We start from the raw sequence: 115343 nt of genomic DNA, 5'->3' as shown, positions 1-115343 counted from the left end.
TGTACTGGAGACCCGGACAGATCAGCAGATACAGATCAAAGGCAAACGTCTTGGAGCTGACGGTTATGTGGATGTGGATTACACGGTAACTGTGGGGCAGAAATAAAAATAGAAGAATAGAAAGAGGAATGAAATGAGATATATCAGTGGACTGCATGAAGGAGAGACAATCAGAAACGTATATCTGTGTAAAGGGAAACGTTCCGCGGAAACGCGAAACGGAAAACCGTATGACAACCTGATTCTGCAGGATAAGACAGGGACACTGGACGGAAAAGTCTGGGATCCAAATTCCCAGGGGATTTCTGAATACAGTGAAAAAGATTTTATAGAAGTATTTGGCGACGTAATTAATTATAATGGCAATCTTCAGCTCAATATCCGGCAGATCCGGCGGGCTTATGAGGGAGAGTACAATCCGGCGGATTATATGCCTACAACCGATAAGAGTGTAGACGGAATGTATGAGGAGTTGCTGGCGTATATCCGGCAGATCTCCAACGTCCATCTCCGGCAGCTGCTGGAATATTTCTTTGTGAAAGACGAGGCGTTTATCAGCAGCTTTAAAGGACATTCGGCCGCCAAGACCGTACATCACAGCTTTTCCGGAGGACTTCTGGAACACACGCTGAGCGTGGTGCACCTGTGCGAATATTTTGCAGGTGCGTATTCCATTTTAAACAGGGATCTTCTCATTTCCGCAGCGCTGTGTCATGACATTGGAAAAACAAGAGAACTGTCCGCATTTCCGGATAATGATTACACAGACGAGGGACAGCTCATCGGCCATATTGTAATCGGTGTGGAGATGATTGACGAAGCCCTCAGAGAGCAGCCGGACTTTCCGGTAAAACTGGCCAATGAACTGAAGCATTGTGTAGTGGCTCATCACGGAGAACTGGAATACGGTTCGCCGAAGAAGCCGGCTCTGGCCGAGGCTCTGGCCCTGAATCTGGCGGACAATGCGGATGCAAAACTGCAGACGCTGACAGAAATATTCAAAGGCAAGGCCGGAACAGAGTGGCTTGGGTTTAACAGACTTTTTGAGTCCAACTTAAGGAGAACATCGGGGACGTAACAGAAAAAGGGGTTACGTCCCCCGTTTTATGAAAGGATATAAATATGGGGAAAAATGAGAATCAAATGCAGAAAAACCAGACAGTGATTACTGAGATTACAGATATAGGCGTAAACGGAGAGGGAATAGGAAAGGTGGACGGTTATACTCTTTTTATCAAGGACGCGGTGATCGGCGATCAGGTAGAGGTAAAAGTTACAAAGGCCAGGAAAAATTACGGCTACGCAAGACTGATGAAAATTCTGCGCCCTTCTCCGGACCGGGTAAATGCCCGATGTGCCTTTGCAAGACAGTGCGGCGGCTGCCAGATCCAGGAAATGTCCTATGAGAAGCAGCTGGAATTCAAAGCCCGCAAAGTACGGGGAAATCTGGAGCGTATCGGCGGCTTCCCGCCGGAACTGCTGGATCGTGTAATGGAGCCTGCCGTGGGGATGGACCAGCCCTTTGGCTATCGGAACAAGGCCCAGTTTCCCTTCGGCACAGACAAAGAAGGAAGACCGGTGACCGGTTTCTACGCCGGCCGGACACACAGCATTATTGCCAACACAGACTGCGCGCTGGGAGTGCCGGTGAACCGGGAGATTCTGAAAATTATTCTGACCTATATGGAAGAAAATCATGTTCCGTCTTATGACGAGAAAACCGGAACCGGAGTCATCCGCCATGCATTGATCCGTTTCGGTTTTACAACAAAAGAGATTATGGTCTGTCTGGTAATCAACAGCCGGAAGCTGCCTTATGAGGAACATCTCGTTGAAAAGCTGAGGGCTATAGAAGGGATGACAAGCATCTCTGTCAGCCCGAACATGGAACAGACAAACGTTATCATGGGCAGCACCTTCCGGGTGCTCTGGGGAAAGGAATATATTACTGATTATATCGGCAGCGTAAAATACCAGATCTCTCCTCTGTCCTTCTATCAGGTGAATCCGGTGCAGACGGAAAAACTGTATTCCCTTGCGCTGGAATATGCAGATCTGCAGGGCGGCGAGTCCGTATGGGACCTCTACTGCGGAATCGGAACCATTTCTCTCTTCCTTGCGCAGAAGGCAGGGCAGGTGTACGGCGTGGAAATCGTGCCTCAGGCAATCATAGACGCGCGGAAAAACGCACAGATCAACGGGATTGAAAATGCAGAGTTTTTCGTGGGAAAGGCGGAGGAAGTCCTGCCGGACTATTATGACAGGTATAAGAAAGAACACGGCGGGGAGCGGGCCCGCGCGGATGTGATTGTGGTGGATCCGCCGAGGAAGGGCTGCGATGAGGCGCTGCTGGAGACGGTTGTGAAGATGGCACCGGAGCGGGTTGTGTATGTAAGCTGTGACTCGGCCACGCTGGCAAGAGATATGAAGTACCTGTGCGGGAACGGGTATGAAGTGAGGAAAGTCAGAGCAGTGGATATGTTCCCGATGACGGTGCATGTGGAGACGGTAGTACTGCTTTCCCACAAAAAACCTGACAGCACAATCAGCGTAAAAGTGGAGTTTGGCGAGGGAGAGGGCAAGGTGCCACTTGATAATATCGCTAAAAGAGCCGAGGCGTACAAGCCGAAAGAGCGAGTTACCTACAAAATGATAAAGGAATACATAGAAGCGAAGTATGGCTTCAAAGTACATACCGCTTATATAGCAGAGGTAAAGAAAAGTTTGGGCTTGCCAATGTATGATGCCCCTAATGCGGTAGAAGAATTGAAACAGCCGAGAAAACATCCGACAGCAGAGAAAGTGGAGGCAATTAAAGATGCTTTAAAGCATTTTGAAGTCATTTAGAACAAGGGCGTATCATTAGAGATAGTGATACGCTTATTTTTTTACCAAGATTGCACATTTGAGCTGCTTTGCATTCCTACATATAATGAGAGTGAAGAAACGGAGGTGGCTCGTATGAGAGAACAGAAATTCCACATTTATCTGGATAGCCATGAAAGGACAATCCTGTTACATAGCCTTGTGGAACTGAAAAATCAGCTCCTTGCACAAGGCAGATATGCGGACTGCGTTGACGAACTGATTTTTAAGGTTACGGGCGCACCGCTGAAAAAACTCAAAGTACAACACGATTGCGGGAGGGTATGATGAATGGCGTAGAATTTAAAGAACTGTTCAAGGTAGCTGTGGAAACGCTGAGGGAAAAGACGATCACTCCGCTGTTGGAAGCAGACGTAACCTATCAGGAGGACTCTGAGAATGAGGGGATTGCGGAAATGCACTATCTCCAGTTGGATTTGACGGACGAACAGCGGAAAGTCTGTAACCGCCTGCTTGAGTGTCGGGACAAGCAAGATATTGAGTATGCTACCCACGCATATATCGCAGGATTGTATGACGCTTTTCAGATAATGGCAGTGCTGTTCCCTGATAAGTGGGACACGGACGATATACGAGAGCTGCTTGCAGCGAAAGTCAACAACTGAATATTGAAGATTTTACATAGCCGATTGGTATCAAAGCCAGTCGGCTTTTTTGCGTTCTGCGGAACTTTACATAGCCACCCTGACAAGGTGGCTAAATTTATGCGAAAGGAGGACGCATCTATGTCAAACTGCAAAGTGATTGCTCTGACAAACCAGAAAGGCGGTGTCGGCAAGACCACCACAGCGGTCAATCTGGGCGTGGGACTGGCACAGCAGGGGAACAAGGTGCTGCTCATCGACGCCGATGCGCAGGCAAACCTTACGATGGCGTTGGGATATAACCGTCCTGACGACCTGCCCTTTACCCTCTCTACCGTGATGCAGGACATCATCGACGATAAGACGGTTGATGTCTCTCAAGGGATTATCCATCACAAGGAAGGCGTTGACCTTATCCCGTCCAACATTGAGCTGTCTGGTCTGGAGGTAAGGCTGATCAATGCCCTGAGTCGTGAGAGTGTCCTGAAAACCTATGTGAATGAGGTCAAAAGGGATTACGACTTTGTGCTAATCGACTGTATGCCGAGCTTGGGAATGATAACCATCAATTCTCTGGCGGCGGCTGACAGCGTAGTTATCCCGACGCAGCCCCACTATCTTTCTGCAAAAGGTCTGGAGCTGTTGCTTCGCACGGTGTCAAAGGTCAGGCGGCAGATAAACCCCAGACTGCGTATTGACGGTATCCTGATGACGATGGTCATGACACGGACAAATATCTCTAAAGACATCATCTCATCCGTCAAGAGCGCATACGGACAGAAAATCAGGGTGTTTGATACCCAGATCCCCCACTCCGTCCGTGCTGTGGAAGCCACCGCAGAGGGCAAGAGTATTTTTGCCTATGACAAAGGCGGCAAGGTTGCCGCTGCCTATGAGCAATTCGCAAAGGAGGTGGTAGAGATTGGCGAGAAGCAGAGGAAACAAAATCGAGCTGACCGCTTACGATGACCTCTTTGAAACTGACGAAAGTCGTGCGGAGGCTGCCTTAAGCAAGATACGGGAAATTCCTATATCGGAGATTGACGAGTTTCCAGACCATCCGTTTAAAGTCTTAATGGATGAAGATATGGAACAGCTTGTTGAGAGTATCAAGCGAAATGGCGTAATGACCCCGGCGACTGTCCGGCTCAAGGAGGACGGACGGTATGAGCTTATCAGCGGACACAGACGCAAAAAGGCGTGTGAGCTTGCGGGACTGGAAACCTTAAAATGCGAGGTCAAGGAGCTGACCCGTGATGAAGCAATCATCATTATGGTAGAGAGTAACCTGCAACGCTCCACGATCCTGCCGAGTGAGAAAGCCTTTGCCTACAAAATGCGGCTTGAAGCGATGAATAGGCAGGGACAGCGCAACGATTTAACTTCGTCCCCAGTGGGGACAAAGTTGCGGAGCGATGCCGAGCTTGCTGAAAAGGTTGGAGAAAGCCGCAATCAAATTCAAAGGTATATCCGCCTGACCGAACTTGTTCCTGAAATCCTGCAAATGGTTGACGAAAGGCAGATTGCGTTCCGCCCTGCGGTGGAAATCTCCTATCTGTCCGAGGAACAGCAGTACACTCTGCTCGAAGCGATGGAATACAACGACGCTACCCCGTCACTGGCGCAGGCTATCAAAATGAAGAAATTTATGCAGGACGGAAAGCTCACAGATCACAAAAGAGCTTTCCTATCAGAACGGGAAATACACGCTGACCCTGACCGATAAGAACGGTGTGCTGTCTGAGTATTCCTTTGCTTCTTCCGACAGCAAGGTAAGCGTTGCGAAGTCCGGCAATCAGCTCATCATCACATCAGAAACCGCCTTTGACGGATCGGTGCGTATTACCGCCACAAGGAGCAATGTGCCGGCTGTCAGCAGCAGCGCAAAGATGATTGCCTATGGCGACCCTAACCTGCAGGATGTAGTGACGGGCGTGGAAAATGCCGACACTGTGCGGGCATACCTGAATGTGGAGACGCCCACTGGCACGATTGCCCTGAAAAAGACTTCCGAGGATGGCGTTGTTGCGGGCATCTCCTTTGTCATCAAGGGTGAAAAGAACTTCAACAAGACCGTTACTACGGACGAGAATGGCAACATTACCGTGGAGGACAGACTCATCGCTATCCACAATTTAGACTGCCCGTGGCGTCCCTCTGATGTAGGACGGATTTTGCGGACATTCAAAATAAAAAAGAATGTGGAGGTAACAGACAATGGCAAAATCATTATTTGAGGAACTGGGCGGCAAATACGAAAGGCAAGGGGATTATTTGATACCGTGCTTAACTGTACCCGCCGAAGAAGAACAGGCAATAGGCATCTGGGGGCAACGGCATTTAGATTATCTAAAACAGTACCGTAAAGTTACATACACCAATCTTCTTACAAGCGGCAGGCTAAACGCCTACCTTGCCGACATCAACAGACAGGCACAGGAACGCTTTGAAAGGCTCATAGAGGGTATGAAACAGGCACAGGGCATAACGGAACAGCTAAAGGCAGAAAACGCCTTAGAATGGACAGGATGCCTCAATAACATAAGGGCTTGTGCGAGGGAGATTGTGGAAAAGGAAATTATTTTTGCATAAACAGATGATTAGTGGCAGGGGGAAATCCTGCCGCTTTTTCTGCTTTAGTTTGTCAGCTTGACAAATAAAGGGTTAAGGAATATAATTAGATTCAGTATTATACAAGGAGTTAATAAATATGCGGCAAGGTATTCTTAAATAAACTGTCAATTTGATAGTGGGAACAAAAAGTAGCAGTCCCGTTTCACTTTTAATATGGGGCTTAGTTTTTTGTACCCAGTTTAAGAATACTTTTATCATGTAATTTTATATGCCCGAAAACATATAAGTGTTTTGGGGCTATTGGAGTTATTTACCCAGTGATAGGAGTATTTATCACTGGGTATTTTTATGCCCTTTTTTGGGTGTTGATAGGAGGAAAATCACATGAAAATAATTAACTTAGGCATTCTGGCTCACGTTGACGCAGGAAAGACAACATTAACGGAAAGTTTATTGTATACCAGTGGTGCAATTGCAGAACTAGGGAGCGTAGATGAAGGCACAACAAGGACAGATACAATGAATTTGGAGCGTCAAAGGGGAATCACTATCCAGACAGCAGTGACATCTTTTCAGTGGGAGGATGTAAAAGTCAACATTATAGATACGCCAGGCCATATGGATTTTTTGGCGGAAGTATACCGTTCTTTATCCGTATTAGACGGAGCAGTATTATTAGTTTCTGCAAAGGATGGCATACAGGCACAGACCCGTATACTGTTTCATGCACTACAGATAATGAAGATTCCGACAATTTTTTTCATCAATAAAATTGACCAAGAGGGGATTGATTTGCCAATGGTATATCGGGAAATGAAAGCAAAGCTTTCTTCGGAAATTATAGTGAAGCAAAAGGTTGGGCAGCATCCCCATATAAATGTAACGGACAATGACGATATGGAACAGTGGGATGCGGTAATTATGGGAAACGATGAACTATTAGAGAAATATATGTCAGGGAAACCGTTTAAAATGTCAGAACTGGAACAGGAAGAAAACAGGAGATTCCAAAACGGAACGTTATTTCCCGTTTATCACGGAAGCGCTAAAAACAATCTGGGGATTCGGCAGCTTATAGAAGTAATTGCCAGTAAATTTTATTCATCAACGCCTGAAGGTCAATCTGAACTATGCGGGCAGGTTTTTAAGATTGAATATTCAGAGAAAAGGCGGCGTTTTGTTTATGTGCGTATATATAGCGGAACATTGCATTTGAGGGATGTTATTAGAATATCTGAAAAAGAGAAAATAAAAATCACAGAGATGTGTGTTCCGACAAACGGTGAATTATATTCATCCGATACAGCCTGCTCTGGTGATATTGTAATTTTACCAAATGATGTTTTGCAGCTAAACAGTATTTTGGGGAACGAAATACTGTTGCCGCAGAGAAAATTTATTGAAAATCCTCTCCCTATGCTCCAAACAACGATTGCAGTAAAGAAATCTGAACAGCGGGAAATATTGCTTGGGGCACTTACAGAAATTTCAGATGGCGACCCTCTTTTAAAATATTATGTGGATACTACAACGCATGAGATTATACTTTCTTTTTTGGGGAATGTGCAGATGGAAGTCATTTGTGCCATCCTTGAGGAAAAATATCATGTGGAGGCAGAAATAAAAGAGCCTACTGTTATATATATGGAAAGACCGCTTAGAAAAGCAGAATATACCATCCACATAGAAGTCCCGCCAAATCCTTTCTGGGCTTCTGTCGGGTTGTCCATAGAGCCGCTCCCTATTGGAAGCGGAGTGCAGTATGAAAGCAGAGTTTCACTTGGATATTTAAATCAATCGTTCCAAAATGCGGTTATGGAGGGGGTTCTTTATGGCTGCGAGCAGGGGCTGTATGGATGGAAAGTGACAGACTGTAAAATCTGTTTTGAATATGGATTGTATTATAGTCCTGTAAGTACCCCCGCAGACTTTCGGCTGCTTTCCCCTATCGTATTGGAGCAGGCTTTAAAAAAAGCAGGGACAGAACTATTAGAGCCATATCTCCACTTTGAAATTTATGCACCGCAGGAATATCTCTCACGGGCGTATCATGATGCTCCAAGGTATTGTGCAGATATTGTAAGTACTCAGATAAAGAATGACGAGGTCATTCTGAAAGGAGAAATCCCTGCTAGATGTATTCAAGAATACAGGAACGATTTAACTTATTTCACAAATGGGCAGGGAGTCTGCTTGACAGAGTTAAAAGGATACCAGCCAGCTATTGGTAAATTTATTTGCCAACCCCGCCGCCCGAATAGCCGTATAGATAAGGTTCGGCATATGTTCCACAAGTTAGCTTAACAGCTTGCAAAAGTCATATAAAATGAGATTTGAAAGGATTAGAGACTAATTATGATGAAATGCGAATGGATATTGTGTCCTGTTTGTGGGAGCAAAACCCGTAATAAAATTAGGAAGGACACTGTTTTGGAGAATTATCCCCTTTATTGTCCAAAATGCAGACAAGAAAGATTGATTAAAGTTGACAACTTGAAGATAACTGTCATCAAAGAGCCAGACGCTTAAGACGCAGAGCCGATGAAATTGTGGAACAATTCACGAATCATCGGCTCTTTTTGTTTCGTATTTGAAAGAACAAACTCACCAAATAAAAAAAACGATATTCGGGTGGGTTATTTTGTTATACCCTAAATTACCCTCTGAATTTGTTTTTAAATTTGGAGGGATTTTTTTATGTCCTTTTTTCGGGCAGTTATCTATCTGCTCATACGAAGCAAAATTTATCAATACATAGCATATCAGAGAACGGCAGGAAACCAGTTAAAAAAATTTCTGCCAGTGCAACGGTACTTCTCACCTTGAAAGTAGAAGTACAATCTCCATACAATAGAATTACTATTTCCTATAACCGTAAAGGTCACAGAGCCTTTGCGGTTTTTCTTTTGTCGATTTTTGTTGGAAAGTGCCGTAGGGCTGTTTCTGATATGCGGTGTCGTTCTCCGCCTCTCCATCTGGATTTTTTACATTTCAAAAATTCAGATGGGAGGTATTTATGGTGAAATATGCACCAAGAAAGGTATATATCAGAGAAAGTGGCGGCTATGTGGAATTATCCTACACGGAGTTCTGCCGTTGCAGGGAATCCGACCAGACCTATATGGACAAGCTGTTTATCCCCATTCAAGGCTGTCTGCTTGAAGTCGTGAGGGAGCAATACACAGACTTCTACCGTGACAAGGAACGGTGGCGTTATCTGCAAAAATTAGATACAAAGAATAGACTGCTATCTCTCGACGGATTTACGGACAGCGAGGGGAATCCTCTGGACTTTATCACTGATGAAGCGGTGGACATTGCAGAAACCGTTGTCAATGCGGTCATGGTGGACAGGCTGAAAGCCGCCCTGCCTTTGCTGTCGGATAGTGAACAGGAGCTGATACAGGCAATCTTTTTTGACGGACTTTCCGAGCGTGAAGTCGGGGCGAGGTTGGGCATAACCCAGAGCGTTGTAAACAAACGCAAAGCCAGAATCCTAATAAAACTAAGAAAGATAATAGAAAATTAAAATTTAAGGCGTTCAGCCCCCTTGTTTTTTCCTTTGGGAAGATGAGGGGGCTTTTCTCTGCCCTCTCAATCAATTCTGATTGGAGGAAGTAAGAATGGCATACAACCACGGACGGGAGGACAGGAAATGGCGTATCTGGAAAGAAGCGGAGGAAAAGCTGCTGCGTGAGTGCGGCGTTGATGAAGCGACCATTGAGCAGATACGCATGGCGGACAGGGCAGACTTCAATTCCAACAGGCGGTTTTACCGATGGACGAATGACGTTGCGGAATATCTTGAGGACATGGCAGGCAGGGAGCGGCAGGCGGAAGTGGGTACGGTTGCGGAGTTACTGGAAGAGATTGAGAGCGAAAATCTCTATCAAGTATTAGTCACGGTGGACGGGCGTACCTTGAAAATCGTCCTGCTGAAAATGCAGGGGTATTCCACAAAGGAGATTGCCCCGCTTGTGCATTTGACGACTGGTGCCATCTATGCGAGGTTAGACCATCTGCGGAAGAAGCTGCGGAAAATTTTATAGCTTCTAAAACAGCCTGCCATCCTGCGGGCTACTGGGTGAGGGATGGAAATCCCCTCACTCATTTTTTGCAGGAGGACAACAGGATGGCATACAGGGTTAAGGCATACACGCTTCGGGAGGAATCCACGGAAAGCGGCACAAGGTATTTTATCAGCTTTAAGGACGGGCAGGGCAAATCCCACGAGTTGGAAGTGTCGGAACAGTTCTTTATGGAGTTTCGGCAGATGGAGCGCAGGAACAGGAATCTTTTCTAATGGGACGAGCGGCACAGGGAGTTTAACGAGGTATGGGACGAAACCCTTTACAGACGGGCGTTGCGTGTGCCTAAGAGCCTTGATGAACGCATGGTTGAGGAAGAACGGAATGAAACGCTCTATAAGGCGGTTGGGAGCCTTCCAGAGATACAAAGGCGGCGTTTCCTGCTCTACTACGAGTATGAGTTCAATTTTTACCAAATCGCCGCTATGGAGCATTGCACCGCTTCGGCAATACAGAAATCTGTTGCGATTGCAAAGGAGAAAGTAAAGGCGGAAATTGAAGAAATATCTCCAACCGTGACCGACACCGCCCGAAAAAGAAATCTGTTTTTTATTTGTGTGGGATTGGCGGCATTACATACTCTCACTTTTTTCCGTGGGAGTAAATCTATTTTTAAGGAGGTCAACGCCTATGTGCAACGAAAACAAAGACACCGCCCGAAAGGAGGAAAGCCATGCAGAAGTTACAGACAGTCAACGCCGAAACGCTCCTTTATGAACCGCTTGAGAAACCATCCTTTGTGGTGGACAGCCTTATCCCGACAGGCTTATCGCTGTTCTGCGGCTCACAGAAGATAGGCAAAAGCTGGCTCATGCTGAAGCTATGCTTATGCGTGTCGCAGGGAATCCCTTTATGGGATATGCCGACAATGGAGGGCGATGTGCTTTACCTCTGCCTTGAGGACACGTTCTGCCGCATACAGGACAGGTTATTTCGTTTGACGGACGAAGCAAGCGGGCGGCTCCACTTTGCCGTGGCAAGCTGCAAGCTGTCAGACGGTCTTATCGTGCAGCTTGAAGATTATCTGAAAGATTACCCAGACAGCAGGCTCATTGTCATTGATACCTTGCAGAAAGTCCGTACAGCTTCAAAAGACAATGCCTATGCAAGCGACTATGGGGACATCTCCCTCATCAAAGACTTTGCCGACAGGCACTCTCTGGCGGTCATTGTCGTACACCACATCCGAAAGCAGAATGACAGCGACGTGTTCAACAAGGTGTCTGGGACGACAGGATTAACGGGGAGTGCGGACGCTACCTTTGTTCTGGAAAAGGAGAAACGTGCGTCTGACACCGCCAAGCTGTATGTGACGGGCAGGGACACGCCTTATCAGGAATACACGCTGCGTTTCCGTGATTGCCGTTGGGAGCTTGTGGAGCGGAAAACGCAGGAGCAGCTTGCGAAAGAAACGATACCAGATGTCCTTTTTCGGTTGGTGGATTTTATGAGGGATAAGGAAGAATGGATAGGCACGGCAACGGAACTGTTAGCCGCTATGGGGGAAACGGAAACCATACCCACGGTGATTACGAAATGGCTGAATGAATACCGCACCACATTTTTAAGCGAGAACCGTATCTGCTACCAGTACAGCCGCAGGAAAGACGGCAGGCGGATTGCCCTTGCAAGGAGGGCGGGTGACAGCGGTGATGGTGGTGACAGCGATATTAGGATACCCCCCTGTTACTGTCATTGACGCTTAAAGCCATGTAAAGCTGGCGGCTCTGCCCTGCGGGTGACAGCAGTGACGGTGGTGACAGTGATTTTAGGATACCCTGCCGCTGTCATCCCTACGGGAGAACACCCCGTAAACGCAAAATGCAGGCGTGAGATTTACTCGCCCTTTTCGGTCGTGTAAAACCACCCCTGCGGTCAGAAAAATCATTCCGATTTTTCCGACTGCGTTTACAGGGTGTAACACACTACACTTTGCCCTGCAAAGTCGTGTGCCAGACGTTCCCTCTGGACTCCCTTAAGGCAGGGCTGTGCCCTGCTATCCTACGCCTTACGGCTTCGGATAAAAGAATGGCGGCATGACGGTGACGGCTCTTGCGAGGGGGGTATCCCAAAAACACCGTCATCATCGACATGACCGTCATGCAGGGGGTGAGGGTGACAGTTGCGGCAGTCGGCAGGGGGTATCCCAAAACTGCTGTCACCACCGTCACCGCTGTCACCCCAAAGGACGGTCACCCGCCGAAAGAAAGGAGGAATCCGCCTATGCCTTATGCAATCCTGCGTTTCCAGAAACGAAAAGCGGGCGGCGTTGCGGCTTGTGAACGCCACAACGAGCGGAAGAAAGAAGCCTACAAAAGCAACCCAGATATAGATATGGAACGCTCTAAAAACAATTACCATCTCATAGCACCACCAAAGTACACCTACAAGAAAGAGATTAACCGCATGGTAGCCGAAGCGGGGTGCAGGACAAGGAAAGACAGCGTGATGATGGTGGAAACGCTCATCACAGCTTCACCAGAATTTATGAACCAGTTACCGCCCGAAGAACAAAAAGCGTATTTCCAGACGGCTCTTGACTTCATTTCGGAGCGTGTTGGAAAGCAGAATATCCTCTCCGCTGTCGTCCATATGGACGAGAGAACGCCCCATATGCACCTCTGCTTTGTGCCGATTACGCCAGACAATAAGCTGTCAGCGAAAGCTATCTTAGGCAACCAGAAATCATTATCCGAGTGGCAGACCGCCTACCATGAGCGGATGTCCTCACGGTGGAATCAGCTTGAACGGGGGCAGTCCTCAATGGAAACCAAGCGGAAACACGTCCCCACATGGCTCTATAAATTAGGCGGCAGGCTTGATAAACAGTATGAAGAAATCGTGTCTGCCCTATCCGACATCAACGCCTTTAACGCAGGGAAGAAAAGGGATAAAGCGTTAGATTTACTCTCTGCATGGCTGCCAGACGTGGAGAAATTCTCTAAGGAAATCGGGAAACAGCAGGCGTATATCGACAGTTTGAAAGAGAGAATTGGGCAGGAATCAGACTATGCGGGGCGTATGCGTGATGAAAAGTACGAGCAGGAACTAAAGGTGCAGAAAGCGAATCAGAAGATATTTGAATTGCAGAGAACCAACGAGCAGATGGGGCGGCTGCTGTCAAAAATACCGCCCGAAGTGTTGGAAGAATTGCAGAAAAATCATAGAAGCAGAGCGAAAGAAAGGTAGATATGTGAATGAAGAAACAGGATTTTAAGGTGTTAAAGACCAAAGACTTGTACCCGTTCCCCGACAATCCGTTTCATGTGGCAGAAGATGAAACACTGTCAGAGTTAGCGGAAAGCATCAAGGAATTTGGCATTGTCACGCCGATAATCACACGCCCGAAAGAGGACGGGGACGGTTATGAAGTGATTGCAGGACAGCGGCGTGTCCGTGCTTCTGAACTTGCAGGGATAAATACCGTGCCTGCGTTTGTCCTGCCCTTAGACCGTGACCGAGCCATCATCACCCTTGTAGACAGCAATTTGCAGCGTGAGAATATCCTGCCATCGGAGCGGGCGTTTGCTTACAAGATGAAATCCGAAGCCATGAAGCGGCAGGGTTTCCGCACAGACTTAACCTCGTCACAAGTTGTGACGAAGTTGCGGACGGACGACAAGGTGGCACAGGGCTTCGGCGTGGGCAGGATGACCGTGCAGCGTTTTATCCGCCTGACGGAACTGATACCGCCGATTTTGCAGATGGTGGACGAGGGGAAAATCGCCCTCACGCCTGCGGTGGAACTGTCCTTCTTGAAGAAAGACGAGCAGGAAAACCTCTTTGCCACGATGGAGAGCGAAGAAGCAACGCCCTCACTCTCACAGGCACAGCGGATGAAACAGTTAAGCCAGAGCGGGCGGCTTGACATGGATACGATATTTGCGATTATGACGGAGGAAAAGGGCAACCAGAAAGAAACCTTGAAAATCAACACAAGCAAGCTGAAAAAATACTTTCCGAAGAACACAACGCCGAAGCAGATGGAGGAAACCATCATCAAACTTTTGGAGCGTGAGTTGCAGAGGAAACGCAACCGTGACAGCCGCTAATCTTCTTTTTTCGGGAAGTAAATACAGAGAGTTGAGGTATGGAGAATGAGAGAAATCCAGTATGAAATCGTAAAGGAAATCGCAGTATTGTCTACGGGCGACAGTGGCTACACAAAGGAAATCAATCTCATTTCATGGAATGGGAAAGAGCCGAAGTATGACATCCGCAGCTTTTCCCCGAACCGTGAAAAGTGCGGCAAGGGAATCACGCTGAACGCTGATGAAGCGGCGGCACTCCTTAAAGCATTACAGAAAGAATTAAACAGCGAGGATTAATGGTATCTGATTGGCAGGGCGGGGACATTTCCAAACTCTTCCCTGCCCTGTCTGGAAAGGAAGATTTAAGTATGGGCGAGGATAAGAAAGCAGATAAAAAGAGAAAGCGTATCGTGCCAAAAGCACCAGTGCAGATGATAATCAGCCGTGAATATGTCGGCACACAGACCGTTACAGAAGCGTTTGTCCCGATTATCTCCGAGGATATTCGGAAGAAGATTGCCGAGGGCGACACCTTCGACAATGAGGGGCTGTCCGCTTAGAATGTACGCAATGGGACATGAAAACAGATAGGACAGATACGGAGGTTTTACAGTATGGCAGGAATCAAAGAAGAAAAGAAAATCTATTTAGTCGGCATTTATTGCCGCTTATCTAAAGACGATGGTACGGATAACGAGAGTGCGAGCATTGCGACACAGAAATCCATCCTCACGGATTATGTGAAAAAGCAGGGATGGCACATAGCAAAAACGTATGTGGACGATGGTTATTCTGGTACAAATTTCCAAAGACCAAGTTTCCAGAATATGATAAAAGACATTGAAAGCGGTCTGATAAACTGCGTGATTACGAAAGATTTATCCCGTCTGGGGAGAAACTATCTTGATTGTGGGTTATATCTGGAAGTTTTCTTCCCAGAGCATAACGTGAGGTATATAGCGGTCAATGACGGCGTAGATACCTTGAATAAATCTGCTATGGACATCACGCCTTTCCGCAACATTTTAAACGAAATGTATGCCGCTGACATATCTGTTAAGATAAAATCGGCATATCGGGCGAGGTTTCAACAGGGGAAATTCATGGGAACTACCGCCCCTTATGGCTATATCAAAGACCCTGCCGACCACAACCATCTGCTGATAGATGATAAAGTGGCACATGTTGTAAAAGAGATATTCGACCTTGCATTAAAAGGGAATGGAGTTGCCAAAATTTGCAGACATCTTAATAAACAGCATATCCTACGCCCTGCCGCTTATGCGGCGGAGCGTGGCGAAACAGGCTTTGAACGTCATTTTGAGGGGAACGAGGACAAACGCTATATTTGGAGTGGGAACAGCGTGAGGAGCATTTTAAGAAGCCCGATATATGCGGGAAATCTTGTAGGCTACAAACGGATTGCCGCCAATATGAAAAGCAAGAAACGCCCCTCTAAGCTGCCCGAAGAATGGGAAGTGATACCCAATACCCATGAGGGAATAGTCACGCAGGAGGAATTTGATATTGTCCAACAGCTTATTACAAGTCGTAGGCTTCCACAGAACAAGGGAGGATTTGTAAATATTTTTGCAGGCGTTATCAAGTGTGTGGACTGCGGATGTGCTCTGCGGGCAATGAACGTACACAGGAGGAAACGCCCAGAGATTATCGACTGTGTACAGTATTCATGTAATAATTATGCAAGAAACGGAAGAAGCGAGTGTAGTGCCCACAATATAGAAGCAAGGGATTTATTCAATGCCGTTCTTGCCGACATCAACTGTTTTGCGGATATGGCAGTGAATGATGAAAAGGCGGTCAGGGCCATAGAAAAGCGGCTCACGGAAACAGACCAGAGCAGGGCGAAAGCATTAGAGAAAGAACGTAAGAAGCTGAACAAACGCCTTGCGGAACTGGACAGGCTGTTTTCCTCTCTCTACGAGGATAAGGTCATGGAGCGTATTACCGAGCGGAATTTTGAGATGATGTCGGGGAAATACCAGAAAGAGCAGCTTGAAATTGAAGCAAGGCTGAAAGAGGTGACGGAAACTCTTAATGAAAGCTACGAGAAATCACGGGGAATCCGTGACTTCCTCGCCCTTATCCGAAATTATCAAGGCTTAAAAGAACTGGATGCAACAGTTATAAACGCACTCATAGACAAGATACTTGTTTCGGAGCGTGAGAAGATGGCAGACGGAACAGTGAAGCAGGAAATCAAGATTTACTATAAATTCATCGGCTTTGTCGATGAATTACATATCATACCTACAAAACGGTGGGCAGCAATGCCCGCTAAAAATTGTACGGTGTGCGGCGTTGAATATGTCCCGGGCTCTGGTGCATCAAGGTATTGTCCTGCTTGTGCCAAGAAGATACGGAGGGAGAAATCAAACGAGAGCAAACGCAGGAGCAGAGAACAGAAAAGGATAGCATGTATGAACTGTCCGCAAAAAATGACCGACTGACCTTGAACAGCGGCAGGGGCGTATTGAAAGGCAGGGCAACAGGTTCCCGGAGGTGGAGATTTATCGCTATGTGACGGAGCAGACCTTTGACGCATACCTCTATCAGTTGGTGGAGAGCAAGCAAAAATTTATCAGCCAGATCATGACGAGCAAAAGCCCTGTGCGTTCCGCCGAGGATGTGGACGAGGTAGCGTTATCCTTTGCGGAGGTCAAGATGCTTGCCACAGGCGACGAGCGTTTTAAGGAAAAAATGGACTTAGATATTCAGGTGTCCAAGCTGAAAGTGCTGAAACAGAGCTACCTTTCCGAGCATTACGACCTTGAGGACAAGATATTGAAATACTATCCGAAGCAGGTCAAAGAATATGAGGAATATATCGAGGGATATTCGCAGGATGTGAAACTTGCCGGGCAGCATCAGGCAGCGGGCGAGGAAAAGTTCTGCCCGATGACGCTAAAAGGCGTAGCCTATACTGAAAAGGCGGACGCAGGCGAGATGCTCCTTGCGGTGTGCAAGGAAAATCCGTTGTCCGCACCTGTGGAGATTGGCAGCTATCGGGGCTTTCGTATGGAGGTCTACTATGATACCTTAAACGCCCACTACTGTTTGAATTTATGCGGAAAGATGAAGCATACCGTTTCATTAGGCACGGACGCTCTGGGCAACCTGACTCGAATAGAAAACGAGATTGCCAAGTTCCCTGCCAGACTGGACGCCGCCAAGACAAAAAAGGCGGAGGCACTGGAGCAGATCGAGAACGCCAAAGCGGAATTTGCCAAGCCTTTCCCCTATGAAGCGGAGCTGAAAGAAAAGACGGAAAGGCTCAATGCGCTGAATATCGAGTTAAATCTGGACGAAAAAGATACGCCTGTAATGGACGCAGAGCCGGAGCAAAGCGAGGAACAACCCGAAAAAAGAAGCCCTGCCCGTGTCCGCTGATTTTGCTGTTTGCACATTTGTCATGTGAAAATCTGGGCAGTATAATAAGGACGGAAAGAACAATCGGAGGTGGAAAGGATGTCGGATGCTTTCAGATTTGAAACATTTGTCGATGTGCATAGCAATATCTTTGAAGAATATTTAAGCTCAGTCATAGGAAAACTGCCAAAGGATAACGAAGACTACCGTGCCATCTGGGATAAGATACAAGCCATTTACGAGCAGTATCCGAGGGTGCTTGCGGTCTTTGATACGGAAAAAGCGTCGGATCTGACAAAGGAAGAATGTCAGGCTCTCATTGAAGTGTTGGAGCTGAAAAATGAGCTGACGGATATGGAGATGCAGACGGTGTACTTCCGGGGCTGCTATGACGGTATTGGATACTTGAAAAAGGCAGGGATTTTATAACAGAGTGACCGAAAAAAAGGCGGTGTTGGCGTGAGTGCTGATGCCGCCTTTTACATAGATATTGAGATAGAAAAATAAGCCGATTTATGCTATCTTTATATCAGTAAAGGGGGATAATTATGTTTAAAGATTGGAATTTTTGGTTTTCTGTCATTACGGCGATTGTGGCAGTAATAGCTTTATTTCAGACTAATCGCCAAATTAGATTAGGAAATAAGCAGCATTTATTTGATATGAGAATAGAATACTATTTAATTGCAAAAGGAATGATGCAGTTATTTGATAAAAATAGCAATATTTTGGACGAGAATAAGAAAAACGATATGTTGGCAATTGAGTTTGTATTTGCCCAAATGACAAATAACACATATTTAGAAAAGATTTCATCAGTAATTTCTCATCCATTGGAAGAACCATATCATAAAGACTTTTTAATTCAGCTTGAGGCAATTAAAGATGTTGCTGAAAAAATAAGATTTTCTTTTTCTGGGAAAGCTGCAGATGCTCTCGCACAATTTGTTTTGGATTATCAAAGTTTTTTGTTTTCATTGTATCAATATCAAATACTTTTTTGCGATATGCAGAAAGCATCTCAACAATTTAAGTGGAGTTATGAAAAAGCAAAGGAAAGGATGAGTGAGCCGGAACAAAGGAAAAGATTATATAAAGCATTTACGGAGTTAAAAATTGCGTATGCTGTACTTGAAAATCGAGAAGCGGTAAAAGCGATAGAAAAGCAAATAAAATTACGATGATGCCAAGAAAGGATGAGAAAAATGGCGACTTTCAAGGATAGAGAAATTTTTGAATTTTGTGAAAATCTATATATCCAGTTGAAGAAACAAGATAATGGCTATTATCCACATAAGCACGATAAATTAGTTTTCCAAAAAGCCTCAGAATATTTTGGTATATGTGAAGATGAAGTATTAAAAATCTATGACTCATATACTAAACTTGCAGCAAAAATTGAACTGATGAAAATAAACAGACTTCCAAAGGCAAAGAGAAAAGCTGCTATGATGCGGAAAATGCAAGATTTAGTTTTGAATAATAAAGACCTTCCGTTTCATCAAATTGAAGGTGAGCCGTCAGAGCCGATCATTCCTGCAACAGATATTATAGAAGATGAATTTAAAGATACTGTCTCAAAAATAGCACAAGCAGGTTGGACTATCCCGCTTACAATAGATGTGGAAAGACTGGAAGAATTGAAGGATTGTGCCACGAGTCAAGAGAAGATTGATAAGTTTTTCTCAGAATTTTATACTGATGATGAATTAGAAAATTTATATCACACGATATATAATTCAATTAGTAATGTAGGACAAAAAAAGCGTTTTGAAGAATGCTATATTATTTTTAAACAAGGACTATATTCATCTTGTTTGACAACATTAACTACTATTTTAGAAGGATTTATTTCGACCTTTGGGGATAATCCAAAAGATGTTAGAATTATGCGGATTTGCAATTTCCATGCAGTTGAAGAGCGTAATAATGGCAATAAAATAAAGAGTTTATGTTGGCAGTCAATGTATGAATATACTCAAATATTATTTGAGAAAAGCGATTTTTCCCAAACAGAGCCAGATAAAACTAATAGACATTGGTTGGTACATGGAAGAACAAGTCTAATTGGAGATAAGTTGAATTGCATAAGAGTTATAAATGCATTATCAACACTTTCTAAACTAAAATAAAAATATTTTTACATAGCCGAGAGGCTTTCACTTCAAAAATCCCTCGGCTTTTTCTATTTAGAGGGAGGTAAAAGATTGCATAAAAAATCAGATGCCCCTGTGTGTGGAGTGATTTGTATAGCGTTGAATATTTAAAAAAAGGTGAAGACCACAAGATGTTGATTTTTTGCGGAGATGAATAGCGATATATTGTTGACAAGAGAGGGCTTCTTATTATATACTTCATTTGCATACAAAAGAAAACACATTTTGAAATACTAAGGATAAAAGGTGTAAATTGCGCAATGACTTTGTGTTTCAAAGTGTGTTTTTTATTATCTATAATTGTGTTAGTGGAGGTGTGCGCCAGTTCGGCGCTGAATATATAACTGGTGGGAACCCAGTCTGGTAAGACCTAGCAAGTCGCCAGTACCGAGTCCTTGGAGCACCAAAGGCTAACGATGGTGTTTAAGCGTAGGACAGGGAACAGGAACGCCGTAATGCGAAAGCGTGAAGTGATTGAGCTTCGTCAGAATTATCGATTGTGTGGGGTGGTCTGTTACCTCCGTGGGTCACCAATAAGGAATAGTCGTTAAAGCGAGACTATGAAAACACACCGGAGTCTTAGAGCACGGCATACCTGATATTGTTATATCCAGCGTACCTGGGAGGCCTGGATGGTTCTGGACATGAGCCAGTAGGGAATATCGGCCAATGCAATGGTGAGTATGAACGAAGACCATCGAGGAGTCGGATTCGCCCATAGTACCGGTGAAGGAAGTAATGACTCTGGAGGGAAGGGGCGGACAATAAGTCGCTTTTGCTGACAAAACATAGAAAGCACAGGAGGCAGACATTCTATGGAAAAAGAGAAAGCAGAAATAGCCAGACTCGTAGAGAAATATGGCAGGGTCCAGTCGTTGATGAAATACGTCAACAGTGACACGCTCAAGGAGTCCTACTATTGTAATGCAACAATAAAAAAAATAGTGGCAGAAGCAGAAGCAAATCATCGTTTCCCTTGTATTGGCGGGACATTACCTCAAAATAATATAAGATTTTTACGAGAATTTAAGGAGCTAATCGAAGAAAAAAGCGCAGAAAAAACACTGATTATTGATATGGCTTTGACGATGACAGAGTGCAAAGTTAATCTTTACGACAGCTTAGAAAAAGAAGGACAGAGTATTAAACACTTTATTCTTACAGCAGACGAAAAACTATAAAGTCACGAATTGCAAATGATACGGACAGGATGAAAGATTTATCTTTAGATTGGCTAAAGGATAATCTGAGTTTTCTTGATAAAAATTTTCCAACAGCCATAAGAATAAAAACGGATTATCGTAATAAAGACGATATTGTTGAAGAAATGCTTAAAGAGATTGCAACTAAGGAAAATTAAATAAAGTATTACATAGCCGAGAGGTTTTCACTGCGAAAATCCCTCGGCTTTTTCTAATAACTTCTCGGAATCTCAATGAATAAGATTCCAACCGAAAATTGACAACTGAATATCGTGCAGGAAAAGAAATTTACGAGAAATGGACATAAACATTGGACATAGCGGGTACTATGCCTTGAAAAATCTTATGGAGTCGTTTAAGATATCATTGTTAGGCGGTGAATCCTAATAATGATATGTAGAGGTGGTAACCGAAAAAATAGCATTCCCGATGAGAGTCCCATCCCCAGTTGCAGTCTGGCTGAGAGTAATGGCGTTTGCAGCTGCAGGAAGGACAGCCGTTTTTCTTACAATCACAGATCCGTTTTTTCCGCTGCTGCGCAGCAGTCCGGACAGGGGTGCCGTCACCGGCAAGAGCCAGATGGTCTGGATGGATCAATCCTTTCTGGATCGAACGATCCAGGAACTGCTGTTGATAAAGCCGAAAGATGAGAAAAAAAGGATTCTCCGGTTTTAATGGCCAGTGTTCCAGTAAAGGAAGAAGTTTGGATGCGATACTGGAAGAATTGCAGGGAGTCTTATCTCCCTTCTTTTTCCCCTTGGGCGGTTTCATTTTAGGGAAACGGTCTTTCGGGGAAAGATTGTCGGAGCCGCCTTGCCAGATGCGGGAAAAGAAATCATAAAAAGTCCCGACACCGGGAGTATCCCCGAAAGGGAAACCGCTGAGGATGGCATAAAGAGGGGTTTCCCTGAGCATGCGGCACCAGACCGTGATGGAAGTTACTTTCAGTTTCAAAGCAAGCAGATAGGAGCGAAGCATGCAGGAAGGAAGACGGGGCTCAGGGCCAAAAACAGAGTAACATTCCTGCATAATGGAATCAGTCAGGGAGAGATCCAGATACCAGAACTGCACGATAAAATCCCAGGTGCTTTTTGGAAGTGCAAAGGCAGGGAGCCGAGCAAAAGGTATAAGACAAGGTTTCCTGCCTGTTGGTTTGGTGCGGAATATCCAAAAGTTCTTCAGTTAAGCGAAAAAGGATATTTGAAAAGCAATGTTGTAAAAGGAGACAGATTTGCGGATAAAGCTGTCTACTCGATCACCGATAAGGGAAGAAAATATTTTAACGAGTTAATGTCCACCTATGCGTCAGAAAGTATTCCTCTGCTTTTTGACTTTAATGTCGTTATTGGTAAGCGATAAATATTTTGCTAAAGAGATAGAAAAACGAATTGGCATGCAAATAGATACTACCGCCATTGATAGGGAACTTGAAAATTACGAAAGCAAATTAAAAGAGGTCGATTTGAATAAGGCTCGTTTGGAACGGGAAATTGACAATTTGCCAGTTGGCGCCCGTTATCGGGAAAGAAAACTTCACGATATGACATTAAGGCTTGATGGTCTATACGATACTATTGTAGAACTGGAGGAACGCATTGAGGATGCAAAATTACGGAGAAGTTCGATTGAAATGGAAGCAATTACGCTTGATAACATTTACAAAATCCTGCTGAACTTTGGAAAGCTCTATGATAGAATAAGTGATGAGGAAAAGAAAAGTATTATTACTTATCTGATAAAAGAAATCCAGATATACCCTAATGGGGAGTCAGAAATGCCTTTGAAGTCAATAGAGTTTAATTTCCCGATATACCGTAATGGTCGTGAGATCAGGCGGCTTTTGTGGGAAAAGGGTAATACCGTTCCGTAGCCTTTCTTGTCAAGAGAGTGATAGAACGGTGAGCGTATGGATGTCAATGCGCTGGGCAATGACGTTCATAATGTGAATGTACTTACGGTAATCGCAAGTGAGAGCTATGATTCCTTTGCGAAAGGCTTACAGACTGAAATGGCAGAGGCTGTTGCGGACAGACCAAAGGCAGTTACCAGAGATCTCTTTGTTGATAAGCTCGTTAAGGATGATCAGGGCAATGAATTCCTGATTACCAGTGACGTGGCATCTGCTATCCATTTCGATCTGATTGTAAATGGATATATCAATAAGCTGGGAGAGCTTACTGATAAGTACTATGAAGACAAGGCAAACGGAGAAATCAAGATAGCAGAAGAAGCGAAAGATATCGTTTCAGGTGTTATCGAGATCATCGATTCCATCTATGACAGTAAGGCAATGCAGCCTGAGAATGCCCGCAGCAATAATGTTGAGCTTCAGGTGGATGATGAAAAGCTGAACAGCAAGGAATTTAAGGCTCTGTGGTCAAAGATTAACGCCAAGTCCGTTTATGTAGTAGATTTCGATACGAATGAGCTGATCCGAAAGTCAATTGCATCGCTGGATTCTAAGCTGCGTGTCGCAAAGATCTATTTCAAAGTAGAGACAGGAGCGATGGACTCCATCAATTCCAAGGAAGACCTGATTGCCGGGGCTTCGTTTGTGAAGGAAGAGTCCGGAAGCTATGGCGTGTCTGTGGCAGCCAACTCCAATGTGAAATATGATCTGATTGGGAAACTGGTGGATGAGACCGGGCTTACACGTAAGGCGATTATAGCTATACTGCAGGGGATCCAGCCGTATGTATTCAATCAGTTCAAAGATAATCCGGAGGAATTTATCACGAAGGCAGCACAGCTGATCAATGATCAGAAAGCGACTGCTATCATAGAGCATATTACCTATGATGTGCTGGATGAGCAGTATGGTACGGATATCTTTACGGATCCGACAATCAAGGGCAAGCTGGGTGTCAACGCGATGAAGGCCAAGAAGCATCTGTATGATCACATCGTATATGATTCATCTAATGAGCGTGATTTTGCTACCGATCTGGATACCAACACGGATGTTGCAGTATATGTGAAGCTGCCTGACGGGTTCTATATTTCAACGCCGGTCGGACATTACAATCCGGACTGGGCGATTGCTTTCTATGAAGGCAGCGTGAAGCATATTTACTTTGTAGCAGAGACAAAGGGATCTATGAATTCCATGCAGCTGAGGCTGATTGAAGAGTCGAAGATCCATTGTGCGCGAGAGCACTTTAAGGCCATCTCCAACGGCAATGTTGTCTACGATGTGGTGGACAGCTATACGTCGCTGATGGAGAAGGTTATGAAATAAGTACTGAAGGAGGTAGATGCTATGCCGCAGCATATATCAGTTCGTGTACCATGGCATGATCATGGTTGGGATGGCACGGTATGTACATCACCTGAATATAACACGTCGTGCTTAAGGCTTAAAAACATATTTGAGAATAAGGACGATGTGAAAGAATGTGCTATTTGCGGTCAGTGTATGGCAGGAGCAGAAGAACAACTCCCTTGCATAAGCGAGGGAGCAGCTTTTATGTCATCCGTCGGGCTGCATAAAGAACAGATACATCCGTATAAGAAGAATAATCCAAACACGCATGGCCATTTTATGCCAACAGATGTTGTGTATCCACCGTTTTCTCTTCCGGGAAGACCATACAGATGGATGAGAAAAGAAATCGTCACGGGTAATAAAAACACGGTTGGCCTAAAAGATATATACGGAATAGATTATGATCCGTCAATAGAGCCAACTTTTGAGTGGATGAAGAACAATCAAGAGGGGTGGGTTCAGGAAGCAGATAATCACAGAGCAATTTTTGATGAATTTTATCGTGATGTTGAACGCGATAAATCATTGTGTGTAATCTATGCTAAGCAGGTTCCTTTTGTCGAAGACAGCAGAAGGGTTGTTTTGGGCATGGGGCATATTACAAACATAATTCCGGCTGTTGAACATCGCCATAACGGGCAAGGAAAACTTCGCTCAATGACATGGGAAACGATGCTCTGCCATAGTATAAGGGATGATCATAAAGATGGCTTTATAATTCCATATCAAAGAATGTTGGAATATGCAGAGGAACATGAGGATTTTGATTTTTCATCAATCGTCGTGTTTAACCCGGATGATGCTTTTGAAGAATTCTCTTTTGCGACAGAACATATAACACATGATGCAATGATTGATGTGATTCAAAGCTGCATCAAATCATTCCGAATAATCAATGAGTGTTTGGGCGGCTATGCTGATGTGCTTGCATGGCTTAATGCAAGATTAGCTGAAGTTTGGGAAGATAGAGGTGCTTTCCCAGGATTAGGAGAAATGCTTTGCGCTCTGGGTGTGCCCTTGGGCGTAGTGATTGCTAAAGAAGTCCGAAACCAATATAAAGAAGATGAAGGCGATTTTTGGAAGTACATAGATAGTATTTTTGATCAGCCCAATAATTACTTGGATGAATCATTAAGCAAAGGTATATCTCCTATTATTCAAGCTGCATGGAAGAAAATGAAGCCAGACAGAAAGAGTCTTTTTAAGCTTCTGTCGAGGTTTGCCTTGACTTTGCTCCAGGCTTCAACTTTGTTTGATTTGAGTGCAAGAGAAAAAGCGGGGATTATTTGCTCAGATAATGAAATTGTAGAGAATCCATATATTATTTACGAAAAAACACGGCTGCTGAATGCTGATTTGGTTATCTCTGTTAAGCGAGTAGACAGGGCTATATTTCCTGTGCCAGAGATAATATCTAAATATCCGATAGAGGCACCTTCTGCACTAACTTCAGATAATGACTGGAGAAGAGTGCGTGCTATGGCCGTTGACACGATGGAGAAGGCAGCACTTGAAGGTCACACTATTATGCCGTGCACAATGCTGATAGATAGGATTAAAGCACTTGTGCTGGAACCGGAGTGTACAGTAACGAGTGACATCATGGACGCTATTGATCCTCTTCTTCGTTCCGAACTAATACGCCGTGAAATGAAGGACGGAACTGAATACTATAAGATGGTCAGAATGAATGAATTTGATCAAATTATAGAAAAGCGTATTAGTAGGAGGCTTAGGGCTCCTAAAATAAGCGTCAATGCAGATTGGAGATCTATTCTTGATAAATTCCTTAAGAGTCAAGGATTTTCTGATTCAAAGCTTACAGAGGATGAGGAAAGAGCACGAACAGAGAAGGCAGCGGTTTTAAAAGTATTGGCTGAATCAAGAATATCGGTGCTTATCGGAGATGCAGGGACAGGAAAGACGACTGTTCTAGCTTCTTTATGTACGGAGGACTCGATAAGAGCTGGTGGGGCATTACTGCTTGCTCCCACAGGAAAAGCTACAGTTCGCCTAATGGAAAGCATGGGCAACTTGGCAGATGAATTTGATTCTATGAATGTTGCTCAATTTTTGGCTCGAAACGGAGGTTTCGACTGGAGCAGCATGCGATATAGAACTTGCAAAGCAGTAAAAACAACAATTCCCAAAACTGTGATCATTGATGAGTCTTCCATGCTCACTGAAGAAATGTTTGGCGCCTTGATGAGTGCGTTGACCGGAGCCGAGAGAATCATTTTTGTTGGAGATCCTAATCAGCTTCCACCCATTGGAGCGGGCAGGCCATTTGTGGATCTGGTGGAACTTTTACGTATGGAGCTTCATCCTGGAGTATTTCCGAAGGTGTGCAACTGTTATGGAGAACTAACAGTAAACAGAAGACAGCAATCAGATACAGAACGAATGGACGTTGAGTTATCAAGGTTATATACAAGTACCGAAAACCCATCTGATGAAAATATTATTAGTGAGATTAAACTTGGAAAGCAGCAGAATATAGCATTCAAAAAGTGGGAGACCAGAGAAGAACTGGAGAGCGAAATCTTCAGCGTATTAAATGAGGTTGTTGCTGCTGACGGATTCGATGAACAGGATTCATTTGATATTTCTCTTGGTGGCGTGGTCACGAAAAATGGTACATATTTTAATCGTGGTATAGCTAAAAACGCTGAAAAATGGCAGATGCTTGCTCCTGTGAGAAATGATGCTCAGGGGGTGATGAATATCAACCATCTTGTTCATATGCGTTACAGAGAGGAATTAACTGCATTAGCCAAGCGCGATAGGTATAAAAAGATTGCTAAACCTTTTGGACCAGAAGGAATAATCTATGGTGATAAGGTAATCAATATTGTCAATCACAGAAGACCAGCATGGCCAGATGGTGGCAGAAATTATATTGCTAACGGTGAGATTGGAATTGCTTGCGGGGCGTTTGGAAAGCAGCATGATTTTTTGAATGTAGAATTCTCATCGCAAACAGATTACAGTTATTCTTATACAGCAAACGAATTCGGGGAAGATTCGGATATCATCCTTGAATTGGCATATGCCCTTACTGTTCATAAATCTCAGGGAAGCCAATTTGATACAGTTATACTTGTAATTGCTGAACCTTGCCGGATCCTTTCAAGGGAAATGTTATATACAGCACTAACAAGGCAGAAGAATAAGATTTATATTCTGTATAATAAGGATCCAATTGAGCTGATGAAGTACTCTTATGTATCGCACTCTGATATTGTAAAGCGGTTTACGGATTTGTTTGCAGATGTTTTTCCGGATTATAAGCCTCAAATAGTTGAGAATGACGGAGCATTTTATGAAGACAAACTTATCCATAGGACTGCAAGAGGTGAAATGGTAAGGAGTAAATCCGAGGTAATTATTGCCAATGCCTTATTCTATAATGATATTCCCTATGTATATGAACCTGATTTTGAAGTTGAAGGGCATGTAAAAAAGCCTGACTTCATGATCGAGGATGCGGATTTAGGTATTACCTGGTACTGGGAACATTGTGGTATGATGGATGATCCAAAGTACAAGAAGAGATGGCTTGATAAAAAGGCTTTGTATAAAAAGAACGGTATTGAAGAAGGGAAAAATCTAATTGTTACCGAAGACAAGAACGGAAGCATAGATTCGGAAGAAGTACAGAAGATAATAGATGACCTTTTTAAGTAAGGACAGTTTTAGAAATGGCGGCTTACCAGAAGTTCCGGTAAGCCGCTATTTTTTTCAGTCTTTTTTGTAAAAATTGGTTTCGTAGCCGTCGGCGCGGAGAAGGATGTCCGGCATCCAGTCCGGAGATCTGCCCATCTGCTTGCAAATCACACTCAGGTCAACGTCAGGACTACATTCGATGATCAGCTCATCATGAACATGACCGACGATGAAGCAGTGCCGGAGAGTTTTCATAGCGTAGCAAAGGATGTCGCGGCTGATGGCCTGGACGATATTCTCCACAAACTTCGGACCATAGGATTCGATACGTTCCCACTTCTTTGTGGATCCAACTCCCTCATAGGTGACGAATTCGCCGCCATACTGGTTTTCTCCGATACGGGGTTTCACGTAGGACAGCAGGCGGCCTGACGGAAACTTGATGAAGAGCATGCCGCTTTTATAAAAGAAGCGGATCCCACGTACTTCCGTCTGGATGCGCTGCGTGATGGCGGTTTTGACGGCACGGTCGATGTCCCACCAGAAAGCCGTGATCATTGGATTGGAGTTTCGCCAGGAGTTGACCAGCGGCTGGAGCTCTTCTTCGGTCAGCCCCATTTCCAAGGCTCCCATTGATTTCAGGGCACCAACGCTGCCACCGTATCCGAGAGCCAATTCTGCGATTTTACCCTTCTGACGGAGATGACCGTTGATCCCATGCTTTTCAACCGGAACACCAAACATTTGACTGGCAGAGGCACAGTAGATATCTTTTCCTTCTGCAAAGACCTTGGAACGCCAGGTTTCACCGGCAAGGTAGGCCAGCACTCTGGCTTCGATGGCGGAGAAGTCGCTGACGATGAACTTATATCCTGGACGGGGCACGAAAGCTGTCCGGGATGAAGAAAATGATCGACAAAAAGATGGCGGCAGAGCTTTTAAAAGACGGGCGGACATATGTGCCGGATCTGTATTCGCAAAAAAAGGGACGCACGTTTGCGGCGTATCTTATGCTGGAGGCGGCAGATGGCAAGGCTGCTTTCCGTCTGGAGTTCCCGAAGAAGAAAAAATAAAAACCTTCCCGCAAAGGCTACGGGAAGGTCAGGTTTAAACGAGAGGAAAGCCTACCTTTAAGATGGAGATCCAGTCGCTTTTGGCATATAGGAAACGGATTACTGTCACCTGGTTTTCTTCTACCACATAAAAAGCAAGATAGTTTTTGATCTGTGTGAAGCGGATGCCCCAGGCAGCCAGCAGCTTATCCTCTACAATAGGATGTTCCTGGGAAAACGGCAGCAAGGCATTGATCTTCTGATCCGTTTCCTCAAGGAGATCGTCAGCGGCTTTGGGATTTTTCAGGACAAACTCAATATAATCGGCAGCCTGGGAAATATCCCTCTGTGCAACGCTTGTGATATGCAGATGATAGTTCATCGCCGACGGCGGCTCCTTATCTCTGCCATGGCTTCAGAAAATGGCCGGGTTTTTCCGGAAGAAAGGTCATCCATGCCTTCCTGGAGAAGCCCGTATAACTCACAGCGGCCTGCGAGCTGTTCATATGCCTCAATGCTCATAACAGCAAGATCGCCCTTGCCGTTTTTGGTAATGAAAACAGGTTCCGCATATTCATGGCAGAAAGTGGAAATTTCGTTATAGCTGTTGCGCAGGTCTGCGCTTGAACGGATATTTGGCATAAAAGCACCTCCTTATAAAGAAATTATAACGGAATTTCTTTATATTGTAAATGGGAAAAGAAAAATATCCGGGATTTTATGCAGAGAGAAGCACACAGAACTTTTATTTACAGGAGGATTTATATGGCGAAAATGAATGACATCCGTTTCCTGGCAAGGGAAACGGCAAAGGAAGTCAGCGGTTCCCCATGGGACTGGATGCTGTATCTGGATACTGCTTCCAGGCTCTACCGCTATCCTTTCGCTGATACACTTCTGATCCATGCACAGCGCCCGGACGCTACGGCCTGTGCGGAGCTGGAAGTGTGGAATGAGAAGATGCGGCGGTGGGTGAACCGGGGAGCGAAAGGGATTGCCCTGATTGACGATACCGGGCCGAGGCGAGTGCTGCGGTATGTGTTTGACGTATCGGACACCCATCCAGTGAGGGGAGGAAGGACACCATATCTGTGGCGGCTGAAAGAAGATCAGCGGGAAATGCTTCTGAACCATCTGACAGATACTTACGGGTTAAACGGGGAGGATGCTCCAGACCTGCCCTCTGCGCTGCGGCAGGTTGCAGAGGACATTTTTAATGGCGATATGTTTCAGGATTCTAGTGGCACCTGTAGTTGCAGCGGTTTTTGTACTCCTTTTATTTGTTGGCATGTTCATGAAAGACAGGAGAAAAAAGAAAAAGGGAAAGAGGTGATAATCTTATGCGAAAAAAGAGGAAGTATTTGTATGGTATATTAGTAGTGATTACGATGCTGCTTTGTTTTCTTCATCCGTTTTCGCGCAGGAAAAAGTCGATATAAGCCGTGAAGCATCTGTGAAAGTCTACTTTGAAGCGGACGGAAATGGATTTGCAGATGTAGAGTTCTGCATTTACCGTATCGCTGATGTGTCTGAAGAAGGAAACTTTACTTTATCCGGAGATTTTTTGGATTATCCGATTTCCTTGGGAAATTTAGACAGCTCCAAATGGCGAGCCCTGGCACAGACTCTGGAGGCTTATATTGCCCGTGATGGAATTAAAGCATTCCAAGTAAAGAGAACCGGGAAAATGGGAGAAGCAGTATTTGAGCAGATTCCAACGGGGTTATATTTAGTGACGGGCGATTCTGTCCGGCAAGGACGAAATATTTATACACCAGAGCCTTTTCTTGTAAGTCTACCAACCGTCGATCAGAACAATGGCCAATGGCTGTATGATGCAGAGATGTTTTGCAAATATGAAAACAGCAATGTGCAGGAAAATACTGTTACCAGAAAAGTATTGAAACTATGGGAAAATGACGAGGCGGGTGTACAGAGACCGGAAAAAATCACCATTCAGCTTTTAAAAAATGAGGAAGTATATGATACGGTGATTCTGAATGCGGAAAATAACTGGAGTTATAGTTGGGAAGGGTTAGAATCAGATGCAAGATGGCATGTGACAGAATATGAAACACCAGAGGGGAATGCATATATAGGTACGTTAGAAATACCAGCTTTAGGTATTTCATTGCCTGTGATGAGTGAATGGAGTTATCCGAAATTAAGGATTGCGCCCTGTCGATATAGTGGTTCGGTTTATCAGGATAACCTTGTAATTGCAGCAGCAGTATTGCGCCGTTCCGGACAGCGGAAAATGTCCGTGCTACTATATTGGAGATGAATTTATTTTTTGCAGGAACGACGAGCAGGATGACTTCTGGCATTGCGGCGAAGGAACGCTTGTAAAATCCGGCCAGCCGGACGAGGGCTGCCTGCAGTCGCCGGGTACTGCGCATTGCGGAACAAAGGGTGTTCCGTTCTGCGCAGAAGCATGGGACGCTGTCGCAAGATATATCTACACAGGCTTACAGGGCGGTTCCATCATGCGAGGCTGGATGAAGGAAGAAAACACAATGATCGCCTGCTGCAATGACGGTACAAGACCGGTTATTTTTAAGATTGAGAGAATTGACTGCGAGTGAGATGCTTACATAAACGAGAACAATTCACTCAGACCCGCTGTAGTTTTCATCCAATGCAGGATGGAAGCTGCAGCGGGTTTTATATTTTCTGAGCTGTGGCATCAAACTTCATTTTATTCTTCTTTTGCTGTGCCATACTTCCAGTCAAAGTAGTTAATCCGAAGCCGGGCAAAATAAGAGACTCGATTCAGCAGAAAAGGTCAATCAGCCATTGTGCGGATTGACCTTTTTTGGCGGGCAAAGGATGGCGTAAAATAAATATAAGAGGGCAGCAGCCGGGAAGAGTTTGATAAGTTCTGAGATTCGTTGAAGTTACAGCCTTTTCTTGTTATACTTGATTCAAAAAGAGGCTGTTGAAACAGGGGGATATAAGCCGGACGGGACACGGAAGAGATAAGCCGAATACCGGCATCTTTGAGGAGGGACTTTAGTTATGAAAAGGTTTTACAGACCGGTGCTTGCAGGAATGGCAGCAGCTGTAATATCTGTCTGCAGCGCATGCGGAGCAATACCGGAAAAAAATCACGGAGGCAATAGTGGAGACCGGAAGGATGCTGCGGATGAAAAGACGGAGGAAATAACCATACCGGCTTCGCTGATTAAGTTTTCCAGTTCGGATCTGCAGGATAATATAGAAGCATTCAGCGACTACTGCACCAGCGTCAGACAGGATGGGGATGATATGATAATCGAAGTGACGACGGAGCAGAAAGAAACGCTGATACAGATGCATGAAGACAATATCAGGGAAGTAATGGATGATATGGTGGAAGCTGATCCTTCGTATTCCTGTGAATTGGACGAAGATTACAGCAGAGTGGTGTACAGGTACGACGAAAACATAGACGGCATCCTGCAGGCAAAAGTTCTGCTGTCGCTTACCACAAGCTATGCTTTGAAAGGCATTATGGAGACAGGAAATCCGGACTGGCATATCCATGCTGAAATTGTAAACTGCCATACCGGCGCAACGGTCGTAGAGGGAACGCTGCCTGATGAGGCGATTAATTTCGGACCGGATGAGTGGGAAAAAAGCTATGTCAGTACAGGAGAGGATGAGCTGCAGAAGAAAATTATGCGGGAAACAGGCCTTCCGGGAGAGGACAGTGCTCTGACCGACACACAGAAGAGTGCAGTTACGTCAATTGAGGATATGCTGACATGGCTGGAAGAAAAATATCAGCAGAAATTCCATTATGTATCTTATGCGCCGGGAGATGCGATCGAACAGGAGCATTTGAAGGTATATCCCGAACAGGGGGATGAATCGGATATTGTGACGGTGTACCGTACATATGAAAATGGGCTGTACCGGTATGAAGATGATTACGGAGCAATTCTGATGCGTCCTGTGTATGAAGAGCAGGTACGCGCATTCGCGGAGCAGTATCTGCCTGCCGAAGGAATAAAGATTTACACGGAAATAAAGAATGGCGGCAGCAGTGCGGCAGATGCAGAACCGGTTCTGAACGAGGTATCCGCCGCAACGTATATTTTTATGGATGACGCCCTGTGTTCAGGACAGTATGAGACATTTCTGGAGGCTGTGCCGGACTGGCTCACAGAGAACTGTCAGGGCGTGCCGGCGGGGATTTACCTGCGTATGGCAGAGTCTGAAGGATGGCAGCAGATCGACAGATCCAATTATGAGGATAAGCTCCGGGAAGATATTTATACAGGAGAGGCGGAGTGCGCGATCTCCGGAAGCGGGAAAGTGACAGTGTATTAACTGAGAGGAAGAAATATCATGAGGAAGATTTTATTGCTTACAGTATGCTGCGCCCTTGTATGCAGCCTGAGCGGATGCATCGTTTTCAGGAGAGGATCATCCAATGAATATCGCTCCGATGAAGAATTAGCGGATGAAATGATAGAAAACATTATCGATTGCGCAGAAAAGGAAGATGTAAAAGCACTGACCGAATTATTTTCACAATATGCTAAGGACAGTACGTTAAATTTAACTGAACAGGCAGAAGACTTCATAGAGTTTTTTCAAGGCCAATGTAAAAGCTGGAAAGGAAATGCAAGTTCTCATGAAAAAAGTGAACACGGAAAAACAATCTGGCGGGAATTGAGAGGGCAGTATTCAGTTATTACAGATGAAGCACAATATAAAATAGCATATATTTATATTCCTTTTCACAGAGAAGAACCGGATAAAGCAGGGCTTACTGCAATAGAGATCACTACAGAAGAAACTTTTAACAAGGATTGGTTTCTTTGGAGTCTGGATCAGAAACCGGGAATCTATGTGACAGAAGACAAGGAAGAAAGGTTCTCAGAACAGAGGCTGATCACTCCGGAAGAACTGATCCGGGCGGCAGGACTTACAAAAGAACAGTACCGCGGAGCCGACCTTGAACAGTTTATTGAAGATTTTGCCATCACGGAGGAAGATGTGGATACGCTCAACATACCTTTACTTCTGGAAGAATACGAACCGGACCGCAAAGACGGGCTGATCGATGTGAGTTATCTCATTGAAGACGACATAGAAAACCGTACGTTTGATTTTACAGAGAATGTATATGCCATTGCTTTTATGGAAAACAAGAATACAGGTACGGAATGTGTATATTACGATCTGCCGGATAGAAAACGGTATCAAACGTCGGATGCATATCTCTTTGATGATCTCTACCAGACACAGGCCGGATATTATGCGGACGGACAGCAAATGGTGGAGGCGCTGGATAAGTACGGAGTTTTCAGCTGGGAATCCGGAACAGATGAAGAGGAGATCACAGATCCCCAGTACATGGTGTTGGCAGTGGAATATGAGGACGGGACTGTGTTCCGTGTAAAAGCGTCCGGCTTACTGTCGCAGGTGCTGCCGGACGAGTACGATGAAGTGAGAGAAATGCTGTTGTCAGGAGAATACAGTGGAAGTTAGAGAAAAAATGAGTCTTGTTTCAAAGGAGGACGCCATGGATAGAGAATTTGAAGATGAATTTATGGATGCGCAGTCACAGATTATTTCGCTATGTGTCGAATTTGCGGGTAATAGAGCTGATAAGGTTTATGCCTATGGCTCTATCGAAGAAAGCAGTATTTCTTTCAATGCATTTTTCAAGATTGACGGTCAGATTAAAACAACAAATAATATAGCTGCCGATACAGACTCGATATGGAATTTTCTGGATCTTGGTGAATCGGATCTGGAGAAGATAAAACAAATATGCATACACTATGGAAAACCTGTCCCCACAGAATTAAAAATGATCTATGACTGTAAATGTGGTAAAATAGACACGAAATATAAATATGAAAGTATCTGTTCCGCAAAGACAGGGACAGATTCAAGCGAAATTTTTATGAAGTGGTTAGACGAGGTTCTCCAAAGCACATGGAAGAGATAAAGCGGCATTGTGAAAAAATTATACAGATGCTTCGTTTGGATTATAATACGCAGTTACAGTATTCGGGAATAATCAAAAAAATATATGATGTTATGTTACAGATTATATCCTGCGATAATGTCAATGAACTTCCTGATATTCACTGGAACAGCATAGCGCGGTGTTTTGCTGACGAAACGACGGATTATCAAAGTCCTATACTCTTTGAGATAGATAAAATTGCGAAGTTGTCAGAGGGAAATAATGAAACAGCTGAGAAAAACAGAGTGGCGGAGAGAATATCCCATTAAAAAATTTCTTGCACTTTGTGTATGGGGAGTGATGGCGATTGCTGGCTGTGCCGGAACACTGTCTTGCCCGGATAATATTCCATCGCTGGCGGCGTGTGTTCTTGCATTGGCGGGCGCAGTCCTGACGCTGCCGCGCCTGCTCAGATATTACAGAACAACATACCAGAGTCTGCCCGCTCTGAACAGGCGGCTTACAAAAGAAGAGCAGGAGGAACTGCTCGAAAACGAAAATTTTGAGACGATCACTGAGTTAAAGTCAGAATCACTGCGGTGGACAGATTTTGCTGAAAGTGAGCACTGGCTCCGGATCAATGGAAGATATATTCCGAAAGAACTCGCGATTCTGGGAGGAGCCAAAGTAACTTTCAACATAATGAACCGGGACACGACACCGGTGGTTTTTCTTTATGCAACCGGGGATGTGGTGAAAATTGATCTGGAGTTCAGGTCAGTGCCCGGCAAATCCGGGAACTTAATGCATACTTCCGGTCCCGCAGTCGCATTTTTCCGGAACCGGCAGACAGGACAAAGGCGGGAGAACTGCGGCAGAAGTGTATTGAGAAAATGCCGTCATATTTGAAAAGGGGTGGCGGTTGAGTGATTTGAGGAGGGTGGTTTATGAGGATTACAGATATTTTTGATGCGGTAAGAGATGGAACTTATTCGGATTTTTTGAAGTTTTATACAGGAGATCCTAATCTGTTCAATAAATATGCAGGATTGAGTCTGCTTCAATTGGCGTTTGTCAATGACCATAATACAAATGAAAAAATAAAGATGATTCAATTTTTAATATCTGAGGGAGCGGATGTTAACTTTAAAAGTCCAAAAGATCAAAGAAATGCGCTGCATATATTTTATTTCTCTGTAATGAGACCCGAGCCGCAGTATATGTTAAAAGCAACTCAGCTTCTGGTTGAGGCGGGAGTGGACATAAACGGAAAAGATAAATATGGCGCGATCCCGCTTAAATATGCGATTACTGTTGTAAAGCTGCCGACAGAGGCGGCCATGCCGGTATATCAATATTTGATAGATCACGGTTCAAATATCTGTGAAAAAGATAACTTTGGCAAAACGTGCCTTGATTATGCAAAGGAATATTCATGGAGAAATGGTATTATAAGTCTGATGGAAGGACAGGGAGGGTCAGGAACTTTATATGAAGTCAGGTAAGTACTTAACAGGATCAGATGCGCTGGCATTCGTAAAAGAGGAGATATTTCATATATTTAAAAGCAGTGTGGTATTGTCTGAGGAAAATTCAGCTCCGGAGCATCATGGCTGGTTTAAACTTGTCTTCCGGTATATACCTAAGTCTTATATAATTTGTTTTGAAAGGGAATTTAACTGCTTTAATATCAGGATCACCAGAGATTACTTTTAATGAAGTATAGCCGGAATATCCGACTGTTTAGATAAAAGTATGCAGGGAAAGGATGATATCATCATGGTCAGATCGGAAAGAAAAATAAAAAAATATGAGATCATTCTCTGTATTCTTGTGCTGGCAGTCATAGCGGCCGGTCTGCTGCTGCCAGAGACAGGGAATCTTGTCCTTCTGGATGAACTCTGCAATGCCGCGGTCATATGGATTGCGTGTATCTTTGTGATCATGAGGATTTTAAGGAACAGAACCGCTCTGTCCTTTTCAGGGAAAGCTGTGGGGGCGGCGGTCGTTATTGTATGTATGGCTGCTGCACTCTGGTTTTCGAAAGACATAGTGTCTGATCTTGCGGCCGGCCCGCAGACAGCTACATTGACAGACATACAGCTGAGCGGGACGCAGGCGCATACCGGCATTTTCTCACATCATTATTATCTGCTGGGCATAAATTCACAGGGGGAAAAGATCCGGGTGGAGATATCGGGGCAGGATTATGAAAGACTGGAGACAGCCGGAAGTGTATTAATTGAATATTACCCGAATACGAAGCGGGCTGTGAAGCTTCTGCCGGTCTGAGGAATTATTCGGAAATACGGCGGAAGCGTTTGGTGATAAAAGAATCGAAGATTACAGAGGAAATGGACAATATGAAGCAGAATAAAGCAGCGGGGCACTTGGCGGCCCTGCTTACAATTTTTATCTGGGGAACTACATTTATATCTACAAAAGTGCTGCTGAGAGATTTTCAGCCGGTGGAAATTCTGTTTTTCCGTTTTGTTATAGGGCTGGCTGCTCTGGCGGCAGCCTGCCCCCGACGGATGAAGGGAACCACGCTCAGGCAGGAACTTGCCTTTGCATCTGCAGGGTTAAGCGGAGTGTGCCTTTATTATCTGCTGGAAAATATTGCCCTGACTTATACAATGGCTTCCAATGTAGGGGTGATTATATCAGTGGCCCCGTTTTTTACCGGGATTTTATCCCATGTGTTTCTGAAACAGGAGGGAAAACTGCGGGCGAATTTTTTTGTCGGGTTTGCAGTTGCCATGGCCGGGATCGGGCTGATCAGTTTTAGCGGAGCGGCTTTACAGCTGAATCCCGCAGGCGATCTGCTGTCTCTTCTGGCTGCGTTTTTATGGGCATGTTATTCAATTCTGACAAGGAAGATCAGCGGTTTTGGCTACAATACCATTCTGACAACCAGACGGATTTTTTTCTATGGAATTCTGTTTATGATACCGGCGCTGTTCCTGTTTGATTTCAGTCCGGATCTGACCCGGCTTGGAAATCCGGTTTATCTGCTGAATTTTCTCTTCCTGGGACTGGGAGCCTGCGCGCTTTGTTTTGTTACGTGGAATTTTTCAGTAAAGCTGCTTGGCGCAGTCCGGACAAGTGTTTATATTTATCTGGTTCCCGTAATTACAGTAGCTGCTTCTGTGCTGATTCTACATGAGCCGTTTACCTGGATGACCGGTGCCGGAACGATTCTTACTCTGTCAGGACTGCTGCTTTCGGAAGGCAGAATGTTTAAGAAGGTCAGGAAAACCGTATGAGATTGTGTAAAATTCAGGGAAAATATTGATAAAACTCTTCAATTTTACAAATTTTTCATCAAAGGTACTGCAGAATCAGTTGACATACGGCCGTGACAGGATATATTATTTTCTGGGTTTTAGATTTAGAAGGATCCATCTGTATGTGCACGGGAGATCCGGATATATACAGAGCTTGTGCCGTCTGTTTCCGCGGAGACAGGCGGCTTCGGGAATACATATTTTCCCCCGGTGGGAACAGAAAGGATTGTTTTGCAATGAGTTTTTCATATTTAAAGAAACTGCCGACGCCGGCCGAGATCCGTGAGCAGTATCCGTTATCGGAGCGCGGCAAAGAGATCAAGCGCCGGAAAGATCAGGCGCTGCGTGATATTTTTACAGGAAAATCAGATAAGTTTCTCGTGGTTATCGGACCCTGCTCGGCGGATAATGAAGATGCTGTCTGCGACTATATCAGCCGTCTGAGCCGTGTGTCAGAGAAGGTTAAGGACCGGATCGAGATCGTGCCCCGTATTTACACTTACAAGCCCCGTACCAATGGAGACGGATACAAGGGAATCGCGTTCCAGCCGAACCCGGAGGAGCGTCCGGACCTGGTGGCGGGACTGATTGCCATCCGCCGTCTGCAGATGCGCTCTATTGAGGAGTTCGGTCTTCCGGCAGCAGATGAAATGCTGTATCCTGAAAACTGGGGGTATGTGGAGGATCTGCTCTCTTATGTGGCTATCGGAGCACGTTCCGTTGAGGATCAGCACCACCGTCAGACAGCCAGCGGTTTTGATGTGCCTACAGGAATGAAGAATCCTACCAGCGGCGACTTCTCCGTTATGCTGAACTCCATCTATGCGGCACAGCATCCCCAGCATTATGCCTATGCAGGCTGCGAAGTGGAGACTTCCGGCAATCCGCTTGCCCATGCGATTCTGCGGGGCGGAGTAAATAAGCGCGGCGTCAGCCAGCCGAACTATCACTATGAAGACATTAAGTGCCTGCTGGAAATGTATGAGAAAATGGGCCTTCAGAATCAGGCGGTTCTCGTTGATTCCAATCACTCCAATTCCAATAAGCAGTATGAGGAACAGGTGCGTATTGTAAAGGAAGTGCTTCATAACCGCAAGCTCTCATCTGAGATCCGCAGTCTGGTTAAGGGAGTGATGATTGAAAGTTATATTGAACCGGGACGCCAGGATGTGTCCGAACATATCTACGGTAAATCCATTACCGATCCGTGTCTTGGATGGGAAGCTTCAGAAAGATTGCTGTATGAGATTGCAGAGATGTGTTAAAAAGCGGGGTAAATAAGCCGGCCGGTATGATATGTCCCCTGTCAGGCAGACAGGAACATATTATACCGGCTTTTTTTGCTGGCTGGTTCGAAAATTACTGCATATCGAAAAACAATAAATAAATTATTTACAAATAATAATGTGGCGCATATAATGCAGTCAGATACAGAATTTGGAAGGAGATGGCATTATGAATCAGAACAGGTTAGTCGTATTTACAAAATATCTGTTAATTTTTATGTTTTACAGCGGTATTATTGTTGTAATTTCTCTGCCGTACACGTTAAAACTTATTGGGAGATATTTGTTTAAGGAGGCTGCGGAGTATTATGTTTTTATGCTTGTTATATTGCTGCTGTCCGGTTTGTGCGGCCTGACGATTGTATATCAGCTGAAAAATATGATGCGGACGGTTGCCGGGAAAGACTGTTTTGTTGACAGCAATATAAAAAGTCTTAAAACGATGGGAAAGGCTTCGCTTCTTATTGCGGGGATATTTCTTGTGAAGATGTTCGTACTTCCCACCCCGGCCGCATTTATTATCATTCTTACTTTTTTTATTGCAGGGATATTCAGTCATGTACTGGGACTTGTTTTTGCAGAGGCGGTTCGCTGCAAGAAAGAGAATGATCTGACAATATAGGGGGGAGAAGAGATGGCAATTGTAGTAAATCTGGATGTTATGATGGCAAAGAGGAAAATGAGTGTAACAGAGCTGGCAAATAAAATAGACATTACTATGGCGAACCTGTCTATTTTGAAAAATAATAAGGCGAAGGCTGTAAGATTTACCACGCTGGATGCCATATGCCGTGTGCTGGACTGCCAGCCGGGAGATATACTCGAATACATTGAAGATGATGAAAATTGATAGTATTTCAGAATATGCAAAGTGTGGATGCGGATAGAAAAGATAGTTTTAAGACACTGGAAATTTTAAACATTATTTTCGATCAGATAACCAGATTAAACGATTAAGTACATGGCTGATATGCTGAAAACAAGGAAAATCAAAATAATATTAACAGAATTTGCTTTTTGTTAATGGATAAGGTATAGTTTGTATTATACAGAAATGATAGAATTCACGGACAGGGAACGAGAAGGAGAATAAACATGGCAACAGCAAAGGATATAGCCAGACTTGCCGGTGTCTCAACGGCTACAGTATCAAATGTACTTAACAGAAAGCCGGGTGCGGCAGGGCCGGCCAAAACCAGAGAAATCCTGGAACTGGCGCAAAGTCTTCATTATCAGCCGAACGCATTTGCGAAAAATCTGAAAAAACAAAAGACGGACAGTATTGGTGTAATTACAGAAGACCTGACGGTTTTTAATACGCCGGAAATTGTGGACGGAATAGAGTCTTTCTGTGAGGAGAATGGATACGAAATCATCCTTTCGAATCTGAGGCTGTATAAAAAATATAAAAATGATTTTGCGGATACTCCCGAACACAGGGAACTATTTGATAAGGCAGTTCGCGGCATGACGGCAAAACAGGTGGAAGGAATCATTTACATCGGATACCACTGCCGCAGAATTGACTATAAACCGGCGCTTTTGAGCATTCCCTTTGTATACGCCTATTGTTTCTCCAATGATCCGCTGTATGCATCGGTAATGTCAGATGATGAAGATGCCGCGTACCGGATGACCGAATATTTGATTTCAAAAGGACATACCCGGATCGGTGTCGCTGCCGGACCGGAAACCAGCAGAAATACAAGGCTCAGACTTCAGGGCTGCCAGAAAGCGCTGGAGCATCACGGGCTGACGTATGAAAAGGACATTATTCTATATGGCTCATGGGAACAGGAAAGCGGTTATCAGCATGCAGATCGTTTTCTGGAAGCAGGCGTGACCGCTGTATTTGCTTTTAATGATATGATGGCGTCCGGCATTTACCGACGATTCTATGAAAAAGGAGTCATTCCCGGCAGAGATATTGCTCTGACGGGATTTGACAATCTGGAAATGTGCAACGGACTTATGCCCGCTCTGTCCAGCGTGGCTCCTCCGCTGGGGGCTATAGGAAGAAAAAGCGCGGAACTTGTTCTGGGACAGATTAAAACGCACCGGGTTCATCCGCAGAATAAGGGCGGAGCTGTTTTGCTGCCCTGCGAACTGGTAATAAGAGACTCGGTAAATCAATGTCCTCAGGCGCAAAAATAGTTTCAGCTGCAGAACTAGAAAATCTCAATGAAGGATCAGCATGACCTTCATTGAGATTTTTTTATACTTAATCGTTTGAATGGCGCTGATAGAAGCGGTTGAGTATTCAAAATGTGACAGAATGCATAAAAAATATATGGATAAAGGCACGAAAATATCGCAAAATTATATGCAAAAATATGGAAATGTCAAAATTGCATAAAGATAAGTTGACTATTCCACATATTAAGGATATAATAGACAAAAAATCATTACCTAATCGATTAAGTAAAAGAAAATTAAGAGAATCAGTTCACAGAGACGAGGAGGGAAAGCCGTTGCACAGATATATTTTCAGTACAGTGGAGGCAGGAGAAAAGCCGGAGGGCTGGAGCGGCGGCGAGTGGTCCGTTGCAATAGGCGAAACGGCAATTGACAACTGGGGCGCGGAACTGACGAGCTGGAACCATTTTCTGAAGTATGACTCCGGATCCCGTTTTTTTGTATATGATAAAGAATACACGGATTTTGATTATACAACTCATATGCAGATTAAGGAAAAGGGGAAAAGCGGTGCCGTTGTGTTCCGATATAGGGATGAAAATAATTACTACTATTATCAGCTTACGGCAGGGGATAACCTTTTTGAAGTAGGAAAAGTAGCAGACGGCGAGAAGACGGTTCTGGCGGAAGGGACTGCCGTGGTTGATACGGGGAAGTGGTATAACCTGAGAGTTCAGGCGGACGGCGGCCATATTGTCTGCAAGATCAGTGAACATCCTTTCTATATTGATACAGACGGCGCGTATCCGGGCACAGTTCTGGCGGAGATTACAGATCAGTCGTTTGAGAGCGGAAACTGCGGCTATTATGATATCGACGGCCAGGCGCTGTATACTATTTTTGCAGTCAGCAATACGGCCCAGGACCGGACGATAGAAAATGACATTTATAAGCTCACGGTCGGCGCCTATGGACAGATTAAGTCCTTAAAACTGAAAAATGAGCCCTATGATACAGATTTTGTTGTAAATGAAGAAACCCATCGAATGGAAGTGGGCCCCGGAAAATTTCTGGGAGAAATGAAATTCACCTATACGCTGGACGGGGAAGAGAAAACGGCGGCAACAGGCGATTCGGAAGATAACCGGGTCATAACGCTGGATTCTGCAAATAACAGAATCACAGTAGAGTATACGGAAGAATCCCGGCTGAATAATGGAATTAAAGATTTTCAGGTAACAGAGGAATATGCGCTTGTCGATGACTATATTCAGTTTGATATTACCATCAAAAATGATAATGACGAAGAAATGACATTTGAGGATGTGGGTCTGCCGGTTTCCTGGAATAATCACTGGCAGTTCCAGAGCCCATATGAGAGCTATGTCGGGGCGGCGGCAAACTTTATATCTTACAACAGTTCCTATGTTCTGCTGGAAAGGGCCATGGGAGGAGGAAACAAGCTGCTGTTTATTCCGGATCCGGATACAGACGCAAAGCTGGAATACAGAAAGTTTGTTTCGAGAGAGACAACATTTACCAATCCTCCGGAGGAATACTATATTTACAGCAATGCGGTAAAAGAAGAGGGGCAGGGATATATTCCCAGTACCAGCCTTACTCTTCAGGGCGGAGAGAGCAAAAAGCTTTCTTTCCGGTTCCATAAAGTCGGGGCAGATTATGAAGAGGCGCAGAATGTGCTCTATGAAGAAGGATCACTTGATATCAGTGTTAACCCGGGCATGATCCTTCCGAAAAATGTAGCGGCAGAGGTAGACTTACATACGAAAAAAGAGATTGACAGTATCACTGCTTCAGACAAAACTGCGAAGATTACAGAAAATAAGGAAAAATCAGACGGAGATCATAAAATATATACGATTTCCTTTGAAAAACTCGGCAGAAATGATATTACAATAACCTATGACGGAGATAAAAAGAGTGTATTACAGTTCTGGATTGAAGAACCAATAAAAGATGCGCTTCAGCGCAGGACGGACTATCTGATGGACGAGCTCCGGATTACAGATCCGTCAGATCCGCATTACAACAGTTTTCTGGAGATCGATAACATTACCGGAGAAAAGAAACCCGGCGGCAACGGCTGCAATAACAACGATTATGAACAGATGTATGACGGTCCGGCATTTATTGCCGAAAAAAATGTTTACTACCCGGTCCAGGAAGAGATAAGCGCCGTTGATGATTATCTGATCGATCTTGTGTGGGCCAAAGAAGTCGTGCAGGAAGGAAGCCAGGCAGGATATCTCCGAGTGGCAGGCATGATTCTGAAGGTGAGTATTCCGCTGAGCGGAAGTATGGGAACAATGGGAGAGCAGACAACCGCGGACATCTGTGCTGCTCTTGACAAAGAGGGCTACACAGAACTGGCTTCGGAAATTCGCGTTCTGGCAGAACGTAAGGCGGAGGGGATCGATAACAATCCATATCCGTTCGGCTCTGAGTTCGGAACAGATTCGACAGCAGAAGAAGGTGCATATTTTTATTCGAAAATGTTCGGGAATACTGAGTCAATGAAGAAAACAGTGGATAAGGCAATCGCGTGGAAGGGCAAAGCTCCGGTGTGGTACTGGCAGACGACAGGCAACCGCCAGGACAATGACTGGTGGCTGTTCCAGTACACGGTAGGACTTCACGGGGTGCTGCTGAACGACTGGTATTTCAATAATGTAGAGAATCCGGGAGACTACTGGTCGATGGTATATCCGTTTAAGTTTTCTCCGTTCGTACACATTAACTCCGGACAGGAGGAAGCTCCCGGAGAACCGGGCACAGTGTGGTGGAATTATAAATCCGCCTCTCCGTATAACTGGGATATCGGATTTCCGTGCAGTGAGTCCGGTGAAGCTGATATTTCACTCTGGGCAGGGCTTCAGATTCTCAGTTCCGATGTGGTGCTTGATGATCCGTCATTTGGCACAGCCGGATATGGCTGTGAAGTGACAGATACCGGGGATGCTCTGGAAGTAGTTCCTCTGGACGGGCTGTTCCGGCGTCTGAACATAGTCGGTTCCGGACTTCAGATTGAGCTGGGTTCAGATATTTATTCCAAAGCGGTGATTGAGAACTCTATGAATTCATTCAGTATGGATCTGACAAACCTGACCGGAACTTCACACAGCGCGGATCTGACGGTAACGGGTCTGGATGCAGGAAAGTATCAGCTGCTGGTGGACGGAAATGTACAGGCATATATCAGCGTATCCGGTGAAGGGGAAGCTGTATTTACATATCAGATTAATGATGAAGAGAAGCATACAATTGAGGTGCGGCCGTATGAAAAAGAAGGGGCTTTGAAAGTGGCTCTTGTGGGAGATGAGACTCTTGCGGGAAATGGCACAAGCGACTGGGAAACACACGGAATCGCGGCTCAGCTTGAAACAATGTTTGAAGGTGAGGAGTATGAGACGGCTGCGTTTATTGAGAATGGAGCTGCTCTTACTGATCTGGCGCCATCGCAGGAGTGTGAAGACTTTGCGCCGGATATGGTAGTGCTTCTTGCGGGAAACAGAGAAATTGAAAACTGGAATAAGGACAGCTTTTCAGAGGATTACAGAGCGCTTCTGGAAGAATATCAGAATATGAACAGCAGTCCCGTTGTCTATGCTGTGACAAATCCGGCAGTGCACGGAGAAGGAACGGGAGATCTGACAGCGGAAAACGCGGCGGCAGCAGCCGCGGCAATACGGGAGCAGGCCGGGGAATGTCAGGCGGTTATTATTGACCTTAACCGCTGGACCCTGGAAAATCCGCAGTATCAGCAGAAAAACGCATATCTTGACAATAACGGCGCAGAAATGGCCGCTTCGCAGATTTATACAGCTCTCACAGCGCGCGCCTACACTTTCGCGGCTCCGGAGCGGGATGCGTTCCAGGGGCTGGATCCGGTGGATTATGACAGCCAGGACGGGGCGTATTATGAAGATGTGCGCGAAACAGCGGATGAAGAGACAACACCGTATGTAACAGTTGGCCAGGGCGGCTATATCGGGTTTGACCAGATTGATCTGAAAAACGGCGCGGTTCAGGCTTCTTATGAAGTAAAAGCGGAACAGGAGATTTCGCTGAAGAAAATTCAGCTGAAGGCAAATGACAGCCAGAAATATTCCAATGATTTTGAGTCCGGAGATCTGGCGGGATGGCAGAATTATGAGGGCAGCTGGAATGTGTCGGACGGAGCATATCATGGTTCAGGGAACGGCAAGAGTATTCTTGAAAGTATGAGCTTTTCAGATTTTATTTACGAAGTGGATATTTGTGTAAATGAGGCTACAAACTGGGGCGGCCCGGTACTGCGTGTGACGGAACCGGGAGCAGGTCTGGAAAGTTACATGGGATACTGCGTCAATCTGAATGTACAGGAAAATGCAGTCTGGCTGTCCAGACATACCAATAACTGGCAGCATGTGGCAAACTGGCCGTATGATCTTGAGTTCAACCAGACATATCATCTGCGGATTGTCGCCGAAGGACCGGTGATCACGGTTTATCTTGACGGAGAAGAACTTGGCTCCTATACAGATCCGGATCCTTACCTTGAGGGATATGTGGGCTTCCGTTCCTACGGAACCAGTCTGACAATGGATAACATGAGCGTAAGAGCGCTGGGCGATAAAGCGCCCACAATTACGCAGGAGCCTTCATCAGCAGAGATCCTGACAGGCGAAAGCGCAGAGTTTAGTGTAAGCGCAGAGGGATATGAAGGCGCCCGGCTGACCTATCAGTGGCAGACATCCTCCAACAGGGTGAGATGGACGGATATTTCAGGGGCAGAATCGGCTGTTTACCGGCTTGAGAATGCGGATCTGGAACAGAACGGAACATATTTCCGCTGTATTGTCTCAAATGAAGTGGACGGAACCACGTATACTGCCGTATCGGCGGCAGCGGAGCTTGCCGTAAAAGGAATTCCTTCTGTCAGCAGTGTGACGGTTACGCCGGAACAGGCTTCGGTAGAGGCAGGAACACTGCAGAGATTTACGGCAAAAGTGGAAGGCGAGAATGATCCGGATACGGCGGTTGTCTGGAGTGTCAGCGGCGGAACCGACGGGACAAGAATAGAAGACGGCGTACTGTATGTATCTGCAGACGAACCTGTGGGAACAGTGCTGACGGTGACAGCCGCGTCAGCAGCTGAACCTGACATAAAAGCGTCTGCAGCCGTTACGGTACTGGAAAATACGACTACATCGGAAAATGTACAGCTTTACTATGAATTTGACGAGGGAGAAGGAAATGAAGTAAAAGACTATTCATCAAACAGCTATAATGGAATGATCGGAGGCACGATCAATGACAGCAGCTGGACAGAGGAAGGATTTGCTTTTGGAGGAACAAACTATCTGCGGCTGGAAGACGCCACGCTTGTCTCGCCGGATATGACAATGAATACCTTACCGGATATACAATGGGCAAGTATATGATTCTCAACAAATATATCTCCGAAGGAGAAGCTCTTGCAATCTGTAATGGTAAATTTGATCCTGGTAATGAGGAACAGAATCAGCCGCCGACAGCGGGCGGAGATTTTACCCGGCAGCTTAAAGCAGGAGAAAGTATACAGCTGAATGCGGATGATCTGGCGACTGATCCGGATGGAGATCCGCTTACCATTGCTGCGGTTACTGCGGAACCTGACAGAAGTGTGGCATAAGCCGGACTGAAAGAGGGCGTTCTTACAATAACTGCCGTAGCGGAAGGTGAGACAAGTATTAAAGTATCTGTAAGCGACGGAAAAGGCGGAACGGTTCAGACAGAGATTGGGATTATAGTTTCCGAAATTGTCGACAAGTCAGGCCTGGAAGCTCTGGTAGAAGAGGCTGAACAGACGGAGGCGGAACTTGACCGGTATGCCGATGGAGAGGCAAAAGAAAAATTTGTTACCGCTCTTGAACAGGCGTATGAGATTTTGAACTCTGAAGCAGATGCTGATTCTGTCAGAAATGCGGAAGAAGCGCTGAAAGAGGCGATGCAGGCGCTGCGGGAAAAAGCGGAAAAAGAGGAGCTTCAGAAAGCAATTGAAAAAGCAGAAGCAATTGATCTGAAACAGTATACAGAAGATTCGGTCAAGGCGTTTACCGATGTACTAAAAGCGGCAAAGGAGATGTATCTTGACAATACTTTAAGCGTGGAAGAACAGGCGGAAGTAGATCAGATGGAACAGGAACGCTTTCTCCGTCGGAGGGTTCAGGAACTGATACTCCCGCGCAGGCTGTTCAGACCGGAGATGCATTTTCCTGGAATATGGCCGTGACTGGATTTGCAGCAGCTATAGCAGCTGTAATGACTGTAATATGGAGAAAAAGGAAGAAGTACTGATAAGAGCCATGATGAACTTTTGTCTGGCTGAACCATATAATAATAAACAGCGTTCATAGAGCCGCGGACCGGTATGAAACTGTCTGAATATTCAGCGATTCATATCGGTCCGCATTTTGGCAGATGTAATCGGGCGTCTGATTTTTGGTTATACTAGTTGTGAAATAATTCCGAACAGGAGGAATGTTTTATGTGCACATGTATTACCTATGAAAATGGAGGTTTTTATTTTGGGAGAAATCTGGATCTGGATGTTTCGTTCGGCCAGACTGTTACAGTTACTCCGGAAAAATTCCCTTTAAATTTCCGGAAAACAAAAAAGCCAGAAAAGCATTACGCCATGATCGGCATGGCTTCGGATAATGATGCCTTTCCGCTGTATGCGGAAGCTGTCAATGAAAAGGGGCTGGCCATGGCGGGCCTGAATTTCCCGGGAAATGCATATTATCAGAACGCGGGACGAGGAGAACCTGAACTTGCTTCGTTTGAAGTGATTCCCTGGGTTCTTGGGACATGCGATTCTGTAGCAGAGGCAGAAGGCTATCTGAGAAAGACGGAGATTGTTGATCTTGCTTTTTCAGAGCATATGCCGCCGGCGCCTCTGCACTGGATGCTGGCGGACCGGGAGAAATGCATTGTCCTGGAACCGGTCAGAGAAGGCCTGAGAATTTATGACAATCCTTTTGGCGTGCTGACCAATAATCCGCCCTTTGACTTTCACAGGATAAATCTGAATAATTATCTGAATCTGAGTGCTCGCAGCCCGGAGAACCGTTTCTCAGACAGACTGAATCTGAAAGCATACAGTCAGGGAATGGGCGGAACAGGTCTTCCGGGAGACGCTTCCTCTGCTTCACGGTTTGTAAGGGCCGCGTTTCTGAAATGGAACTCGGTCTCTCCGACAGATGAGGAGGCAAATGTTTCCCAGTTTTTTCATATTCTTGACAATGTGGCCATGATGCGGGGCGCGGTGGTGACGGAAGAGGGGAAATATGATATTACAATGTACTCCTGCTGTATGAATGCCGATACGGGAGTATATTATTATAAGACATACGATGACAGCAGGATCCGGTCTGCAGATCTGCATGACGTGGATTTACAGGGAGATAAAATGATAAAATGGAAGATATAAAAGACATTTTTAAGTCGGAATAGGTAACTTTTTGCAAAATTAACAGACACGGGAAATTGAAAAAAGATCACAAAGTGTTTAAAATGAAACGAAGGTGGGGACTCATGTCCCTGGCAAGTTTTAATTAAGGAGGACATTCAGAATGTCAGAGAACAATGTTGTTGAACAGCAGCCGATCACTGAAGACTATCTGAAAAAGATGGATGCGTACTGGCGTGCTACAAACTATCTCGGCGCAGCTCAGTTATATCTTCTGGATAACCCGCTTCTGCGCGAGCCGCTGACAATGGATCATGTTAAAAAGAAAATCGTAGGACACTGGGGAACTGTACCTGGACAGAACTTTGTTTATGTTCATCTGAACAGAGTAATCAAAAAATACGATCAGGATATGATCCTTATTTCCGGACCGGGACACGGCGGAAACTTCTTCGTAGGAAATACATACCTTGAGGGTACGTACAGCGAAGTATACCCGAACATCGGAGAGGATATGGACGGACTGCAGAAACTGTGCAAGCAGTTCTCATTCCCGGGCGGTATTTCCAGCCATGTTGCTCCGGAGACACCGGGTTCCATTAACGAGGGTGGTGAGCTTGGATACTCACTGGCTCATTCATTCGGTGCAGTATTTGACAACCCGGATCTTGTCGCAGCATGTATCGTCGGAGACGGCGAGGCAGAGACAGGACCGCTGGCAACATCATGGCAGTGCAACAAATTCCTGAACCCGAAGACAGACGGAGCTGTTCTTCCGATTCTCCACATGAACGGATACAAGATCAGCAACCCGACTGTACTTGCTCGTGTTTCTCATGAGGAACTGGAGCACTTCTTCGATGGATGCGGCTGGAAGCCGTATTTCGTAGAGGTAGAGGACGACGGAAGCGATCACATGGCTATGCACAGAAAGATGGCAGAGGCTCTTGACAAAGCTATGGACGACATCAAGGCGATCCAGAAGAATGCAAGAGAGAACGACGACACAACAAGACCGAAGTGGCCGATGATCGTTCTCCGTACACCGAAGGGATGGACAGGCCCGAAGGTAGTTGACGGAGCTCAGATTGAAGATTCCTTCCGCGCACATCAGGTACCGATCATGATGGACAAGCCGGAACACCTTCAGATCCTGAAAGACTGGCTTGAAAGCTATCATCCGGAAGAGCTGTTCGATGAGAACGGAAGACTGATTCCGGAACTCAAAGAGCTGGCTCCGAAGGGAGACAAGAGAATCGGTTCCAATCCGCATGCAAACGGCGGTAAGCTGCTTCGTGACCTGAGACTTCCGGACTTCCGCGATTACGCAGTTGACGTACCGGCTCCGGGCGCTGTTGAGGCTCAGGATATGATCGAGCTTGGCGGATTTGTAAGAGATATCTTCAAACTGAACGAGAAAGAGAGAAACTTCCGTATCTTCGGACCGGATGAGACAATGTCCAACCGTCTCGGAAAAGTATTCGAAGTTACAAACCGTGACTGGAACGGTGACAAATATGATACAGACGAATTCCTTGCAGCTGACGGACGTGTTATGGACTCCATGCTCAGCGAGCATATGTGTGAGGGATGGCTGGAAGGATATCTGCTGACAGGACGTCACGGCTTCTTCGCAAGCTACGAAGCATTCATCCGTGTAGTAGATTCCATGTGCGCTCAGCATGCAAAATGGCTGAAAGTCTGCAATCAGCTGCCGTGGAGACAGTCTATCGCATCCCTGAACCTGATCCTGTCATCTAACGTATGGCAGCAGGACCACAACGGATTTACACATCAGGATCCTGGATTCCTGGATCATATTGCCAATAAGAAGGCAGACGTAGTACGTCTCTACCTTCCGCCGGATGCAAACTGTCTGCTGTCCTGCTTCGATCACTGTATCCGAAGCAGAGATTACGTAAACGTAATCGTAGCATCCAAGCATCCGAGACAGCAGTGGCTGACAATGGAGCAGGCTGTTAAACACTGTACACAGGGTATCGGTATCTGGAACTGGGCAAGCAACGATCAGGGACAGGAGCCTGACATCGTAATGGCATGCTGCGGTGATACACCGACACTTGAGACTCTTGCAGCTGTAACAATCCTGCGTGACGCGCTTCCGGAACTGAAGATCCGCGTTGTCAACGTAGTTGACCTTATGAAACTGGAAGAGCATACAAAACATCCGCATGGTCTGACAGACGCAGAGTACAACGCTCTGTTTACAACAGACAAGCCGATTATCTTCGCATTCCACGGCTATCATACTCTGATTCACGAGATGACATACAGACGTGCGAACAAGAACATCAGAGTATACGGATACAAGGAAGAAGGAACAATCACAACACCGTTCGATATGCGTGTTCAGAATGAGATTGACAGATTCAACCTTGTAAAGAATGCTATCAAAGCACTGCCGCAGCTCGGAAACCGCGGTTCTTATCTGATTCAGCAGATGAACGACAAGCTGGTTGAGCACAAGCAGTACATCCATGACAACGGTATTGATATGCCGGAGATCAGAGACTGGAAATGGCATTTACCGGAAGATAAATAAGAATAAATTTATATTACTTTTTCATCTTTCTGCGGAACTGTGCCGGCGTAAGCCGGTACCGTTCCGCAAATATTTTATAGAAATATCCTTTGTTGCGGTATCCGATTTCCCGGGCGATTTCTTCTATCGATATACTGGTTTCCCGAAGCAGAGTTTCTGCGCGCGCAAGGCGGAGAGACTGAAGAAATTCGGTATATGTCATTCCGGTATAGCTTTTCAGCAGACGATTAAAATAATCATCCTGAAAATGAAATCTTTCGGCCAGCATGCTGATAGAAATATCCTGCAGATGGTCTCCGATAAATGCGGAAATTTCTTCCAGAAGAATCCAGTGCATTTCTTTTTTTACTTTTTTTGACAGCGAAAATTCATAGTTTGTGCTGAGAAGACCAAACAGGCGCATAAGGAGTCCTTTGCAGATCAGCGGAGAAGCTGTGTCATTGCGTACCAGTTCTGTCAGGAGCGTCAGAAAAGTTTCTTCCATCAGAGGATCAGATTCTGAGCGGGGCCGGAAATGCAGATACTGCTGTACATTTTTCTGTTTCAGAAGAGCAGTGTTTAAAAACCCCGCCATTCCCTCAGCTCCATCGCTGTTCTTTGTGATATCATCAAAAATATCCGGCGTAATTCCGAGAAACAGAATTGTGGCGGACGTACCGTCCAGAATTTCCTGATGCAGACAGTTTCTGTCGATCAGGCAGAGTTCTCCTTTTGAAAAGGTGAACTCGCTGTCCAGAATTTTCTGACGGTATTCCCCGTCTACGATGTAGAAAAGTTCCAGATATTCATGGGAGTGCATCTGCGTCCGGGTAGCGGGCTGATAATGTTCTTCAAAGGTAAAAGCCGCTTCCCTGGGCAGCAGAGTGGCAGACAGAGTGTCTCCGCCGTGAAGATTCCAGAGAAGGGCGAAAAGATTCTCGTTATCTTCACGGGGCCAGGGCTTTTTTTCCTCCGCGCAGGAAGAGTATTCCGGACACAATATACGGAAGCGGGTGAGAATATCCGGAAGATTTTTTGTATTTCCTGAAGCGTAAATCAGATAGCTGGTATAATTTAGTAAATTCATGTAAAGACCTCCTGAAGCAGATGCGCCGGTTTGATATTTTTGAAAAAAGGATTTCCGGCCGGTACTTTTTACATGAGTATAGCATAAATGGGAAAAAGATTCGACTTAACACATTAAAATTTTTATACGTTAAAGTGTTGAAGCGTAGCGCGGGATATGTTATACTGAATCCGGAGCAGTGAAGCAGAATTCAGGAATCTGTTTCTGCCGCGTTTTTATCAGAAAGATCATGACTCCTGCGCGGAGCAGAGAGCAGTAAATATCAGGAGGCATAGCTATTATGGAAAAAAGAATTGACGGACATACAAAATTATATGCGCTGATCGGATCGCCGGTGGGACATTCCGGTTCTCCGGCCATGTACAATTACAGTTTTGAAAAACTTGGCATAAACAGCGTTTATCTGGCTTTTGACGTACCGCTGGAAAAGACAAAAGAAGCGCTGGATGCATTTCGTGCATTTCATGCAGGCGGGTTTAATGTAACAATGCCATGCAAAACAGCGGTGGCTCAGCTTGTCGATCGCCTTTCCCCGGCAGCGGAACTGGTAGGAGCCTGTAACACCGTTGTTATTGAAAAGGACGGGACAATGACCGGGCATATGACAGACGGCACCGGTTTTGTGAGAAATCTTCTGGAGCACGGAGTAGATATAAAAGGAAAGAAAATAGTTCTGCTCGGTACCGGAGGAGCAGCAACGGCAATTGCTGTTCAGGCTGCTCTGGATGGAGCGGCGGAGATCGCCATTTTTAACCGGAAAGATGAGTTTTATGCAAACGGAGAAAAGACGGTGGAAAAAATCAGGAAAGCAGTACCGTCTATCAAAAAAGTATGGATAGAAGATCTGGATAACGAGGAAGTGCTGACCCGTGTGATCGGGGAAAGTGACATTCTTGTCAATGCGACAAGGGCAGGAATGAGTCCTCTGGAAAATGTTATGCCGGTTCCGGAAAAGGTTCTCCGTCCGGACCTTGCGGTGGCAGATGTGGTGTACAATCCGAAAGAAACTCTTCTGGTACGCAAGGCAAAAGAAGCAGGATGCAAAGCAGCGGTAGGCGGAAGTGGAATGCTGCTCTGGCAGGGAGTTGCCGCATTTGAGTTGTTTACAGGACAGGAAATGCCGGTAGAAGAAGTAAAAGAAAAATTCTTCCAGTAGAGGGCAGAGGGTGAAATTATCAGAAAACTCAGCGAAAAGGGGTACGTCCCCTTTTTACTGAGTTTTCTGTTTTGTACATATTTTTGCAATTGTTTTAATCACGCATGAACAGATTGATTACGTGCAGGATTCCGTCTTCGTCGTTCGTGCGGGTTACAAAGTCAGCAGAGTCCTTTACTGTTGGCTGGGCATTCCCCATTGCAACGCCCAGTCCGGCATATTCGATCATGGATACGTCGTTATAGCCGTCGCCGCAGCAGATCATTTCATCTGCAGTCATTCCCAGGCTGTTGAGCAGCTTCTGAAGGGAAGTGGCCTTGTCGATATTCTGGGGCATGATTTCAAGAAAGAAGGGCTCGGAGCGGTAAATGCTCAGAAGGCCGTGATATGTTTCTTTCAGGTGAGGCATCAGCGCTTCCAGAACTTCCGGCTCCCCGGGCAGGAGCAGCTTGTTTACCGAAGGCGGAAGAATGGAAGGGAAATCTTCTGATACAATGACTTCCATATCATTAATACGGGATTCCAGCATAGTGTACCGGCCCGGTTCTTTTGCTGAGAAAATTTCTGTATCGCTGTAGGAAATGATATTTACGCCTTCCTGATCCCGGACGGATTCATAGATGGGCCGTATAACCTCCGGCGGCACGGTTTTATTGTAGATGAGTCTGCCGGTGGAACACTGGGTGATTCTGGCGCCGTTGAAGGAAAGCATATATCCCCCGTATTTTTTCAGATCCAGCTCTTCCGCCAGGGGAACAACTCCGTTGATCGGGCGGCCGCTGGCCAGAACAACGATCCGGCCTTCCTGCTGAATTTCTATAAGAGCCTTTCTGGTAGGCTCTGTAATTTCTTTCTTTGAATTTGTCAGTGTGCCGTCAAGATCCAGCACCAGTACCTGATATTTCATGATTTTGTTTCCTCTTTGCGGAGACGGTCCACGATCTCCGGAAATTCCATTCCATGGGATGCCTTTACAAGAATTGTATCACCGGTCTGTAAAATCTGATCCATATTCCGGAAAAACGCTTCTTTTGACGGAAAATGATAAATCTTCATATCTCCGGCGGCGTTTTCTTCAGCTCCCCGTGCCATTTCGGAAGAAAGAGAACCAATGCAGATAAGAACGCTGATCTTCTGTTCGGCAGCGTATTTCCCGATTTCGTAGTGCATTTCTTTTTCCGTTGGGCCCAGTTCAAACATATCACCGAGAACAGCTGCAGTTCTTGTGTCAGAGCGGGAAAGAACAGCCAGCGAGGATTTCATGGAAGCAGGGTTTGCATTGTAACAGTCATCAATAATTGAAAACCTTGCTGTACGGATCAGGTTGTTACGTCCTGCGATTGGAAGCAGGGATTCGATTCCGAGGATCATTTCCTCTTCTGTGAGACCCATGGCACTTCCTACGGCAATCCCGGCCAGCGCGTTGTACACCATATGATCTCCGGGAATGGAAATATGTGCCCGAAACCGATGGGAAGGAGTGATAAAGAGCGCGTCTGTGCCCTCCATGCCCCGGTCAGTAATATCTTCTGCGTGGAAGGGACAGGACGGATTCAGTCCGAAATATACCGGGTCCAGTCCGTTGGAAGGCTGGAAGGAGCAGAGTTTGTCGTCATCTCCATTGAGAAAAATGGTGCCCTCCGGATTCATATAATCAAACATCTCTGTTTTGGCTTTTAAGATGCCGTCCCGGGAGCCCAGCGTTTCCAGATGGGCAAATCCGATGTTTGTAATCACGCAGATATCCGGCTGCGCGATTTTTGCCAGCCGGGTCATCTCGCCGAAATCGCTGATTCCCATCTCAAGAACCGCTACCTGGTGTTCCTCTCTGATGTTAAAGACGGTCAGAGGCAGTCCGATTTCGTTATTAAAGTTTCCCTCTGTTTTCAGTACACGGTATTTCTGCGAAAGAACAGAGGCGATCATTTCCTTTGTACTTGTTTTGCCCACACTGCCGGAGATGCCTACAACTTTGATATCCAGACTTCTGCGGTAGTGCGCCGCAATGTCTTTGAGTGCCTGCAGGCAGGAAGAAACTTTGATCCAGGGAAAGGAAACGTCTCCCAGATCTTCTTCTGACACTGCGCATAAAGCGCCGTTTTCCATTACCTGAGGAATAAAAGAGTGTCCGTCCACCCGGGCGCCTTTCAGGGCGATAAACAGACCGTTTTTCTCCACTTTCCGGCTGTCGGTGGCTACATTTTCCACCTTCTGCAGAGCGGAAGCGGGATCTCCGTGGTAAACGCCTCCGCAGGCCTGCGTGATTTCATTTAAAGACATGTTTTTCATATCTGAAAAGCTTCCTTTCTTATTGATAACGGGCTTTCAGTGATTCCTGAATGATCATCTCGCACAGATCACCGTACTCGATTCCCACGGCCGCTGCTTCCTTTGGCAGCAGGCTTGCCGCGGTCATGCCAGGCAGTGTGTTCATCTCAAGACAGTAGAGGTTTCCCTGGTTATCCAGAAGGAAATCTGCCCGACTGTATACATTCAGTTTCAGCGCATGGAAGGCTCTTTCTGTAAGCTTCATCATGCGGGCTGCGGTTTCCTTCGGAATATCTGCGGGGCAGACTTCCTCGGTGGCTCCGTCCTGATATTTGTTGGCGTAGTCAAAAAACCCGGTTTTCGGAATGATTTCGATAGGGGGAAGCGCCTTCCCGCTGATGATGCCGCAGGCAAATTCCCGGCCGCGGATGTATTCTTCTACAATGACTTCATCTTCATAACAGAAGGATTTTTCCAGCGCCTGACTGTATTCTTCTTCTGTATTTACAATATATACGCCAATGCTGGAGCCGCCGGAACAGGGCTTTACTACGACAGGCAGACTTAAGCCCAGAGCAGCGAGGGAGCGGTCTGCAGAGAATCTGTAAAGTGCAGCTCCCTTCGGCGTGTCAATGCCGGCCTGAAGAAAAATTTCTTTGGTAAATCCCTTGTCCATGGCTACGGCGCAGCCCAGCGAGTCCGGACCTGTGTAGCGGATGCCCAGCAGGTCAAAGGTTGCCTGGAGCTTCCCGTTTTCGCCTTCTCCTCCGTGGAGGCCGAGGAAGGTAATGTCCGCCAGACGGCACAGTTCAATAACATTCGGTCCCAGGAAACAGTCGGACTGATCCGGGCGGGATGCCTTTACAGCCGCCAGATCCGGTTCGCTGGTGCTGATATTTTTTGCGATTTCAAGACCGTGTCCCGGAAGCGTGAATACGTCTTCCAGATTTTCCGGCGCATTTTCCAGTCCCAGGAATACATCCAGAAGGAAAGCGTCGTGGCCTTTCTCGAGCAGTGTACGGCAGATGCCGGCGGCGGAAGCGAGAGAGACGTCACGCTCTGTGCTCAGGCCGCCTGCTAAAACGATAATTTTCATTTCTATTTATACTCCTTTGCTATATTTCATAATCTGACATTTATCTGACCGCGGTCAGTTACATATTGACACTGTTCAGAAGTTCAGCCTTTGTATCGTAAAGCTTTCTGGACAGATCTACATATACTTTATGAGGGTTAAAGAGACGTTTTGTTTCATCCCATAAGGTGTCTTTCTCCTGGCGGCAGAATTCCGCAATCTCCTTTACGGAAGGAGACTGATATTTGCATTCGCCGTGGATGAAAATGGGCTGAAGAATCTCTTTCATTGTATAAGTGCCTCCCGGAAGACGGGTTTTCTTCCAGGTTGCATTCGGGTCAAACAGCAGGAGATCTTCTGAAGGATCATAAACTTCATCCACGAAGCAGATCAGATCTGCCCGCATTTTCCCGGTTTCCTTATCGTAAATCCGGTAGATTGTCTTATTGCCCGGATTAGTGATTTTTTCTGTGTTTTCAGATATTTTGATCTTCGGTACAAATTCTCCGGCTTCGTTTTGAATGGCGGCCAGCTTGTATACGCCTCCAAAAGACGGGCAGTCCTTGGAAGTTATCAGATTGGTTCCGACGCCCCAGGAGGTAATGGCAGCGCCCTGGATTTTTAAGTCATTGATCAGAAATTCATCCAGGTCGTTGGACGCGGCGATGACCGCGTCTTCAAATCCGGCCGCATCCAGCATCTTGCGGGCTTTTTTTGAAAGGTAGGCAAGATCTCCGGAATCCAGGCGGATGCCGTAGCTTTTCGGTTTGATTCCGGCGTCGCGCATTTCCTGGAATACCCGGATGGCATTGGGAACACCGGATTTCAGTGTGTCATATGTGTCTACCAGAAGAGTGCAGGAATCCGGGTAAAGACGGGCGTACTCTTTGAAGGCTGTGTATTCGTCTTTAAAGCTCATAATCCAGCTGTGCGCATGGGTTCCCAGCACAGGTACGTCAAACATTTCCCCGGCCAGTACGTTGGAAGTTCCCACACATCCGCCGATCATGGCGGCTCTTGCGCCGTAAAGACCTGCATCCGGGCCCTGAGCCCGGCGAAGGCCGAATTCCATGACGCCGTTGCCCTGGGCCGCATAGACAACCCGGGACGCCTTGGTGGCGATCAGGCACTGGTGGTTGATAATATTTAAAATGGCTGTTTCCACAAGCTGTGCCTCCATAATCGGAGCGATAACTTTTACGATCGGTTCTTTCGGGAAGATTACGCTTCCCTCCGGGATGGCATAAATGTTTCCGCTGAAATGAAAGCCGCTTAGATAATGCAGAAAGTCATCGCTGAAGATACCCAGGCTTCTCAGATAATCCACATCTTCATAGGAAAAGTTCAGATTTTTGATATATTCTATGACCTGTTCCAGCCCGGCCATGATCGAATAGCCGCCTTTATTCGGATTATCACGGAAAAACACATCAAAAATAACAGTTTCGTTTTCCTGGGTTTCAAAGTAGCCCTGCATCATAGTCAGTTCATACAGGTCGGTCAGCAGTGTGAGATTCTGTGCACTCATAACATTTCCCTCTTTTCATTTGCCGTGCGCCCGGTGTGGGCGGCGATCAGTACATATTTGCCTTGCCGGTCCGGAGTTGTGCAATAAAAATTCCGGACAGACACATTTTCTACGATTATAGCACAAGTGCCGGGAAAGTAAAAGGAAAACCAGCCCTTGTCTTCCACAACCATTTTCCGTATAATGTATTACAGTTCACACATGCACTCGCGGAAGCGTTCTGCCGGTGTGCAAGCTGGCTTGCAAAGCCGGCAGAACGCTTCCGTGAGTATATGGCGGACGCCATCAGCGAGAAGGAGTGGCGAAGCCGCGGAATCGAGCTGGCATGTGTGTGATATCTGAAAAATAAACAAGAAAGAGTTGCTTAAGATATGAGAATAAGAAGCAGATTTGCAGTCAGATGTGCAAAGATAACAAGTTTTTTGATTAAGAAGATGAACCGGGGAAGCGGCGTGACTCTCCCGGGATATGTGGCCCGCCGGATTGATCCCCACATTTTAAAGGAAATATCCGGTCAGGTGCGGGAGAAGATTCTTGTCACAATGGGGACGAACGGAAAGACAACAACAAATGCGATCCTGTGCAGGGCACTGGAGTCAGAAGGAAAGAAGGTTATTATTAACCGGACCGGCGCCAATATGATGAACGGCATCATTTCTGCCTTTGTGCTGGCAACAGACAGGAAAGGACGTCTGGATGCGGACTTTGCCTGTATCGAGGTGGACGAGCTGGCGGCCGTGGGAGTGCTGCCCCAGCTGCAGCCGGACTGCGGCGTACTGACCAATATATCCAGGGATCAGCTGGACCGTTTCGGTGAGGTGGATATTACATTTAACAAGCTGATGGCGGCAGTTACCAGTGTGCCGGATATGAAACTGATTATTACATGCGACGATATTCTTTCCTGTTCCCTGGCCCAGGAAAGCGGCAATCCTTATGTGACCTGCGGTATCAGTGAACAGATCTTTGACGATATCTCCCGGTCTGAGATACGGGAAAGCATTTTCTGCAGAAAATGCGGAAGCAAACTGGAGTATGATTTTTTTCATTATGGACAGCTGGGCATTTACCACTGTCCGTCCTGCGGATGGAAGAGGCCCGATCCGGATTATTCGGCAGAAAACATAACGCTGAGAGAGGACGGACTGTATTCCTTTGATCTGGACGGACAGCACATTGATTCTACGGCAAGGACTCCCTACAATATATATAATACCCTTTCTGCCTATACGGCGCTTAAGACTGCGGGAGCAGGGTATAAAGAATTTAAGAACATGATCGAGGCGTTTGATTATGGCAATAACAGGGAAAGCATTTTCTATATTGAAGGCGCGAAAGTTCAGCTTCACCTGGCGAAGAATCCCATCGGTTTCCAGCAGAAGGTATCTCTGGTACTGAAGGATCCGGAGCCAAAGGATATTATTATTCAGATTAATGATACGTCCCAGGACGGCACGGACATTTCCTGGCTGTGGGATGTGGATTTCCAGTATCTGGGAGACAGCAATGCGGCTTCCATAACCACTGCGGGAACAAGAAAATATGATATGGGGCTCCGTCTGAAATATGAGGATATCCCCTGCGGTTCCACTACGGATATGAGAAGCACGATTCTTGAGCTGGTAAAAAACGGCACAAAAAATCTTTATGTGATTGTTAATTATTCCGGCCTGTACAGAACAAATCATCTTCTGACAGAGCTGGAGAAAGAAACGGAAGGAGGCGGGAGCAGATGAAACTGACAATCGGACACTTATACCCGGATCTGCTGAATCTGTACGGAGACAGAGGAAATATCCAGTGCTTCCGCAAAAGGCTTGAGTGGAGAGAAATTGAAGCGGAAGTGATTCCCTTCCTCTCCGGAGATAAGATTGATTTTTCCTGTCTGGATATTGTACTGCTGGGCGGCGGTTCTGACAGAGAGCAGGAGCTGGTGTGCGGCTATCTGAAAGATATCCGGGACGACTTTAAACAATATGTAGAAGAAGGCGGCGTGGTGCTGGCAGTGTGCGGCGGATATCAGCTGCTGGGGAAATATTATAAAACCCAGACAAAGACCATAGAAGGGCTGGCGATTCTGGATATCACGACAGAGTGGGAGCCGGAGCGTCTGGTGAAAAATATTATACTGGACAGCCCGCTGTTTGATATGCCTGTGGTAGGATTTGAAAATCACGGAGGACGCACATACATCGGAAAGCACACTCCTCTTGGAAAAGTATTTTTCGGATACGGAAATACGGGAAAATCCGGATACGAAGGAGTGGTTTATAAAAATGTAATCGCAACCTATCTGCACGGGCCGCTGCTTCCGAAAAATCCGCAGGTATGCGATTACCTACTGGAGAGAGCGCTGAAACGGAAATACGGCGGAGATGTCGAACTTGCCCCGCTTGCGGATGAGCTGGAGCGCAGCGCCAACAGTTATATTGCAGAAAGGTACAGTGATAAAAAGTATATTCTCAAGGAAACCATTAAAAAGCATACTTAAATTAAGACGCGGGAAGAAAAATAGGATGCGTCTCAGAAAACAGGTGATGTTATGGGGCATACGTATGTAATGTCGGATATACATGGCATGGCAGAATTGCTGGAGAAAATGCTCCGGAAGATCGCGTTTTCTCCGGCGGACATGTTATACATTCTGGGCGACATGATCGACAGAGGACCGGATCCTGCCGGGGTGATTGAGCTTGTAGCATCCCGGAAAAATATCGTGGCGCTGCGAGGAAACCACGAAGATATGTTTGCGGAATGGTATGAATATACAGAAGACAAGTCGGAAGGATATTTTTATAATACATATGAAATCCTGATGAGCAGCGATTCTGCAAGAGAGAAAATTCCGGAGTATGTACGGTGGATGAAAAAGCTCCCTCTTTATAAAAAGGTGAAAAGTAAAGATACGTGCTATGTTATGGCACATGCGTCTACAGAAGGCATTTTTGAAATATGGAAGAAAAAGGATACGTTTCTGTGGGAAAGCGGGGTGACCGGCAGCAGGCGGAGCCTTCCGGGCTATATTTCTATTGTAGGACATGTCCCTACGTTTATTCTCAGGGGCTATTCGAAAGAGCCTGCAGAGATCTGGCGCAGCCCGGACGGAAGACTCCTGGATGTAGACTGCGGTGCGGCGTTTCCGGAATACGGGGGACGGCTGGGCTGCTTTTGCCTGGAAACCGGAGAAGAATTTTACGTCTCGGCGGCAGCGGAGTAAGCTCCGGAATTCTTGCCGAAGCGCCCGGAATGTGGTATGCTTTTTTTATCAGACGGGAAATTGCCGCAGAATCTTAATGCCAGGGGATTATCCGCTGACAGAGCAGACTGCGGTCGGCAGCCGGGAGATTTGACAGATTTGTTTTTATAGAAAGAAGATGGGAAAATGAATGTAAGAGAAATGAGAAACGAAGCGCTCGGAAGACGTGTGGCAGAAGCACTGAAATCAAGAAATATGGATGCCTGGTACGTAAAGACAAAGGAAGAGGCGGTTCGTAAAGCTCTGGAGCTGATTCCGGAAGGCAGCACGATAAATATGGGCGGTTCGGCTTCTGTAAGGGATTCCGGACTTACTGAGGCGGTACGTTCCGGAAATTATGTGTTTTATGACAGAGACAAAGCATCCACTCCGGAAGAAAAACAGGAGATTGCTCTTAAGGCGTTTACCAGCGACTGGTATCTGGGCAGTGTCAATGCCATGAGCGAGGACGGGGTGTTTGTCAATATTGACGGAAATGCAAACCGGGTAGCTGCATATGCTTTCGGACCGAAAAATGTCCTGCTGATTGTGGGAATGAACAAAGTGGTCAAGACGGAGGAAGATGCCATGCACAGAGCCAGAAACGAGGCGGCGCCGATTAATACACAGCGTTTTGGAATTAACACTCCCTGTGTGAAAAACGGAAGCTGCTTTGACTGTAAAAGTCCGGACTGCATCTGCTGCCAGATTCTGGTGACAAGATTCAGCCGTATTCCGAAGCGGTTCAAGATTATTCTTGTAGATGAGAATCTGGGATACTGATGGCTTTATGGCCGGTGAACGGACCGGCGGCCGGAAAAAAGATGCCGGTAACACAGGAAGATCTGAAAAAATGCAGACTAGAGATGGTTAGGAGAAAAGTAAGATGGACAGAGAAGCTAAAGACAGGCCGGTACGAGGCCGGGGGGAGCAGGAAATACGCAGGACACAGTCAGGACATCCGGTTTCCGGGCAGGGGAGAAGGCGTCCGGGGACAGGTTCCTCTGATTTGAAAAAAAATAATATCCGGAGAGAGGGCACTTCAAGAGCATCGTATCAGGAAGATGGAATCCGGAGAAGTACATCCCGGGATGACGGAATCCGGAGAAATGCGGCACAGAGAGGAATAACCCGGGATGACGGGATTCAGAGAAAGTCTGTTCCGGATGACGGGATCCGAAGAAGCACATCCCAGAAGAACGGCGGGCATAAAAGCAAAGGCACTCCGGGGACGGAGTCCAGGCGTCCGGGCGGAAAAAAGAGCAAGAAAAAGAGAACGGCATTTGACGCAGTATCAACTGTGGTACTTATCGCGGCGGTCTGTGTGTTTGTTTTCTCACTGTATCAGCTTGTAATCATGCTTGTGCCTTATTATACCGGAAGCAAAGAGTATGACGAGATCCGCGATCTGGCGGTTACATCAGATGCCGACGGAGGCGGATTCAGCGTAGACTTTGATGTGCTTATGAAAGAAAATCCGGACACGATCGGATGGATCCGTTTTGACGAGCCGGCAGTTATCAATTATCCGGTTGTAAAGAGCGCAGATAACGAGGATTATCTGACAAAGACGTTTACGGAAAATGATAATAAGCTGGGGGCTATTTTTGTGGATTACCGGAACAGTTCTGATTTTTCGGACAGGAATACATTTATATACGGACATAATATGAGAGTGGGCGAGCAGATGTTTTCCCAGCTTAAGAATTACAGAGATGAAGAGTATGGGAAAAAGTATCCGTACTTTTATATCTATACACCTTCCGGAGAAGTTCGTACATATACAATCTTCTCGGCAGGCGTTGTAGATGCGCGGTCAGACAATTATAAAATCGAGTATGCGTCTGACGAGGAATATCAGGAATATCTTGATCTGTGTCTTGAGTCATCGCTGTATGATTTCGGCGTAGAGGTGAATACAGATTCCCAGATTGTCAGCCTTTCTACTTGTACCAGTGTTACAGAAAACGAAAGATTTCTTGTGCACGGCGTGCTGACGCAGATTGATTAGCAGGCATATTGTATCGCTGTGTGAAACGCAGGTGATGCATTGCCGGGTTCCGGATGAAAGGAGAAGAATAATGGCAGACAGGTTTGCAGTGGGAGATGTTATCAGAATGAAGAAACCCCACCCCTGCGGAAGCCATGAGTGGGAAGTTCTCCGGGTGGGAGCGGATTTCCGCCTGAAATGTATGGGGTGCTCGCATCAGATCATGGTTCCCCGCAGGCTGGTGGAAAAAAATACAAAGCAAATCACGAAAAAAGCTTGAAACACCAACTTTCTTATGGTATGATAGTTAACCGTGACATACTTTTGGATTTATTCCTATAAGTAATCAAATATCCTTGTTCCCGGAATGAAGCCGGGAGCCGGAGACCATAAGGAGGTGCAGAAGCATGAACAAGTATGAATTAGCTGTTGTTGTAAGCGCAAAACTCGAAGACGAAGCAAGAGCAGACGTAATCGAGAAAGTGAAAGCTCTGATCACACGTTTCGGCGGCAACGTGACAGACGTGGATGAGTGGGGCAAGAGAAGATTCGCTTACGAGATCCAGAAGATGAAAGAAGGATTTTATTACTTCGTCCACTTCGAGGCTGACAGTACAGTTCCGGGTAATGTGGAGCAGCGTATCCGCATCATGGACAACGTACTCAGATATTTATGCGTGAAACAGGAAGCATAAGCGGAAAGAGGTATATATGAATAAGGCAATTTTAGTAGGACGGTTGACAAGAGATCCTGAAGTGAGATATTCCCAGGGAGAAAACGCGACGGCAGTTGCCAGATATACAGTGGCTGTTGACCGCAGATTTAAAAGGGACGGAGAGCCTAGCGCAGATTTTATTCCGTGTGTTGTGTTCGGACGTTCCGCGGAGTTCGCGGAGAAGTATTTCCGTCAGGGAATGAGGGTTTCCATATCCGGGCGTATTCAGACCGGAAGCTACACGAACAAAGACGGCGTGAGAGTATATACAACAGAGGTGATCGTGGAAGAGCAGGAGTTTGCGGAGAGCAGAGCTGAGAGTGAGGCCAACAGGGCATCCTATCATCAGTCGGCGCCGACGCCGGCACCGAGTGCTCCGGCAGGCGATGGTTTTATGAATATTCCGGATGGCGTTGAAGAAGAGTTGCCGTTTAATTAGACCGGCAGCACTGAGTGAGCGCGGGCATACAGATGCGGTGTGAACACAGTGTGATGCCAGGATAAGCATTTCGGTGCTGAGAAAGGAGAACCATCATGGCTTACGAAAAAGGAAGCAAACCAGAAGGCGGCTTCAAGAGAAGAGGCCCGGCGCGCAGAAGAAAAAAAGTGTGCGTATTCTGTGGTAAAGAGAATAACGAGATTGATTACAAGGACGTAGCAAAGTTAAAGAAATATGTTTCTGAGAGAGGAAAAATTCTTCCGAGAAGAATCACAGGAAACTGTGCAAAACATCAGAGAGCTCTTACAGTTGCAATTAAGAGAGCAAGACATATTTCCCTGATGCCGTACGTACAGGACTAATCAGAAATACAGAGACTGATTTCACGGGTAAAACCGGGAGGTCAGTCTTTTTTTGTCAAATTACTGCCGGAAGTATCCTCTGGAAATTTGTGCATATTATTGATATGTTATTGACATATGTTTATAATGATATATACTGATAGCAGAGCTGTATGAACGGAAGGAGGAGAGGATCGTGGCCAGACCGCAGAAGCAGAGATGTATCTGTTCAATTCCGCAGGTTACAGGGTTTTCGCCGCTGGGATGTGAGGCGTCCGGCAGTGTCAACCTTACATATGACGAGTACGAAGTGATCCGTCTGCTGGATTATATGCAGATGACCCAGGAGCAGTGCGCTTACAGGATGGGAATCTCCCGCCCGACTGTGACGCGGATCTATGATGAAGGCCGCCGAAAAATGGCAGATATGCTTGTTAATGGCAGGACGCTTACCGTCGGCGGCGGTGATGTCTATGTCTGTCCGCAGATGCGGCCGGAGTGCGCGGGCGAGGAAAACTGCTGTCATAAAAATAAAGATCTGATCAGAGGATTCCGGGAAGTGCCGATTACAGCATCGGATAAAAGAGAAAACAAAGCGAGGTAAGTGAAAATGAAAGTACTCATCATTGGCGGTGTCGCGGCCGGAACCAAAACTGCGGCAAAATTAAAGAGAGAAGACAGAAGTATTGAGGTGACTGTAATCACAAAGGATCAGGATATTTCATATGCAGGATGCGGCCTGCCCTATTACGTAGGCGGTCTGATTGAGAGCAGAGACGAACTGATTGTAAATACACCTCAGAAATATTCCGGCCTTACAGGCGTGGAAGTGCGCACGGGGAAAGAAGCCGTAGCGCTGAATGCAGATAAAAAGGAAATTACACTTAAAGACGTACAGACCGGAAGTACAGAAGTCTGTTCTTTTGACAAACTGGTAATTGCAGTCGGCGCTTCGCCGGCGGAGCTGCCTGTTGAAGGCAGGGACCTTCCGGGTGTATTCAAAATGAGAACTCCGGATGATGCAGAAGGAATTCGTGTATATGCAGAAGAAAATAATGTGAAGAAAGCAGTTGTAATCGGCGCGGGCTTTATCGGACTTGAGGCTGCGGAGAATCTGCAGGCAAAAGGGATCAATGTAACAGTGATTGATTTTGCTTCCCAGATTCTTCCGAATATCCTTGACCCGGAGATGGCCGCATATGCAAAAAAACATCTTTTAAACCAGGGGATCCGTGTAATTACCGGAACCAGCGCGGAAGCGGTGCTGGGAACAGACAGGGTGACGGGAGTAAAGACATCGGCAGGTGTTCTGTCCTGTGAAATGATTATTATGGCGGCAGGAATCCGCCCGAATACCGGTTTCCTTCAGGATACAGGTATTGAGATGTTCAAGGGAACGATTCTCGTAGACGGACAGATGAAAACAAATCTTGATGATATCTATGCGGCGGGTGACTGTGTAATGGTAACAAACCGTATAACAGGAAAACGTCAGTGGTCTCCAATGGGATCTTCAGCGAATATGGAAGGACGTACCCTGGCGCAGGTGCTTGCCGGCGCACAGAAAACATATCCGGGCGTACTTGGAACCGGCGTGGTTAAGCTGCCGGGATTAAATATCGGACGCACCGGACTTACAGAAGAACAGGCAAAAGAGGCCGGCTATGATGTGATTACGGCTCTTGTGCCGACAGACGATAAGGCTCACTATTATCCGGATGCGTCATTTTTCATTACAAAACTGATTGCAGACCGGACGACAAGAAAACTGCTGGGCGTTCAGGTATTCGGCCCGGGTGAAGTAGACAAGATGGTGGATATCGCCGTTATGGGCATCAACATGGGAGCAAAACTGGATGATTTTGAGAACGCTGACTTTGCATATGCGCCGCCGTTTTCCACAGCGATCCATCCCTTTGTGCAGGCAGTTTACGTGCTTATGAATAAGATTGACGGAACAATTGTCAGCATGACTCCGGCAGAGTATGCGGCAGGAAAAGCCGAGGGATATCGCGTGGTGGATGTGCAGCCGGAACCGGCTGTCCGGGGAGCGTTCTATGTAAATCTGGCACAGGTAAACGGCGAGATCGAAGGATTAGGCAAAGACGAAAAGCTTCTGCTTGTATGCGCCAAAGGGAAGAGAGCGTACTTCCTTCAGAACAGGATGCGTTATTACGGGTATAAGAATACTGTTGTTCTGGAAGGCGCAACATTCTTCAATGATGTAAAGGTAAAAAACGCAGAGGCGGCGGTCTCAAAGGAAGAAGAGACACGTGTGAAGGCTCTGGGCTTCCTGAAAGATAAGAGAACTCCGGATAAATTCAACGGCCGTGTTATCACAAGAAACGGAAAGATTACGGCAGATGAGGCGAGAGTAATCGCAGAGGCAGCGGAAAAGTACGGAAGCGGAGAAGTAACCATGACTTCCCGTCTGACAATGGAGATTCAGGGCGTACCGTTTGATAATATTGAGCCCCTGAGAGAATATCTGATGCAGGCAGGCCTCGAAACAGGCGGTACCGGTTCCAAGGTGCGTCCGGTTGTATCCTGTAAAGGAACCACATGTCAGTACGGACTGATTGATACCTTTGCTCTGTCAGAAGAGATCCACGAGCGGTTCTATCACGGTTACCGGGAAGTGAAACTTCCTCACAAATTCAAGATTGCAGTGGGCGGCTGCCCGAACAACTGTGTAAAACCGGATCTGAACGATCTGGGCATTATCGGTCAGCGAGTGCCTCAGATTGATCTGGAAAAATGCCGCGGATGCAAGGTGTGCCAGATTGAAAATAATTGTCCGATTAAAGTGGCAAAACTGACAGAAAGCAAAATTACCATTGATGAAAATGCATGCAACCACTGCGGAAGATGCGTAGGTAAATGTCCGTTCCACGCAATCGAGGATTACACTAACGGTTACCGGATCTATATCGGCGGACGCTGGGGTAAGAAAGTAGCTCAGGGAAGATATCTGGATAAAGTCTTTACGGATAAAGACGAGGTCCTTTCTGTTGTGGAAAAAGCAATCCTTCTCTTCCGTGAACAGGGAATTACAGGCGAGCGTTTCGCGGATACCGTCGCAAGAATCGGCTTTGAAAATGTTCAGGAACAGCTTCTGTCAGATGATCTGCTGGTAAGAAAAGAAGAGAATATCAAGGCACAGAAACACCTGAAAGGCGGGGCGACCTGCTGATCCGGTCCGCTTTGGAATTTATCGGGAACTGTGATTGGAGATACATCCGAAAACATCCGGATACAGAGCAAAGCAGATCGTATACGGAGACCGGATGAGGAAGTTCTGAACTCCGTTCCGCAGAATAATAAATAAAACTTAACACCCCGGATACAGGCTAAAGACGGAATTTTCAATGGAAACTTGCGTTACGTTCGCACAGTTCCATTGAAAATTCTGACGCCTGTATCCGGGGTGTTAAGTTTTACTGATATCCCTCCGCATATTTGTGAATACGTGAGTCGAATGGATCGGCCATTTTCCGGCTCGATTTTTTGTAGTGGAATAAAAGGGAAAAAGATGATATAATAACACTATTGTAACGAAATACATCTGCAGCACGGATTTTGGGCGGCGCATGCGTGCCGGACTCAAATATGCGGTGAGGGAATGGCTTATGAAGAAAAAGAGAGAGAGAATGCGATTAAAAGGACAGCTCAGGATGTACATGCAGTGGCCGCTTATTATGACGATTCTTCTTGTGGCTATGAACATCTGGACATATGCGGTTGATAAGAAAGCCGGATTTATAATGTCACTTTTTGTTCTCGTCTATTTTGCTATTGCAAGTGCGCTGTACTTTTATAACCGTTCTCTGATTTTTGCTGATCTTGTCCAGTTTTCGGCACAGTATAAGGGAATTGAGAATTTGTTGTTAAAGGAGCTGGCTATCCCCTATGCGATTACGTTGGAAGACGGACATATTTTATGGGAAAACGACTGCTTTGAGACTTTGATAGAAGGGCAGAAAAGAGAGAAATACCTGAACAGAATTATTCCGGAGCTTCATCCCGGCGTGTTTCCGAAAAATGATGTGGAGCACGTAGAGCTGGAAGTGAGTTTCCGGGACAGAGACTATCAGGTGGAACTTCGCCGGGTGTCGGTGGAGGGATTCAGTGAGAAGGAAGAACTTCTGCAGATTCCGGAGGAGAAGGAGTTCTTTATTGCGGTTTATATGAAGGACGTTACGGAGCTGAACGCATATATCCGCGAGAATGAAGAACAGCGCATGATTGCCGGACTGATTTATATCGACAATTATGACGAGGTCATGGAGAGTGTAGAGGAAGTGCGTCAGTCTCTTCTGGTAGCTCTCATTGACCGGAAGATCAATAAATATATCGGCGATGTGGACGGTATTGTCAAGAAAATGGAGAAGGACAAATATTTTGTTGTTATACGGAAAGAAAGCTATAAGAAAATTAAAGAAGATAAGTTCTCCATTCTTGAGGAAGTAAAACAGGTAAATATCGGAAATGCCCGTTCGGCAACACTGAGTATCGGTCTCGGACTGAATACGGCCACATATGCGCTGAGCTATCAGTATGCCCGGGTGGCTATCGATCTTGCGCTTGCCAGAGGAGGGGACCAGGCGGTAATCAAAGATTGCAATGGGATTACTTACTTTGGCGGCAAAAAGGAACAGACATCAAAGAATACCCGTGTGAAGGCCAGGGTAAAAGCAGAAGCGCTGAGAGAATTTATTGTGACAAAGGATCAGGTTATCGTAATGGGACACAAGATCGCGGATCCGGATTCTTTCGGAGCATGTATGGGAATCTACCGGGCAGCGGTAAGTCTGGAGAAGAAGGCACACATTGTAATTAATGAAGTGTCGGGATCAATTCGTCCTCTGTATGATGAAATTGCAGAGAGCCCGGCCTATGAAGATGATATTTTCCTTACATCTGATCAGGCCCTTGACTATGTCAACGACAATACCATGGTGATTGTGGTAGACACGAATAAACCGCAGATGACAGAGTGCCCGGAACTTCTGAAACGGTCCCGCATGATTGCAGTGCTTGATCATCACCGGCAGGGGAGCAATATTATTGAAAACGCAGTCCTTTCCTATGTGGAACCTTACTCTTCATCTACCTGTGAAATGGTGGCGGAAGTACTGCAGTATATTGTGGATGACATCAAATTCCCATCGGTTGAGGCTGACTGCCTGTATGCGGGAATTATGATTGATACAAGAAACTTTATGAACCGGACCGGCGTGAGAACCTTTGAGGCGGCCGCATATCTGAGACGATGCGGAGCAGATATTACCCGCGTGCGCAAAATGTTCCGGGATGATATAGAATCCTATCGCGCGAAAGCCGAGGCGGTAAGAATGGCTGAAGTTTACCGGAGTCAGTATGCGATTGCCCAGTGCCCCGGTGATATTGAAAGCCCGACGGTACTCGCGGCGCAGGCGGCCAATGAGCTGCTGGATATCAGCGGTATAAAGGCATCTTTTGTGCTTACGATATATGAAGGGAAAATTTATATGAGCGCACGTTCCATAGATGAGGTTAATGTGCAGATTATAGCAGAGAAGCTGGGCGGCGGAGGACATATTAATTCCGCGGGAGCACAGTTTGACCACACAAATATGGACGAGGCGATTCAGACCCTGAAACAGACAATAGACCAGATGATTGAGGAAGGAGATATATAAAATGAAAGTAATTTTGCTGCAGGATGTGAAATCTCTCGGAAAAAAGGGAGAGATTGTGAACGTTAATGATGGATACGCAAGAAACTTCATCCTCCCGAAAAAGATGGGAGTGGAAGCAACCGGAAAGAATCTGAATGATCTGAAGCTCCAGAAAAATAATGAGAAAAAGGTGGCTCAGGAGCAGCTGGATTCAGCAAAAACTCTTGCTGAAAAAATAGGACAGGGGAAAGTTGAACTGGCCATTAAGGTAGGCGAGGGCGGAAAAGTATTCGGCTCTGTGTCAAGTAAAGAGATTGCGGCAGCTGTAAAAGAGCAGATGGGACTTGATGTAGATAAGAAGAAGATTCAGCTGAAAGAGACGATCAAGTCACTGGGAACCCATAATGTTCCGGTTAAGCTTCACCCGGAAGTGACGGCTGAACTGAAAGTGATTGTAAAGGAAGAAGCATAGGGAGATCAGTCTTTATGGATATGGAAGCTGCAATGAAAAGAATACCGCCCCACAGCGCAGAAGCAGAGCAGGCTGTGCTGGGGGCCATGCTGATGAATAAGGAGGCTGTCATGGTAGCCTCCGAAATTATTTCCGGCGAGGATTTCTATCAGACCGCATACGGAATTCTGTTTGACGCTATGGTTGAACTCTTTCATAAAGGAAAACCTATCGACCTGATTACGCTTCAGGAACATCTGAAAGAGAAAGACGTGCCGCCGGAAGTCAGCAGTATGGAGTTTGCCAGAGATCTTCTGGTGGGAACGCAGACATCAGCCAATGTAAAGTATTATGCAGAAATTGTGCGTGATAAGGCAACGCTTCGCAGACTGATTAAGATTAACGAAGAAACGGCTAATGTCTGTTATCTTGAAAACAAACCACTCGAGGAAATACTGGATGAAACAGAAAAGAAAGTATTTGAACTGGTAGAACACGGGAATTCACAGGAATATACACCTATAAAACAGGTTGTTCTGAATGCGCTGGATGTGATCGAAAAGGCGTCGAAAACTAAAGGAACTGTAACCGGCATTCCGACCGGTTTCATTGATCTGGACTATAAACTTTCCGGACTGCAGAGATCAGATCTGATTCTGATTGCGGCCCGCCCTTCTATGGGAAAGACCGCGTTTGTCCTGAATATTGCCCAGCATGTGGCTTTCCGGCAGAATCTTGCGGTGGCAATTTTCAGTCTGGAAATGTCAAAGGAACAGCTGGTAAACCGTCTGTTTTCTCTGGAATCCCATGTAGATGCACAGGTTCTGCGAACAGGTACGCTGACAGATACGGACTGGGAAAAACTGATTGAAGGGGCAGGCACCATTGGAAATTCCCGGATGATTATTGACGATACTTCGGGAATCTCGATTTCAGAGATGCGTTCCAAGTGCAGAAAATACAAGCTGGAGCTGGGCCTGGATCTGATTATCATTGACTATCTTCAGCTGATGAGCGCCGGCGGAGGAAGAAAAAATGAAAGCCGCCAGCAGGAAATTTCCGAGATTTCCCGATCCCTGAAAGGTCTGGCCAGAGAGCTGAACGTTCCTGTAATCGCACTTTCACAGCTCAGCCGTGCCGTAGAGCAGCGGACCGATAAACGGCCCATGCTTTCGGATTTGCGTGAGTCGGGAGCAATCGAGCAGGATGCCGATGTATGTATGTTTATTTACCGAGATGATTATTATAATCCGGATACAGAAGACAAAAATATTGCGGAGATCATTATAGCAAAACAGAGAAACGGCCCCATCGGAACCGTCCGTCTTGCGTGGATGCCGCAGTACACCCGGTTTGGAAACGAACTCCGGCAGTAAAGAAGAGATCGTCCGGCAGACACGGTACTTTTCAAAAGGGGACTGTCCCCTTTCGAAAGGCGCCGTGTTTTTATGTAAAGATTTTTTTCAGTTTGAGAATCGGATTGATTTTTACAGTCTCCTTCCGGGTTGCCTGCTGCTGTCGGATAAGACAGTCAAGTTTGCGGAAGTGTTCCTCCTGCTGGCGTTCTTTTGACTGTATCAGCCTGTCCATTTCCTGCATAACATCAGCGGTTACCGCACTGCTGATGTCCTTTTTAAGAACTTCATTATTCTCTGTGACGACTTCTGTAAGCACCTCTCCAAGTAAAGAACGAACCTGATCAAGCTGCCGGATCGGTATTACTACTTCAGACTCCCGGGCAGGCAGCGTTTCTTTTGCTATTTTATTTTGGACTTCTGTCGGAGCTTTAGCGGCTTCCGGCGCCTCTGCTTCTTTTGATTCCTTCATCTTAAGCCGGGTCGCTTTCAGCTCCGGAATCAAAGGCTTTAAATCCTTAAGAAGCAGGCCTTCGTCTTTCAGTTTCTTAATGCAGCAGAAAAGCTGAATGTCATCTTTGGTATAATATCGGTGACCCATTTCCGTGCGTCCGATAGTCAGACCAAGCTCTTCTTCCCAGTATCTTAAGACATGGGTTTCCACTTCAACCTGTTTGGCCGCCTCAGAAATCATAAATCTGACTTCACCCATTAATATTTATACCTCCTTGTCTCAACCTGTTCACATTATACCATACCTCACCCCCCTCCACCCCACCCAATCGTTCGTCAAATTGTTACAAATCCACACATGCACAAACGTGCAGAGATGCTCCGGAAAATGTGCTAGCATATTTTCCGGAGCATCTCTGTGCGTTTGTATATGGCGGATGCCATCAGTGAGAGGCCGAAGCAGAGCGGAGGCCTCGAACTGGCATGTGTGGAACCCCAGCGAAGCGGAAGAGAAGAAGAAAATGTGCTAGCATATTTTCCGGAGCATCTCTGTGCGTTTGTATATGGCGGACGCCATCAGTGAGAGGCCGAAGCAGAGCGGAGGCCCCGAACTGGCATGTGTGGAACCCCAGCGAAGCGGAAGAGAAGAAGAAAATGTGCTAGCATATTTTCCGGAGCATCTCTGTGCGTTTGTATATGGCGGACGCCATCAGTGAGAGGCCGAAGCAGAGCGGAGGCCTCGAACTGGCATGTGTGGAACCCCAGCGAAGCGGAAGAGAAGAAGAAAATGTGCTAGCATATTTTCCGGAGCATCTCTGTGCGTTTGTATATGGCGGACGCCATCAGTGAGAGGCCGAAGCAGAGCGGAGGCCTCGAACTGGCATGTGTGGAACCCCAGCGAAGAGGAAGGATAAATATGTATAGAAAAAGCCGCCCGATGATTCGGACGGCCTTGCTTGTGATCACTCGCGTTCTTCTATTATTACTCCGCTGAAATCGCTCCTGTAGGACATGCAGCCTCGCATGCTCCGCAGTCTACGCACGCATCAGCGTCAATCTCGTATTTGCCATCGCCTTCAGAGATAGCGCCTACCGGACATTCGCCTTCGCAGGAACCACAGCTTACGCATTCATCACTAATAACATGTGCCATTGTATGATCCTCCTTTTTTAAAAGATTCGAAAGCGGAACATCCGCTTTTCGTTATACTCATTTTAATACAACAGAAATAAATATACAAGGTATTTTCATGTTCAAAATTAAGTACCTGCTTTTAAAGGCCGCGGTTCATAATCGTAGAAGGGGCCGCGCCGCCATGCCGGGGACGCCCGGGACGACAATTTTCCGGCGCTTCCGTTTCTTCGCCAAATTCAAGGAATTTTTAAGAAAAAATCACTTTCTTTTTTTTGTGTTTGGTGTATTATATCAGAGGGAAGACGGCATCTGCTCTGAATGATGGATGCGGAGCAGGCAGCAGAACATCTCATAATGACAGATAGAAAAGAATATGATTGTACAATTTGATGTTTATTATGGAGGCAGAAGATGAAAAAGAAAGTGACAGCGGCAGTTTCTATAGCCGTATGCGCGGCTCTTGGCATATGCGCATGCAGTTCGGGCAGGGAGAGCAGCTCCTTTACCGGAGATGCGACAGAAGAACCCAGTTATCAGGCAAAACTCAACGCGATTTCGCCGGAGGCATACAGCGGTATAGAAGGGCTCGACCTTGAGCCGGGCACATATATTTCCGTTATTGGAAAAGAAGATGAGTCTGCGTACTGGAAGCAGATAAAAGCAGGTGTGGAGCAGGCGGCCGTAGATCTGAATGAAGAGCTGGGATATAGCGGCGATGATGAGATTAAGGTGATTTTTAACGCGCCGGGTGAACCGGAAGATATTGACGAACAGGTGAATATTCTGGATGAAGAGCTGGCCAGATATCCTGATGTGATTGCAATTTCAAGCATTGATGCGGAGGCTTCGTCAGTTCAGTTTGATCTTGCGACAATGAACGGAATTCCGATTGTGGCATTTGAGTCCGGCAATACGTATCAGGGGATACAGTGCACCTGTTCCACAAATAATACACGTGCTGCGCAGACTGCTGCGCAGAAGCTGTGCAGCTCTATCAATGAGGAAGGTAAAGTAATCCTGGTTGTCCCGGATTCGGTCTCCAAAAGTTCAAAAGATCAGGTCAGTGCTTTTAGAGAAGAGCTTCTGTCAAATCATCTGGATGTTAATCTTGCGGGGGTTATATATATGGACCAGCTTGATACCATGAAACGACAGGCAGCGGCGGAACAGCTGAATATTGCCTATGATGATGTGGTGAAAGCGTCAGATATCGCCTCAGGCGTTGAAACTACGGCTGGCAGTGGTGATGAAGGTGTTCAGCAGGCTTCAGAGCTTCTGGAGGAAGTGGACGCAATTGCCGGTGAAATGGAAAATGAAGATGTAGTCGCATGGTATTTTGAACAGAATCCGGATCTGAAAGGATGCCTGGGAACCAGCGCCGAAGCGACGCAGCTGATTCTTGGCGCTGCGGACAGGACAGAGGGCCTGGATGATATGGTCGTGATCGGATTTGACGCGGGCAAAGATCAGGTGGATGCCCTTGAGAATGAAGAGATTGACGGCCTGATTGTACAGAACCCGTTTGGAATGGGATATGCGGCGGTTGTCGCGGCAGCGCGTACGGTTCTTCAGAGCGGAAATGAAGCACAGGTAGATACGGGATTTATATGGGTTGACCAGGAAAATCTGGAGGATGAAAATATCCAGGCGATGCTTTATGAGTAGCCCGGGGCCGCTTCTGAATGAGTAGCCCGGGGCCGCTTCTGAATTAACTTGCATTTCAACTTCAGGTATACTACAATAATTATAGTGCCCATACGAAGCGGCTGCTGTATCGGCCTGCGTGATAAAGACCGGAGTCTGTCAGCAGGGGACAGGGCATGCAGGCAATAAAATACCGGGGAGAGATTTTATGAGTGATAATTATAAACCTCGTTCGCTGATAGAAATTGTGAATGATGTTTTGAGTACAGTACGAGATTACTACGATTCAGAGTACGTTTATTATATTGAAAAAGAACAGGATGATATTGAGACCATTTATGAGTGGTGCGCGGAAAATGTGCCATGGCAGAGAGACCGCCTGAAGATGCTTCCGTCAGAAAATCAGCCGAAATGGATGAAGCAGGAGATCACGGATACAACTTCAGACAGTTATAGTGTATTTCAGCAGCTGGATGAAGATACAACGGCAGTTCTGGCTGCGGTAGGGGTGCACAGAGGAGGATGTGAGATTGCGCTTATGCGGGCTGTTCTCCCATATATCCCTCAGGCCATTGCGCTTCAGAAGATGCAGAAACAGCAGGAGTATCTGAGCTACCATGACGACCTTACCGGACTGCTTAACCGGAACAGCTTTGTTGATTATCTGGATCATGTGAAGGAAAAAGAACTGAAATCTCTGGGCGCTCTGTCAATTGACATCAACGGACTTAAAAATTTCAATAAAGAATTCGGCCGCGACTATGGGGATGAAGTTGTGATCCGCGTGGGGGAGATACTGGAAGAGTATTTCCACAGTGGATATGTATATCGACTGACCGGAGATGAATATCTGGTGCTGATGGAGAATACTTCTTATGAAGATTTTACAAAGCAGATTTATGCCGTTCACAGCAGACTGGATAATATCAGCCTGGGGCTGACTTCCATGGGATATGCATGGGAAAAGGTGGGGATAGAGGTTGAGAAACTTGTCACCAACGCCGAGGTCATGATGCGTGAGGAGAAGAAGAAGTATTACAAAAACCTCAAAAAAGGGCACCATGAGCCAATTATCAAACAGGACCTTCTGGAAGATATCAGACAGGGCAATTTCATCGTCTGCCTGGTGCCGAAGATTGATGTTAATACAGGCAAGGTGGCGGGAGCCGAGGCGGTGGTCCGCTATCATCATAAAGATCTTGGTATTGTGGATCCAGGAAGATATATTAATCTTCTGGAAGAAACGAAGCTTTCCCATTATCTGGATTTGTATGTGTTTGAGGAAGTGTGCAAAACACTGCACCGCTGGGATATAGAAGGCGTGCCTATGATTTCTGTGTCTGTGAATTTTGCCGGGGCGACACTCAAGCAGGAGAGCATTGCCGAAAGGATGCTGCTTCTGGTTGAAAAGTATCATGTGCGCTGTGAGTATCTTGAGGTTGAGGTTTCCGAGTCAAGCAGCGATATGAATCAGGAGATGCTTGCGGAAACCAGCAGCAAGATCAGAAAGGCAAATGTTCGTGTAATTCTGGATCATTTCGGAGCAAAAGATTCCAGTTTTTCTATTCTGTCGCTTATGGAGTTTGACGGTCTGAAACTGGATAAGAGTCTGATCACAAATATTGTGGCAAACCGAAGAAGCCAGATTGTTGCACAGGCAGTAATTGATATATGCAGGCAGCTGGGCGCTTATGTGCAGGCGGCAGGCGTAGAGACGCAGGATCAGCTGAATGTGCTGGAAGAGCTGGGCTGTGATTATGCACAGGGCACTTTCTTTAATAAGCCTATTACAATAGAGACATTTGAAGTCCGTTATCTGAGGGAATAATAAATAATGATCAGAGTATGGATTGCGGATGTGACACCGCTTTATGAAAAGAAATGTTATAGCAGATATTATGAGGGGCTTCCGTCTTTTCGAAAGGAGAAGGCGGACGCCCTGAAATATTTATCCAGAAGAGTACAAAGTGTGGGGGTATGGGCTCTCTGGGAGAAGATGCGTCACACATATGACCTTGAAGAAAATGTATCCTTTAATCTTTCCCACTCCGGTTCCTGGGTAATGTGCGCGGCTCAGACTGAGGGGGAGGGGGCCCGGGTAGGCTGTGACATAGAGAAAATAGGACAATTACGGATTAATGTGGCGGAACGGCGTTTCTGCAGAGAGGAATATGAGGAGATTGTCGGTGGAAAGACAGAAGAAGAGCAGACAGAAAGATTCTTCCGGTTCTGGGTCCTCAAGGAGAGTTTTATGAAGGCTACCCGCAGAGGAATGGCGCTCCCTATGGATTCTTTCCGTATCCGGCTGGGAGATCCTCCGGAACTTGTGAGTCAGCCGGAAGAGTATCCGCAGCCGTTCTATTATATGGAATATGTTCTGGAAAATATTCCCTTCAGGATGGCTGTATGCTCGACTGACAGGGAGATTGACAGCATGCTTACTGTCTGCCGGCTGTAAGGAAGGATAATGTGTTTCAGTGTTGACGCGTTGATTCTTGTTTGATAGGATAGAATGAGTAAAGAAACAAATAAATTTATCAGAAAAGGCAGATACATTCTGTGAGTGTAAAGCCTTTTTCGTGTGCAGATGACAAAGGGGTATAAATAATACATAAGGAGGAGAAGAATGGAAGAATTAACATTCGGTGAACAGGTGAAAATCATTCTTGGAAGAAAAGGAATGACTATTAAGCAGCTTGCTGAGATGATTGAAGTAAAAACAGGTAAAAAGATGTCAAGGCAGAATCTTACCCAGAGGCTTGGGAGAGACAATTTTCAGGAACAGGATATGCGGATGATCGCGGAAATTCTGGAGTGTCCGTTCCGCCTGAGTATTCTGGGAGGCGATATACAGCCTCTGCCCAGGAATAAGCCGTCGGATGTAAGAGCGCGGGAAGCGCAGCAGGAAAGCACAGAGACTGTTGAAAAACAGACTGAATTTGTAGCGCAATCCGGTGCGCGGCAGAGTACGGAGCCGGAGCGGCACGGCGGTACTGAAGAAGTTCTTGCGGCAGACGAGCGGGATATGACTATTGGAGAGCTTTATGATATCCACGAAGAATTAAGTGAGATGGAAGAGAGCATAAAAGCAGGAGAATCTGTGGAAAAGGCGAAAGAAGAGCTGTCCAGGAAAAAGAAGAGCCGTTTTAGCCCGGTAAGTATTTTCCAGCGAAGAAAACACATAGAAGAGCCTGCGGAGACTGCGTCTGAGGAGCAGGATTCAGTACGGGGCGCAGGGCAGAGCCCGGCGGGAAATGAAGAACCTGGCAAAGAAGAGCCTGCGAAAGAAGTAAATGAGACGGAAACACCGGAGATGATATCCGAAGAAGAGAATGCGGAAGCTGCCGCAAAAGAAGAGGCAGATGATTTTGAGCCGGTTATTTCAAGAGATGATTCAGATGAAGATACGGTTTTAGGAGAGGTTAATCCATATACAGGAAGAGAATATCAGTCGAACAGCGTGCGGATGCATCCTACAAGAATCGGTTATGTTCAGGTATATGACCGGACAATTCATAAATGGACAGATATGACAGAGTGGGCCTTCCTAGGGTATCAGGAACGAAAAAAAACGCTGCTGGGAAAGGCTTATGAACCTCCGATTTACCTGGACTGATCCGGACGGATCTGATGCGCGGCGGACATTTGCCCGGCGCGGTCTGACGCAGAACAGAGGACGGCAGAAAACTGCCGCGTGTTTCTGATTGTAAATAGTTATAAATAGCAGTGTGAATGCCCCGCAGCCGGGCTGCGGGGCAAATGTCAGAAGAAAGGGGAAAATTCCGTGGAATGGCAGACATTATTGTCCGACAGGAGGGAAAGAGAGAACTCGGGACGTACAAAAACTGCGGATCTGAGAAGCGAATTTGAGAAGGATTATCATCGGATTATCGGAAGCGCCTCATTTCGCAGGCTTCAGGATAAAACCCAGGTATTTCCCCTGGATAAAAGTGATTTTATCCGTACCAGACTGACTCATTCTCTGGAAGTCTCGTCTCTGGGAAAATCCCTTGCTCAGAACATTGGTGAAAATATACTTAAATACAAGAAAAATTCCGGTTTTACGCCCCATATGAAAGAAGATATTTCACATATACTGGAATGTGCGGGGCTGATACACGATATTGGAAATCCGCCGTTCGGACACTTCGGCGAGGAGGCAATCCGGGACTGGTTTGTAAGAAATCTTCCCGAGCTGTCTTTCCGCGGCAGAAAACTGGAGGATATGTTTACTGAACAGATGAAGCAGGACTTCTATCATTTTGAGGGAAATGCCCAGGCGCTTCGCCTGGTAACAAAGCTTCATTACCTGGTGGATGAACATGGCATGAATCTGACCTATGCCCTTTTGAATACGATTATCAAATATCCGGTATCCTCTGTAGGAATTAGGGAAAACAGCGGAAATATCCGGGAGAAAAAAATGGGGTATTATTATGCGGATGAAGATGTGTTCCGCAGAATTACATCCGCTACCGGCGCGGGAAATTGCAGGCATCCGCTGACTTATATTCTGGAGGCGGCAGATGATCTGGCCTATAAAACGGCGGATATAGAAGATGCTTTTGTAAAAGGCTTTATTACATACCCTGCTCTGGAGAGGGAACTTGCCGTACTGGAGAGAGGAGAACCACAGTCGTCTTTCCGGGCGGCGGACAAGCTGCGTCAGCTTTACGAAAGAGGCGTGCAGAAAGAGGTAAGCAATCCGGAAGACTATGCGGTGAAAAACTGGATTATAAGCGCTCAGGGTTTTCTGATCAGCTGTGCCACATTCGGTTTTACATCGAATTATGACAGCATTATGGACGGCAGTTTCGAAAAAGATCTGTTTTACGGGACATTCGGAGAAAGACTGATGGATCTGCTGGGCGATATGGCATACCGCAGAGTTTTTACTTCCAGGGCAATTTACAGAATGGAAGTTCATGAATCAACGATTCTGAACTATCTGATGGATCGGCTCATTTATGCGGTTCTGCATTATGATGAGGAGGGACGGACGGAAACAATTGACAGGAGAATTGTTTCTTTTATATCAGATAATTATAAAAATGCTTATCGGCTGCATTCAAGCGGAAAGAGCGAGGCGGAAAAAATCTATCTCCGCCTGCTCCTTGTAACGGATTATGTGTGCGGTATGACGGACAGCTACGCGAAACGTCTGTATCAGGAGATGAACGGTATTTTGTAAACATCGGCCTTTATCCGATTCGGCCGGCTCCTACGCAGCGGCACCAGTAGCCGAAATCTGCATTGTCACTGCATTCTTCCGGTTCCAGTTCCAGACAATCAGCATACTCCCGCGTAAACTGCGGGAAACCAAACAGATCCGCAACTTTGGCCTCCCGGGGATCATAGATTCCGGGGACGCCCAGCCACAGACGGCCATCTTCCTCTGCCAGAAGAAGATGGTTGTAGTTGTGGTAACCGTGAAGCAGGAAACTGTTGTTGGCCAGGAACCAGAAACGCCGTGGAAGAACCGAAATGTCCGAGCGCTGGATCTTCCTGGCTTTTTTCTTTTCCTCTCTGTATTCTTTGGTCTCTGCAGCAGATTCTCTTTCCTGACCGGAAAGGCCATCAGAAAAAACGGAAGGAGATTCACTGCTTTCCCGGTTGGATTCCGGCACCGGAGCTTCGGTGTTGCCGGGGTCTTCCGCCTCCACATTGTCCGGAGCGGGAGCGGAGACCGTTTCCGGCTCTTCTTCCGGAGCGGGAGCGGGGATCGTTTCCGGCTCTTCTTCCGGGGCGGGAGCGGGGATCGTTTCCGGCTCTTCTTCCGGAGCGGCAGGGGGCCGGAGCTGGCTGATATCCACAGGAAAGAAAAATGCGGAGGCCATCCAGAAAACAGCCGGTTTATCTCCAGGCAGTTTTATGAGAAAACCGTCCATTTCAGAGAGCGGCCGTCCTTCGGGAAAAGACCGTTCAGATACGGGAAGGCGTTCAGATACAGTTTTACCGAAGCAGGTCAGCGTGGCGATCTGCGTTCCGGTCATGGCATTTCCGTCTCTGTAAAATGCGTACAGCTCAAGGGATGCTCCGTTGCCGGTGGAGATGCCGCGGATATGGATCTGAAGGATACAGGTTTGATAGCGGCGGGCTATTTTGATAAAGCCGACGTTTCTTTTGCGCTTATTATTTTCATATTCATATAAATAAAAGATACCGGGATTCATATAATACCTCTGGTCTTGTCTCTTTTCATTCCAGTCTATTCAGAGAAGTGGGAAAAAAGAACAGAGACGGAAAGGAAAAGCATGTCAGAAAAGAAGACGGACATTATTACGGAACAGAAAAAGACAGATGAAAAATATATGAAAGAGGCCATCCGGCAGGCGAAAAAAGCCTATAAACTGGATGAGACGCCTATCGGATGTGTAATTGTCCATGACGGAAAAATCATTGGCCGGGGATATAACCGGAGAAATACGGATAAAAGCCCCCTTGCCCACGCGGAGATCACGGCGATCAGAAAGGCAAGCAAAAAACTGGGAGACTGGAGACTGGAGGACTGTACGCTTTATGTAACACTGGAACCCTGTCAGATGTGCGCCGGGGCGATCGTGCAGTCCCGGGTGACCAGAGTGGTTGTAGGCTGCATGAATCCGAAGGCGGGCTGCGCAGGTTCTATTCTGAATCTGCTGGATATGCAGGAATTTAATCACCGGGCAGAGATTGAGACCGGAGTGCTGGGCGAGGAGTGCAGCGCAATGATGACAGGATTTTTCCGGGAGCTGCGGGAGAGAAAGAAGATGCAGAAGAAATCCGCCGCAGAACAGCCGAACACAGGTGATTGAGACTAAAGGGACATGCTGCACGGCATGTCCCTTTAAAAAAGCAGAAAAAAAGAGGCACCCGGCATAAAGCCGCTGCCTGCATCTCTGTTGACATTCAAATAAATGGAATTTTTCTTTTTACGTGCATTGCGCTTCGAACTTGGCCCACAGGCGTTACCCCGGCAGTTAACTCAGCCCAGGCACCCTCACGGCACCCGAGAGGTCCTGCTTAGTGCTGCTCCGTTCCCGGCCTGACACGGTTCACAGGTTCCCGTCGCGTGAGACCCGGACATCAACGTCACTTACCGGGGGCAGCCCTGCAGACTGTCGCCCTCCGCGCAATATCACCCCTGCTATAGCGGATTGCAGGTACAAGGTACCGCTAACACCCCGGCTGCACGAGTCTTAATTTTACATGGTTTTGTGGGAAATGTCAATGTGTGCAGAGAAAAGAAATTGCTGAAATACATATTTGGTGCTAGAATAAATGAAAAATCGTGAAATGGAGTATCAGATGAAGATTTTACTGGCAGCCATTAATGCAAAATATATCCATTCCAATCCCGCCGTATACAGCCTGCGGGCATATGCGTGCAAATACAAAGATGAGATCGGTATTGCGGAATATACGATAAATCAGACGATCGATGAGATTCTGATGGACATTTACGGGCGTCAGCCGGATATCCTCTGTATTTCCTGCTATCTGTGGAATATCATTTATGTCCGGCAGGTGGTTGCGGAGATCTCGAAGATCCTGCCGGATGTCAGGATCTGGCTGGGCGGTCCGGAAGTCTCTTTTAACGGAAGTGAAATACTGGAAGCGCATCCCTGTCTGACAGGTGTTATGTGCGGGGAGGGGGAAGAGACCTTTCTTGAATTGATGGAATATTACCACAGACAGCCGGAGAAGGGCGTTGATCAGAGAATGGCAGAGCAAGGTGCCGGAGGAGTCTGCCCCGGGGAAAGTCTGACTCTGGAGCAGGTCAGAGGAATTGTGTATCGGGACGAATCGGGAAATATTCAGGTCAATCCGCTCCGGCCGGTCATGGATCTGAGCAGCGTGCCTTTTGTGTACGGCCACATTGAAGATTTCAGAAACCGGATTATCTACTATGAGTCCAGCCGGGGGTGTCCGTTTTCCTGCAGTTACTGTCTGTCTTCCATAGATAAATGCCTCCGTTTCCGCGACATTGAGCTGGTAAAAAAGGAACTGCAGTTTTTTATTGATCATGAAGTGCCTCAGGTGAAGTTTGTAGACCGGACTTTTAACTGCAGGCATGATCATGCGATGGCGGTATGGAGTTATATTAAAGAACACGACAGAGGCATTACAAATTTTCATTTCGAGGTGGCGGCGGATCTTTTAAATGAGGAGGAAATTCATCTGATCCGGGAGATGCGTCCGGGGCTTATACAGCTTGAAATCGGCGTTCAGTCGGCCAATGAGGAGACCATCCGGGAGATCAGAAGAAAGATGGATCTGGACAGAGTGGGGCAGGTTACTGCCCGGATCCGGGAGACCGGAAATGTACATCAGCATCTTGATCTGATTGCAGGACTTCCGTATGAGAATTATGAGAGTTTTGTCCGGTCATTTAACCGTGTATATGCCATGAAGCCGGATCAGCTTCAGCTGGGATTCCTTAAAGTACTCAAAGGATCTCTCATGCATGAGAAAGCCCGGGAATACAGTCTGATTTACCAGGAGCGTCCGCCATATGAAGTTCTCTCCACAAAATGGCTTTCTTATGGAGATATTGTCTGCCTCAAGAAGGTAGAGGAAATGGTGGAAGTTTATTATAACAGCGCTCAGTTTAAACATACACTGGCTCATCTGGAGCAGGAGTTTCCGTCACCTTTTGCCATGTATGAGGCCTTTGCCCTGTACTATGAAGCAGAAGGGCTTTCAAAGATCAGTCATTCCAGGCTGGCCAGATATGAAATCATATATCGGTTTATCCGGGAACGGCAGGTCAAAAACACAGAAGAATACCGGGAATGGTTGACATTGGACCTGTATTTGAGGGATAATGTGAAAAACCGCCCGGATTTTCTGGGGGAGAGCCGGGTATCCAGGGAGGAAGCCGCTGCTTTTTATAAAAAAGAAGCGGAGGAATTCCGTTATCTGAAAGGATATGAGAGCTTTGACCGGAATCAGATCCGCAAGATGACCCATCTGGAGAGAATAAAAGGACGGCTGCTGCTTTTTGATTATCGGAACAGAGACAGGCTGACAAATGACGCGGCAGTTTACTGTGTTGATGATTCAGGCGGTGCCGGAAGTTGACAGGAGGCGTATAAATTATTCCGGACGGGGCGGCAGAATGGGGGAATCATGTTTCAGAAACTTTCAGACAGGAAGTGGGAAGGAAGAAAAATGAATTTTTATGATAAAAAAATCAGACGTATCATATCTATTATCATTATAGGAATTGTAGCGGCAATGATTATTACGATGGTGGTGCCGTATATAGTATAAAGTGCACAGGAAAACGATATATTTTATACAGGAACGCAAGGCGCGGACCGGGAGTCCGGCCGGGTGCAGGAATCAGAAACAGGGCGGAGCTGACAGGAATGGGAAAGAAGAGACAGAAAACAAAGAGACGCGCCGCAGCAGTGCGCAGAAGGACTGTGATTCTGGGAATTTTTGTGGCAGCGGCGGCTCTCCTGGTTATTATTGTTATAAACAGTATGCTTCGGCGCACGGTTGAGAAATATGATCCGGATATTATTATTGACGGGGTTTCCATTGGAGATACTGATGTATCCGGTATGACGGCGGAGGAGGCGAAAACCGCAGTTACGGAGGACGCCGGGCAGATATCCGGTGGACTGATTGTTTTTACCCTGGAAGATGGGAGGGAAGCAAGGGCGACGCTTAAAGAACTGGGAATGACTGTGAAAGACCTGGAAGAACTTACAGAGCAGGCGGCAGACTACGGGAAAAAGGGAAGCCTTGTGGAATGTTATAAAATTCTGAAAGCTTCGGAAAAGGGCGGGCAGAAAAATTATCCTGTACAGTACCAGATCACAGAAGAGTCTGCCGGAGAGGTTCTTGCAGCCCGTATGAACAGTATTCTGGAAGAACCGGAAAATGCGGCGATTATTCAGAAGGACGGTACTGCGGTTATACAGGAAGATGTACCCGGCGAAGCGCTGAATCTGGAAAAGACAGTGGCGGCCGTGAACGATCTGCTTGACAGCGGATGGGACAAAAAAGGCGGGCAGGTGCAGGCCGTGCTGGAGGAAGCGCAGGCGGACATTGCGGCGGAAGATCTGGAAGATATTACAGATGTACTGGGTACATACAGCACCAGTTATATCGGAAGCTCAGAGGGACGAAGCAAGAATATAGAATCCGGAGCCGCTCATATGAACGGTATACTGCTTCAGCCCGGGGAGGAAATATCAGCCGGCGGACTGACAGCTCCCTATACAGAAGAAAACGGATATGCGCCTGCGCCTTCTTATGCAGGCAATGAAGTGGTGGAGTCCATGGGCGGAGGTATCTGCCAGGTGACAACTACACTGTATAATGCGCTTCTCTACGCCGAGCTTGAGATTACGGAGCGGTGTGAGCACTCTATGATGGTGGCTTACGTGGATCCGTCCCGGGATGCCGCTGTAGCGGAAGGCGTAAAAGATCTGAAATTTAAGAATAATCTGGAAAATCCGGTTTATATCGGGGCGGAAGCCGGAAACGGGACAATTACGTTTTACATTTACGGAAAAGAATACCGCCCTTCCGGACGGACAGTGGAATATGAAAGTGAGACTCTGGAAACCATAGAGCCGGAGCATACCACCTATGTGGCAGTGGCAGAAAAGATAGGAACCATGTACACAGAGAGCGAGGGTACGGCCGGACACACTGCCCAGCTGTGGAAGATCGTAACAGAAAACGGCGAGGAGATCAGCCGGGAGGCGGTCAATTACAGTTATTATCTGGCCACGGACAGAGTCGTGGCAGTGGGAACAGTGTCAGATGACGCGGAGGAGACTGCGCAGATGGAAGAGGCAGTGAATACGCAGGATGAGGAAACGATAACAGCGGCGATAAACCGGATTACAGAGAAACGCAGCCAGAAGGAAAGCGGTGGAATACAGGATGGAGAAGATGCAGACGGCAGCGGAGAAACAGAGGAGGAGACAGATGAAACCGGGTAATATTACACAGACGGCCTGGAACCGGTCTGTGAAGAAACAACTTCATACAGAAATGCGGTATTCGGTTTTTCGTCCGTCTCCGGAAGAAAACTGTTCCGGCCTGCGCGTGGCTTCGGAAGAAGCCGTTGTCTGGAGCAGCGCTTCCGTTACAGGGGATTCTCCCCGGACAGTCTGGTACGCGGCTCTTCAGGCGGCGGGAAATCTCGCGGCCCGGGGTGTGATGCCTCAGGGGGTGTCACTACGGATTCTGTTTCCGGAGGAAACGGAAGAAGAGATGCTTGCGGCGGCAGCAGGTGAGGCGCAGGAAGTCTGCAGTCGGATGGGAACAGAACTTACCTGTCTGCAGGGAGAGGTGAATCCGGCAGTCCGGCAGATGATAGTTGTGGCAGATGCTGCCGGGGCAGCTGACAGCCGGGGATTTACGGGAATTATGAGCCCGGGGCAGGAGATCCTGCTCTGCGGCTATACAGGTCTGGAAGGAATGCTGCATATTCTGGACGAAGCAGAGGAGGAGCTGGCGGAAAGATTTGTCCCTTCGTTTCTCGGACAGGCCGGAGCACTTCAGAGTGATCTGGTGATGCCGGAGCAGATACTTGCCGGATGCCGGACGGAAGCATCCGGCGGCGGAAGGCTGATTTCCGCTGCCCGCCAGATCGGCAGCGGCGGCATACTGGCGGCGCTGTGGGAGATGGCAGAGATATCGGGAACGGGCCTGGAAGTAAGCATGGAGGCGATGGCGCTGAAGCAGGAGACAGTGGAGATCTGTGAGCATTTTCAGATCAATCCCTACCAGATGACTTCGGCGGGGAGTTATCTGATCGCTACGGAGCATGCGGAAGAACTGATGGGAGTTCTGGAAAAGGCGGGCGCGCGAGCCGGCAGGCTTGGGATTGCCAAAGCGCAGAATGCGCGGGTGATCACAAGCGGAGACGAGACAAGATATCTGGACCGGCCCGCTCCGGACAGTCTGATGTGCTGGCAGCGGGAACGGCTTTTTGGAAATAGAGCAAGAGAATATATTTCATAAACAGGAGGGAATATTATGAGTGACAGAAAAGAAGCGCTGAGACTGGAAATATTGAAAGATATTGAAAAAAACAGCCGGGTGGATCTGGGCGAGCTTGCGGTTATGCTGGGAGTAAACGAGACGGATGTGGCAAATGAGATGGCTGAGATGGAGAAAGAGAAAATCATCTGCGGCTATCATACACTGATCGACTGGGATAAGGCCGGCGTGGAGATGGTAACCGCGCTGATCGAGGTTCGCGTAACGCCGCAGAGAGACCGGGGATTTGACCGGATCGCGGAGCGGATCTACAACTATCCGGAGGTGTACTCGGTATACCTGATTTCCGGAAGCTACGATCTGCTTGTGACAATTGAAGGCAAGACGCTGAAAGAAGTTTCCCGGTTTGTGTCCGAAAAACTTTCTCCCATCGATGAGGTGCTGAGCACGGCAACGCACTTTATCCTGAAAAAATACAAAGACCACGGGACAATTATGGTTCCCCGCAAGGAGTCGGAAAGGATGCTGGTGACACCGTAATGAGAAGTCCGTTATCAAAAAAGATCATAGATATTCAGCCTTCCGGGATCCGTAAGTTTTTTGATGTGGCAAACGAGATGGAGGACGCAATTTCTCTGGGCGTGGGAGAACCGGATTTTGATACTCCGTGGAGAATCCGCGAGGAAGGTATATTTACACTGGAAAAAGGGAAAACATTTTATACATCCAACGCAGGACTGCAGGAGCTGAGAAATGAGATCTGCCTCTATCTGGAGCGGAAGATCCATGTGTCCTACGATCCGAAACATGAGACGCTGGTTACGGTGGGAGGAAGCGAGGCTATAGACATTGGCCTGCGCTGTATGCTGGATCCGGGGGATGAGGTTCTGATTCCCCAGCCCAGTTATGTATCCTATCTGCCCTGTACGGTTATGGCTGATGGTGTGCCTGTTGTTGTGCCCCTTCAGTATGAAAATGAATTTAAACTGACAGTAAAAGATCTGGAGAAGTATACAACCCCGAAGACGAAAGTTCTTGTTATGCCTTTCCCGAACAATCCTACCGGTTCAATAATGACCAGAGAGGATCTGGAACCGGTTGCAGAGTTTGTGAGAGAGCACGATCTGTATGTAATGTCTGATGAAATATATTCAGAGCTTACATACGGTACGGAACATGTTTCGATTGCAAGTCTCCCGGGAATGCGGGAGCGGACCATCGTGATTAATGGTTTTTCCAAAGGGTTCGCCATGACCGGATGGAGACTGGGATACTGCTGCGGTCCTGCGCAGATTATCGAGCAAATGACAAAGCTGCATCAGTTCGCCATAATGTGCGCGCCGACAAACAGTCAGTACGCGGCGGTGGAAGGACTGCGCAACTGCGAGGATGAAGTACAGGAAATGCGCAGATCCTACAATCAGAGAAGACGTTTCCTGATGCACGAATTTAAACGGATGGGGCTGGAGTGCTTTGAGCCTTTCGGCGCTTTTTATGTATTCCCCAGCATCAAGGAATTTGGTATGAGTTCTGAAGAATTTGCCGAGAGACTGCTGATGGAGGAAAAAGTAGCGGTTGTTCCGGGAACCGCATTCGGTGAATGCGGCGAGGGATTTCTGAGAATATCCTATGCGTATTCTATAGAAGATCTGAAAGAAGCCCTGGGCCGCGTAGAACATTTTATCCAGCGTCTGAGAGCTGAGTAAAATGTATACACAACAGAGATAACTTGAGAAAAAGGGGACGGACCCCTTTCCAAAAGGGTCCGTCCCCTTTGGGATAAGGAGTCAGAATATAATGAATATTGTACTTCTGGAGCCGGAGATTCCGGCCAATACGGGAAATATAGGAAGGACATGTGTGGCTGCCGGCGTGCGGCTTCATCTGATAGAGCCGCTGGGTTTCCATCTGTCCGAGAAGGCGCTGAAGCGGGCGGGAATGGATTACTGGAAGGAGCTGGATGTAACTACGTATATTGACTATCAGGATTTTCTTGACAGAAATCCCGGAGCCAGAATTTATATGGCTACAACGAAAGCCAGGAAGATGTACACGGAGGTGTCCTATGAACCGGACTGCTATATTATGTTCGGAAAAGAAAGCGCGGGTATTCCGGAAGAGATACTTGTAGAAAACGAAGAGCGCTGTGTGAGAATCCCTATGGGAAATGGGATACGCTCCCTGAATCTGGGTAATTCCGCTGCTATAATCCTGTACGAAGCGCTGCGGCAGAATGAATTTCCGGGACTGCAGGAAGCGGGCAGCCTGCATCGTCTGAAATGGGCGGATACAGAAAAATAAGATTATTTATTTACGGGTACTGGCAAAATGAATGACAGATGCCCGTTTTTTTATAAAGGTTTTGAATATTCTGCTGGTTCAGTATATAATATTCATAAATTGATGTGTTAAAATCTGGTAAAAAGATTGTCCGTATGAATGTGGATAGAAACGGAAATGATAAAAAAAGACATATTTTGCAGGACAGCATGGAAGGTGGTGTATGGAATATGGTGGAAGAGATGATCCGGGAGATCCGTACAGCCGAGAAACAGGCGGATGAGATTGTGAAAGAAGCACGTGAGAAGAGTGCGGAAATAGCACAGCAGACAGAAGAGGAAGCGCGGCGGATTGAGAAGGAGATCACAGAAAAGGCCGGGCAGACGGCGAAGGCTCTGGCCCTTCAGGCAGAAGAAAGGGTCCGGCAGAAAGAGGAAGAGGCCGGCGCTGTCCTGGCAAAGGAGATCCGGGAACTGAAAGCTTCTTCGGAGAAGAAAAAAGAAGAGGCGTCGGATCTTGTAATTTCCCTGCTTGTATCGTTCTGAAAAAGAAAGCAGGCAAAGGAGGATGATACAATGGCGGTACTTAAGATGCAGAGACTCACGGTCTGCGCGTTAAAAAAGGACCGGAAAGCAATCCTGGAAAAGCTTCAGAGCATGGGAGTCCTCCAGGTGGATCCTGTGTCTGGCGATGACAGGGACTTCAGGAAAATGGATACAGCCGGGCAGAGGATGGGATTTGAAAAGGCGGCAGCTTCTGCAGATCAGGCGCTGGATATTCTGGATAAATATGTACCGGAAAAGAAATCTGTCTTTTCTGCTCTTGAGGGCAGAAAAGTAATTACGACAGAGATGGAAGCAGCTGTCAGAAAAAAGAGAAAAGAGCTGCTCCGAACGGCCAGACAGATCTGTGATCTGGACCGGGACAGAGCAGAACAGCTGGGACTGATAACAAAACTTGAGAACAGCATCGAAAGTCTTGAACCATGGATGAATCTGGATGTACCGGTGAAGACCCAGCGCACCAGACGGACGGTTCTGATGCCGGGGACCATGCCGGGAGGCACGACGACAGAAGAGATATATCAGGTTCTGGCCGGGAAAGCGCCTCAGGCAGAAGGCACAGACATCCATATCATATCGGAAGAGCAGAATATGGTTTATCTGACTGTTCTCTGTATGAAAGAGGAAGCCAGGCAGGTAGAAGATGCTCTTCGAAGCGCGGGTTTTGCAAGACCTTCCCAGACGTGGGATGATGTTCCCGCATATGAGAAACAGGAGCTTCTGGGACAGATCCGGGACTGCCGGCAGAAGATCCGGCAGACGGAAGAACAGATCGCAGATCTTGCGCAGCAGCGGGAACAGCTGAAAATTGTAGCGGATTATTACCGGGTACGGGCAGACAAATATGCAGTGCTGGGAGAGCTGCCTCAGTCGCGGAGAACTTTTATCATAAGCGGATATATTCCCCGGTGTGAATCAGATTATGTGGCCGGCTATCTGCTGGAAAGATATGACTGCGCGGTAGATGTGGAGGAACTCCGGGAAGACGAGGAGGCGCCAGTGATTCTGAAGAACAATCCATTCTCCGCAAATATGGAGGGGATTGTGGAATCCTACGGACTGCCCCATAAAGGAGAGATTGATCCGACGACGGTTATGTCATTTTTCTACATTTTCTTTTTCGGCATGATGCTTTCGGATGCTGCTTACGGCGCTCTTGTGGCACTTGTATGCGGTATCCTGGTGCGGAAGTTTCCGGGAATGTCACCGGGAATGAAGAAGTCTCTGAAACTGTTTTTCTACTGCGGGCTGTCCACGCTTGTCTGGGGAATTCTGTTTGGAGGATACTTCGGAAATATTGTGGATATTGTATCGGAGAAGTTTTTCGGACACACGGTTACTGTGCCGGCGCTCTGGTTCGTTCCTCTGAATGATCCCATGAAGCTGCTGGTATATTCCCTTCTGTTCGGAGTGATCCACCTGTTTGTGGGACTTGGAATTAAAGGATATTTGTGCCTGAAAGATAAAAAGTACATGGATTTCTTCTGCGATGTAGTGCTATGGTTTATGCTGCTTGTGGGGCTGATCCTGATGCTTCTCCCAAGTGATATTTTCGCGTCCATAGCCCAGACGGAAATTGTATTTCCCCATGTACTCAACCGGGCGGCTCAGCTTCTGGCTGCGGCAGGAGCGGTCGGCATTGTGCTGATGTCAGGCAGAGACAACAGAAATCCGGCCCTGAGGCTGGCGCTGGGGGCATATGATCTCTACAATATAACCGGATGGCTCAGTGATGTACTGTCCTACTCCCGGCTGCTGGCGCTGGGTCTGGCCACAGGCGTTATCGCATCTGTTATCAACCAGATGGGAAGCATGCTTCCAGACAATGTGATTGGAGTTGTGTTTTTTATCCTTATCTTCCTGGTGGGCCATGCGATGAACCTGGCCATCAATCTGCTGGGAGCGTATGTGCACACGAACCGCCTGCAGTTCGTGGAGTTTTTTGGAAAGTTTTATGAGGGCGGCGGCAGGCCCTTCAATCCTTTTAGGGAGAATACAAAATATACAGAGGTAAAGGAGGAAACTTTATTATGAATATCTTGAGTGAATTGGGGATTGTGTATGCATTGCTTGGCGCGGCTGTTGCCGTTCTGTTCGCAGGCTGCGGATCAGCGATCGGTGTGGGGATTGCCGGTCAGGCGGCCTCCGGTGTTGTGACGGAAGATCCAAGCAAATTTGCTAAGGTGCTGATTATCCAGCTCCTTCCGGGTACACAGGGACTTTACGGACTTCTGGTAGGCTTCATTACTCTGTCCAAAATCGGTATTCTGGGCGGAGGAATTGCCGATCTCTCTGTAACAACCGGTCTGCTGATACTGGCGGCCTGCCTGCCGGTGGGAATTGTGGGTCTGCTTTCCGGCATATCACAGGGAAAAACAGCAGCTGCCGCGATCGGAATTGTGGCGAAAAAGCCGGAGCAGTTCGGAAAAGCCATGCTGTTTCCGGCTATGGTTGAAACCTACGCCATTCTGGCTCTTCTGATCTCATTTCTTGCAGTAAACGGAATACAGGTATAAAAAACCAGGTGTAAAAACACAGGAAAGAGGCGCAGGGACAGAAAGTAAAAAGAAATGCAGAGCGCATAAAAGGAGAGCGGGAAATATGAGTGGACTGGATAAAATGAAGACCCGGATTCTGGAAGAAGCACAGCAGTCTGCCGCGGAAATTCTGGAAAAGGCACAAAAAGATTCTGAAGCTGCTCTGATATCGGCGCGGGAAGCGGCGGATGCCAGAGCGGCAGAGATTGAAAAACGTGCGGAACGGGAAGCGGCAGAATATGAAAAACGGGCGGAAGCTTCTATGAATATGCGCAGAAAGCAGGCATATCTTGAAGCAAAGCAGGAGGCAATTTACAGCGTAATACAGACGGCTTATGAAAAAATACTCAATCTGGACAAGGAAGTGTATTTCGCTTTGCTGGAAAAAATACTGGATAAATATGTTCTGCCAAGAGAAGGGATTATCTGTTTCGCGAAAAGAGATCTTGACCGGATGCCGGAAGGATTTTCCGGAAAGGTGAGAACCGCAGCGACGGCCAAGGGCGGAAGTCTCATGCTGTCTCCTGAACCGGCAGAGATCGATGGAGGATTCCTTCTCATATATGGAGGAGTTGAAGAAAACTGTGGAATAAAGGCAATATTTGATTCTGTGAAAGATGAACTGTCAGATCAGGTAAAACGGATGCTGTTTGGATAGAGTATAGCCGTAAGGAGGGTGTAACTTGAGCAATACAAAATATACGTATGCGGTTGCGCGCATCCGCGCGCTTGAGACTTCGCTTCTGTCTGACGGGGATGTGGAACAGCTTCTCTCCTGCGGGACAGCGGATCAGGCGCTTCAGTATGTAACAGATAAAGGCTGGGGAGATCTTTCTTCGGGGATGGATATAGATGCCGTATTGAAGAGAGAAGGAGAAAAGACATGGGAAGTGATCCGGGAAGTCGCCCCGGATATGAGCGTTTTTGACGTGCTGTCCTATCCGAAGTTGTATCACAATCTGAAGGCCGCTGTGAAAGAGGTGTGTACAGAGGCAGATAATCCTGATATTTTTTATGATGACTGTGCCATACCGGGACGGGAAATGCTGGAAATTATCCGAAACAGAGAGTTTTCACGGCTTCCGGGCACTATGTCCGGGACAGCTGCGGAGGCGCTGGATCAGCTGCTCCATACAAGGGACGGACAGCTTTGTGACATCATAGTTGACAAGGCGGCTCTGGAAGCAATATATGAGGCCGGAAAACGGTCCGGGGAAAAGATTATTGCAGATTATGCGGATACGACTGTGGCGATCGCAGACATCAAGATCGCCGTGCGGTCTCGGAAAACAGGGAAAAGCGCAGATTTTATGTACAGCGCCATGGCCGGGTGCGGCAGTGTGAATGTGGATCAGCTGATCCGGGCCGCGCTGGCCGGCGAGGAAGAGATTGCCCGGTATCTGGAAGGGACGTCTTATGCAGGAGGAGCAGATGCGCTGAGAGAGTCGCCGTCCGCATTTGAGCGCTGGTGTGACAATCGGATGATCGAATCACTGAAACCGCAGAAATATGAAACCTTTTCTGTGGGGCCTCTGCTTGCCTATCTGGTTGCAAGGGAAAATGAGATAAAAACAGTTCGGATTATTCTTACCGGGAAACAGAGCGGTTTCCCGGAAGAAGCCATCCGGGAAAGGGTAAGGGAGATGTATGTATAAAATTGCGGTGATCGGTGATTATGACAGCATATACGGGTTCGCTGCTCTGGGATTAAGCATCTGCCCTGTAAAAAACCGGGAAGAGACGCGGGACATTCTGCGAAGGCTGGCCGGGGGAAATTATGGAATTATCTATATTACCGAGGCGGCAGCGGCGCAGGTGGAAAGCGAAATTGAAGAATATTGTGAGAAAACACTGCCGGCGATTATCCGTATTCCGGGTGTGTCGGGAAATACAGGCGCCGGTGTGAAAGGCGTAAAGAAGACCGTAGAGCAGGCGGTCGGATCAGATATTCTGTTTGGAGGAGTAAATGAATGAGCACAGGAGTGATTAAAAAGGTGGCAGGGCCGCTTGTCATTGCCAGCGGGATGCGGGATGCAAATATGTTTGACGTTGTCCGGGTAAGCAGCCGGCGTCTGATCGGCGAGATAATTGAAATGCACGGAGACGAAGCGTCCATTCAGGTCTATGAGGAAACCTCTGGCCTGGGACCGGGAGAACCTGTGGAGTCCATGGGCGTACCCATGTCGGTGGAACTGGGGCCGGGGCTGATTGCCAGTATCTACGACGGCATACAGAGGCCGCTGGACGACATTATGAAGATATCGGGAAATAACCTGAAAAGAGGTGTGGAAGTCCCTTCTCTGAAAAGAGACCGGAAGTGGGAATTTGTTCCTGCCGTAAAAACCGGCGATCAGGTGGAACCCGGAGATGTGATCGGAACGGTACAGGAGACGGTTCTTGTACAGCAGAAAATTATGGTTCCTTACGGTGTCCGCGGGACAGTAAAAGAAATCAGAGAAGGATCTTTTACGGTGGAGGAGACTGTGGCTGTCATTTCTGCGGAGCAGGGCGACAGGGAATTGACTATGATGCAGAAATGGCCGGTGCGGCAGGGAAGACCCTATCGGAAAAAGCTGCCGCCTAAAATGCCTCTTGTAACCGGACAGCGGGTGATTGATACCTTCTTCCCGCTTGCGAAAGGCGGAGTGGCCGCGGTGCCGGGACCCTTTGGAAGCGGCAAGACAGTAATCCAGCACCAGCTTGCGAAATGGGCGGAAGCCGATATTGTGGTTTATATCGGATGTGGTGAACGGGGAAATGAAATGACAGATGTGCTGAATGAATTCCCGGAGCTGAAAGATCCGAAGACAGGACAGCCCCTGATGCAGAGGACGGTTCTTATTGCCAATACTTCTGATATGCCTGTGGCTGCCAGGGAGGCGTCTATTTACACGGGAATTACCATTGCAGAATATTTCCGGGATATGGGCTACTCTGTGGCACTGATGGCAGACTCTACATCCCGGTGGGCCGAGGCGCTCCGGGAGATGTCCGGACGTCTGGAAGAAATGCCGGGAGAGGAAGGTTATCCGGCTTATCTGGGAAGCAGGCTCGCCCAGTTTTATGAGAGGGCGGGGCACGTGATTGCTCTCGGAAAAGAAGGGCGGGAAGGCGCCCTTTCTGTAATCGGCGCCGTATCACCTCCGGGAGGCGATACATCAGAACCGGTATCTCAGGCAACACTGCGTATCGTGAAAGTCTTCTGGGGACTGGATTCAGATCTGGCGTACAAACGGCATTTCCCGGCGATTAACTGGCTGAACAGCTATTCCCTGTATCTGGACGATATGGAAAAATGGTTCAACGCCGAAGTGGCGCCGGACTGGATGGAAGGAAGACAGAAAATGATGACTCTTCTTCAGGAAGAGGCTGAGTTGGAAGAAATCGTAAAGATGGTGGGAATGGATGCCCTTTCTCCGGGGGACCGGCTGAAAATGGAGGCGGCCCGTTCTATCCGGGAGGATTTCCTGCATCAGAATTCTTTCCATGAGATAGATACGTATACTTCACTGAAGAAACAATATATGCTGATGAAACTTGTAAATGCTTTTTATGACAGAGCCGGCGATGCTCTTTCGCAGGGGGCTTCTCTGAGAAAATTGATTTCCATGCCGGTGAGGGAACAGATCGGACGCTTCAAATACGTGCGGGAGGAAAATCTGGATGAAGAGTACCGCAGGACAGACGAAAATCTGAGCGCGCAGATTGCCAATGCATTTGTAAAGGAGGAACGGTAAATGCCCAAAGAGTACAGAACCATACAGGAAATAGCCGGACCGCTGATGCTGGTGCGCGGCGTGGAGCATGTGACTTACGACGAACTGGGAGAGATCGAACTGGCCGGCGGCGAGACACGCCGGTGCAAGGTGCTTGAGGTCAATGGAACTGATGCGCTGGTACAGCTTTTTGAAAGCTCCGCAGGAATTAACCTGTCCAACAGCAAGGTGCGTTTTCTGGGCAGGAGCATGGAGCTGGGCGTATCGGAGGACATGCTGGGCCGGGTCTTTGACGGACTGGGACGTCCGATTGATGATGGGCCGGAGATTCTTCCGGAAGCCCGTATGGATATTAACGGCCTTCCGATGAATCCGGCGGCCAGAAGCTATCCGGAAGAGTTTATCCAGACAGGCGTATCCGCCATCGATGGACTCAATACCCTTGTCCGGGGGCAGAAACTGCCTATCTTTTCTGCTTCCGGTCTGCCCCATGCGCAGCTGGCGGCTCAGATCGCCAGACAGGCGAAAGTACTGGGAACAGATGAGAATTTCGCTGTTGTATTTGCGGCCATGGGTATTACATTCGAGGAGTCCGATTTCTTTATCGAGAGTTTCCGGGAAACCGGCGCCCTGGACAGAACAGTTCTTTTTATCAATCTGGCCAACGATCCGGCCATTGAGCGGATCGCCACACCGAAAATGGCGCTGACTGCGGCTGAGTATCTGGCTTTTGAAAAAGAGATGCACGTGCTTGTTATTCTGACAGATATTACAAACTATGCAGACGCCCTCCGGGAAGTGTCCGCGGCCCGCAAAGAAGTGCCGGGAAGAAGAGGATACCCCGGATATATGTACACGGATCTGGCTTCCATCTATGAGAGAGCCGGCAGACAGAACGGGAAAAAAGGAAGTATTACCATGATTCCCATACTTACCATGCCGGAGGATGACAAAACCCATCCTATTCCCGACCTGACAGGATACATTACAGAAGGACAGATTATCTTAAGCCGTGAGCTTTACCGGAGAGGAATCATGCCGCCCATCGATGTGCTGCCCTCCCTGTCCCGTCTGAAAGATAAGGGGATCGGAGAGGGAAAGACAAGAGCAGATCACTCCAATACAATGAACCAGCTCTTCGCCGCCTATGCCCGCGGAAAAGACGCAAAAGAACTGATGGTGATCCTCGGAGAGGCGGCACTGACAGAAATTGATCTGATGTATGCAAAATTCGCTGACGCATTCGAGCAGGAATACGTATCTCAGGGATACCATACAGACCGGAGCATCGAAGAAACACTGGATATCGGCTGGAAACTTCTCCGTATGCTTCCACGGACCGAACTCAAACGAATCGACGACAAATATTTAGACCAGTATTACGGAAATACAGCAAAAGAATAAAATATTCAGACTACTCACAGAAAAGGGGACGTACCCCTTTCCTGTGAGTAGTCTGAAAATTCTGACAAACCGGGCGGGGCCGGTGTACTTATGGGAACTGCAGAACTCCTGTCCCGCAGGCCCTGCAGGGCACAGAAAGGAGGCGCCCTTTTGGCGGCAAAACATGTAAATCCTACGCGGATGGAGCTGACAAGGCTGAAGAAGAAACGAGTCACAGCAATCCGGGGCCATAAGCTGTTAAAAGATAAACGGGATGAGCTGATGCGTCAGTATCTTGATCTGGTCCGGGAGAATATGGAGGTGCGGAAAAAAGTAGAAGCGGGTATCAGATCCGCCAACCGTAATTTTGTAATTGCTAAGGCGGGAATGTCCGAGGCTGCTCTGAATACAGCGCTGATGGCTCCAAAACAGGAAGTAAATCTGGAGGCCGGCGAGAAGAATGTTATGAGTGTGGATGTCCCGGTATTTGAGTACACCACAAGAACGGCAGATGAAAATGATATCTATTCTTATGGCTTTGCGTTCACATCCAGCGACCTGGATGGAGCGGTAAAATCTCTGGCGGATATCCTGCCAGATATGATACGCCTTGCAGAGTGTGAAAAGGCGTGCCAGCTGATGGCGGCGGAAATCGAAAAAACAAGAAGACGCGTAAATGCGCTGGAACATGTAATTATTCCTGAAACAGAGGAAAATATCAAGTATATTACAATGAAACTGGATGAGAACGAAAGAAGCACCCAGATCCGTCTGATGAAAGTAAAGGATATGATGCTGGAAGAAACACATCATTACAGTGAACGGGAGTGAAATTTGTATTTGTGAGAGAGGAAACTTCCGCCGGGGAGTCCGGGTATGGTGCCGGAGAGCTCACTTTTGTTCGGACGCTGCGCAGCGGTACATAAGAGCGCAAAGGACGCGCTCTAAGTGCCGGCGCCGCTTTACGGCTCCCCACCACCATACCCGGACTTCCCGGCTGCGTTTTCCCCACTCACAATTCCAAATTTAAATTCCGGTTATACCCTTGATACTCCTCTCATATGTGTTACAATGGATACATATTTTAGATCAGCAGCGGGAGGAATTATGAAGCTTGACAGAGAAAATATGAGGAAAATGAAAGAGCTGATTGTTTTTACAATCATTATCCTTATAGCTTTGTGGAATTATAATATACTTTTTGAGTGGATCGGGTTTGCGTTCGGTATTATCTTTCCTTTTATTCTGGGCGGAGGAATCGCTTTTATTCTGAATGTGCCGATGAGTTTCCTGGAGGAAAAGATTTTTTATAACCGTTATCTTAAAGATAAGAAGATTGCCAACCGTCTCGCGCGTCCGCTGAGTCTGGTTCTGACTCTCGCGCTTGTGATCGGCGTTATTGTTCTTGTAATGTTTGTTGTGATCCCGGAGCTGACGACTACGGTTCTTTCTCTGGGCAAGACAATACGGGCGTTTGTGCCGGAGGCTCAGCGCTTCCTGGAAGAGCTGTTTACCGACAACAGCGAAATCAGAGCGTGGCTGGACGGCCTGAATCTGGATATCGGTAAGATGACAGACAGCGCGGTGTCCTTTTTCCAGGATGGAGCCGGGAATGTGATCAATTCTACAGTGTCTGCCATTGGTTCTTTTGTAAGCGGTGTGGCTACATTTGTTATTGCGTTTGTATTTGCGTGCTACGTGCTGCTGCAGAAAGAAAAACTGAGCGTACAGGTAAAAAAAGTACTTTATGCATTCCTGTCGGAAAAGCGTGTGGAATGGATTCTTGAGGTGTGTTCTCTTACTGCAAAATCTTTTTCCAGCTTTTTCGCGGGTCAGTGTGTGGAGGCAGTAATTCTGGGAACCATGTTTTTTATAGCGATGAATATTCTGAATATGCCGTATGCGCTTCTGGTGGGCGTTCTGATCGCGTTTACAGCCCTTATTCCGATTTTCGGCGCTTTCATTGGATGTGTAATCGGGGCCTTCCTGATTCTTATGGTAGATCCGATTCAGGCACTGACTTTTGTAATTATGTTCCTTGTTCTTCAGCAGATTGAGGGAAATCTGATCTATCCGAAAGTAGTGGGCAGTTCTGTGGGGCTCCCCTCTATCTGGGTTCTGGCGGCAGTAACGATCGGCGGAAGTCTGATGGGCGTTGTAGGAATGCTGATTTTTATTCCGATAGTATCTGTGATTTACTCGCTGTTCAGAGCCGGCGTGTATAAGCGGCTGAAAAAGAAATTCCCGGGGGCAAAAGAAAGGGAGAAATCCGGAGGGCCGGATGCAGGCACCGGGGCAGAACAGATAAACCAGTCGAAATAGTATGAAATCCCTTGACTTACCTCCATTTGCTGTGGTATACTGCTATGGCGAATGGAAGTAGGTCTTTTTTTTATGCCTAAAAACAGATGGCTTCGCAACCATCAGTAACACGTAGTAAATATGTTAAAAGCGAGGTGGAAGTTGTGCGCACAAGAATTACACTGGAGTGTACGGAATGTAAAAACCGTAACTACAACATGACGAAGGATAAGAAAGCTCATCCGGAACGTATGGAAACCAAGAAATACTGCAGATTCTGCAAGTCACACACACTGCACAAGGAAACAAAGTAGTCGCCGGAGGGAAGTGGATGTTATGAGTGAGAAGAAAAAGACTCAGAAGACAAGCTGGTTCAAGGGTCTTCAGGCTGAGTTCAGGAAGATCGTCTGGCCGGACCGGAAAACACTTGCTAAACAGACTACGGCAGTCGTTGTTGTTTCCGTATTTCTCGGACTGCTTATCGCGGTTGTCGATGTTGTGGTAGAGTACGGAATTAACTTTTTGGTGAGATAACCGGCCGCAGCAGAAAGGTGATTATATGTCAGAAGCAAAATGGTATGTAGTCCATACTTATTCAGGGTATGAGAACAAAGTAAAAGCAAACATTGAGAAGACAATAGAAAATCGCCATCTGGAAGACCAGATTCTTGAGGTACGCGTTCCCATGGAGGAAGTCGTGGAGCTTAAGAACGGCGTCCAGAAGACTGCTCAGAGAAAGCTGTTTCCGGGCTATGTTATGATTCATATGATTATGAATGATGACACCTGGTACGTGGTAAGAAATACCCGCGGTGTTACCGGTTTTGTAGGACCGGGATCGAAAGCGGTTCCTCTTGAGGAAGAGGAAATGGCGAATCTGGGAATCAAACGGGAAGAAGTTGTTGTCAACTTCGGCGTAGGAGATACCGTTACTGTACTCAGCGGCGCATGGGAAGGAACTGTGGGCGTTGTACAGAGTATGAATGAACAGAAAAAGAGCCTGTCGATCAATGTTGAGCTGTTTGGCCGTGAGACTCCGGTTGAACTTGGTTTTTCAGAAGTGAGAAAATTGGATTAAAGAAAAGTGGGAGGGACAGGCGTCCCGCCAATACCACAAGGAGGTAATTAAAAATGGCAAAAAAAGTAGAAGGTTATATCAAATTGCAGATTCCTGCCGGCAAGGCAACTCCGGCACCGCCGGTTGGTCCTGCACTTGGACAGCACGGTGTAAACATCGTTGAATTTACAAAACAGTTCAATGCAAGAACAGCTGATCAGGGTGATCTGATTATCCCGGTTGTCATCACAGTATATAATGACAGAAGTTTCAGCTTTATTACAAAGACACCGCCGGCGGCAGTTCTGATCAAGAAGGCATGCAAGATCCAGTCCGGTTCCGGTGTGCCGAACAAGAACAAAGTTGCTACAATTACCAAAGAGCAGCTGAAAGAAATTGCAGAGACAAAGATGCCTGACCTGAATGCGGCAACAGTAGAAGCAGCCATGAGCATGGTTGCAGGAACATGCCGTTCCATGGGCGTAGTTGTAGAGGAATAGAGCATCTGAATAGTTTATAGACAGTGGGAGGGGCACGTTCCCGCCAATACCACAAGGAGGTTATTGTAAAATGAAACGAGGAAAGAAATATATCGAAGCTGCAAAACTGATCGAGAGAGGAAACCTCTACGACAAAGAAGAAGCAGTTGCATTAGTAAAAAAAGCAGCAGTAGCAAAATTTGACGAGACTATCGAGGCTCACATCAGAACAGGATGTGACGGACGTCACGCAGACCAGCAGATCCGTGGCGCGGTTGTACTTCCGCACGGGACAGGTAAGAAAGTGCGTATCCTTGTATTTGCGAAGGACGCAAAGGCTGAGGAAGCAAAGGCGGCAGGAGCTGACTTTGTAGGCGGAGATGAGCTGATTCCGAAGATCCAGAATGAGGGATGGCTTGACTTTGACGTAGTTGTCGCGACACCTGACATGATGGGAGTTGTAGGACGTCTCGGACGTGTACTCGGACCGAAAGGCCTTATGCCGAACCCGAAAGCCGGAACAGTTACAATGGACGTAACAAAGGCGATCAACGAGATCAAAGCCGGTAAGATCGAGTACAGACTTGATAAAACAAATATTATTCATGTGCCGATCGGTAAAGCTTCCTTTACTGAAGAGCAGTTAGCGGACAACTTCCAGACGCTTATTGACGCAATCATCAAGGCAAGACCGGCAGCGGTTAAGGGACAGTACTTAAAGAGTGTAACCCTTACTTCCACAATGGGACCGGGTGTCAAGGTTAACCCGATGAAGCTTGCATAAATACTCAGATAATGGGACGGACTGTCGCTGGTGCGGCGGTCCGCTTTTTATTATTAATGTGCCTGCAGCTTTCAGCATTTGTGAGCTGCAGGCAGGCGGCGGAACAAATTAAAAAAATAAAAAGCTTGACATATGAAACGAACTGTGATATTTTATATTAGCAACTGCCGAAGACAGTAGGTGCTGTGAAGCGTAAGGATGTATCCGCCTACCGAGGAAAGTTAGATTTATTACGAGAGTATGAATTTACAAACCTCTGTGTCTTCAGGCGCAGAGGTTTTTTGTGTAAAAGACTTTGGCAGTACACGCAAAATATATAAGGAGGTGTACCAGAAAGTGGCAAAAGTTGAATTAAAACAGCCCATCGTACAGGCAATCGCAGAAGAGATCAAAGACGCTCAGTCAGTTGTACTTGTTGATTACCGCGGACTTACCGTTGCTCAGGACACAGAGCTGCGTAAACAGCTCAGAGAAGCCGGCGTGGTATACAAGGTATACAAGAACACGATGATGAAGAGAGCTTTTGAGGGAACTGAGTTTGAAGGCCTTGAGAGCTGCCTGGAAGGACCGAGCGCTATCGCTGTATCAAAGGATGACGCGACAGCTCCGGCAAGAATCCTGTGCAAATTCGCAAAGGATGCTCCGGCACTGGAACTTAAGGGCGGTGTTGTTGAAGGAAATGTCTATGACGTGGCAGGACTGACAGAACTGTCCAAGATCCCGTCAAGAGAAGAACTGCTTTCCAAACTTCTTGGAAGCATTCAGTCACCGATTACAAACTTTGCTCGTGTTATTAAGCAGATCGCAGAGCAGGGCGGCGGAGAAGCTGCAGCGGCGGCTGCGGAAGAGAATGCAGAGGAAACTGCTGAGACAGCAGAGACGCCGGCAGAGGCAGCTGCTGAGACAACAGAAGAGTAATCAGCGATTACATTTCAATAGTATTTAATGAAAAAATCAGAAAATAAGAATAAGAAAAATGGAGGATATCAAAATGGCTAAATTGACAACAGCTGAAATGATCGAAGCGATCAAAGAGTTATCAGTATTAGAGTTAAACGAGCTTGTAAAAGCTTGTGAAGAAGAGTTCGGCGTATCTGCGGCAGCAGGCGTTGTAGTTGCAGCAGCAGGCGGAGACGCGGCAGCAGCTGAGGAGAAAGATGAGTTTGATGTAGAACTTGTATCTGCTGGTTCTTCCAAGGTTAAAGTTATCAAGGCTGTACGTGAGATCACAGGTCTTGGACTGAAAGAAGCGAAAGAACTTGTTGACAACGCTCCGAAGGTAGTAAAAGAGGGCGTTTCCAAGGCAGAAGCTGAGGAGATCAAGGCAAAACTTGAAGAGCAGGGCGCTGAAGTTAACATGAAATAATCATTCGGGAGAATGGTACGGACCGCAGAAGATAAAAGCTTCTGCGGTCTTTTTTCATCTGCAGGCCGATTTACGGGCAGAATACTGCCATATATCATATATGGACGAAAATGTCAAGAAAAATGTTGAAAAATTTGTTGACAACGGGGAGAACTTCGTGGTATAGTAAAAAATGCTCTATTATGGAAAGCTGTACCATCAAAGAGACTGTCTGAGGTGGGCAGAACTTTTCATCTATGGATTTTAAGAAGTTACACAGGGCTGTCTGTGCCCGTAAATCAGACTGTTTATTTATACTGACCCGGCGGACGTTCCGGGTATTGTTTTGACTGAACAGTCACCAAAAAATATATGAGGAGTGAAACGTCAATGGAGAAAAACAGAATTCGTCCCGTCACAACCGGAAAAGGCTTCCGCATGAGCTATTCCAGGCAAAAAGAAGTATTGGAGATGCCAAACCTCATTGAAGTTCAGAAAGATTCCTATCAGTGGTTTCTTGATGAAGGGCTCAAAGAGGTGTTCGATGATATTTCACCCATCGCTGATTACAGCGGACATTTAAGTCTGGAATTTGTGGATTTCACACTTTGCGAAGATGATGTGAAGTACACAATCGATGAGTGTAAGGAACGGGATGCGACTTATGCTGCGCCTTTGAAGGTACGAGTGAGGCTCTACAACAAAGAGAACGATGAGATCAACGAACATGAAATCTTCATGGGTGATCTTCCCCTGATGACGAAGACCGGAACTTTTGTTATCAACGGAGCAGAGCGTGTTATCGTAAGTCAGCTTGTGCGTTCTCCGGGCATCTACTATGGAATTGCCCATGATAAGCTGGGTAAAAAGCTCTATTCGGCGACAGTCATCCCGAACAGAGGTGCATGGCTGGAGTATGAGACAGACTCCAATGACGTTTTCTATGTTCGCGTTGATCGGACGAGAAAGGTGCCGATTACAGTGCTGATCCGCGCCCTTGGTATCGGAACAAACGCGGAAATTATAGAGATGTTCGGCGAGGAACCCAAGATTCTTGCCAGCTTTGGAAAGGACACTGCTGAGAATTATCAGGAGGGTCTGTTAGAGCTGTATAAAAAAATCCGTCCCGGCGAGCCGCTTGCGGTGGACAGTGCAGAGAGTCTGATTACAAGTATGTTCTTTGATCCCAGGCGTTATGATCTGGCAAAAGTAGGACGCTATAAGTTTAATAAGAAACTGATGCTGAAAAACCGTGTAAAAGGCCGTGTTCTTGCAGAAGATGTGGTAAGTGCGGTTACAGGCGAAGTTGTAGCTGAAAAAGGAACAAAGATCACCCGCGAAATCGCAGATGCGATCCAGAACAGCGCAGTTCCGTATCTGTGGGTGGAAGGAGAGGACGAGACAAGAAATATCAAGATTCTCTCCAATATGATGGTGGATCTTCAGGCTGTTGTTGACATTGATCCGAACGAAGTCGGAGTGACAGAACAGGTTTATTATCCTGTACTGGCAGGCATTATCGAAGAGGCGGCAGGAGATATCGAGGAGATGAAGAGCATGATCCGCCGCGATATTCATGACCTGATCCCGAAGCATATTACAAAGGAGGATATTTTCGCGTCCATTAACTATAACATGCACCTTGAGTACGGCATTGGTAATGATGACGACATCGACCATCTGGGCAACCGCCGTATCCGCGCGGTCGGCGAACTGCTGCAGAACCAGTACAGAATCGGCCTTTCCAGACTGGAAAGAGTAGTCAGGGAAAGAATGACAACTCAGGATCAGGAAGGAATTTCTCCCCAGTCATTGATCAATATCAAACCGGTGACAGCTGCTGTAAAAGAATTCTTCGGTTCATCCCAGCTGTCCCAGTTTATGGATCAGAACAATCCGCTGGGTGAGCTGACTCACAAGAGACGTCTGTCTGCCCTGGGACCGGGAGGTCTGTCCAGAGACCGTGCCGGATTCGAGGTCCGCGACGTTCACTACTCTCATTACGGAAGAATGTGCCCGATTGAGACGCCTGAAGGTCCGAACATCGGTCTGATTAACTCTCTGGCATGCTACGCAAGGATTAATCAGTACGGATTTATCGAGGCTCCGTACAGAAAAATCGATAAGAGCGATCCGGACAATCCGCGCGTAACCGATGAAGTTGTGTATATGACAGCGGACGAGGAAGACAACTATCATGTAGCACAGGCGAATACACCTCTGGATGCGGAGGGACACTTTGTCAATAAGAATGTATCCGGTCGTTACCGCGAGGAGACTCAGGAGTACGAAAGAAATAAATTCGACTACATGGACGTGTCTCCTAAGATGGTGTTTTCCGTGGCAACGGCGCTGATTCCGTTCCTGCAGAACGATGATGCCAACCGTGCGCTGATGGGTTCAAACATGCAGCGTCAGGCCGTGCCGCTTCTTACAACCGAAGCTCCGGTTGTCGGAACCGGAATGGAAGTAAAGGCAGCTGTTGACTCCGGCGTATGTGTGGTCGCGGAAGAAGCAGGTGTTGTGGAGAGTTCCACTTCCACAAATATTGTGATCCGGCATGATGACGGTACAAAGAAAAATTATAAACTGGCAAAATTCCAGCGAAGCAATCAGAGCAACTGCTACAATCAGAGACCGATTGTAGACAAAGGCGAGCGGGTTGAGGCAGGACAGGTTATCGCAGACGGTCCGTCCACATCCGGCGGAGAGATGGCTCTCGGAAAGAATCCGCTGATCGGATTCATGACATGGGAGGGTTACAACTATGAGGACGCCGTGCTCTTAAGTGAAAGACTGGTACAGGATGATGTATATACTTCTGTTCATATTGAAGAATATGAAGCGGAAGCCAGAAATACAAAACTCGGAGACGAGGAAATTACAAGAGACATTCCGGGCGTGGGCGATGACGCTTTGAAAGACCTGGATGAGCGTGGAATTATCCGCATCGGCGCAGAAGTCCGCGCAGGCGATATCCTCGTCGGAAAAGTAACTCCTAAGGGGGAACAGGATCTGACCGCGGAGGAAAGACTTCTGCGCGCAATCTTCGGTGAGAAGGCGCGTGAGGTAAGAGATACTTCTCTGAAAGTGCCTCACGGAGAATATGGTATTGTTGTTGACGCGAAAGTGTTTACAAGGGAGAACGGTGATGAGCTGTCACCCGGTGTAAATCAGGCAGTCCGCATTTACATCGCCCAGAAGAGAAAGATCTCTGTGGGAGACAAGATGGCCGGACGTCATGGAAACAAGGGTGTCGTTTCCCGTGTACTTCCGGTAGAGGATATGCCGTTCCTGCCGAACGGACGTCCTCTGGACATTGTGCTGAATCCTCTTGGCGTGCCGTCCCGTATGAATATCGGGCAGGTGCTGGAGATTCATCTGAGTCTTGCGGCAAAAGCGCTTGGATTCAATATTTCAACACCGGTATTTGACGGTGCGAACGAGATTGATATTATGGACACTCTGGATCTGGCGAATGATTATGTCAACCTTGAGTGGGAAGAATTTGAAAAGAAGCATGGAGAAGAACTGCTTCCGGAAGTGCTCCAGTATCTTTCCGATAACAGGGAGCACAGAAAACTTTGGAAGGGAGTGCCTCTCTCAAGGGATGGAAAAGTCCGCTTAAGAGACGGGCGTACAGGAGAGTTTTTTGACAGTCCGGTTACTATCGGACACATGCATTACCTGAAACTGCATCATCTTGTAGATGACAAGATCCATGCACGTTCAACAGGCCCGTATTCACTTGTTACACAGCAGCCGCTGGGCGGTAAAGCTCAGTTCGGTGGCCAGCGTTTCGGGGAGATGGAGGTATGGGCTCTGGAGGCCTATGGAGCATCCTATACTCTTCAGGAGATCCTGACTGTGAAGTCAGATGACGTGGTGGGCCGTGTGAAGACATACGAGGCCATTATCAAGGGCGAGAATATTCCTGAGCCCGGCATTCCGGAGTCCTTCAAGGTACTGCTTAAAGAGCTGCAGTCTCTGGCGCTTGACGTCCGTGTGCTCAAAGACGACAACACAGAAGTTAAGATTATGGAGAACGTGGATTACGGTGAGACAGACCTGCGGCATATTATTGAAGGAGACAGAAGATACAGGGATGACAATGAACGGTTTGGTGATCATGGATTTACCGAACAGGAGTTAGTGGGAGATGAGCTCAAAGATGTTGAGCCGGAAGAGGACGAGATGGATGACGGTGACACAGATGAGATCGGATTCGACGAGTATCTGGACAATGAGGAAGAATAGGAGGAGCCATATATATGCCAAATAATAATGAACAACAATATCAACCGTTAACATTTGACGCAATTAAGATCGGGCTGGCTTCACCGGAGAAGATCCTGGAATGGTCCAGAGGCGAAGTGACAAAACCGGAAACAATTAATTACCGTACGCTGAAACCGGAAAAGGACGGACTTTTCTGCGAAAAGATATTCGGACCGAGCAAGGACTGGGAATGCCATTGCGGAAAGTACAAGAAGATCCGCTATAAAGGTGTTGTGTGTGACCGGTGCGGTGTTGAAGTAACAAAGGCCAGCGTACGCCGCGAGCGTATGGGGCATATTGCCCTGGCGGCTCCGGTGTCCCATATCTGGTACTTTAAGGGAATCCCCAGCCGGATGGGACTTATTCTGGATATTTCTCCCAGAACACTGGAGAGGGTGCTCTATTTCGCATCTTATATTGTGCTGGACAAAGGAGAGACAGATCTGCAGAACAAACAGATTCTCTCAGAAGCAGAATATCAGGAACTGAAGGAAAAATGGGGAGCCAAAGCTTTCCGTGTGGGTATGGGCGCTGAGGCGATCAAAGAGCTTCTTGAGGCTATTGATCTGGAAAAAGAGTACAATGAGCTTCAGAGCGCTCTGGAGAACTCTACCGGACAGAAGCGCGCAAGAATTGTAAAGCGCCTTGAAGTTGTTGAAGCTTTCCGGGAATCCGGAAACAGACCGGAGTGGATGATTCTTACTGCAATTCCGGTTATCCCGCCGGATCTGCGTCCTATGGTGCAGCTGGACGGCGGACGTTTCGCGACTTCTGATTTAAATGACCTTTACAGAAGAATTATAAACAGAAACAACCGTCTGAAGAGACTGCTGGAACTGGGAGCTCCGGACATCATTGTCCGTAACGAGAAGCGTATGCTTCAGGAAGCGGTAGATGCTCTGATTGACAACGGCCGCCGCGGCCGTCCGGTTACAGGACCGGGAAACAGAGCGCTGAAATCTCTGTCCGACATGCTGAAAGGTAAATCCGGACGTTTCCGTCAGAACCTGCTCGGAAAACGTGTCGACTATTCCGGACGTTCGGTTATCGTTGTAGGACCGGAACTGAAAATTTATCAGTGCGGTCTCCCGAAAGAGATGGCAATCGAGCTGTTCAAGCCTTTTGTTATGAAAGAACTTGTGGCAAACGGCACGGCTCATAATATAAAAAATGCAAAGAAGATGGTAGAAAGACTTCAGCCGGAGGTATGGGATGTACTTGAAGAAGTAATCAAAGAACATCCGGTTATGCTGAACCGCGCCCCTACGCTGCACAGACTGGGTATCCAGGCATTCGAACCGATTCTTGTAGAAGGTAAGGCGATCAAGCTTCATCCGCTTGTTTGTACTGCGTACAACGCGGACTTTGACGGAGACCAGATGGCTGTCCACGTGCCGCTGTCTGTAGAAGCACAGGCTGAGTGCCGCTTCCTGCTTCTCTCTCCGAACAACCTGCTGAAACCGTCAGACGGCGGTCCGGTAGCTGTTCCTTCCCAGGACATGGTCCTTGGTATCTACTATCTGACCCAGGTTCGTCCGGGAGCAAAAGGCGAGGGCATGTTCTTCAAGAGTGTAAGTGAAGCGATTCTGGCTTATGAGAACGGCTACATTACTCTTCATTCACAGATCAAAGTACGTGTATCAAAGACAATGCCGGACGGCACCGTGAAGACAGGCGTGATTGACGCGACACTGGGACGCCTGCTCTTTAATGAGATTATTCCGCAGGATCTTGGATTTGTAGACCGGTCAGTGGAAGGCAATGAACTTGCCCTTGAGATTGACTTCCATGTGGGAAAGAAACAGTTAAAGCAGATCCTGGAGAAAGTTATCAATACACACGGAGCAACACAGACTGCAGAAGTGCTGGATGATGTAAAATCCATCGGATACAAATTCTCAACACGCGCAGCTATGACAGTTTCCATTTCGGATATGACGGTTCCGCCGCAGAAGCCGCAGATGATTGAGGAAGCGCAGAACACGGTTGACCGGATTACAAAGAATTTCAAGCGCGGTCTTATTACAGAAGAAGAGCGTTACAAAGAAGTTGTGGAGACATGGAAAGCAACTGACGACAAACTGACAGAGGCGCTGCTTTCCGGTCTGGATAAATATAATAACATTTATATGATGGCGGATTCCGGAGCCCGTGGTTCTGACAAGCAGATCAAACAGCTTGCCGGTATGCGTGGTCTTATGGCTGATACAACAGGACGTACCATTGAGCTGCCGATCAAGTCCAACTTCCGTGAAGGTCTGGACGTACTGGAATACTTTATGTCCGCCCATGGCGCACGTAAAGGTCTGTCCGATACGGCTCTTCGTACCGCTGATTCCGGTTATCTGACGAGACGTCTGGTAGACGTATCTCAGGAGCTGATTATCCATGATTCCGACTGTGTAGAGCCGGGCCAGGAGATTCCGGGAATGTATGTACATGCATTCATGGACGGCAATGAGGAGATCGAGAGCCTGCAGGAGCGTATCACAGGACGCTTCGCGTGCGAGGACATCAAAGATAAAGAAGGTAACGTGCTTGTAAAGGCAAATCATATGATTACGCCGCGACGTGCAGAGCGCGTAACAAAACTGGGTGTGGATGAGAACGGAAATCCGCTTGAAAAAGTGAAGATCCGTACAATTCTTACCTGTAAGTGTAAGAACGGCGTGTGTGCGAAGTGCTACGGGGCCAACATGGCGACCGGAGAGGCCGTACAGGTGGGCGAGGCTGTCGGTATTGTGGCCGCGCAGTCTATCGGTGAGCCGGGTACACAGCTTACCATGCGTACGTTCCATACCGGCGGTGTTGCCGGCGACGATATTACACAGGGTCTTCCCCGTGTCGAGGAGCTTTTTGAGGCGAGAAAGCCGAAAGGACTCGCGATCATTACCGAATTTGCCGGACGCGCGACAATCAGCGATACAAAGAAAAAGCGCGAGATTATCGTTACGAATGAGGAGACCGGAGAATCAAAGGCATATCTCATTCCTTACGGCTCCCGTATTAAGATTCAGGACGGAGCTGAACTTGAGGCCGGAGATGAGCTTACAGAAGGTAGTGTAAATCCTCACGATATTCTGAAGATCAAAGGTCTGCGCGCTGTGCAGGATTACATGCTTCAGGAAGTACAGCGGGTATATCGTCTGCAGGGTGTAGATATCAATGACAAACATATCGAAGTCATTGTACGTCAGATGCTGAAAAAAGTACGCATTGAAGATAAAGGCGATACGGACTTCCTTCCGGGAACAATGGCAGACGTCCTTGAATTCAACGAAGTGAACGAACAGATGGAGGCAGAGGGAAAAGAGCCGGCAAAAGGCGAGCAGATCATGCTTGGTATTACAAAGGCATCCCTGGCAACAGATTCCTTCCTGTCAGCGGCATCCTTCCAGGAGACTACAAAGGTTCTGACGGAAGCTGCAATCAAAGGAAAGGTGGATCATCTGGTCGGTCTGAAAGAAAATGTTATTATCGGTAAACATATCCCGGCAGGTACGGGTATGAAAAAATACCGTGACGTTAAGATCAATACAGACATTCAGCCGGAGGATGAACTGGATCTGGATGAAGATATTATTCTGGATGAAGAAGAAACAGAAGTTCCGGTAACGACAGAAGAATAAGAAATTTCCCCGGAAGGGGAGAAAAGAGAACAAAAAGGGCCTGCAGGATTGATCTGATCCTGCAGGCCCTTTCAGACCTTAATTATTCATCTTCGTCTTCAGCCATCCGGTATCCGACTCCGACTTCCGTGAAAATATATTTCGGCTGAGCCGGATCTTTCTCTATTTTCCGGCGGATATTTGCCATGTTAACCCGAAGTATTTTGTTGTCGCCGTCGGCATACGGCCCCCATACGCTGGAAAGAAGAGAAGAGTAGGTAATAACCTTTCCGGAATTCTGAGCCAGACAGGCTACAATTTTGTATTCAATAGGCGTCAGGTGGACCTCTTTACCATCAATGGTCAGAAGGCGTTTGGAGAAATCCAGAATCATTTTACCGCAGCGATAGGGACGGATGTATAATTCACTGTCGGTCATCAGGCGGTTGCTGTGACGCAGAGATGTACGGATTCTTGCCAGCAGCTCTGATGTGCCGAAAGGCTTGGTAATGTAATCATCCGCGCCCAGATCAAGGGCCAGTACCTTTTCATTTTCGGCTGTCCGTGCGGAAATAACGATAATGGGAATGCTGGACCAGGTGCGCACACTTCTGATTATTTCATCTCCGTTCATATCAGGGAGGCCCAGATCAAGAAGAACAATATCCGGGCACTGGGAGCGTATAAGCTCGAGGCCGCCTGTACCTGTGTCAGCGCAGAACACGCGGTAATCATGACGTTTTAGAATCTTGCTCATAAAATGCTGGATGTTTTTTTCGTCTTCAATAATCAGGACTGAAAATTTAGGCATTATCCGAATCCTCCTTTTCTTTCGGAAGAGTGAATATAAAATCCGCTCCCTTTTCATGATTGGAAGCCGTAATTGTTCCACCGTGGGCTAATATAATTGTTTTGCATATCGTAAGGCCGATACCGATTCCTTTATATCCGTCCGTTGTGGTACTGCCCGGCTGCTGTCCTTCAAAAAGACCGGGCATCTGCTGTTCACTGATTCCTTTTCCGAAGTCTCTGACGCGGAAAAGAACATTATCCTCCTGCTCGCAAATAGTAAGTTCGACCGGTTCGGTGCTTTCTGAGTGCACGAAAGCGTTTTCCATAAGGTTAATCAGCACCTGTTCGATCAGTGTGGGATCCATGGGAAGCATAAGAAAATTATTCGGCATATTCACTTTGATCTTCACTCCCGGATGGCGTTTCTGCAGCCGCTGGATAGCTTCTGATACAACCTCTTCCACTACTTCAAGGGTCTTCTTTACTTTGTTCTGAGAATTGTCCTGAATTCTTGTAACAGTAAGAAGATTTTCCACCATATTAAGCAGCCATTCGGAATCTTCTTTTATATTCGCCATAAGTTCTGTGCGTTCTGTTTCGGACAGGTCGCGGTAGTTTTCAAGGTAGGAGGAAGAAGAACCGATAATTCCTGTCAGAGGAGTTCGCAGATCGTGGGAGACTGCACGCAGCAGATTAGCCCGGAGTTTTTCTTTGTCTGCTTCCATGAGAGCTTTCTCCCGCTCGGCAATTGCCTGACGCTGACGTTTTAAAGCGGTCGTAGTGGTGCTGGTGATCAGGGAGATGGCCAGCATTCCGATAAATGTCAGAGGATAGCCGGCCAGTGTAAAATTAAATTTAAAGTACGGATAAGAAAAAAAGTAATTTACAGCCACTACACAGAACACTGCCGAGACTGCTCCGTACAGATAGCCGGACGTCTTTAACGCGGCAATAATCAATGCCAGCGTGTAGATAATTGTAATATTTGCAGAGTTCTTATTTCCAAAGTGAAAAAAAACAAATGAAAACAGTGTGGCGGCTGCCATCATAACAATCGTAAAAAAAGTATCGGTCAAAATTCTCTTTTTCATAAGCGTATATAAAATAATACAGAAAACCTGCAAAGAGCAGCTTTTCTGCATATTAAGAAATCCGGGAGAGCAGTCAGATCTGCTCTCCGTTTTTATATTTTCTTACTACATTCTGAATTCTTGCATTCGGGCTTAAGATCGAACTGATGGAACCGTCATGGTTCAGTGTATCGATGAGAAGCGCGATGTATTTGCTCATATCACAGTTGATATAATAAGGCTTGGACAGAAGCTCCGGCGTCTGATAAATCAGGTTGGTAGTGAGAATTCCGTTGATGATTCCGGATTCATATGCTTTGTCAAACTTATCCAGCCCATTTGTAAAGAGGCCGAATGTAGCGGCCGCATAAATACGTTTCGCTTTTCTCTTTTTCAGCTCGGTAGCCACATCAATAATACTGTCGCCGGAGGAAATCATATCGTCAATAATAATGACATCCTTGCCTTCAACAGAACTTCCCAGGAACTCATGAGCGACAATGGGGTTGCGGCCGTCAACGATACGGGTGTAATCACGGCGCTTATAGAACATACCCATGTCCAGTCCGAGAACATTTGCCAGATATACAGCACGGTTTGTGCCGCCTTCATCCGGGCTGATAGCCATCATATGCTGAGCGTCGATCTGCAGGTCGTCTACCGTACGGAGAAGCCCCTTGACAAACTGGTAAGTCGGTGAGACAGTCTCAAAACCGCTTAAAGGAATTGCATTCTGCACCCGTGGATCGTGAGCGTCAAAGGTAATAATATTTTCCACACCCATGCGTACAAGTTCCTGAAGAGCCAGAGCGCAATCCAGAGATTCTCTGGAACTTCTCTTGTGCTGCCGGCTTTCATAGAGGAAAGGCATAATGACATTGATTCTTCGTCCTTTGCCTCCGACAGCGGCGATCATTCGTTTCAGATTCTGGAAATGATCATCCGGAGACATATGATTCGTCCTGCCGGTCAGGGAATACGTAACATTATAATTGCATACATCCACCATCAGGTAGAGATCTTTGCCGCGGACAGACTCTTTCAGAATTCCCTTTGCTTCGCCTGAGCCAAAGCGGGGTACCTGTGCATTAATTAAATAGGTATCTTTCTCATAACCGGCGAAAGCAATATCATCCCGGTATTCGTGGCCGCTTTCGTG

114 protein-coding genes, 1 other RNA gene, 4 pseudogenes and 1 other annotated feature (2 of these 120 cut by a window edge) are annotated in these 115343 nt (G+C 46.9%); of the genes and pseudogenes, 104 read left to right on the top strand and 15 right to left on the bottom strand.

Annotated elements, in window-relative coordinates; all coding sequences use genetic code 11:
- From AC0QUU_RS00845 to AC0QUU_RS00695, 31 genes and pseudogenes are all read left to right on the top strand, one after another.
- Positions 1-106: the final stretch of a S1C family serine protease gene (locus AC0QUU_RS00845; RefSeq protein WP_474543988.1), read on the top strand. 1283 nt of this gene lie to the left of the window's left edge; 106 of the gene's 1389 nt are visible here — the last part of the coding sequence; its start codon lies off the left edge, out of view; it ends in the stop codon at positions 104-106.
- A 27-nt stretch (positions 107-133) separates the two neighbouring features.
- Complete coding sequence (locus tag AC0QUU_RS00840; protein WP_474543986.1) at positions 134-1078, top strand: 3'-5' exoribonuclease YhaM family protein; 945 nt, start codon at positions 134-136, stop codon at positions 1076-1078.
- Positions 1079-1143: 65 nt separating this feature from the next.
- Positions 1144-2847 carry a 23S rRNA (uracil(1939)-C(5))-methyltransferase RlmD gene (gene rlmD, locus AC0QUU_RS00835; RefSeq protein WP_474545496.1) on the top strand — a complete coding sequence of 568 codons (1704 nt, stop codon included), beginning with the start codon at positions 1144-1146 and terminating at the stop codon, positions 2845-2847.
- 114 nt (positions 2848-2961) lie between these two features.
- On the top strand, positions 2962-3153 hold the full coding sequence (locus tag AC0QUU_RS00830) for a hypothetical protein (RefSeq protein WP_087266967.1): 192 nt from the start codon (positions 2962-2964) through the stop codon (positions 3151-3153).
- On the top strand, positions 3150-3491 hold the full coding sequence (locus AC0QUU_RS00825) for a hypothetical protein (protein ID WP_474543984.1): 342 nt from the start codon (positions 3150-3152) through the stop codon (positions 3489-3491). Before AC0QUU_RS00830 ends, AC0QUU_RS00825 begins: the two co-directional genes overlap by 4 nt.
- Positions 3492-3611: 120 nt before the next feature.
- Positions 3612-4439, top strand: coding sequence for a ParA family protein (locus tag AC0QUU_RS00820; RefSeq protein WP_474543982.1), 828 nt, complete (start codon positions 3612-3614; stop codon positions 4437-4439).
- Positions 4393-5196 carry a ParB/RepB/Spo0J family partition protein gene (locus AC0QUU_RS00815; RefSeq protein WP_474543980.1) on the top strand — a complete coding sequence of 268 codons (804 nt, stop codon included), beginning with the start codon at positions 4393-4395 and terminating at the stop codon, positions 5194-5196. Before AC0QUU_RS00820 ends, AC0QUU_RS00815 begins: the two co-directional genes overlap by 47 nt.
- Positions 5135-5581, top strand: a pseudogene (locus tag AC0QUU_RS00810) (SpaA isopeptide-forming pilin-related protein); the annotation flags it as partial. The gene AC0QUU_RS00815 and the pseudogene AC0QUU_RS00810, both read left to right, overlap by 62 nt.
- Positions 5582-5687: 106 nt before the next feature.
- Positions 5688-6062 (top strand): TnpV protein, encoded by a 375-nt coding sequence (locus AC0QUU_RS00805; RefSeq protein ID WP_001129922.1) that lies wholly within the window; start codon positions 5688-5690, stop codon positions 6060-6062.
- 366 nt (positions 6063-6428) lie between these two features.
- Entirely contained in the window at positions 6429-8348 is a 1920-nt protein-coding gene (tet(O), locus tag AC0QUU_RS00800) for a tetracycline resistance ribosomal protection protein Tet(O) (protein WP_000691758.1), read from the top strand.
- Between the two features lie 51 nt (positions 8349-8399).
- On the top strand, positions 8400-8573 hold the full coding sequence (locus AC0QUU_RS00795; protein WP_002779755.1) for a cysteine-rich KTR domain-containing protein: 174 nt from the start codon (positions 8400-8402) through the stop codon (positions 8571-8573).
- 490 nt (positions 8574-9063) lie between these two features.
- Positions 9064-9573: a sigma-70 family RNA polymerase sigma factor gene (locus AC0QUU_RS00790; RefSeq protein ID WP_105116765.1), complete on the top strand. Its 510-nt coding sequence runs from the start codon at positions 9064-9066 to the stop codon at positions 9571-9573.
- A 94-nt stretch (positions 9574-9667) separates the two neighbouring features.
- Entirely contained in the window at positions 9668-10093 is a 426-nt protein-coding gene (locus AC0QUU_RS00785) for an RNA polymerase sigma factor (protein ID WP_000323895.1), read from the top strand.
- A gap of 83 nt (positions 10094-10176) precedes the next feature.
- Positions 10177-10651, top strand: a pseudogene (locus tag AC0QUU_RS00780) (RNA polymerase sigma factor).
- Positions 10652-10805: 154 nt separating this feature from the next.
- A pseudogene (locus AC0QUU_RS00775) lies at positions 10806-11838 on the top strand (AAA family ATPase).
- A 517-nt stretch (positions 11839-12355) separates the two neighbouring features.
- Positions 12356-13321 (top strand): MobV family relaxase, encoded by a 966-nt coding sequence (gene mobV, locus AC0QUU_RS00770; RefSeq protein ID WP_001820668.1) that lies wholly within the window; start codon positions 12356-12358, stop codon positions 13319-13321.
- 8 nt (positions 13322-13329) lie between these two features.
- Positions 13330-14184 carry a ParB/RepB/Spo0J family partition protein gene (locus AC0QUU_RS00765; RefSeq protein ID WP_000743700.1) on the top strand — a complete coding sequence of 285 codons (855 nt, stop codon included), beginning with the start codon at positions 13330-13332 and terminating at the stop codon, positions 14182-14184.
- Between the two features lie 45 nt (positions 14185-14229).
- Complete coding sequence (locus tag AC0QUU_RS00760) at positions 14230-14460, top strand: YdbC family protein (RefSeq protein ID WP_001206986.1); 231 nt, start codon at positions 14230-14232, stop codon at positions 14458-14460.
- A 71-nt stretch (positions 14461-14531) separates the two neighbouring features.
- The gene (locus AC0QUU_RS00755) at positions 14532-14723 is read left to right on the top strand and encodes a hypothetical protein (protein ID WP_001820669.1); all 192 of its coding nucleotides are present in this window, start codon (positions 14532-14534) and stop codon (positions 14721-14723) included.
- Between the two features lie 54 nt (positions 14724-14777).
- Positions 14778-16634: a recombinase family protein gene (locus AC0QUU_RS00750; RefSeq protein ID WP_001820670.1), complete on the top strand. Its 1857-nt coding sequence runs from the start codon at positions 14778-14780 to the stop codon at positions 16632-16634.
- Between the two features lie 52 nt (positions 16635-16686).
- Complete coding sequence (locus AC0QUU_RS00745) at positions 16687-17574, top strand: hypothetical protein (protein ID WP_474543953.1); 888 nt, start codon at positions 16687-16689, stop codon at positions 17572-17574.
- Positions 17575-17652: 78 nt separating this feature from the next.
- Positions 17653-17982, top strand: a complete 330-nt coding sequence (locus AC0QUU_RS00740; RefSeq protein ID WP_474543951.1) for a DUF6664 family protein — start codon at positions 17653-17655, stop codon at positions 17980-17982.
- A gap of 119 nt (positions 17983-18101) precedes the next feature.
- Complete coding sequence (locus AC0QUU_RS00735) at positions 18102-18737, top strand: hypothetical protein (protein WP_474543949.1); 636 nt, start codon at positions 18102-18104, stop codon at positions 18735-18737.
- A gap of 21 nt (positions 18738-18758) precedes the next feature.
- Positions 18759-19685: a hypothetical protein gene (locus AC0QUU_RS00730; protein ID WP_474543947.1), complete on the top strand. Its 927-nt coding sequence runs from the start codon at positions 18759-18761 to the stop codon at positions 19683-19685.
- Between the two features lie 839 nt (positions 19686-20524).
- On the top strand, positions 20525-20890 hold the full coding sequence (locus AC0QUU_RS00725) for a hypothetical protein (RefSeq protein ID WP_474543945.1): 366 nt from the start codon (positions 20525-20527) through the stop codon (positions 20888-20890).
- 29 nt (positions 20891-20919) lie between these two features.
- Positions 20920-21069 carry a hypothetical protein gene (locus tag AC0QUU_RS00720; RefSeq protein WP_474543943.1) on the top strand — a complete coding sequence of 50 codons (150 nt, stop codon included), beginning with the start codon at positions 20920-20922 and terminating at the stop codon, positions 21067-21069.
- 310 nt (positions 21070-21379) lie between these two features.
- Positions 21380-21586, top strand: coding sequence for a hypothetical protein (locus tag AC0QUU_RS00715; protein ID WP_474543941.1), 207 nt, complete (start codon positions 21380-21382; stop codon positions 21584-21586).
- A 138-nt stretch (positions 21587-21724) separates the two neighbouring features.
- Positions 21725-22270 carry a hypothetical protein gene (locus AC0QUU_RS00710; protein WP_474543939.1) on the top strand — a complete coding sequence of 182 codons (546 nt, stop codon included), beginning with the start codon at positions 21725-21727 and terminating at the stop codon, positions 22268-22270.
- The gene (locus tag AC0QUU_RS00705) at positions 22212-22781 is read left to right on the top strand and encodes a hypothetical protein (protein ID WP_474543937.1); all 570 of its coding nucleotides are present in this window, start codon (positions 22212-22214) and stop codon (positions 22779-22781) included. The genes AC0QUU_RS00710 and AC0QUU_RS00705 overlap by 59 nt, the downstream gene beginning before the upstream one ends.
- A gap of 36 nt (positions 22782-22817) precedes the next feature.
- On the top strand, positions 22818-24149 hold the full coding sequence (locus tag AC0QUU_RS00700) for a restriction endonuclease (protein ID WP_474543935.1): 1332 nt from the start codon (positions 22818-22820) through the stop codon (positions 24147-24149).
- A gap of 21 nt (positions 24150-24170) precedes the next feature.
- Complete coding sequence (locus AC0QUU_RS00695; protein ID WP_289543484.1) at positions 24171-27863, top strand: ATP-dependent DNA helicase; 3693 nt, start codon at positions 24171-24173, stop codon at positions 27861-27863.
- A 54-nt stretch (positions 27864-27917) separates the two neighbouring features.
- Here the strand turns inward: AC0QUU_RS00695 and AC0QUU_RS00690 are convergent.
- A pseudogene (locus AC0QUU_RS00690) lies at positions 27918-28739 on the bottom strand (DNA polymerase); the annotation flags it as partial.
- A gap of 2 nt (positions 28740-28741) precedes the next feature.
- On the opposite strand from AC0QUU_RS00690, the gene AC0QUU_RS00685 reads away from it, so the two are divergent.
- Positions 28742-28915: a topoisomerase C-terminal repeat-containing protein gene (locus AC0QUU_RS00685; RefSeq protein ID WP_474545603.1), complete on the top strand. Its 174-nt coding sequence runs from the start codon at positions 28742-28744 to the stop codon at positions 28913-28915.
- Between the two features lie 34 nt (positions 28916-28949).
- Here AC0QUU_RS00685 and AC0QUU_RS00680 read toward each other — a convergent pair whose 3' ends face one another.
- Both AC0QUU_RS00680 and AC0QUU_RS00675 read right to left on the bottom strand, forming a co-directional pair.
- Positions 28950-29276, bottom strand: a complete 327-nt coding sequence (locus AC0QUU_RS00680) for a type II toxin-antitoxin system RelE/ParE family toxin (RefSeq protein ID WP_474543933.1) — start codon at positions 29274-29276, stop codon at positions 28950-28952.
- Positions 29273-29536, bottom strand: coding sequence for a type II toxin-antitoxin system prevent-host-death family antitoxin (locus AC0QUU_RS00675; protein WP_205129996.1), 264 nt, complete (start codon positions 29534-29536; stop codon positions 29273-29275). Before AC0QUU_RS00675 ends, AC0QUU_RS00680 begins: the two co-directional genes overlap by 4 nt.
- Before the next feature lie 123 nt (positions 29537-29659).
- Here AC0QUU_RS00675 and AC0QUU_RS00670 point away from each other — a divergent pair, with 123 nt between their 5' ends.
- From AC0QUU_RS00670 to AC0QUU_RS00570, 21 genes are all read left to right on the top strand, one after another.
- The gene (locus tag AC0QUU_RS00670; protein ID WP_474543930.1) at positions 29660-30271 is read left to right on the top strand and encodes a hypothetical protein; all 612 of its coding nucleotides are present in this window, start codon (positions 29660-29662) and stop codon (positions 30269-30271) included.
- Positions 30272-30347: 76 nt separating this feature from the next.
- Entirely contained in the window at positions 30348-31178 is an 831-nt protein-coding gene (locus AC0QUU_RS00665) for a Cna B-type domain-containing protein (RefSeq protein ID WP_474543928.1), read from the top strand.
- A complete protein-coding gene (locus AC0QUU_RS00660; RefSeq protein WP_474543927.1) occupies positions 31114-31479 on the top strand; it encodes a TIGR04076 family protein in 366 nt (121 codons plus the stop codon). Before AC0QUU_RS00665 ends, AC0QUU_RS00660 begins: the two co-directional genes overlap by 65 nt.
- A gap of 433 nt (positions 31480-31912) precedes the next feature.
- Entirely contained in the window at positions 31913-33208 is a 1296-nt protein-coding gene (locus AC0QUU_RS00655; protein WP_474543925.1) for a hypothetical protein, read from the top strand.
- Positions 33209-33226: 18 nt separating this feature from the next.
- Complete coding sequence (locus tag AC0QUU_RS00650) at positions 33227-34375, top strand: DUF5104 domain-containing protein (RefSeq protein ID WP_474543923.1); 1149 nt, start codon at positions 33227-33229, stop codon at positions 34373-34375.
- A complete protein-coding gene (locus AC0QUU_RS00645) occupies positions 34365-34841 on the top strand; it encodes a hypothetical protein (RefSeq protein WP_474543921.1) in 477 nt (158 codons plus the stop codon). The genes AC0QUU_RS00650 and AC0QUU_RS00645 overlap by 11 nt, the downstream gene beginning before the upstream one ends.
- A gap of 92 nt (positions 34842-34933) precedes the next feature.
- On the top strand, positions 34934-35131 hold the full coding sequence (locus AC0QUU_RS00640; protein ID WP_474543919.1) for a hypothetical protein: 198 nt from the start codon (positions 34934-34936) through the stop codon (positions 35129-35131).
- The gene (locus tag AC0QUU_RS00635) at positions 35085-35711 is read left to right on the top strand and encodes a hypothetical protein (protein ID WP_474543917.1); all 627 of its coding nucleotides are present in this window, start codon (positions 35085-35087) and stop codon (positions 35709-35711) included. Before AC0QUU_RS00640 ends, AC0QUU_RS00635 begins: the two co-directional genes overlap by 47 nt.
- Positions 35712-35749: 38 nt before the next feature.
- Positions 35750-36307, top strand: a complete 558-nt coding sequence (locus tag AC0QUU_RS00630) for an ankyrin repeat domain-containing protein (protein WP_474543915.1) — start codon at positions 35750-35752, stop codon at positions 36305-36307.
- A gap of 250 nt (positions 36308-36557) precedes the next feature.
- Positions 36558-37094, top strand: a complete 537-nt coding sequence (locus AC0QUU_RS00625; RefSeq protein ID WP_474543913.1) for a hypothetical protein — start codon at positions 36558-36560, stop codon at positions 37092-37094.
- Between the two features lie 71 nt (positions 37095-37165).
- A complete protein-coding gene (locus AC0QUU_RS00620; protein WP_474545495.1) occupies positions 37166-38068 on the top strand; it encodes a DMT family transporter in 903 nt (300 codons plus the stop codon).
- 257 nt (positions 38069-38325) lie between these two features.
- Positions 38326-39354, top strand: a complete 1029-nt coding sequence (locus tag AC0QUU_RS00615; protein WP_474543911.1) for a 3-deoxy-7-phosphoheptulonate synthase — start codon at positions 38326-38328, stop codon at positions 39352-39354.
- A 190-nt stretch (positions 39355-39544) separates the two neighbouring features.
- Positions 39545-39997, top strand: coding sequence for a DUF2975 domain-containing protein (locus AC0QUU_RS00610; RefSeq protein WP_474543909.1), 453 nt, complete (start codon positions 39545-39547; stop codon positions 39995-39997).
- A gap of 12 nt (positions 39998-40009) precedes the next feature.
- On the top strand, positions 40010-40225 hold the full coding sequence (locus tag AC0QUU_RS00605; protein WP_474543907.1) for a helix-turn-helix domain-containing protein: 216 nt from the start codon (positions 40010-40012) through the stop codon (positions 40223-40225).
- 245 nt (positions 40226-40470) lie between these two features.
- Entirely contained in the window at positions 40471-41529 is a 1059-nt protein-coding gene (locus AC0QUU_RS00600; RefSeq protein WP_474543906.1) for a LacI family DNA-binding transcriptional regulator, read from the top strand.
- Positions 41530-41846: 317 nt separating this feature from the next.
- Positions 41847-46955 (top strand): DUF5695 domain-containing protein, encoded by a 5109-nt coding sequence (locus AC0QUU_RS00595; protein ID WP_474543904.1) that lies wholly within the window; start codon positions 41847-41849, stop codon positions 46953-46955.
- Positions 46940-47185, top strand: a complete 246-nt coding sequence (locus AC0QUU_RS00590) for a hypothetical protein (RefSeq protein WP_474543902.1) — start codon at positions 46940-46942, stop codon at positions 47183-47185. Before AC0QUU_RS00595 ends, AC0QUU_RS00590 begins: the two co-directional genes overlap by 16 nt.
- A gap of 6 nt (positions 47186-47191) precedes the next feature.
- Positions 47192-47785, top strand: coding sequence for a hypothetical protein (locus AC0QUU_RS00585; RefSeq protein WP_474545494.1), 594 nt, complete (start codon positions 47192-47194; stop codon positions 47783-47785).
- Positions 47776-47850, top strand: coding sequence for a hypothetical protein (locus tag AC0QUU_RS00580; RefSeq protein WP_474545493.1), 75 nt, complete (start codon positions 47776-47778; stop codon positions 47848-47850). The genes AC0QUU_RS00585 and AC0QUU_RS00580 overlap by 10 nt, the downstream gene beginning before the upstream one ends.
- Before the next feature lie 190 nt (positions 47851-48040).
- The gene (bsh, locus tag AC0QUU_RS00575) at positions 48041-48985 is read left to right on the top strand and encodes a choloylglycine hydrolase (RefSeq protein WP_474543900.1); all 945 of its coding nucleotides are present in this window, start codon (positions 48041-48043) and stop codon (positions 48983-48985) included.
- Between the two features lie 142 nt (positions 48986-49127).
- Entirely contained in the window at positions 49128-51527 is a 2400-nt protein-coding gene (locus AC0QUU_RS00570) for a phosphoketolase family protein (protein ID WP_474543899.1), read from the top strand.
- 13 nt (positions 51528-51540) lie between these two features.
- Here AC0QUU_RS00570 and AC0QUU_RS00565 read toward each other — a convergent pair whose 3' ends face one another.
- Positions 51541-52593, bottom strand: coding sequence for a helix-turn-helix domain-containing protein (locus AC0QUU_RS00565; protein WP_474543897.1), 1053 nt, complete (start codon positions 52591-52593; stop codon positions 51541-51543).
- Between the two features lie 280 nt (positions 52594-52873).
- Between AC0QUU_RS00565 and aroE the strand changes: the two genes are divergently transcribed.
- On the top strand, positions 52874-53749 hold the full coding sequence (aroE, locus tag AC0QUU_RS00560) for a shikimate dehydrogenase (RefSeq protein WP_474543895.1): 876 nt from the start codon (positions 52874-52876) through the stop codon (positions 53747-53749).
- Positions 53750-53843: 94 nt separating this feature from the next.
- Here the strand turns inward: aroE and AC0QUU_RS00555 are convergent, their stop codons facing one another.
- From AC0QUU_RS00555 to AC0QUU_RS00540, 4 genes are read right to left on the bottom strand one after another with little or no spacing between them, the layout of a single operon-like run.
- Complete coding sequence (locus AC0QUU_RS00555; RefSeq protein ID WP_474543893.1) at positions 53844-54656, bottom strand: Cof-type HAD-IIB family hydrolase; 813 nt, start codon at positions 54654-54656, stop codon at positions 53844-53846.
- Entirely contained in the window at positions 54653-56038 is a 1386-nt protein-coding gene (locus AC0QUU_RS00550) for a UDP-N-acetylmuramoyl-tripeptide--D-alanyl-D-alanine ligase (protein ID WP_474543891.1), read from the bottom strand. Before AC0QUU_RS00550 ends, AC0QUU_RS00555 begins: the two co-directional genes overlap by 4 nt.
- 19 nt (positions 56039-56057) lie before the next feature.
- Positions 56058-57113 (bottom strand): D-alanine--D-alanine ligase family protein, encoded by a 1056-nt coding sequence (locus tag AC0QUU_RS00545; protein ID WP_474543889.1) that lies wholly within the window; start codon positions 57111-57113, stop codon positions 56058-56060.
- Positions 57114-57171: 58 nt separating this feature from the next.
- Positions 57172-58620, bottom strand: a complete 1449-nt coding sequence (locus AC0QUU_RS00540) for a nicotinate phosphoribosyltransferase (RefSeq protein ID WP_474543886.1) — start codon at positions 58618-58620, stop codon at positions 57172-57174.
- A 35-nt stretch (positions 58621-58655) separates the two neighbouring features.
- Between AC0QUU_RS00540 and AC0QUU_RS00535 the strand changes: the two genes are divergently transcribed.
- From AC0QUU_RS00535 to dnaB, 16 genes are all read left to right on the top strand, one after another.
- Positions 58656-58955 carry a hypothetical protein gene (locus AC0QUU_RS00535; RefSeq protein WP_474543884.1) on the top strand — a complete coding sequence of 100 codons (300 nt, stop codon included), beginning with the start codon at positions 58656-58658 and terminating at the stop codon, positions 58953-58955.
- Positions 58956-58991: 36 nt separating this feature from the next.
- Positions 58992-60356, top strand: a complete 1365-nt coding sequence (locus tag AC0QUU_RS00530; RefSeq protein ID WP_474543882.1) for a MurT ligase domain-containing protein — start codon at positions 58992-58994, stop codon at positions 60354-60356.
- Positions 60353-61111 (top strand): type 1 glutamine amidotransferase, encoded by a 759-nt coding sequence (locus AC0QUU_RS00525; protein ID WP_474543880.1) that lies wholly within the window; start codon positions 60353-60355, stop codon positions 61109-61111. The genes AC0QUU_RS00530 and AC0QUU_RS00525 overlap by 4 nt, the downstream gene beginning before the upstream one ends.
- 51 nt (positions 61112-61162) lie before the next feature.
- Positions 61163-61837 (top strand): metallophosphoesterase, encoded by a 675-nt coding sequence (locus AC0QUU_RS00520; protein WP_474543878.1) that lies wholly within the window; start codon positions 61163-61165, stop codon positions 61835-61837.
- 165 nt (positions 61838-62002) lie between these two features.
- Positions 62003-62638: a lactate utilization protein gene (locus AC0QUU_RS00515; RefSeq protein ID WP_474543876.1), complete on the top strand. Its 636-nt coding sequence runs from the start codon at positions 62003-62005 to the stop codon at positions 62636-62638.
- Entirely contained in the window at positions 62638-62868 is a 231-nt protein-coding gene (locus AC0QUU_RS00510) for a hypothetical protein (protein WP_474543874.1), read from the top strand. The genes AC0QUU_RS00515 and AC0QUU_RS00510 overlap by 1 nt, the downstream gene beginning before the upstream one ends.
- Complete coding sequence (srtB, locus tag AC0QUU_RS00505; RefSeq protein WP_474543872.1) at positions 62865-63866, top strand: class B sortase; 1002 nt, start codon at positions 62865-62867, stop codon at positions 63864-63866. Before AC0QUU_RS00510 ends, srtB begins: the two co-directional genes overlap by 4 nt.
- Positions 63867-63936: 70 nt before the next feature.
- Positions 63937-64125, top strand: a complete 189-nt coding sequence (locus tag AC0QUU_RS00500) for a DUF951 domain-containing protein (RefSeq protein ID WP_474543870.1) — start codon at positions 63937-63939, stop codon at positions 64123-64125.
- Positions 64126-64252: 127 nt separating this feature from the next.
- Entirely contained in the window at positions 64253-64540 is a 288-nt protein-coding gene (gene rpsF / locus AC0QUU_RS00495; protein ID WP_474543868.1) for a 30S ribosomal protein S6, read from the top strand.
- 16 nt (positions 64541-64556) lie between these two features.
- Positions 64557-65000: a single-stranded DNA-binding protein gene (locus tag AC0QUU_RS00490; protein ID WP_474543866.1), complete on the top strand. Its 444-nt coding sequence runs from the start codon at positions 64557-64559 to the stop codon at positions 64998-65000.
- Between the two features lie 95 nt (positions 65001-65095).
- Positions 65096-65362, top strand: coding sequence for a 30S ribosomal protein S18 (gene rpsR / locus AC0QUU_RS00485; RefSeq protein ID WP_022074687.1), 267 nt, complete (start codon positions 65096-65098; stop codon positions 65360-65362).
- 175 nt (positions 65363-65537) lie between these two features.
- Positions 65538-65945: a DUF134 domain-containing protein gene (locus AC0QUU_RS00480; RefSeq protein ID WP_474543863.1), complete on the top strand. Its 408-nt coding sequence runs from the start codon at positions 65538-65540 to the stop codon at positions 65943-65945.
- A 6-nt stretch (positions 65946-65951) separates the two neighbouring features.
- Positions 65952-68534, top strand: a complete 2583-nt coding sequence (locus AC0QUU_RS00475) for an FAD-dependent oxidoreductase (protein WP_474543861.1) — start codon at positions 65952-65954, stop codon at positions 68532-68534.
- Positions 68535-68970: 436 nt separating this feature from the next.
- Entirely contained in the window at positions 68971-71022 is a 2052-nt protein-coding gene (locus tag AC0QUU_RS00470; RefSeq protein ID WP_474543859.1) for a DHH family phosphoesterase, read from the top strand.
- Between the two features lies 1 nt (position 71023).
- Positions 71024-71473: a 50S ribosomal protein L9 gene (rplI, locus tag AC0QUU_RS00465; RefSeq protein WP_474543858.1), complete on the top strand. Its 450-nt coding sequence runs from the start codon at positions 71024-71026 to the stop codon at positions 71471-71473.
- A gap of 20 nt (positions 71474-71493) precedes the next feature.
- The gene (gene dnaB / locus AC0QUU_RS00460) at positions 71494-72828 is read left to right on the top strand and encodes a replicative DNA helicase (RefSeq protein WP_474545492.1); all 1335 of its coding nucleotides are present in this window, start codon (positions 71494-71496) and stop codon (positions 72826-72828) included.
- Between the two features lie 70 nt (positions 72829-72898).
- Here the strand turns inward: dnaB and AC0QUU_RS00455 are convergent, their stop codons facing one another.
- The gene (locus tag AC0QUU_RS00455; RefSeq protein ID WP_474543856.1) at positions 72899-73519 is read right to left on the bottom strand and encodes a helix-turn-helix domain-containing protein; all 621 of its coding nucleotides are present in this window, start codon (positions 73517-73519) and stop codon (positions 72899-72901) included.
- 159 nt (positions 73520-73678) lie between these two features.
- Here AC0QUU_RS00455 and AC0QUU_RS00450 point away from each other — a divergent pair, with 159 nt between their 5' ends.
- The gene (locus tag AC0QUU_RS00450; protein ID WP_474543854.1) at positions 73679-73843 is read left to right on the top strand and encodes a hypothetical protein; all 165 of its coding nucleotides are present in this window, start codon (positions 73679-73681) and stop codon (positions 73841-73843) included.
- 101 nt (positions 73844-73944) lie between these two features.
- Positions 73945-74109, top strand: coding sequence for a hypothetical protein (locus AC0QUU_RS00445; RefSeq protein ID WP_474543854.1), 165 nt, complete (start codon positions 73945-73947; stop codon positions 74107-74109).
- Positions 74110-74242: 133 nt separating this feature from the next.
- On the opposite strand, the gene AC0QUU_RS00440 is transcribed toward AC0QUU_RS00445, so the two are convergent.
- Positions 74243-74413, bottom strand: coding sequence for a DUF362 domain-containing protein (locus AC0QUU_RS00440; protein WP_009244075.1), 171 nt, complete (start codon positions 74411-74413; stop codon positions 74243-74245).
- 393 nt (positions 74414-74806) lie between these two features.
- Between AC0QUU_RS00440 and AC0QUU_RS00435 the strand changes: the two genes are divergently transcribed.
- The 5 genes from AC0QUU_RS00435 to AC0QUU_RS00415 all read left to right on the top strand — a co-directional run bounded on the left by AC0QUU_RS00435 (position 74807) and on the right by AC0QUU_RS00415 (position 81230).
- On the top strand, positions 74807-76060 hold the full coding sequence (locus AC0QUU_RS00435) for a substrate-binding domain-containing protein (RefSeq protein ID WP_474543851.1): 1254 nt from the start codon (positions 74807-74809) through the stop codon (positions 76058-76060).
- A 187-nt stretch (positions 76061-76247) separates the two neighbouring features.
- Positions 76248-77867 (top strand): EAL domain-containing protein, encoded by a 1620-nt coding sequence (locus AC0QUU_RS00430; protein WP_474543850.1) that lies wholly within the window; start codon positions 76248-76250, stop codon positions 77865-77867.
- Between the two features lie 6 nt (positions 77868-77873).
- On the top strand, positions 77874-78497 hold the full coding sequence (locus AC0QUU_RS00425) for a 4'-phosphopantetheinyl transferase family protein (RefSeq protein WP_474543848.1): 624 nt from the start codon (positions 77874-77876) through the stop codon (positions 78495-78497).
- 168 nt (positions 78498-78665) lie between these two features.
- Entirely contained in the window at positions 78666-79655 is a 990-nt protein-coding gene (locus tag AC0QUU_RS00420; RefSeq protein ID WP_474543846.1) for a hypothetical protein, read from the top strand.
- A gap of 168 nt (positions 79656-79823) precedes the next feature.
- Positions 79824-81230: a deoxyguanosinetriphosphate triphosphohydrolase gene (locus AC0QUU_RS00415; RefSeq protein WP_474543844.1), complete on the top strand. Its 1407-nt coding sequence runs from the start codon at positions 79824-79826 to the stop codon at positions 81228-81230.
- 10 nt (positions 81231-81240) lie between these two features.
- Here the strand turns inward: AC0QUU_RS00415 and AC0QUU_RS00410 are convergent, their stop codons facing one another.
- A complete protein-coding gene (locus tag AC0QUU_RS00410; protein ID WP_474543842.1) occupies positions 81241-82212 on the bottom strand; it encodes a DUF6128 domain-containing protein in 972 nt (323 codons plus the stop codon).
- An 81-nt stretch (positions 82213-82293) separates the two neighbouring features.
- Between AC0QUU_RS00410 and tadA the strand changes: the two genes are divergently transcribed.
- Positions 82294-82833: a tRNA adenosine(34) deaminase TadA gene (tadA, locus tag AC0QUU_RS00405; RefSeq protein WP_474543840.1), complete on the top strand. Its 540-nt coding sequence runs from the start codon at positions 82294-82296 to the stop codon at positions 82831-82833.
- 119 nt (positions 82834-82952) lie between these two features.
- On the opposite strand, the gene ffs is transcribed toward tadA, so the two are convergent.
- Positions 82953-83214, bottom strand: an RNA gene (ffs, locus tag AC0QUU_RS00400) — signal recognition particle sRNA large type.
- A gap of 112 nt (positions 83215-83326) precedes the next feature.
- Here ffs and AC0QUU_RS00395 point away from each other — a divergent pair.
- The 26 genes from AC0QUU_RS00395 (at position 83327) to rpoC (ending at position 112343) form a co-directional block, all read left to right on the top strand.
- Complete coding sequence (locus AC0QUU_RS00395; protein WP_474545491.1) at positions 83327-85102, top strand: B12-binding domain-containing radical SAM protein; 1776 nt, start codon at positions 83327-83329, stop codon at positions 85100-85102.
- A gap of 48 nt (positions 85103-85150) precedes the next feature.
- Positions 85151-85294 carry a hypothetical protein gene (locus tag AC0QUU_RS00390; protein WP_474543838.1) on the top strand — a complete coding sequence of 48 codons (144 nt, stop codon included), beginning with the start codon at positions 85151-85153 and terminating at the stop codon, positions 85292-85294.
- 98 nt (positions 85295-85392) lie between these two features.
- On the top strand, positions 85393-86985 hold the full coding sequence (locus AC0QUU_RS00385) for a VanW family protein (RefSeq protein ID WP_474543836.1): 1593 nt from the start codon (positions 85393-85395) through the stop codon (positions 86983-86985).
- Positions 86972-88012 carry an AIR synthase-related protein gene (locus AC0QUU_RS00380; RefSeq protein ID WP_474543834.1) on the top strand — a complete coding sequence of 347 codons (1041 nt, stop codon included), beginning with the start codon at positions 86972-86974 and terminating at the stop codon, positions 88010-88012. Before AC0QUU_RS00385 ends, AC0QUU_RS00380 begins: the two co-directional genes overlap by 14 nt.
- A gap of 15 nt (positions 88013-88027) precedes the next feature.
- On the top strand, positions 88028-88531 hold the full coding sequence (locus AC0QUU_RS00375) for an Lrp/AsnC family transcriptional regulator (RefSeq protein WP_474543832.1): 504 nt from the start codon (positions 88028-88030) through the stop codon (positions 88529-88531).
- Entirely contained in the window at positions 88531-89697 is a 1167-nt protein-coding gene (locus AC0QUU_RS00370; RefSeq protein WP_474543831.1) for an aminotransferase class I/II-fold pyridoxal phosphate-dependent enzyme, read from the top strand. The genes AC0QUU_RS00375 and AC0QUU_RS00370 overlap by 1 nt, the downstream gene beginning before the upstream one ends.
- Positions 89698-89785: 88 nt before the next feature.
- Complete coding sequence (locus AC0QUU_RS00365) at positions 89786-90292, top strand: tRNA (cytidine(34)-2'-O)-methyltransferase (protein ID WP_474545490.1); 507 nt, start codon at positions 89786-89788, stop codon at positions 90290-90292.
- A gap of 134 nt (positions 90293-90426) precedes the next feature.
- A complete protein-coding gene (locus tag AC0QUU_RS00360; RefSeq protein WP_474543829.1) occupies positions 90427-90816 on the top strand; it encodes a hypothetical protein in 390 nt (129 codons plus the stop codon).
- A gap of 30 nt (positions 90817-90846) precedes the next feature.
- Entirely contained in the window at positions 90847-92868 is a 2022-nt protein-coding gene (locus tag AC0QUU_RS00355; RefSeq protein WP_474543827.1) for a V-type ATP synthase subunit I, read from the top strand.
- On the top strand, positions 92865-93350 hold the full coding sequence (locus AC0QUU_RS00350; RefSeq protein WP_474543825.1) for a V-type ATP synthase subunit K: 486 nt from the start codon (positions 92865-92867) through the stop codon (positions 93348-93350). Before AC0QUU_RS00355 ends, AC0QUU_RS00350 begins: the two co-directional genes overlap by 4 nt.
- Positions 93351-93435: 85 nt before the next feature.
- On the top strand, positions 93436-94029 hold the full coding sequence (locus AC0QUU_RS00345) for a V-type ATP synthase subunit E (RefSeq protein WP_474543823.1): 594 nt from the start codon (positions 93436-93438) through the stop codon (positions 94027-94029).
- 25 nt (positions 94030-94054) lie between these two features.
- Complete coding sequence (locus AC0QUU_RS00340) at positions 94055-95026, top strand: V0D/AC39 family V-type ATPase subunit (RefSeq protein ID WP_474543821.1); 972 nt, start codon at positions 94055-94057, stop codon at positions 95024-95026.
- Positions 95019-95345 carry a V-type ATP synthase subunit F gene (locus AC0QUU_RS00335; protein ID WP_474543819.1) on the top strand — a complete coding sequence of 109 codons (327 nt, stop codon included), beginning with the start codon at positions 95019-95021 and terminating at the stop codon, positions 95343-95345. Before AC0QUU_RS00340 ends, AC0QUU_RS00335 begins: the two co-directional genes overlap by 8 nt.
- Positions 95342-97108 carry a V-type ATP synthase subunit A gene (locus AC0QUU_RS00330; protein ID WP_474543817.1) on the top strand — a complete coding sequence of 589 codons (1767 nt, stop codon included), beginning with the start codon at positions 95342-95344 and terminating at the stop codon, positions 97106-97108. Before AC0QUU_RS00335 ends, AC0QUU_RS00330 begins: the two co-directional genes overlap by 4 nt.
- The gene (locus AC0QUU_RS00325) at positions 97109-98491 is read left to right on the top strand and encodes a V-type ATP synthase subunit B (RefSeq protein WP_474543815.1); all 1383 of its coding nucleotides are present in this window, start codon (positions 97109-97111) and stop codon (positions 98489-98491) included.
- A gap of 150 nt (positions 98492-98641) precedes the next feature.
- Positions 98642-99301 (top strand): V-type ATP synthase subunit D, encoded by a 660-nt coding sequence (locus AC0QUU_RS00320; RefSeq protein ID WP_474543814.1) that lies wholly within the window; start codon positions 98642-98644, stop codon positions 99299-99301.
- Positions 99302-99577: 276 nt separating this feature from the next.
- Positions 99578-100792, top strand: coding sequence for an AI-2E family transporter (locus AC0QUU_RS00315; RefSeq protein ID WP_474543812.1), 1215 nt, complete (start codon positions 99578-99580; stop codon positions 100790-100792).
- Between the two features lie 143 nt (positions 100793-100935).
- Positions 100936-101085, top strand: a complete 150-nt coding sequence (rpmG, locus tag AC0QUU_RS00310) for a 50S ribosomal protein L33 (protein ID WP_087150328.1) — start codon at positions 100936-100938, stop codon at positions 101083-101085.
- Between the two features lie 22 nt (positions 101086-101107).
- Positions 101108-101305, top strand: a complete 198-nt coding sequence (gene secE / locus AC0QUU_RS00305; RefSeq protein ID WP_474543810.1) for a preprotein translocase subunit SecE — start codon at positions 101108-101110, stop codon at positions 101303-101305.
- A 25-nt stretch (positions 101306-101330) separates the two neighbouring features.
- Positions 101331-101849 (top strand): transcription termination/antitermination protein NusG, encoded by a 519-nt coding sequence (gene nusG, locus AC0QUU_RS00300; RefSeq protein ID WP_474543808.1) that lies wholly within the window; start codon positions 101331-101333, stop codon positions 101847-101849.
- Between the two features lie 53 nt (positions 101850-101902).
- Complete coding sequence (gene rplK / locus AC0QUU_RS00295) at positions 101903-102328, top strand: 50S ribosomal protein L11 (protein WP_474543806.1); 426 nt, start codon at positions 101903-101905, stop codon at positions 102326-102328.
- A 70-nt stretch (positions 102329-102398) separates the two neighbouring features.
- Positions 102399-103091 (top strand): 50S ribosomal protein L1, encoded by a 693-nt coding sequence (gene rplA, locus AC0QUU_RS00290; RefSeq protein ID WP_474543803.1) that lies wholly within the window; start codon positions 102399-102401, stop codon positions 103089-103091.
- 149 nt (positions 103092-103240) lie between these two features.
- Positions 103241-103383: a sequence feature (ribosomal protein L10 leader region), on the top strand.
- A gap of 44 nt (positions 103384-103427) precedes the next feature.
- On the top strand, positions 103428-104009 hold the full coding sequence (rplJ, locus tag AC0QUU_RS00285; protein WP_474543802.1) for a 50S ribosomal protein L10: 582 nt from the start codon (positions 103428-103430) through the stop codon (positions 104007-104009).
- Positions 104010-104082: 73 nt separating this feature from the next.
- The gene (gene rplL, locus AC0QUU_RS00280; RefSeq protein WP_474543800.1) at positions 104083-104457 is read left to right on the top strand and encodes a 50S ribosomal protein L7/L12; all 375 of its coding nucleotides are present in this window, start codon (positions 104083-104085) and stop codon (positions 104455-104457) included.
- Between the two features lie 369 nt (positions 104458-104826).
- Positions 104827-108693 carry a DNA-directed RNA polymerase subunit beta gene (gene rpoB, locus AC0QUU_RS00275; RefSeq protein WP_474543798.1) on the top strand — a complete coding sequence of 1289 codons (3867 nt, stop codon included), beginning with the start codon at positions 104827-104829 and terminating at the stop codon, positions 108691-108693.
- A 14-nt stretch (positions 108694-108707) separates the two neighbouring features.
- Complete coding sequence (gene rpoC, locus AC0QUU_RS00270; protein ID WP_474543796.1) at positions 108708-112343, top strand: DNA-directed RNA polymerase subunit beta'; 3636 nt, start codon at positions 108708-108710, stop codon at positions 112341-112343.
- An 82-nt stretch (positions 112344-112425) separates the two neighbouring features.
- Here rpoC and AC0QUU_RS00265 read toward each other — a convergent pair whose 3' ends face one another.
- The 3 genes from AC0QUU_RS00265 to AC0QUU_RS00255 form a co-directional block, all read right to left on the bottom strand.
- A complete protein-coding gene (locus tag AC0QUU_RS00265; RefSeq protein WP_474543794.1) occupies positions 112426-113133 on the bottom strand; it encodes a response regulator in 708 nt (235 codons plus the stop codon).
- Positions 113126-114205, bottom strand: a complete 1080-nt coding sequence (locus AC0QUU_RS00260; protein ID WP_474543792.1) for a sensor histidine kinase — start codon at positions 114203-114205, stop codon at positions 113126-113128. Before AC0QUU_RS00260 ends, AC0QUU_RS00265 begins: the two co-directional genes overlap by 8 nt.
- A 73-nt stretch (positions 114206-114278) precedes the next feature.
- Positions 114279-115343, bottom strand: partial view of a ribose-phosphate pyrophosphokinase gene (locus AC0QUU_RS00255; RefSeq protein ID WP_474543789.1) — the 3' portion only. 120 nt of this gene lie beyond the right edge of the window; 1065 of the gene's 1185 nt are visible here — the last part of the coding sequence; its start codon lies beyond the right edge, outside the window — the gene reads right to left on this strand; it ends in the stop codon at positions 114279-114281.

The sequence above is a fragment of the Mediterraneibacter sp. HA8405 genome, from assembly GCF_056148955.1.
The sequence above is the reverse complement of the archived record's forward strand: the minus strand, read 5'-3'. Positions and strand labels throughout refer to the sequence as shown.

Coding starts and splice junctions, on each gene's coding strand:
- AC0QUU_RS00840 (WP_474543986.1), top strand. CDS start 134: ATGAGATATATCAGTGGACTGCATGAAGGAGAGACAATCAGAAACGTA.
- rlmD (WP_474545496.1), top strand. CDS start 1,144: ATGCAGAAAAACCAGACAGTGATTACTGAGATTACAGATATAGGCGTA.
- AC0QUU_RS00830 (WP_087266967.1), top strand. CDS start 2,962: ATGAGAGAACAGAAATTCCACATTTATCTGGATAGCCATGAAAGGACA.
- AC0QUU_RS00825 (WP_474543984.1), top strand. CDS start 3,150: ATGATGAATGGCGTAGAATTTAAAGAACTGTTCAAGGTAGCTGTGGAA.
- AC0QUU_RS00820 (WP_474543982.1), top strand. CDS start 3,612: ATGTCAAACTGCAAAGTGATTGCTCTGACAAACCAGAAAGGCGGTGTC.
- AC0QUU_RS00805 (WP_001129922.1), top strand. CDS start 5,688: ATGGCAAAATCATTATTTGAGGAACTGGGCGGCAAATACGAAAGGCAA.
- AC0QUU_RS00795 (WP_002779755.1), top strand. CDS start 8,400: ATGATGAAATGCGAATGGATATTGTGTCCTGTTTGTGGGAGCAAAACC.
- AC0QUU_RS00785 (WP_000323895.1), top strand. CDS start 9,668: ATGGCATACAACCACGGACGGGAGGACAGGAAATGGCGTATCTGGAAA.
- mobV (WP_001820668.1), top strand. CDS start 12,356: ATGCCTTATGCAATCCTGCGTTTCCAGAAACGAAAAGCGGGCGGCGTT.
- AC0QUU_RS00765 (WP_000743700.1), top strand. CDS start 13,330: ATGAAGAAACAGGATTTTAAGGTGTTAAAGACCAAAGACTTGTACCCG.
- AC0QUU_RS00760 (WP_001206986.1), top strand. CDS start 14,230: ATGAGAGAAATCCAGTATGAAATCGTAAAGGAAATCGCAGTATTGTCT.
- AC0QUU_RS00755 (WP_001820669.1), top strand. CDS start 14,532: ATGGGCGAGGATAAGAAAGCAGATAAAAAGAGAAAGCGTATCGTGCCA.
- AC0QUU_RS00750 (WP_001820670.1), top strand. CDS start 14,778: ATGGCAGGAATCAAAGAAGAAAAGAAAATCTATTTAGTCGGCATTTAT.
- AC0QUU_RS00740 (WP_474543951.1), top strand. CDS start 17,653: ATGTCGGATGCTTTCAGATTTGAAACATTTGTCGATGTGCATAGCAAT.
- AC0QUU_RS00735 (WP_474543949.1), top strand. CDS start 18,102: ATGTTTAAAGATTGGAATTTTTGGTTTTCTGTCATTACGGCGATTGTG.
- AC0QUU_RS00730 (WP_474543947.1), top strand. CDS start 18,759: ATGGCGACTTTCAAGGATAGAGAAATTTTTGAATTTTGTGAAAATCTA.
- AC0QUU_RS00725 (WP_474543945.1), top strand. CDS start 20,525: ATGGAAAAAGAGAAAGCAGAAATAGCCAGACTCGTAGAGAAATATGGC.
- AC0QUU_RS00720 (WP_474543943.1), top strand. CDS start 20,920: ATGAAAGATTTATCTTTAGATTGGCTAAAGGATAATCTGAGTTTTCTT.
- AC0QUU_RS00715 (WP_474543941.1), top strand. CDS start 21,380: ATGGCGTTTGCAGCTGCAGGAAGGACAGCCGTTTTTCTTACAATCACA.
- AC0QUU_RS00705 (WP_474543937.1), top strand. CDS start 22,212: ATGCGTCAGAAAGTATTCCTCTGCTTTTTGACTTTAATGTCGTTATTG.
- AC0QUU_RS00700 (WP_474543935.1), top strand. CDS start 22,818: ATGGATGTCAATGCGCTGGGCAATGACGTTCATAATGTGAATGTACTT.
- AC0QUU_RS00695 (WP_289543484.1), top strand. CDS start 24,171: ATGCCGCAGCATATATCAGTTCGTGTACCATGGCATGATCATGGTTGG.
- AC0QUU_RS00685 (WP_474545603.1), top strand. CDS start 28,742: ATGAAGAAAATGATCGACAAAAAGATGGCGGCAGAGCTTTTAAAAGAC.
- AC0QUU_RS00680 (WP_474543933.1), bottom strand. CDS start 29,276: ATGAACTATCATCTGCATATCACAAGCGTTGCACAGAGGGATATTTCC.
- AC0QUU_RS00675 (WP_205129996.1), bottom strand. CDS start 29,536: ATGCCAAATATCCGTTCAAGCGCAGACCTGCGCAACAGCTATAACGAA.
- AC0QUU_RS00670 (WP_474543930.1), top strand. CDS start 29,660: ATGGCGAAAATGAATGACATCCGTTTCCTGGCAAGGGAAACGGCAAAG.
- AC0QUU_RS00655 (WP_474543925.1), top strand. CDS start 31,913: ATGAAAAGGTTTTACAGACCGGTGCTTGCAGGAATGGCAGCAGCTGTA.
- AC0QUU_RS00650 (WP_474543923.1), top strand. CDS start 33,227: ATGAGGAAGATTTTATTGCTTACAGTATGCTGCGCCCTTGTATGCAGC.
- AC0QUU_RS00640 (WP_474543919.1), top strand. CDS start 34,934: ATGTTACAGATTATATCCTGCGATAATGTCAATGAACTTCCTGATATT.
- AC0QUU_RS00635 (WP_474543917.1), top strand. CDS start 35,085: ATGAAACAGCTGAGAAAAACAGAGTGGCGGAGAGAATATCCCATTAAA.
- AC0QUU_RS00630 (WP_474543915.1), top strand. CDS start 35,750: ATGAGGATTACAGATATTTTTGATGCGGTAAGAGATGGAACTTATTCG.
- AC0QUU_RS00625 (WP_474543913.1), top strand. CDS start 36,558: ATGCAGGGAAAGGATGATATCATCATGGTCAGATCGGAAAGAAAAATA.
- AC0QUU_RS00620 (WP_474545495.1), top strand. CDS start 37,166: ATGAAGCAGAATAAAGCAGCGGGGCACTTGGCGGCCCTGCTTACAATT.
- AC0QUU_RS00615 (WP_474543911.1), top strand. CDS start 38,326: ATGAGTTTTTCATATTTAAAGAAACTGCCGACGCCGGCCGAGATCCGT.
- AC0QUU_RS00610 (WP_474543909.1), top strand. CDS start 39,545: ATGAATCAGAACAGGTTAGTCGTATTTACAAAATATCTGTTAATTTTT.
- AC0QUU_RS00605 (WP_474543907.1), top strand. CDS start 40,010: ATGGCAATTGTAGTAAATCTGGATGTTATGATGGCAAAGAGGAAAATG.
- AC0QUU_RS00600 (WP_474543906.1), top strand. CDS start 40,471: ATGGCAACAGCAAAGGATATAGCCAGACTTGCCGGTGTCTCAACGGCT.
- AC0QUU_RS00590 (WP_474543902.1), top strand. CDS start 46,940: ATGGGCAAGTATATGATTCTCAACAAATATATCTCCGAAGGAGAAGCT.
- bsh (WP_474543900.1), top strand. CDS start 48,041: ATGTGCACATGTATTACCTATGAAAATGGAGGTTTTTATTTTGGGAGA.
- AC0QUU_RS00570 (WP_474543899.1), top strand. CDS start 49,128: ATGTCAGAGAACAATGTTGTTGAACAGCAGCCGATCACTGAAGACTAT.
- AC0QUU_RS00565 (WP_474543897.1), bottom strand. CDS start 52,593: ATGAATTTACTAAATTATACCAGCTATCTGATTTACGCTTCAGGAAAT.
- aroE (WP_474543895.1), top strand. CDS start 52,874: ATGGAAAAAAGAATTGACGGACATACAAAATTATATGCGCTGATCGGA.
- AC0QUU_RS00555 (WP_474543893.1), bottom strand. CDS start 54,656: ATGAAATATCAGGTACTGGTGCTGGATCTTGACGGCACACTGACAAAT.
- AC0QUU_RS00550 (WP_474543891.1), bottom strand. CDS start 56,038: ATGAAAAACATGTCTTTAAATGAAATCACGCAGGCCTGCGGAGGCGTT.
- AC0QUU_RS00545 (WP_474543889.1), bottom strand. CDS start 57,113: ATGAAAATTATCGTTTTAGCAGGCGGCCTGAGCACAGAGCGTGACGTC.
- AC0QUU_RS00540 (WP_474543886.1), bottom strand. CDS start 58,620: ATGAGTGCACAGAATCTCACACTGCTGACCGACCTGTATGAACTGACT.
- AC0QUU_RS00530 (WP_474543882.1), top strand. CDS start 58,992: ATGAGAATAAGAAGCAGATTTGCAGTCAGATGTGCAAAGATAACAAGT.
- AC0QUU_RS00525 (WP_474543880.1), top strand. CDS start 60,353: ATGAAACTGACAATCGGACACTTATACCCGGATCTGCTGAATCTGTAC.
- AC0QUU_RS00520 (WP_474543878.1), top strand. CDS start 61,163: ATGGGGCATACGTATGTAATGTCGGATATACATGGCATGGCAGAATTG.
- AC0QUU_RS00515 (WP_474543876.1), top strand. CDS start 62,003: ATGAATGTAAGAGAAATGAGAAACGAAGCGCTCGGAAGACGTGTGGCA.
- AC0QUU_RS00510 (WP_474543874.1), top strand. CDS start 62,638: ATGGCTTTATGGCCGGTGAACGGACCGGCGGCCGGAAAAAAGATGCCG.
- AC0QUU_RS00500 (WP_474543870.1), top strand. CDS start 63,937: ATGGCAGACAGGTTTGCAGTGGGAGATGTTATCAGAATGAAGAAACCC.
- rpsF (WP_474543868.1), top strand. CDS start 64,253: ATGAACAAGTATGAATTAGCTGTTGTTGTAAGCGCAAAACTCGAAGAC.
- AC0QUU_RS00490 (WP_474543866.1), top strand. CDS start 64,557: ATGAATAAGGCAATTTTAGTAGGACGGTTGACAAGAGATCCTGAAGTG.
- rpsR (WP_022074687.1), top strand. CDS start 65,096: ATGGCTTACGAAAAAGGAAGCAAACCAGAAGGCGGCTTCAAGAGAAGA.
- AC0QUU_RS00475 (WP_474543861.1), top strand. CDS start 65,952: ATGAAAGTACTCATCATTGGCGGTGTCGCGGCCGGAACCAAAACTGCG.
- AC0QUU_RS00470 (WP_474543859.1), top strand. CDS start 68,971: ATGAAGAAAAAGAGAGAGAGAATGCGATTAAAAGGACAGCTCAGGATG.
- rplI (WP_474543858.1), top strand. CDS start 71,024: ATGAAAGTAATTTTGCTGCAGGATGTGAAATCTCTCGGAAAAAAGGGA.
- dnaB (WP_474545492.1), top strand. CDS start 71,494: ATGGAAGCTGCAATGAAAAGAATACCGCCCCACAGCGCAGAAGCAGAG.
- AC0QUU_RS00455 (WP_474543856.1), bottom strand. CDS start 73,519: ATGGGTGAAGTCAGATTTATGATTTCTGAGGCGGCCAAACAGGTTGAA.
- AC0QUU_RS00440 (WP_009244075.1), bottom strand. CDS start 74,413: ATGGCACATGTTATTAGTGATGAATGCGTAAGCTGTGGTTCCTGCGAA.
- AC0QUU_RS00435 (WP_474543851.1), top strand. CDS start 74,807: ATGAAAAAGAAAGTGACAGCGGCAGTTTCTATAGCCGTATGCGCGGCT.
- AC0QUU_RS00430 (WP_474543850.1), top strand. CDS start 76,248: ATGAGTGATAATTATAAACCTCGTTCGCTGATAGAAATTGTGAATGAT.
- AC0QUU_RS00425 (WP_474543848.1), top strand. CDS start 77,874: ATGATCAGAGTATGGATTGCGGATGTGACACCGCTTTATGAAAAGAAA.
- AC0QUU_RS00420 (WP_474543846.1), top strand. CDS start 78,666: ATGGAAGAATTAACATTCGGTGAACAGGTGAAAATCATTCTTGGAAGA.
- AC0QUU_RS00410 (WP_474543842.1), bottom strand. CDS start 82,212: ATGAATCCCGGTATCTTTTATTTATATGAATATGAAAATAATAAGCGC.
- tadA (WP_474543840.1), top strand. CDS start 82,294: ATGTCAGAAAAGAAGACGGACATTATTACGGAACAGAAAAAGACAGAT.
- AC0QUU_RS00395 (WP_474545491.1), top strand. CDS start 83,327: ATGAAGATTTTACTGGCAGCCATTAATGCAAAATATATCCATTCCAAT.
- AC0QUU_RS00390 (WP_474543838.1), top strand. CDS start 85,151: ATGTTTCAGAAACTTTCAGACAGGAAGTGGGAAGGAAGAAAAATGAAT.
- AC0QUU_RS00385 (WP_474543836.1), top strand. CDS start 85,393: ATGGGAAAGAAGAGACAGAAAACAAAGAGACGCGCCGCAGCAGTGCGC.
- AC0QUU_RS00380 (WP_474543834.1), top strand. CDS start 86,972: ATGAAACCGGGTAATATTACACAGACGGCCTGGAACCGGTCTGTGAAG.
- AC0QUU_RS00375 (WP_474543832.1), top strand. CDS start 88,028: ATGAGTGACAGAAAAGAAGCGCTGAGACTGGAAATATTGAAAGATATT.
- AC0QUU_RS00370 (WP_474543831.1), top strand. CDS start 88,531: ATGAGAAGTCCGTTATCAAAAAAGATCATAGATATTCAGCCTTCCGGG.
- AC0QUU_RS00360 (WP_474543829.1), top strand. CDS start 90,427: ATGAATGTGGATAGAAACGGAAATGATAAAAAAAGACATATTTTGCAG.
- AC0QUU_RS00355 (WP_474543827.1), top strand. CDS start 90,847: ATGGCGGTACTTAAGATGCAGAGACTCACGGTCTGCGCGTTAAAAAAG.
- AC0QUU_RS00350 (WP_474543825.1), top strand. CDS start 92,865: ATGAATATCTTGAGTGAATTGGGGATTGTGTATGCATTGCTTGGCGCG.
- AC0QUU_RS00345 (WP_474543823.1), top strand. CDS start 93,436: ATGAGTGGACTGGATAAAATGAAGACCCGGATTCTGGAAGAAGCACAG.
- AC0QUU_RS00335 (WP_474543819.1), top strand. CDS start 95,019: ATGTATAAAATTGCGGTGATCGGTGATTATGACAGCATATACGGGTTC.
- AC0QUU_RS00330 (WP_474543817.1), top strand. CDS start 95,342: ATGAGCACAGGAGTGATTAAAAAGGTGGCAGGGCCGCTTGTCATTGCC.
- AC0QUU_RS00325 (WP_474543815.1), top strand. CDS start 97,109: ATGCCCAAAGAGTACAGAACCATACAGGAAATAGCCGGACCGCTGATG.
- AC0QUU_RS00315 (WP_474543812.1), top strand. CDS start 99,578: ATGAAGCTTGACAGAGAAAATATGAGGAAAATGAAAGAGCTGATTGTT.
- secE (WP_474543810.1), top strand. CDS start 101,108: ATGAGTGAGAAGAAAAAGACTCAGAAGACAAGCTGGTTCAAGGGTCTT.
- nusG (WP_474543808.1), top strand. CDS start 101,331: ATGTCAGAAGCAAAATGGTATGTAGTCCATACTTATTCAGGGTATGAG.
- rplK (WP_474543806.1), top strand. CDS start 101,903: ATGGCAAAAAAAGTAGAAGGTTATATCAAATTGCAGATTCCTGCCGGC.
- rplA (WP_474543803.1), top strand. CDS start 102,399: ATGAAACGAGGAAAGAAATATATCGAAGCTGCAAAACTGATCGAGAGA.
- rplL (WP_474543800.1), top strand. CDS start 104,083: ATGGCTAAATTGACAACAGCTGAAATGATCGAAGCGATCAAAGAGTTA.
- rpoB (WP_474543798.1), top strand. CDS start 104,827: ATGGAGAAAAACAGAATTCGTCCCGTCACAACCGGAAAAGGCTTCCGC.
- rpoC (WP_474543796.1), top strand. CDS start 108,708: ATGCCAAATAATAATGAACAACAATATCAACCGTTAACATTTGACGCA.
- AC0QUU_RS00265 (WP_474543794.1), bottom strand. CDS start 113,133: ATGCCTAAATTTTCAGTCCTGATTATTGAAGACGAAAAAAACATCCAG.
- AC0QUU_RS00260 (WP_474543792.1), bottom strand. CDS start 114,205: ATGAAAAAGAGAATTTTGACCGATACTTTTTTTACGATTGTTATGATG.